This is a genomic window from Wolbachia endosymbiont (group B) of Hofmannophila pseudospretella (assembly GCF_964028515.1).
Classification (GTDB): domain Bacteria; phylum Pseudomonadota; class Alphaproteobacteria; order Rickettsiales; family Anaplasmataceae; genus Wolbachia.
On the sequence record NZ_OZ034788.1, the window covers coordinates 1095761 to 1211103 of the forward strand.

The window sequence follows — 115343 nt, forward strand, 5'->3', positions numbered from 1 at the left end:
TTAGGACATGGGGATTTTTTTTCAATTTTTGGGTAAGGTGCTAGGCAAGGTTTTTCCTGCCAAAATAGTAAGCTCTTTTTTAGGAGTAGGATATTTACCGGGTTGGCAGCATTATTGGTCTTCTTTTCTAATATTATTTATTACCGACATTATATTAATGCTTACATACGGAGGTGATTTTATACTATATAAAATGCCGAATTCAGGCATAGTTGTAGCTGCTATTTTTACCAAGCTAGCAATAGTTATGTTAGTGCTGCAATTAGTTGGCATATCTATTTTTCATACTCAAGATCCTTCAGCCAGCAGTGATGAGAATATAGTAATACAAATAGCATCAGGACAGGTGATGACTGTTGCGCTTTCGATGCCGGCAATAATGTCAATTTATTATATTGTAAGTAAATTCTATTTAGGTATATGCAAGGCAATACTTCAATGTCCATTTTGGTTTAATGATCTTATGCATTTGTTCTTTTTCTTTATAATACCTTATTTATTTTTTAATATTGTAGAAGTAATAAAACCATGGCCGATAAGTACGATACAGCTTAGTTATAACAATACAATATCAATCACATTTGAAGGGATTTTTCATGTGTTTTATGCAGTGATTTTATTGTACTTGACTGCATTTATATTCTGCGATCTGACTATGCATGATGCGATTGTCTTGAATAAAAGCATATTTGAGTATGTAAAAGAAAGTTCAATAGCCTTAAGTGACTATTTCCATGGCACTATTAAAACACTATTAAAAAAATAAGTATAGAATAGTACTTATTTGCTTATATATTTAGTTTAAAAGATATACAGTTTGCGTGAATCTACAGGATATAATAAAGGGGCTACAAGATTTTTGGGCTGATGAAGGATGTGTTATACTTCACCCATATACGTCTGAAGTTGGAGCTGGAACACTACATCCTGCAACAATCATGTCAGCGATTGACGAAAAATCAACAAAAATTGCATATCTGCAACCAGTAATAAGACCTGCAGACGGACGCTATGGCGACAACCCTAATCGCTTATATCAGCATCATCAATACCAAGTTATAATAAAACCATCTGGCAGCAATTTGCAAGATGTTTACTTAAATAGCTTAAAAGCTCTTGGTGTATCGACAAAAGAATATGATATTAAGTTTATTGAAGATGATTGGGAAAACCCAAGTGTTGGTGCATCCGGTCTTGGCTGGGAGGTTACATGCAACGGAATGGAAGTAACACAACTTACTTATATACAGCAAGTGGGAAGTATTGACTGCAGAATAATTCCTGGTGAAGTAGCATATGGGTTAGAGCGTTTAGCAATGTGCATACAGGGTGTAGATAATGTTTACGACATAATGTGGAATGATAGTGGTGTAACTTACGGAGATATTTTCAAACAAAGAGAGTATGAGTTTTCTTACCTGGCACTTGATTATTATGATACTAAAGTAGTACAACGGCAGTTTGAGGACACAGAAAAACTGTGTAAATTCCTTATCGAAAAAGAATTGCCAGTAGCAGCTTATGACCAATGTATTAAAACTAGCCATCTACTTAATCTACTTGATGCAAGAGGTGTGCTTGGTGTGAATGAACGTACAGCCTATATTGGTAGAGTGAGAGAGTTAACAAAAAAATGCTGTGAATTATATAGAGCGAAGTAGAATATGTTGTCACAATTATTGTTTGAATGTCTTTCAGAAGAAATTCCATCAAGAATGCAGAATTCATCTGCAGCTCAGGTTAAGAGCTATATCATTAATGCTTTTAGTAAAAATAATGTGAAATTTGCATCTATAGAAGTTTATGTGACTGCACGTCGCATTGCTCTTTTTATTGATGGCATAAGTGCTTTGGAGCTAAAAGATTCTAACAATGAGATTAAAGGACCAAGAGTTAATGCACCGAAAAGTGCTATCGAAGGTTTTTTGAGAAAAAATCGGAAAGGTGAAGAAGATTTACTCATTCGCAAAGTAAACGATGAAGATTTTTACTTCATTAAGAGAGAAAGCTGCTTATTTAACATCAGCGGGTTTCTCAAAAATCAACTGGAGGAAATGCTAAAAAACTTTTCTTGGCCAAAGAGTATGAGATGGAGTGAAAGAAAAGAGAGATGGGTTAGACCAATTAAAAATATTCTATGTATTTTAAATGACGAAATAATACCCATATCTTTTGCAGGGGTTACAGCATGCAACGTGACGTATGGTCATAGGTTTCTTTCAGGTGATGCAGTACTTACTGTTAAAACACCCAAAGACTATTTTGAATTGTTAGAAAAAAATAATGTCATTCTCCAGTTGGACAAAAGAAAGCAATTTATACTAGATCAGATTAATAAGTTTACAAAAGAGGAGAACTTACAACTTGAAAAAAATGATTATTTACTTAATGAATTGGCAGGGCTTATAGAGTGGCCAATAGTATTATTTGGTAAAGTAAAATCATCAGAGTTACCGAAGGAAGTAATACTTAGTATAATTAACATGCAGCAAAAGTATCTTGCTTTAAGTAATGGACAGAAAATTTCACATTTTGTTACTGTTGTAAATGTTAACAATAATGAAGTTGTCAAAGGTCATGAAAGAATATTAGAAGCACGTCTTGCTGATGCCCAATTTTTGATGTCTCAAGACAAAAAGGAAAACCTAGATTACTATGTCAAAAAATTGAGCTCTATTTCATTTCATGCTTCGCTCGGTAGCGTAGAAGAAAAAGTGAAGCGTATTATTACTCTGTCAAAGTATGTAGCGATATTTATTCCACATGCTTCACTAATTAAAGTTGAACGTGCTGCATATTTAGCAAAGGCAGATCTTGCAACGTTGATAGTAAAAGAATTTCCGGGATTGCAAGGAATAATGAGTGGATATTACGCTTCTTACTTTCAAGAAGATAAAGAAGTAGTAGAAGCTATAACTGAGCACTATAAGCCAATCGGATCGGAACAAGAATGCCCTAAATCTCCTACTGCGATTGCTGTAGCTATTGTAGACAAAATGGATAGTTTGGTTGGTTTAATTGCAGCAGGTGAGAAAATCTCTGGTTCGTATGATCAGTTTGGTTTGCGGAGAATGACAATTGGTATAATTAGAACAATACTTGAAAATAATTTGCATATTCCAATTAGGCTACTGATAGATAAGTCAGTATCTTTATGTTCAAGACTTCTCTTTAATAAAAATACAACACCAGTTGATAAGCCAAATGAAAAACAAATTTCAGAGCTAGTATTTAAATTTTGCTTAGAGAGGTTCAAGGTTATTTTAAAAAATAGAAATATAAGGCAAGATATTGTAGATTCAATAATATATAAAATCGATATTAATGATCTGCTGACAGCAGAAAAGCAAACTGTTATATTGGATCGTTATCTTAGTACGCCAGAAGGTGAACAGGTTCTAAGCACTTATAAAAGAGCCAGTAACATGATGAGCAAAGTGAGAAAAAGTGATGGCACTACTTATAATGCATCTTACAGTAAGAAGTTTTTGATTGAAAATGAGGAGATTGCGCTATCAAATTGTGCTATAGCTGCTTGTAAAAACATAAAACAAGCGATAGAAAATAACGACTTTAATACAGCGCTTGATGAACTTGCTCGTTTTGCTCCATTTATCAATCAATTTATGGACAGTGTAAAGATTAACTGTGATTCTAATGAGCTTAGAATAAACAGGTTATCTTTGCTTGCAAATGTTGTTTCTACCTTTCATTTAGTAGCAGAGTTTAACCTTATACAGGTTAAACAATTGATAAATGCTCAGGCAATATAAGGAACAAATCAAATCATCTCCACAATCCTGTGGCGTTTATAAGATGGTTGGAGATAAGAATAAGGTTTTATACATTGGTAAAGCAAAAAACTTGAAGTCGAGGTTATCCGACTACCTTCAATTCGAAAACCTTTCTGAACGAATCAGAGTAATGATCTCACAGGTTATTAAGGTTGAAATATTCATCACTGAGAATGAAATCGAAGCATTGCTTCTTGAAGCACAGTTAATAAAATCGTTAAAACCATCTTATAATATTTTGCTTAGGGATGGAAAATCTTATCCTTATATAACAATTTCTAAGCATGATTATCCAAGGATAGCAAAATATAGAGGTAAGTTTAAGAAGAATGAGTTTCATTACTACGGCCCTTTTCCATCTGCTGCTGCTGTTAAGAACACTATATTATCATTGCAAAAAGCTTTTCTCTTAAGAGTATGTTCAGATCAATATTTCTCTTCAACAAAAAGACCATGTCTTGAGTATCAAGTTAAGCGCTGTTCAGCACCATGCGTAGATAAAATTACAAAAGATGATTACTGCAAATCAGTAAAACAAGCACAAGATACTCTGCTAGGAAGGAATAAAGAAGTGCAAAGACAGCTATTTTCTACAATGGAAAAGTGCAGTAGGGAGATGAATTACGAGCTTGCTGCTGTCTATAGAGATCGATTGAAATTTCTTCAGCAAATTCAAATGCAGCCAATGGATTTTTCTTTTGAAGAAGATGCAGATTTCTTTAGCGTTGTACGTGAGGCAGACTTAGCATGCATTGGTGTACTATCTTTCAGAGATAAAGGTAACTATGGAAGCATTCCTTACTTCATTGAGAATTGTAGTGATCATCCAAATGATAAAATTTTATCCACCTTTTTGGTCAATTTGTATAATCCAGTTAGCACACCACCAGCACAAATTTACGTTCCCGATTTTATTAAGGATAAGGAAATTATAGAACAAGCACTTTATGCTCTTACTCAAAAATCAATAAAAGTTTTGTATGCGAAAAATAGTAAAGAGCGTGATTTGTTGAATTTTATTTACAATAATTCTAAGCATAGCCTAGAGCAGAAGATTACTGATTATAGAAATAACCTAGAAAAGCTCGAAGAGCTTAGGAAGATTTTCTCGTTACCAAATATTCCAAAGCGTATCGAGGTTTATGATAATAGCCATATATCTGGAAATCAACAAGTTGGTGTGATGATTGTTGTAGGGCAGGAAGGTTTTTTAAAAAGTGAATACAAAAAATTTACTATAAAAGAAGAAATTTCAGGTGATGACTATAAAATGATGAGAGAAGTGCTGACTAGACGTTTCTCTGGCAATATAAAAGATATAATCCCTGATTTTTTACTGATTGATGGCGGTCCAGGACATGTTTCCATAGTGCAGAATGTATTGGAAATATTGAATATAAAAGTTCCTTTTGCTTGTATGGCAAAGGGTCATGATCGTAATGCAGGAAATGAAAGATTTTATGTGCCAAGCAGAGAAGAATTTACTCTAGCAAGTGACAGCAAGGTCATGCTTTATTTACAATTACTGCGTAATGAAGCTCATCGTTTTGCAATAACTTCGCATAGAAAAAAACGCGATAAACAATTTTTTGCTTCACAATTAAGCAAAATATCCGGTGTTGGCAGTAAAAGAAAGAAGGCACTCATGTCTCATTTTGGTTCGGTAGAAAACATAAGCAAAGCTTCTCTAGCTGAAATTCAAAACGTACCTGGAATTAGTAAAGGTTTAGCAGAAATCATTCTTCAACACGTAAATTCTAAGAAAGGTACTCCTAAATAGGTACTCTAAAATTAACCTTTATTTCTTCTTAATAAGACATAAAAAGCTCCTTTGCCACCATGTTTTTTTATGGCTTGCTGATAGTATAAGATCATATTTCGAACTTTTGTGTCATTCAACCACTTATTTAAGCTATTCTTTATAGTTTCTATTTTATCTGTACTATTACCATGTCCCGTAATTACCAATAAGCACCTATTCCCTGCTTGATAATTTTTGATAATAAAATCTATCAATTTACAATAAGCATTATCTATACTATAGCCATGCAAATCGAGTTTATCGCTTATAAAATATTTGCCTCTATCGATCTTCAATTTTGTATTGTAGTCAAGACAAAATGATGAATCACCATTATCAGTATTAAGAAAATTTTCTTGTAAACTAGAGGCACCTTTATCAATCATAGATTTTATATTTACTTTGTGATCAACTTTCAAAGTAACTTTTCCACATTCTATTGGCTTAACATTTTTTTGCCAATCTAACTCATCATCCGACATAAATGCATTAATTAAATCACATAATTTTACAACAATATATAAACACAGTAAAATATTGCTTATTCTATAAAAAACTGATTTTCAATAATGAGATGAAATCATCAAAAGCTAATGAGAATTTTTGGCTATACGGAAAGCACACTTGTATCTCAGCATTAAGAAACAAAAATAGGCGGTGTATAGAACTGTTAGTAACAGAAAATTTCTATAAGGAATGTGGGAAAGAAATTAGACAATGTGCAGATAGTAAGGGCATCAAAGCTCAGCTAGTAGAGAACAAAATATTCAATGATATTTTACCCAAAGGTGTCAATCATCAAGGAATTGCTTTAAAAGTTGCTCCTATTTTTCACAGCTTAAATATCGAAGAAATAGCTGAAGGTTCAGGTGACAGCTCTACTATAGTCATTTTAGATCAAATTACTGATACACACAATATAGGGTCGATTTTAAGAACCTCAGCTTGTTTCAACATTGATGCACTGGTTTTACCACATCACCATTCACCGAGCGAAAATGCATCTATCGCAAAAGCAGCAAGTGGAGCACTGGATATTGTTCCTCTAATATACGTTACAAACATAGTAAAAACGATGGAGTCTTTAAAAAAGATAGGCTACTGGTGTTATGGGTTTGATTGCAATGCAAAGGAAAATATAGATGAAATAAAGAATTTTGGAAAAAAAAGAGTGATTATTTTTGGTTCTGAAGAGAAAGGAATGCGGAGATTAGTGAAAGAAAGTTGTGATTATCTTTTAAAAATTCCAATGTCAAACGTAATTGATAGTCTAAATGTTTCAAACGCAGCAGCAATAGGACTATATTCCATTTACATTAAAACAAAAATCACTGCAAATTAGTTGAAATGAAAAATATACTTCTTGCCTGCTATCAAGACCGTTGGAATCTAGAAAAAAGAATGCCATTTTAGCTTCACATGCACAGCTGGAAGATGTCATCCCAGTGCGTGACACTGGGATCCAGTTAAATTTGCGAGTATAAAAGTAATGTTAAAATATAACGTTTCTGATGATGATGGAAAGATGGATGCCAGTGTCTGGGCACTGGCATGATATCTTCCTACAGAATAATGTTCGTACAGCTGTGTATCACATGCTGGAATGACAACAGTGAATGACATAGCGAGATATCATCTACTGGCACTTACATTACCAATCCCAAGAAAGAGGTGCACTTGGATCTATTGGAATTTCAAAAGATGGCTGTGACATTACTGCCTTTACAGCTTCTTGAAATCCTGCATCTTGAGCATTGACTGCAATTTTGGTACTAGCTTGAAAACTTTGGTTTTTTACTAGCTCGTTGGCTACATCTGTAGGCGTTGGTTTTAATCCTTTATCAGCTAAGAAATCTTTTGCTATCTTTTCACTACCTTGAGCACCATATACTTTGTCGTCAGCATTATCTTGAACCCTGTCTAAAGCTTCCCCAAGTTTATTTACTAAGATTGATTGTTTGCCATCTTTAGCAGGAAGAATAACTTCTGCGAAAGCTTTTTGGTTTGCTGCATCTGTAAGGTTGGAAGCATCGATTTTAACAAAACTAGTATCTACTGTGCCTTTAGTGTAAACCTTCTTAGTATCATCAGTACCAACTGTTGCAAGAGCAGGAACTAAAACATCCACAACAGGCTGTTTTACTACTTCTTCTGCAACTTTTGTTGCAAGATCTGCAGTTTTAACAAAACTAGTATCTACTGTGCCTTTAGTGTAAACCTTCTTAGTATCATCAGTACCAACTGTTGCAAGAGCAGGAACTAAAACATCCACAACAGGCTGTTTTACTACTTCTTCTGCAACTTTTGTTGCAAGATCTATAGTTTTAACAAATGCAGTATCAGCAGCTGTTTTAGTGTAAACTTCATCAGCTGAAGCAGCTTTAATATATACCTTGTCATTAAATTCTTGTAATGCCATTAGGGCTGTTATAAAACCAGCATCGTCTGCTGCATCTCTTATTGTAGTAGTCATATCACCCTCTGTTAATTATAAAAACCATAATGTGCATGAAAATAATATAAATTCCGTAAATACTAGATTTTGCATAAGATTTCCTTGAAGCTCTTCGCTTCAGAATTCTTCTCTTGTGATTCAAGTATGTAGCAGATGATGTCATCCTAGTAGCCCCTTTGGTGTCAGTCCAGTGCGTGACACTGGACTCCATTTTTCCATCATAAGAAACGTTGATTACTTTTATACTTACAAATTTAACTAGATCCCAGTGTCAAGCACTGGGATGACAGAAGAGAGAACTGGGGTAACATCGAATTGAATGACAAGAAGAGGGCAGTGCCCTCCTTCTATGTATTAGATGTAGGCCGAGTTATGATCGTGATAAACATGATCGCTTGTGCAATCGAACATTGTCATACCAAAATCCATTACTGACCGAACAAATAAGAAACATTACAAACTCGTTTAATAGTAGTACTGGAAATATTGACAATAAAATTACACAAAACATCTTCAAGTAAACCTATGGTATCGTAGATACTATTGCGTAAAGTATTGTATTTGATATATTGCCACAACCTTTCAACAGGATTCAGTTCCGGTGAATAAGGAGGCAAGTATATGATGGTAATGTTTTCCTGAATTTTCAAACTTTTTGATCTATGCCAACTTGCACAATCCATTACAAGAAAGGCTTCTTTCGTGCCTAAATCTTTCGACATCTGCTCCAGAAATATATTCATACAATCAGTGTTTACATATGGAGCAAGTAGGCTAATTTTCTTACCACTTCTTGGATTTACCGCACTGTAGATATAGAAATTTTGTCTACCAATTTTCATTTTAACCTGTGTTCTGACCCCTTTTTTAAACCATCCGTGTCCGATTTTTGAATGAGTTCCAAATCGTGATTCATCAAAAAAATACCTCCTTTTCAGGGTGGGAATTGACTATTTTATTGAAGTATTTTTTAAACTCTTCTTGCTTGTTTTTATCTTGTTTATGGTGAATTGGCCTCGGTGTTATGTAAGAAAACTTCATCCTTTGTATCTCACGGTGCACTGTTGATTTGCTAATGTTTAGGCCAAATTCCTCTGAGATTTTTATTTGCACTTCCTTAATAGTAATATTTGGATTTCTTTCTACCCATATTTCAATTTGCTCACGTTGATTTTTGTTTAATTTGCTTTTTCTTCGCCGCTGAGACGGGGAAAATAATCTTTCTACTCTACCAAATTTTAGATGCTTTATCCATTCAGTCAAAGCAGTCCTTGAAATTTTACATATTCTTGCCACAGCGCTTATACTACTTTCTTTTCCTGCTATCACCGCTTGTAACTTTTTTGAAACATATGCGTTATTTCTGACCTTTTTTAACATTTCTTTCGCCAAATTTACAACTTTTTCGTCTAATAGTTTTGACCTTAATGCCATTTATACCTCTCTATTTTATCTACTTTAGTATCACTTCTTTCCCATTATTGTCTATCTGTTCTTTATATAGTGGGAATTGGTATCACAAAGCCATTCTCTAGATAGAGATTGTATTCATGGTGTTGGTCTGATAATTCAATATTATCTTGCGTTTCTAAGTTGAAGTGACTTGAATCTGATAGCAATTCGTAATTTGGATTATCTATTTTACTAATGCTGCTTATTACTTTACCATTACCATTTGATATAGCCAAACTATAACTATCACCATCCTTCATTATTTTGATGGATACCTTATCTTCAGGTAACACTATAAGCTTTTTCGTGTCACTATCGTGAATTAGAAATTTGCCATCTTTAAAGTAATACTTGTCTTCCGGCAAAGCACCAATCTTATAATCCGATGTATGCAGTTTGTTCCAAAAATCTAACACAGATTGCTTATCTGCTCCTTCTGCTCTATTATACAAGGCTTTCACATCATTATAATCTATGATTACATTTGCCTTATGCTTTCCTTCTACATCTCTATCATAGCTCTTTTCTATTTTCAAGATTGTGTCTTTCAACACTACCTGCTCTTTCTCCTCCACTGAAGCTGACCTTTTTGCCCTTGTTGGAATTTGTGGTTGATCAGACTGTATTTCACTATTGTCGTTTCTCTCTTCAGCAACAACATTAGTAGTACTATGGCTCATGTGTGACGTATCAATCTCTGTCTTAGTTTCACTTACTTGCCCTTTTGGACTTTCGGTTTGTTTCTCTTTTGTGAATATTCTCTGATAGTCCGTGTAGCCTCTGTTAGTATCTCCGATATCGCCACTGCCTTGATCAAAAGTTATTTTTTTACTTCCATTTTCCATGTTCTCAATTTCAACTTGAGGAGAAACAGATGCGAGGAAATCGTTATAACTGTAGTTGTAGTCAGCAGAAAAGAATATTTTTCCTTTGAAGTTATGGAAGTTATTAGATAACATTCCAATTTCTTCATCAGTATCACCATCAAATAGTTTTACTTTAGTGAAATATCTTTGATTGTTGATTCTCACTATTTCGCCACTCGAGTTTCTTTGTATCTGATAATCATTTGGATCATGTTTAATGGTAAAAAGTTTACCAGGGGCATATTTTTCTAAGTTTATAAGGCCCACATTTATATGTTTATGAGAATAATCTCTCTTTTCATATTCATGTGCAAATACTGGGTTGATATATTTGTATTCTTCTGGTATAGCATTACCTTGAGCATCATACCTATATTCATTACCACGTTCATCAGCTGGTGCCAATTTGTATCCGTCATCCTTTTGCACTAACTTTAGGTGAGTAACTTCTTCAGGTAACTGATAGCGCACATTTTTTCCTTGATCATGAATGAATAAGTTACTCCCATTTACAACTTCACCTCTTTCATTTTTTATCTCTTCAGTAATATAGAAACCCATATTTTTGAATTCATGTAGATTTTTGCCTCCTTGCTTTACAACCGCTTCGTATACATCGTCGTCTGTTCTATCAGTCCCTTTATCATCCAATAATGTTCCTTTTTCTACGATTATGCCGCTTTCTCTTTGCTCATCAGAATATTGAGCATGATTTGAATCCTGATGATTTAGAATTTTGGTTCCTCTAAGAAGAAGAGAATCTAAATCTTTTTGAATGTGTCCAGTGCTGGGATGCAACAATTCATTTTCATGTAAATGTGCTTCATCAAAGTATTCATCACGTTCAACCGTTCTACCATCTATCAGAGAAGCTTTATAATGACCGTTTTCTTTTGTAATTGCCATATAAGCACCTCCATCATATTGAGTATTCAAGTTGTGCAATATGTCCTCAAAAACAAAAGTTTCTTTAGTTTGACCTTCAACTTGCTTAAAAAAGCCCGATTCGCTCGACAACTCTCCGAGCTTTGTATTCCCATCATATATAGATAGTGCACCCATATTTCCGTGACCAAGAGCTTGCATAGAAAAAATCTTGCCTTCTTGTAGATCAATATGATTTGTACCTCTTATCAAGTTTGGATCGATATTGACCAGCTCTCCTAATATTTTTGCTGCCTGAGGATTATTTTCAATCTCATCAACTGCTTTGTTTTTTAGTTGATCAAACTTTAAGAATGCTGGTCTGTATTTTGTATTTTCCTCATTACGTAATTCTTCAATAGTAATCTCTCCTTTATGATATTTTTGATACATTTCACCACGTTCTTTATTCAAATTATCGAATTTGTCGGCCTCACTCTTAATTTTTGTATCATATTTTGATAATATTCTAAAAGCCTGATTTTTATACTCTTGACTGTTTTGATATTCATTACCTTGTTGGTCAGAGTAAGTTAGTTTATCCTGTCCATCAGAAGTTTTTACTACCTTGAGGAAATGATATTCCTTTGATATATCGAGGTTATCATTTGTTGCCCTATTAATAGCACGAGCAACATCATAAAATGCAACATGTTCTACAGGAGAAAAATTTCCAACGTTTTCTCCATCCATTTTTTCTATATTTGCTTTATAGTAGGATACATTTTTAATTTCTCCACCCACTATTTCTTGACCAGTTGCTATAAAATCTCCTTTTGTAACTTGCAAAGCGTTGAGGTGTTCCATTGCAGTTCCTGTATCATTCTCATACCAAAATCCATTACTGACCGAACAAATAAGAAACATTACAAACTCGTTTAATAGTAGTACTGGAAATATTGACAATAAAATTACACAAAACATCTTCAAGTAAACCTATGGTATCGTAGATACTATTGCGTAAAGTATTGTATTTGATATATTGCCACAACCTTTCAACAGGATTCAGTTCCGGTGAATAAGGAGGCAAGTATATGATGGTAATGTTTTCCTGAATTTTCAAACTTTTTGATCTATGCCAACTTGCACAATCCATTACAAGAAAGGCTTCTTTCGTGCCTAAATCTTTCGACATCTGCTCCAGAAATATATTCATACAATCAGTGTTTACATATGGAGCAAGTAGGCTAATTTTCTTACCACTTCTTGGATTTACCGCACTGTAGATATAGAAATTTTGTCTACCAATTTTCATTTTAACCTGTGTTCTGACCCCTTTTTTAAACCATCCGTGTCCGATTTTTGAATGAGTTCCAAATCGTGATTCATCAAAAAAATACCTCCTTTTCAGGGTGGGAATTGACTATTTTATTGAAGTATTTTTTAAACTCTTCTTGCTTGTTTTTATCTTGTTTATGGTGAATTGGCCTCGGTGTTATGTAAGAAAACTTCATCCTTTGTATCTCACGGTGCACTGTTGATTTGCTAATGTTTAGGCCAAATTCCTCTGAGATTTTTATTTGCACTTCCTTAATAGTAATATTTGGATTTCTTTCTACCCATATTTCAATTTGCTCACGTTGATTTTTGTTTAATTTGCTTTTTCTTCGCCGCTGAGACGGGGAAAATAATCTTTCTACTCTACCAAATTTTAGATGCTTTATCCATTCAGTCAAAGCAGTCCTTGAAATTTTACATATTCTTGCCACAGCGCTTATACTACTTTCTTTTCCTGCTATCACCGCTTGTAACTTTTTTGAAACATATGCGTTATTTCTGACCTTTTTTAACATTTCTTTCGCCAAATTTACAACTTTTTCGTCTAATAGTTTTGACCTTAATGCCATTTATACCTCTCTATTTTATCTACTTTAGTATCACTTCTTTCCCATTATTGTCTATCTGTTCTTTATATAGTGGGAATTGGTATCAGTAAGCCAACTTTTAAAGTCAGCATTATGCCCTTTTATACTTTCCAAGAACCTTTCTGACTTATGTGAATTACCTGCATGTAAAGTATCCAGGTAATCTTTTAATAAACTAGGATCTTTTTCCTGTAAGTACATCACCAACGCATGACCTGTTTTATAAACTAGGCTATTTGCTTCGCTGTCATCTGAATATTCTAAATCTAAAATTTTATCTAAATCCAAATTTGCAGCTTCGGTTTTGTCAATACTTGATCCTTGAGCATTGAACTTATGATTTGAATGGTGCTCAAAGTAATCTGCAATTCCTTCCATTAATACTGTTGGTAAAGATTCGCCTCCTGTAGCCAAGTAAGTCAAACCATGTGCAAATTCATGCTGAAGGTTATGAACGCCACCTTGCTTATAGACGTACATTGTAGCACAAACACCATCTCCTCCTCCTGGATAACATTTACCACCCTCATCTCCAAGGAGGTGAGAACCGAAATGCTTGCTTCCACCAAGGTGAGTGTAATCAGCCTTATCATCAAACACATAAATTTTGAATGTTTGTTCTGAGCTACCAGGCTCCAGCTTAAATGCATCTTTAAAATTAGTAGCTGTTTCTCTTATCTCACTTTCAATGTGAGCAACTTTACTTGTTCTTAAATCATGAGAATGAACCTCTACTTTGATATTTAAATCTTTAACTTCTATGGTATGCTTATTGTTAAAGTATTCTTCTTGAGTTATATTTTTATTTATTTGTTGATTGATTGTCATAATTCTAACCTCTAATTTATTAGTCTTTACAATATCAAGCATAAAGCTACTTCCGCTAAGAAAGTGTAAATTCTCATATTGATATAATTTACATCTTAATAAAAAAGTATAGATAATTAACTCAATATGAAAAATCGAGAATATAGATAAAATTCTATAGCTAACCTCAGGCAGCTACTAACAAGTAGCAAAATTATAAATATTAAGAAATTTACCAGTAGAAAAAAGGCACCCGTGTTAGCTAGTTGTTACTTCTGAAAATCGATGTTCTATACTGTCTTAAAACAGCCCGTTTCAGCTTTTATAGGTAAAAAATCAGAAACATTGTGAAGACATAAGTGCACGTAATGCAAAAAATTAAAAATAAGGTGCCAACTGACTGTATAATACTTTTGTTGTGTTAACCTGCACAGATTGAAGATAATAAAATACCCTCATTTTTATATTAATGAAAGTGGCGGAGTTTGTCAAGGAGTTTCATTCAGCAAGAGGTCTAAAAGCAAATTGACTTTCATTTCACTGAAGCACTATACTAAAGCTACGATGGGTAATTAGCTCAGTTGGTAGAGCACTTGCTTGACGTGCAAGGGGTCGCTGGTTCGAGTCCAGTGTTACCCACGTTTTTGCTAACGAAAAGATTTTATATGACAGCAGTACACAATGGCAAACATTCAGCAGCAGCATCCAAGCGCTTAATTTATTCCATAATAATAGTTGCGATAACAATGCTTATGGAAATAGCAGGTGGAATAATTTCACACTCGCTTGCTCTGTTATCAGATGCAGGGCACATGCTCACTGATCTTTTTGCCTTGATTTTAAGCTGGGTAGCACACAAGTTTTCAGTTAAGAAATCTGATTTACAAAGATCATATGGGTATCACAGATTGCAGATAATTGCAGCGTTTGTTAATGGCTTAACTCTATTTCTCATTGCAGCAGTCATTATCATTGAATCAATAAAAAGATTTATTTTTCCAGTTAATGTAGAATGGAAAGTAATGCTAATAATTGCCACACTTGGCCTGATCTCTAACATTATAGTCTTTTTTATATTACATAGTAAATGTGAAAGCAATATAAACATAAAAAGTGCTGTACTGCACGTCATAGGAGATATTTTAGGCTCTGTAGCTGCTATAGTTGCATCCATAATTATCATGCTTACCGGATGGCAAGTAGTGGATCCTATTTTGTCAGTATTTGTTAGCGTAATAATCTTAAGCAGTGGCTATAAAATTCTCAAGAATTCTTGCCATATACTCCTTGAAGGTACACCCGAGGGTGTATCTGCTGAGGAGATAAAAAGTGAGATTATATCTAAGCTACCTGAAGTGATAGATGTACACCACATACATGCATGGTCACTATCTGATAATTATTTTATACTTACCATGCATGCCAAGATAAAGCAAAATGGGCAACATACTAATATTCTGTATGAGATAAAAAAAATACTATTAAATAGTTTCAAAATCGCACACTCTACAGTTGAAATTGAATACGATGAATGCGTAGACAGTAAAATACTTAAGCATTGACATCTATAGGCTATTTGTTATTACTACAATATCATAATATTATAGAGAATAGGCTATGATAGGTATTTCCCAAATACAATTTCCTGGAAAAGGCTCTTACAGATTAAAGACAGCAAGCTACTTCGCAGCTTTTGTTTCTTTAAGCATTTTAGTTAATCCGGCCAATGTCTTTTTATCTTTCGCTACAGTATTTTTTAGATCTGAAATAAAAACTTTTTACGTTTATAAAGACATAAAAACTGCAAAGCAGGAAAAAATAAGTAAAAAGGAATATTGGGAAATATTTTTTAAGAATAATAAAATTAAGATAGCATCTTTCTTTTTATTTTTTGCTTTTGTAACATATCTAACCTTTACGACTACTTTTCTACTCGTTTCGTTACTTGCAACAATACCACTTGCAATGGTTTTAATTCTATTACAAAGTGAATTAAGGCCAAAGGATTTTAATCCATTTACGTTACTTAAAGCTGCTACAAATTTCTTTTTAGAAGGCATAAAAGAAAATACTCGCAGCATGACAAATAAGTTTGATGATACTTACGAGCATTTACTACCCCATCAATTGAACGATGATATTAGTAATAATATTGATAAGTTACTGCATAAATATGGTGGGGTACCAGAAGACGTTATTAATGATAAAGAATTTAAAGAATTTATTGAATATATAAATCACTTACATATGCTTGATGGCCAACCATTTAGTAATGAGAATAAGGGAAAATTAGTGATGTTTTTGCAAGATTTTTGCAAAGGTAATGAGAAACATAGCTCTGGTTTCAATGGCGGGCAAATTCTTCTGTTAGTTCTGAAAGCTTGCAATGATGGAAATAGAGAAACTGTAAAAAACAAAAAAGACGCGCTGATTGCAAATTTACTAGATAGTCAAACTTTCTCTAGAAAAGAACGAATTCCTAACACATGTTTTACTGGTATTATCTACAGAATGTTAAGTACATTAGAGGGTATTCATTCCGATCCAGAGATTAAATTTACACCACCTAGACAAATGCTCCTGACAGAAGCAGAAAATGAAGCACGTAAGTTTATGTTAGACAGGCTAAAAAATAAGAAGAACAGTAAAGAAATTCTTAGGGCTTGGCATAACGCCCAAAATAATTATGAAGATGATAAAAGTCAAAAAATAGTTGATGATTTTATTGCAGAAGTAAGTATTTCCTTAATGAGAAATTTACTGAGTTTTACTTCTCAATATAGTGAACAAATTGTGCTGACGTTAATGAAAAATATTAACTCTGTAAAGTTAAATAAATTAGAGCATTATACATTGAATCAATACATAAGAAATAAATTACAAGATCATGATTTAGATAATCAAATTGAAAATATCAAAGGAAAAGTCTTTTTGAAGCTTTTAGAGCTTGATTTACTTAAAACAGATTTTTCTCTCAAGGATTCATCTTTGGATGAAGCTAAGAGAATAGCTGATAAGGTAATAGAGAAAGAAATTAAGGAATTTAGGCTAAAAGCTGAGAAGACCGTTGAAGGTCAAGTGGCCAGAATGTTAGATAGTTTAAGAATGTTACCACTAGAGAAAAGGTGTTATAGGGTATACACAGAACTGAGTAAAAATAGCAGAGACGATAAAGAAGAAGTAAAGAAAATTCTGCAAGAAAAACTAGCAATAACAGAAGCAGTGATAAATAACATGTTAAAAAAAGAAGCTTCACACAGGCTAGAGATAGAGATTGAAGATATTTATAATCAAAATAAGCGCAATGTAACCACACTTTATGAAAAAACAAAAGAAGTAAAGCAAAGATTTATTAAAGATGGACTTTTAACACCTCAAGAAGTAGAGAGTATAACAAGAGTAAAAATTATAATCTTAAATAAAGAAGATAAAATAATACCATCAAGCAGTTTATCTCGTAGTTTAAGTGTCAGTGATTTAACATCTCATCGCTTATAAAAACTTACGCTCTCTGCTTTGCAGAAGGTTTGTAATATTTCTGTGGTGCTTTAAGAAAATCAATATTGCTACAATGAGTAGTGCAAGAAATAATTCTTTTTGAAAAAAGAAAGACGCTACAACAATTATTACAGCCGCAGTCAAAGAAGCAAGAGAAGAATATCGAAAGGTAAAAAATACTATTAGCCAAATAAACACAAACACTGATGCCAAAGGGATATTAAGTGCTATCAAAATTCCCAAAGTTGTCGCAACCCCCTTTCCTCCATTGAACCTTAGCCAAATAGGAAACATATGTCCTAAAACTGCTAAAATAGCAGATGCATATATCCACAGATCGTTATCAAAAAATTGTTGTGCTATATAAATTGCGATAAATCCTTTAAAGGAATCCAAAAGTAATGTCAAAACAGCAAGAAATTTGTTTCCTGTCCTTGCAACATTTGTAGCACCAATATTTCCAGAACCTACTTCTCTTAAATTTATTCCTTTTATTTTTGTAATAATTAAGCTAAACGGTATTGAACCTAATATGTAAGATAATACAAAAACTACAAATATCTCTATCATAGCAATAAATCTAGCTAATTTTATTATTCTTCAGCCTTTTTAGATAACATTGGACTTCATTGTTAATCTGGTTGCTAAACAATATAAGTGCTGTCATATTGATGAGTGCTAAACAAGAGAATAAAGCTCCACCAATATTAGCAATAGCCATTATATCTTTAGATAAACCTGACAAAAATGCAACCGCTACTACTGCTATACGATATATTACTACACTTTTTACACCAAACAAATACAGCCATCCCATTTCACAACAATATACAAATGAAATTACTGAGGAAAACGCAAACAAAGGTGCAGCTATGGTTAAAAGTATAGGAAACCAAGAAGAAACTGTTTCAAATGCTTTCTGGGTGATCAATATTCCCTCGCCAATGCCGGTCTGGTATGCACCTGTTATTACTATTGTTATTCCTGTTAAGCAACAAATTAACATTGTATCAAAGCATGGTTCTATCATCGCAACCAGACCAGTTCTAACTGGCTCCTCATCTTTAGCTACCGCGTGAGTGATTGAAGCAGAGCCAACACCTGCTTCACTGGCAAAAATTGCTCTTTGAATCCCAGCGACAAATGCTCCTACTACTCCTCCACCAACAGCATTGAAGTCTATCATACTGGAAAACAATATTTTCAATGTATTGCTAAAATTGTGAATATTGAATGCAATGATTGTGACACAACTCAAAATATATATGAGTGACATAATAGGAACTAGCGCAGAAGAGACTTTAGCTATTCTCCTGATTCCACCGATAATCACTAGAGCAAGTAATGCAGAAATTATGAAGGAAAGAACCCAAGGATGACTATCTATCCAGCTTGAATAGCCAGATAATATTGAAACCATTTGATTAGTCTGAAATGCTACACTTCCACCAAGACCTGACAATACAAGAAACACTGCATATATTGCAGCTAGCACAATACCAAGCTTCTTAAATCCAAATTCCTCTAGTCCATTTCTTATATATTGAAAGGGACCACTGAATAACTGCTCCTGGCCTTCTGTTCTGTGTCTGAATGCTAAAGTTACTTCAGCAAACTTTGCAGACATACCAAAAAAACCTGTAATCATCATCCAAGGTACCGCTCCTGGCCCTCCCATTGAAATTGCGATTGCAACACCAGCAACAGTTCCAAGGCCTACTGTGCTTGATAGCGCGGTTACAAATGCCTGAAAATGCGTAATGTGACCATCATGATGATCTGTGTCATATTTTCCACATAAAATAGCGAACGCATGCTTAAACATCCTTATGTTGAGAAATCTAAAACGTAGTGTTAGAAATATATAACCAAAGGCCAATAAAAGAATTATAAATGGTACGTGAAAGATCTTGAAAAACAACACTTCATTCATGAAGTTGCTTACTCCATTTAATGCAGTGTCATAACTTTTATGAAAAATTGAAGCAGCGTATACATCATTAAATGGTAGGCAAAATAACACTATATAAAGCATTCTATAAATCATGTTTAATACCTTTTGTAATAAGAATCTATTGTATTTAAGACTTCCCTTCTCAGTAGATATATCGCAACAGCATTTGGAATCATAAGGCACATAAACAGGCTATCACCTAAATAAGATATAAATTCTACATTTTTTGATATACAGCTGATATACACTGAACCCACTATAAAAAACTGAAACAATATCAGTACTTTTTTGTTACCAAATAAGTACACTAGGGCAACTTCACAGTAGTAATAGTAAGCTATTATTGTGGAAAATGCAAAGGAAAACATTATCAGCGGAAGAGCTAGCTTGCTAAATAAAGGCAAGGCTGTTGAAAATGCTGAGCTAACTAACATAATATCACCTACGGTATTAGTGCTATGCATATCGGTGATAATTATCACAATACCAGTCAAAAATGAGACTAATATTGTGTCTACAAATGGTGCAATCATTGCAACACTTCCAACTTTAACTGGGTCTTTCTCTTTTACAATCGAATGTGCTATAGCTGCTGTTCCAGTACCTGCTTCATTAGCAAACACTGACCTTCTTACCCCTGCTATTAATCCACTCAATACTCCACCTCCTATAGCTGATTTGTTAAAGATATCTTGAAATATTATAGATAGAGCATTCAGTAGATTATTTCCGTTTACACAGATTAAATATATACACATGCCTATATAGAACATTATCATGATCGGCCCTAAACCTGTTGCAACTAAAGCAATTCGCTTTATTCCTCCCAGTATTACAATTAATACAAATAGCGAGATAATAACAGATGTGTTGTATTCAAATAAGTTACTTGACAACGCTGCAATTTGATTTGCCTGAAATGGTATACCGCCTAGAATCATTGCAACAAGCAGCATAACTGCGTAGATAAATGCAAGGAATTTTCCAGTCTTCATAAATCCAATCTTTGCAAGTCCATGTTCCATATAATAAAAAGCCCCACCAGTTGTGTTTTCAGAGCGATGAGTAAATGCAAGCACTACTTCAGCAAATTTTATTGACATGCCAAGTACCCCGGTAATTATCATCCAAAAAACTGCACTTGGCCCCCCTATTGTAATAGCTATTGCAACTCCTGATATTGTTCCAAGACCAACTGTTCCTGAAATTACCGTTGCAAATGCCTGAATGTGGGTGATTATGCCGTTATTACTATGGCTCTCTAGGTTGAATAGTGTTTGTATCCCATATTTGAACAACCTGAAGTTAATGAATTTGAATCGAATCGTACAAAAAACCCCAGTTGCAATTACCCAAATAATTATAAATGGTATGTTGAATATCTTTATATATAAAAAAGAGTTTAATAGATCAGTTACTTTTATAATCATGTTGCTCACTATTTTTTATGTAGCTGACTAGTTTTATATGCGTAATGTATATAAAGTCCGATACTTATTGGAATAGTTAAGATATAAACTACACCTAAAATTGGTAGTGTTATCCAGGGCTTACTTATAAAAAATATGATCAATATTCCAAAAAATGACACAAATATATAGGATAAACTTTTAGGGACATAAATGTATTTTGCAGAGAAAGTTGGAATATGACTTATCGAAAAAAATGAGATGGTCAAAAAGTAACAAGCTGTATTCTTTACGTTAAAAAATTGCTCTATAAGAAGTAGATATTCACTTTCATGAGATTGAAAGGTAATAATTATTGGAAACAGAACAAGTAAAGCGCATACAGGGGCTGGAACACCAGAAAAGAAAAATTTTTTCCAGTATAATTGCTCTAAATGTAGCGAAACATTGAATCTTGCAAGTCTTATTGATATGCAGATTACATATATCATTACTAAAATCCATCCTACAACTTTAATTTCATTTAACTTCCAAAAATATAAAAGAAAAGCAGGTGCTGAACCAAAATTTAGAAAATCTGCAAAAGAATCGAGTTGTGCTCCAAAATCGCTGGTTGATTTTAAAATTCTGGCTATCCTGCCGTCCATTCCATCTATTATTGCTGCAATGATAATAAAAATTGCTGAAAATTCCCATTGTTCATTAAATGTGAATTTAAGTGAAGTAAGGCCAGCACATAAACCTAATAAAGTTATAAAGTTTGGGAATAACTTGGTAATAGGTAAAAATTTACTGTTACTTTCATCGTTATTCATATAACATCAAAAGTAAGCTTCTCTTGTTTATTAAAATCTGCTATAACTGTCTCACCGCCAATGACAGTTTGTCCTTCTGAAACTCTTACCTCTATACCAATAGGAATATAAATATTTACTCTGCTACCAAATCTTATAATTCCAAATCTTTCACCTGCTTTTACGCTCTGAGATGTCCTCAAATTACAAACAATGCGGCGTGCAATAAATCCAGCTATTTGCTCTACAATGATTTCTTTTCCCTTCTCATATTCAATCGCAATAACCTGTTTTTCATTCTCATTACTAGACCTATTGCTTATTGCGGAAACAAACTTGCCTTTTTTATAACTCATTTCCTTTATTGTACCAGATATTGGTATACGATTAACGTGGACATTCAAAACACTTAAAAATATGCTAACAAGCGTAAACTTCTTTTCTTCTTCATTCTCTTCTGATAAAGAGTAACTAACTTCTTCTATCTTTGAAATTACACCATCAGCAGGGCTTAATATAAAGTCCTTATTGTTTGGTACAGCTCTTGCCGGATCACGGAAGAAATAAGTACATAATAATGTTGGGAATAAGCAAGTAATGCCAGCCCCCCAAGATATAGAAAATGCTATACATGTTACTATAAAGGAAATAACTATAAATAAATAACCTTCTCTGTTTATATTAGGCAAACCAAAGCACATAATTTATTCTCGATAATTCATTATTAACAATTTATCATTTATAATTTCTCATGAAAAGCTTTTTTTCACTTCTTCACTTTTGGAATGCTTATATAAACATTTGCTTATATAACCATTGATAGAGATTAATTTTTAATGAAAATTTAATTTTCTTAGCTATTGTTAATATTATTTTAATAAAAACTTAATAATAATTCTTAATAATATATGAATTGTTGTGTTCTTAATTTCGTATGACAGGGGAAATAGAAAAAGATGAATCTCCTTCCTTATACTCTGCAATTCGGATGGGTGATATTGAAGCTACAGAGCTGCTAATAAAGTTTGGTGCAAATGTCAATGATAGTTATGAACGTAATAGTACACCACTACATATTGCTATCGGGTATAAGCAGTTTGAAATAGCGAAATTGCTGATAAATAACGGAGCAAACGTTAACGCAAAAACTGAAAATCATGGCAAAGATGACTTAACACCAATGCACCTTGCAATTTTTGCAAACACGCCAGAGTTTATAGAATTGCTAGCTAGCAATGGTGCGTCAATTGATGAAAGAGAAAGCACTGAAGGACATACACCTTTTCACCTTGCTGCTTTATATGGGAATAAAAGTGTAATACAAGCCTTAGTTGATAAGGGACAGAATATTGAAGATATTGATAATAATGGACGTACAGCTTTATTTTTAGCTATTAGGCAATGCACTGGAGCAGAGGATGATAGCAGAATAGAAGTTATCGAGTATTTGATAAATAAACTCAAAGCAGACATAACGAAAAAAGATAATAATAACAACACAATACTTTTTCCTGCTGCTAATAATTGTCCTGAAAAAGTAGTGAAACTCATCATTAAACAATATGTAGGAAGCTTTGATAGAGATCAGTTGAAGAATTTTATCAATCATAAAAATAAAGATGGAATGGATGCTTTGGATATTGCGCTCAACAGTGAAAATGAAGAAGCCATTGAAGTACTTAGATCATATGGAGCAAGTATTGAAAAGATAGAAGGTGAAAGTCGTATATTTCGTGCAGTAGAAGAAGGTAATACAGGAAAAGTGAGCCTTCTTTTAGAGCAAGGAGCAAACGTTAATATAAAAAATGGGAATGGACTTACTCCTTTAGATCTTGCAATGCAGGAAAATGATAAAGACATGGCTCGATTCCTCAGAGAGAATAAAGCAAAAACAGGTTTAGAGATAAAAGTTCAGTTAGCAGCATTAATTACGCTAACTATTATAACCTTCGGCTTAGCACTAGTAGTGTATTTTATTGTGAAAGGTATTAAAGAAATTGCTGCACAAAAAACAGGCAGTACTCTCAATAATGTAGAAAGTACAAAGATAGAACCTCCTATCAAGCACAAATAAAGCTTTTACAGGTAGTTGATAAGTTTCTTGCTTTATTTACATTCTTTCTATAGCATGATATATTAATGTTAGAATAGGGTGTGTGGTATGTTTGCAGGTCAAAATAATAATCAACAGCAGAATAGAAATAGAGCACAAGACTTAGTAAGAAGAGTACAAAATGCTCATAATAATACTAATAAAATTAAAAAATTCATTAATATAGCTTTATTAATAAGTATGATTCTTCCATTTTCTCTTCTGATACAATTTTCTTTGTGCTTATGGATGGTAAACCATTTTTTAAAACCAGAGGAAAATGAGAGAAGATTATCAGCATGGCCAAAAAATATTATTAGAGGAATATTAACGGCTGCTTTAGTCATATGTATTATTATTTCTTGTGTATTTTTAGTGCTTCCTATGTTGTTCTTCTGCTTGCTAAACAAAACACTCACTGAAGCAATACAGCAGTTTAACGATTTAATACAACAAATTCCAGAGGAAGAAAGGGGCCTTTTTGCTGCTGATATAGTCAATATTCTTCCCTTTGTTGCGCAAACTACTCATGATCCAAGTGCAGTTGCTAGTATAAACTTGAGTGTTGATAGACTCGTAGAAAAGTATAAAGAGAATTTAAGCAAAGATGAATTCTATGTACAGCTAAATAGAGGTAACACAACCGGCATTGAAGAGTACATCAAACAGTCAAATGAGTTTACAGAAGGCGATAAATCTCATGCACTTGAATGCTTAAGATTTATCAATAGAACAGGAGATAATTTTAAAGACAATCATAGTAAGTTAACACTAAAGCAAGCAGCTATTTTATGTTGGAAAGCCTGCAATGATAGAAATACAGGGACAGAAAATCAAAGAACTCCTTTAAATGATGAATATATAAAAAATAGAAAGGATATGTTTGTAAAAGGTCTTGTAGACGCTGCAACAACTTACGGTAATCAAGGTCAAAGTTGTGCAGGTGGAACATACAATAAATTATTTGAGTCTTTATCTAGCTTACATCCATCAGTGGTTATTACACTCGATGGAGAAGAGGCTAGAGAAATGATAAAAGAAACGATCACACAAAAATTCCCTGAAATGGCCAGAACCAATTTCACCAATTTCTCTGGAACAGAACAAGAAAGGATCCGTAGCGAGTTACCAAAGTTATCATCTGAAACAGTAAGGTATATTATGACTACGCATTCAGCTCTTGAGAGAAGGTGTCAAGAGTTCAGCAATAGATTAAACAATGATAAAAAGAATGAAATATTAGAAGAGTGTATGAGCAACTTATCCTGTGTTGAGCTAGAAAGTCCAATTGAAAGAAGAAGGTAAATTGTATTTGATTGTAGCCATTTATCTTAAAATATGAAGCAGAGTTTTGGATTATTTGAACTTAAGTTTATGTATTGAAGTAACATGTAAAACCACTTCGTGTAGGTGATGTATTATATTTTATCTACATGTCAAAGATCCTTCTCTCAACTTAAAGATGTTGCTAATCAGCACATACAAATGTAATATTAATTAATATTTATAAATAAAGCAATTCCATGGAAAGTAACTACAACGCTGACGCAATAAAAATCCTAAGAGGTCTTGATGCTGTGAGAAAGCGTCCGGGTATGTATATTGGTGACACTGATGATGGATCAGGCTTGCACCATATGGTGTATGAGGTTGTTGACAATGCGATAGATGAGTCTTTAGCTGGTTATTGTAGTAAGATTGAAGTTAGCATAAATGAAGATGGCTCAGTATCTGTAACCGATAACGGTCGTGGCATTCCAACTGATATTCATGCAGAGGAAGGAATATCAGCAGCAGAAGTAATAATGACCCAACTACATGCAGGAGGTAAATTTGACAGCAATACCTATAAGGTTTCCGGAGGATTACATGGTGTTGGAATTTCAGTTGTTAATGCGTTATCGAGTTGGTTGGAATTAACCATCTGGCGCAACAAAAAAGAACATTTTATGCGCTTTGAAGATGGTGAGTCTGTTGAATCTTTAAAGGTAGTCAATGAAAACACAAGTAAAAGAGGAACTAGAGTAACGTTTATGCCATCAACGGGGACTTTTAGTAGTATTGATTTTAGTTACTCCACTCTTGAGAGTCGCATCAGAGAATTGGCATTTTTAAACTCAAATATTGAGATCATTTTGTGTGATCTCCGTAATAAACCACATGTAAAGTCTCATTTTAACGATAGTAAAGAGTCTGAAGATAATTTTGGTACAGCTAATTTTGTACGCTACTTAGACAAGAATAAGACACATGTTACTAAAATTGCCAGCATTAGAGATGATGTAAAAGATCTAGGTACCAGTGTAGAAATATCAATGGAGTGGAATGATTCCTACTATGAGAATATGCTATGCTTCACAAATAATATAAGACAACGGGATGGTGGTACGCATTTGGCAGGGTTTAGATCTGCACTAACCAGATGTATCAATAACTATGCAAATAATGAAGGTTTTTTGAAGAAGGCAAAAGTGAACTTGACTGGAGAAGATGTTAGAGAAGGCTTAACTTGTGTTTTATCTCTCAAGATGCCTGATCCTAAATTTTCTTCACAGACAAAAGATAAATTGGTCAGTTCTGAAGCGCGGGCAGTTATAGAGAGTATAGTTTTTGACAAGTTGAGTACAATACTTGAAACTGACCCCAAGTTAGCAGCAAGTATAGTAGAAAGAGCAATTAGGTCAGCAAAAGGAAGAGAAGCCGCAAGAAAAGCACGAGAGTTAGTTAAAAATAAAAACAATATTAATATTGCAACTCTACCTGGAAAGCTTGCCGATTGTCAGGAAAAAATTCCTGAGTTATCGGAATTGTTTATAGTAGAGGGTAATTCTGCAGGTGGTACTGCAAAGCAGGGACGTAATCGTAAAACACAGGCGGTACTTGCTTTAAGAGGAAAAATTCTAAACGTAGAACGTGCAGGGCTGGATCGTATTTTTTCATCTGCAGAAATTGGCTCTCTGATCACGGCAATTGGAGCTGGAATAGGGAGTGAGCACTTCGATATTGAAAAAACTAGGTATCATAAAATTATCATTATGACAGACGCAGACGTTGATGGATCGCATATAAGAACTTTGATTCTAACTTTCTTTTTTAGACATATGCGTGAAGTAATTGAAAAAGGATATTTATACATAGCGCAGCCACCCCTCTATAAAGTTACAAAAAATGCTAAAGATACTTATATCAAAGATGATGAAACTTTTGAAGAGTATATAGTAAATTCAGCGATTAAAAGATTAACATTAAATGGTGTAGGCAAAGATTTGCGTTTCGTTTTGAATAAGTGTCTCAGTATTTCAAACATTAGCAAAAATTATGATAGGGAAATACCAAAAGATCTCTTAGAATCATTGCTAATTTTAAGTAAAAAGAATGCTCTATTGTCTGCTGATGAGATATTAAAATATTTAAAATTGATGTATAGTGAATATACTTGGGAAGTAGAAGTAAAAGATGAGGAAATTCACATTGCTAAATTGTTTCAAGGGTTAGCAGACAAATATGTATTCTCGCTTAGTATGCTTGAAAGCAAAGAAATACAGAATATATTGAGTTCTCTTGATAACATAATTGACTTATTTAATGGTGATTCATTTTTACAGTCGCAAGAAACTGAAATAAAAATAAAGTCTCCAAGTGCACTCGCAAAAATAGTGATGGATTATGGTAAAAAAGGTTTAACTCTGCAGAGATTTAAAGGCCTTGGTGAAATGAATGCTGATCAGCTTTGGGAAACTACACTCAATCCAGAAACTAGAACTCTGCTAAAAGTTGAAATAAAAGATTGTGAGGAAGCAGATAGCATATTCTCGGTGCTAATGGGTGATATAGTTGAACCACGTCGTGACTTTATAAATAACAATGCACTTAACGTGCATGATGTTGATATTTGATTTTAGAAACGCTAAACCCTTATGGCTTAGCATTGTGTGCCAAACCGGCTATTTAAAACGTACTACTGACCAATCCATTTCAGAAATCTGAATTGATTTCGGTTGTATTCCCGTTTTCGATCATAAATATATAGATTTTCTGCCCTATTGTTGTTATAATTAACACCTTGCTAAATTGAATGTTAATGAATGAATTGAGAAGGTTCACTATTACAGAGATGTATGATGGACTAAGACGGGGGGATTTTTCTGCTGTTGAGCTTGTAGAAACGCATGTTAGTGCAGTCGAAAATGAGCAACTAAATGCATTTGTAACAAAAACCCCAGAAATCGCGATAAAAGCTGCTAAAATAGCAGATGAATACTTTTTGAAACAAAAAGATAATATTTCATCACTTATGGGCATACCAGTTGGTGTTAAAGATTTATTCTGTACAAAAGGAATAAAAACAACAGCATGCTCAAAAATGCTGGAAAATTTCATCCCGACTTATGAATCTACGGTATCTAATTTGCTTTTAAAAAGTGGAGCAGCCATGCTCGGTAAACTTAACATGGATGAATTTGCTATGGGCTCTGCTAACATAAATAGCTATTTTGGCCCTGTTGAAAATGTATGGATTAGAGAAAGTGATGGAGAAAAAGTTGTTCCTGGTGGATCATCTGGTGGATCTGCAGCATCAGTTGCTGGGTTTTTATGTGCTGGAGCATTAGGAAGCGATACTGGTGGGTCTGTACGTCAACCAGCAGCTTATTGTGGAGTGGTTGGAATAAAGCCAACTTATGGAAGATGTTCGCGTTTTGGTATGATTGCATTTGCAAGCTCTCTTGATCAAGCAGGAGTCATTACTCGTTCTGTTTCTGATTCAGCATTAATGCTGGAAACAATTTGTGGCTATGATGAAAAAGATTCAACATCGAGCGAAAAACCAGTGCCTAAATTTTCTAATCTTATAAATGGTGATATCAAGGGTAAGCGCATTGGTATACCAAAAGAATATAGAATGGATGGGATTTCAGAAGAAATCGTTCATCATTGGGAAAAAGTTTCTTCCAATTTAAAAGAAAATGGTGCTGAAGTTGTTGACATTACTCTGCCTCATACTAAATATGCGATACCGGTTTACTATCTAATTTGTTCTGCTGAAACTTCATCTAATCTTGCTCGCTATGATGGTGTACGTTACGGATTCAGGGTTGATGCTGATACCCTTGAAGAAATGTACTCGCTAACAAGAGCAGAAGGTTTTGGTAAAGAAGTGAAAAGGAGAATTTTAATTGGTTCTTATGCGCTTTCTTCAGGTCATTACAATGAGTATTATGAAAAAGCACAGTGCATTAGGGCATTAATCAGAAATGATTTTATAAAAGCGTTTGAAAAAATAGATTACATACTTGTGCCATCTGCTCCAACAGAAGCTTTCGGCTTAAATGAAAAGCCAGATCCGCTAATGATGTGCATTAATGATGTGTTTACCGTGCCGGCAAGCTTAGCGGGATTACCTGCTATTTCTATCCCTGTTGGGCTCTCAAATGAAGGTTTGCCACTTGCCTTGCAAGTAATTGGAAATTATTATGATGAAACTGGAATATTAAATATGGCAAGTGTGATAGAGCAAAATTGCGGCAGAATAATTGACTCTCTTATATAATATATTTTCTTATAGTAACTATAGCATTATGATTATTTTAGCTATAGGAAACAAGAACTTGATTTTTGTAGCTAAATAATAGACCATCAAAGGCACACTCAAATATCTAAAATGAAAGAAAAGACTTTCACAATCATTGATGGTTACGGTTTTCTTTTCAGAGCTTATTACGTTTTGCATCATTTAACTACCACAACCGGTATTCCAATAGGTGCTGTGTATGGCTTTTTGAATATGGTTCTGAGGTATATTGTCCATTCGGACTACTTAACTATAGCACTTGATTCTGGCAAAAAAAATTTCAGGCACAGTTTATATTCTGAGTATAAAGCAAACAGAGTAACGCCTCCTGAGGATTTAATTCCACAATTTACAATACTGAGAGAAGCGGTGGAAGCTTTTAACTTCAGCTATGAAGAGATTGAAGGCTATGAAGCAGATGACATAATTGCAACACTAGCTGCAAAATATGCCAACCACGAAGACTTTAAAGTAGTAGTAGTCTCATCAGATAAAGACTTATTTCAACTTTTGAATTACAACATTCTAATATTTGATCCTATCAAAAATATATACGTAGATGAAAAACAAGTGATAGAAAAATTTGGTGTAAATTCAAATAAGCTTCTTGATTTATTTTCTCTAACTGGAGATGCATCTGATAACATTCCAGGCGTTCCAGGAATAGGCCCAAAAACTGCAGCTAAATTGCTGGATAAATTTGATTCGTTGGATAACATTATAGAAAACATCAATAACATTGAGCAAACAAGAGTTCGTAATATTCTTACTGAGCATAAGGAAAAAGCACTAATTTCAAGAGAACTTTTGTCACTATGCAAAAAAGTAGATCTTCAACATGATATTGTAAAATATGAAGTCCATCCTCCAAATATGGAAAAATTGTTATCCTTTTTGAAGAAATATGAATTTAATTCATTGATAGGAAAAGTAGAAAAGCTTTTTTCTTATAGTGGATCTAGCACAAAAGAGAAAACAGAATATAGTAGTGAAGAATTAGAAAAATTTTTGGAGTATTGCAGATATGAAGGTAAAATTGCAATTCATTGCCACTTTGAAAACAATGCATTAAACGAAATCTCCTTATCTTGCAGTGAAGATAATATTTTCTACATAGATCAAAGCTGCCTACAAGATGCACTCACTATAATAAATTCAACTTTATTTTCAAATGAGGTGCTTAAAATAATACATGATATTAGAAAGATCAGAGAAATATTTCCTACAATAGAGAGAGTGCTAGACTCAATTGATGACTTGATGATCATGTCATATAGTCTTGACACAGGTAAGCATGATCACAGCATTCCAAACATAGTTGCGCATAATTTGAGTGAGAATGTAGAAAATTTTTCGGCAAAAACTTTAATAGCGATCCATGAGAAACTGACACAAAGATTATTTCAGGAAAAACTTTTTACGATTTACGAACGCTTCGACAGGCCTCTCATGAAAGTAGTATTTGATATGGAGAAAAATGGAATACTGCTTAATATTCAAAAACTACAGGAACTGTCTGATAAGTTTGAGCAGCTAATTGCTGTATTTGAAAACGATATACATAACTTAGCAGGAGAAAAATTTAATATTGCATCACCAAAACAATTAAGTGATATTTTATTTAATAAAATAGGGCTAAGTAAAAAGAAAAAGTCAAAATCCGGGTCTTATAGCACCAACTCTGAAGTTCTAGAGGCACTTGAAGAGGAGGGGACAGAAATCGCAGGTAAAATTTTAAGTTGGCGACATCTAAGTAAATTAAAGGGTACCTATACTGACGCGTTAATAAAACAGGTTGATCCGCTTGATGGTAGGATACATACAAGCTTTTCAATCACTGTGACTGCAACTGGAAGGCTGAGCTCTAGCAATCCTAATTTACAAAATATTCCTATCAGAAGCGAAGAAGGTAGTCTTATCAGGCAAGCGTTTATTGTGCCAAAAGGGTGCAAGATAATTTCTGCCGACTATTCGCAAATAGAATTAAGACTCCTGGCACATGTGGCAGATGTTGCGGCATTTAAAGAAGCTTTTGCAAATAGGGAAGATATTCATGATATCACCGCAAGACAAGTTTTTGGAGTTCAAGAAATAGATGAGCAATTAAGACGCAAAGCAAAAACCATTAATTTTGGAATTATATATGGAATTAGTCCATTTGGCCTTGCAAAGCGACTTGGAATTACCATTGCGGAGGCTGCTGAATACATTAATTACTATTTTTCTTGTTACCCAGAAATAAAGGTCTATATGGAAAAAGCAGTATCTATCGCGAGAAATCATGGTTATGTAGAAACTTTGTTTGGCAGAAGATGTTTTGTAAGAGACATCAACAATAAAATTCCTTATCTAAGACAATTTGCAGAAAGGGCAGCAATAAATGCACCGCTGCAAGGAACCGCCGCTGATATAATAAAACGTGCAATGATTCAGCTTTTTGATCAATTGAAAACAGGTAAAATAATCCTCCAAGTTCACGATGAGCTACTAGTTGAAGTAGAGGACGATAAGGTACAAGAAACAGCAAAACTTATGAAAGACGTAATGGAAAATGCAGTAAAAATTTCTATACCGCTTGAAGTAGAAATAGAAATTGGCGACAACTGGGGCTTTTCTTAATTATACCGTAGACTCTAAGAACCTGTCTTGAAAGGACCTAAGTAGTATCTGTTCAGATGCATGGCTAATGTGTAAATATTGAAGCAAAAATAATGTCATCCCAGTGCTTGACACTGGGATCCAAATTGCTCACAAGCAACCTAATCATAGATATTAAAAGCAACGCTTTCAATGAGACTACAAAAGGCTGGATTCCAGTGTCAAGCACTGCCTTGTTGTTGTAAATTCACTTTTACCTTATTTTGCCACACCCCTGAACGGATGCCTTGAGTAGTTAATTTCGTAAGTATAATAGCAGTCATATTAAAGAGTTCTTGAAGTAAGGAGAGCACGCTCATACGTCACGCAAACAACGTTTGGGAATAATCTAAGGTTCTGTGATATCAGCAGCTTTCTTGGCAATAACATCCCGCTTTCAGTAAATAGTGATTTTATAATTTTCCTATATATTAGAAAAATTTTTATTTTAATTAGCGTTAAACAATAGGCGCCTATTGATTTTTAGCTAAAGTAAAGGTCAAATATCTGGAATTCTGGACATAAAATCCCCCTGTGTGAAAAAGATTAGAAAAAAGTGCAGCGCACATACGACAGAAATTAAGCACACTTACATGCTCTGAAGAAGATACGCTACGCTTTTTGATTAAAAGTTTGACTGAAAAGTCTGCAGACAAAGATAAGTTTTTGAGCTCTAAAAATATCTCTTACTATCATTATAATCAGATTTAAAATATATGGAAGCAATTTTTTACGTTCCCTTATCACTTATATCATTTGTTACTCTTCTATTTTTTGCTTTATTCTTTTCTTTTTTCCCTTTCAAGACAGGTTCTAAGAAATTTGAATTAATACGAAAAATATGCTATAATTATAACATAGGTTAGTACAAATAGATCGTTATGACAGTTCCAAAAGCAAAAAATAAGCCTTTAGAGTCATCTACTCAGGTGACCGGGCAAAATGAGATGCTCTTCAAGAAGGAACATAAGGAAATTTACGATTACTTTGTAAAAGTATTAGAAGTTAAAGCCAAATTAAAGGAGAGCAAAGGAATAACTGATTATTTTATATTAGCTTATAAGAAGATACTACTAACTAATGTCAATCCAGAAAAGATAAGACCACTCAGTGAAGAGAATTTTTGTCAGTTTTTACTTTCTATATTTAAAGAAGTTAGAGAGAAAAAATTGGCTGGAGAGGAAGATAGTAAAGTAAAGCAAGTAGTAGAGGAATGCTTAGATGATGTACGTGGTACAGAAGCTAAAGATTCACTAATAAAACTTGTTGGGTTACCATTGGGAATAAAAATAGACCCGAAAAATATTTCTGGCTCCTTTATGGATGGAGTGAAAGAAAAAATACCATTTTTAGGTGGAGATAAAAAAGAAGAGGATGAACCACTACTTAGTGATGAAGAGATGGTAACAAAGTGCTTACGTAAGGTTTTTCTTCCTATTCTTTTTTCCATTGCTTCAATATTAATTTTTGGTCCTACTACACTTGCGATAGTTGCTGCTGTTATTGGTACAATATTTGCTGTAAAGGGAGGAATTGAAGTTCTTTTTTCAAATAATAGGCCAGGTACTTTATATGATCCTAGCTCACCAGATAAAGATGATACAGAAAAGAGAGCAAAATTGAATGAAAAAATTCGCAAGGGTATTGATGATATTTTAAAAACCCCAATTGAAAGCTCTCTTGAAACAATTGCTGACGGGAGTAAAAAACAACCTACTCTGGAACAAGCTCCTCAGGTGGGAAATAAAGGGGGTGAGCAGCTTACTGTGCTTGATGAGCAAGTTACTGTAGATAAGCTATTTGAGGAACAAAGGCAGCAGTCAAGTAAGACATAGACTTACCAAAAGTGAATTGTGTAAGAGGTCTTTTATTGTTTTATAACACATACAACAGGAGTATGATCAGATGGGTTTTCTAGTTTACGCAACCTATCATCTATGTAACATGTTTCCAATTTATCTACAGCTTGTGGCGATAGTAGCATATAATCTATTCGCATCCCTTGATTATTTCTCAGTGAATTACCTTGATAATGCCACCAAGTAAACTGTTGCAAATTTGGGTGAGATATTCTAAATGCATCTTTAAAACCAAGATTCAAGATCGCTCTTAATTTCTCACGCTCTTTTATATGAAAGCATACTTGGCCATTTAATAAATTTGAATCAAAAACATCAATTTCATCCAGTGCAACATTATAATCGCCAGCTATAATAGTTAACTCTTCATTTTTCAACAAAGTGCCCATCCTTTCATATAAGTTATCAAAAAACTTGAGTTTATATTCAAATGCTTGGGAGTCCAAGCTTTGACCATTGGGCACGTATAAACTTCCTACCCTTATCTTATTATTGGTGTGTTTTATCACACACTCTATATAACGTGCTTCTTGATAACTCTCTACAACATCGATTTTTAATTTTTCCAGTATTGGATATTTAGATAAAACACAAACGCCATTTCTTGCAACCTGTCCATAGATAGCATATTCATATCCTAACTTTTCTATCTCTGCATAAGGAAATTGCTCTTCCGTACATTTTATCTCTTGCAGCAAAACTATATCTATCTGACTATCAGCTATAAAATTACAAAGTTGATTAACTCTTCTACGTATTGAGTTTACATTCCAAGTTGCAATCTTTAGCATCAACAATCCTTATTAATTATATCAATTAAACTCTCCCCAGTAGGTAACCTTGATGTTATAATTTTTTTCCATTTGATTAACCTTAAACTATCAGCAATGTTTTTACTCATGGTATATGCAACTGTATTATTCATCACAGGAGATAGCCCACTTTTTAGAACTAATGAACAAAATGCCCTTGCAGTTTGTGAGGAAAAAAAAGCAACGCTATCAATTTTACCGTCCAATAGTAAATTTTTACACCTATTAGTTAGAATCCTTTTAGTAATTGTTTTATAGAGTACAACTTCTCTTACGTTAAAACCTTCTTCAGATAATCTCTTTTTTAGGTCACATGATACTTCTTGTCCCCTTATATATAAGAACTTTATTGCATTTGAATAATGAGATTTTATGAATGATATCAGACCATCAACGTTGCTGTCTGCTGAGATTATATCGGAAAATCCCAAATTTTTTGCAGCCTGCATAGTTGAATTACCAACCGTAATAATTGGAAAGCCATCCTCTTTGCATATTTGACTGAAAGCCTTTACACTGTTTTTACTTGTAGATATCACAACGTCAAATTCATACGTAGATATATCAGGATTTAAGTACTTTATTGTGAATACTGGTTCTATAAAAACTTTGTATCCATATTTTTTTAGCGTGCTTCTTGTGCTCAACGAATCTAATAAAGGCCTTGTCAATAAAATAGACTTCATTCTGGTTTATTTCACTAGCAGTAAAATAATATACCTTATACACAAATTATTGAATAAAAACTTTTATTTTTTAAGTTTCTTGCGTAACCTATGAAAAAGGCAAGAGAAACTCCATAAATTGGCCTAGTGCTAGAAAATTGATATTAAATAAGCGAACGTTTTGATCAAATGGAAAAAAGGATGTTACTCATTGAGTAACATCCTTTTGAAGAAAGTGGGTAATTTTGGTTACTGTCTTTCATTTGTTTTTGGAACTTGCTGTTCTACATTAGTGTCAACAGTTACTGCTGAAGAAGGTCCCACCAATTTGTCCAAAGAACCTGTCTTTCTTAAGTCAGCTTGGGTTTTTAACTTGCCATTTTTCTCAGTGAAAATACCATGTTGCGGAGAAGAACTTGGTGAATTGAATCCACTATCAGAATTACGACGATAACTGGCAAAGCTAGAAGTTGTAGCAGTACTGTCAGTACTTATAGAATCCATTGAATTGCTTCTTGGTGGAGCAACATAAAAAGTGCTATTTCCTTTCTTTGTAGATGGTATCTCATCTGCATTCATCCTTTCATATTGTGTAAGAGTAACTTCCTCTTGCTTTTTGCCACCTTTTAGCGATGATGACAACTTGCTCCAAAGTGAGGTAGGTGCTTTTACTTCCTTATGCTCATTAGGATTTAATAATTCTGCTTCGCTGCTAACAGTACTTATAGAACTCGTTGAACTACTACCTGATAAGCTATTTTCCAGTGAATTCATAGAACTTGCTTTATGCCTTTTTGCTGACTTATTAAGACTTTCTAAAGTATTAAAACGAGTATGCTCTTCCTTGCATTCTCTAATAACTTCCTTAATCTCATCATGATGTTCAGAGAAAATACTGTCTCTAAAGTATTTATCTTTATCTGATAGTCTTTTTGTAACTAAATTACGCAAACCATCTGCGTCCAAGTTATCAATAAATTTCTTCTGCTCTCTCCATTTATCTACTAGCTGGTCTGGCAAATAATCTCTCCAATCAAGATATGTTTCTTTTGCTATTTTTCCTTCTATTTTTTCTGATATTCCAGAAAGTATGCTCTTTATTAACGTGGAATTATTTTTTCCATCAGTACAAATTGCTCTAAGATCTTCTTTCACTTCTTGAGCTCTCTTCTTTTGTGGTGAATCAGGAATAAGCTCATTATCTATTCTATCTGAATAATTCTCATTACCAGCTGCACGATATAACTTATTTGCTGTTGCAGTGAGCACATTACTTGTCTTTTCCTTTGTTTTTTCACTTACAAAACTAGCACCTCTCTTCAGCGAATCTGCTGAATACTCATAGCCATCCTTAATTTTTCCGCCAATATGCTTCGCTCCTTCAACTGTTTTTTCTGCTGACCATTTGAGCCCTTTATATCCAGATTGAACTGCTTTTACAGCAACTTTCGCAGCGTAAAATAGAGTAAGACCAACTATAGCACTTGGTATAGCAAGTGTTGCACCAACTGCCAAAAGTGGTAACACTGCTGCAAATAATCCACTTGCTGTACCTACTACAAGAGCCTGATCTCCTTGCTTCATCTTGGAGAATTCTGTATCTCCTTTTAACAAGTCAGTAATTCTTTCCTTTAGTTTTTTAGAATCATGAACAATATCTGCACTTAATGAATCTTGCATAATTGTACTAACACCCAAATTATCTTGTTGAGCTTCAACAGGACGTGAGTTAGATTTTATTTCACTAGGTGACATTTTTAACCTCACTATTAATTAAACATACTAATATTGTATATACATGATTCTTAAGTTAGGGTTAATTCACCTAACAATGTCCATTTGCTTTCAAATGATTTTACTTGATGTGTTTTTTTGAAAGCACAGAAAATTATTGCAATATAATATCTCGTTTGGATTAGCTATAGTTGAAGCAAAACTCATCCTTTTGAAGGAGTAGATTTTTCCGTAGTCTTAGCAGGAACTGTGTTTGGATCTGATAGTTCTGTTCTGACATATTTGCCTTCTTTATCATATAAATCGCGAAAATCATTCATTTGCACATCAGTTTGAATCTCCATTTCTTTAGTCTCCTTGTGATCTATTGAAGATGATGCATCAACACCTGTACCTTTAGTAACTTTTTGTCTTAGTTGTGTATTTTCTTCTTGTAATTGCTTTGAATTTTTCTTTAACTCACCAATCTCTTGTATTTTTTGGTTTAGTTGATTAGATATAGTTAGTTTGTCTCTAGCCAAATTTTTATTTTCCTTTTCTAATTTACTAATTTTTTTGCTTGAAGATTTATCCGCAGCTTGTGTACCTTGGTCTTGTGTTTTAGGAACTGTAGTTTCCTGATCACTTGCCTGGATTTCTACACTTTTATATTCAACTTCAGTTTGAGTTGATGTAGCTACATTCTCACCTACTTCACTGAGCTCATCTGCAAGTGATTTTCCAGGTTCAAGTTGTTGAATTTTTCCCTCCAAAACTTCTTTGTCTTTTTGCAGTTGACTTAATTCTTTAGCTAATTGATTCATCTTTTTAGCCAATGTATTGTTTTTCTCTTTTTCTTCTGTCAATTTTTCTGCCAACTGCTTTTCATTATTATTCTTTAAACCTTCTAACAATGTTTTCTTTAGATCGTTTTCCAAATTTGCATTCTTTTTTTCTAGTGCACTTAACTTAGCTTCACTTTGCTCTAATTTTTCCTGCTGCTCTTCATTTATCCTATTTATTTCATTTTTTTTATTTTTCAACTGATCACTTAACTTACCAATTACATTATTTTCACCTTGTAGTTCTTTTTCTAACGCCTTTATCTCTTGTGTTAGTTGTTCAATACCTTGATCTTTTTCTTGCGTTATTCTTTTCAATTCAGCTTTAAGTTTTTTAACTTCTCCTTCCAAAATTTGCTTTTCCTCACTTAGTGTTCTTATTCCTGTATCACCTTCCTTTTCTATATTTTGATTAAGTTCTTCTGATTTTTTGAGTTTCTCTGTAAGTGACTTAATAGAAGCATCTTGTTCCTCGATTTTTTGATCTCTTTCAAATATTGCTTGCTGTTGTTTGTTAATTTCATTTTTCAAGGAGTCGCATTCTAACTTTAGATCCTCAAGCTGCTTTGCCTGCTTTGCAAAATATTGAGCAAACGTTTCTTTTTCTTCTTTTAACTCCTCAATTCCATCTATAATTTCATCCACTCCATTTTCTGATCCTTCTTGTTCATACTTTTTCTCGTCATCAGACATGCTATTCTCAAGCGTTTCATCTTCTTCGCCACTAAATTCACTAGCGCCAGAGAAAGAACTTCTACGTGAATCAGGAGAGGAATATCCACTGCTACTTGGTGTAGCTGACTGTGGTGAATCTTTTGTAAATGTTTCCTCTGCTGGTGTTTGTTGATCGTTCACACTTTTGACCATGTCAGTGAAAGTTTGATATAGAGTTTTGCCATTGATAAAAACTTCTTTATTCTGCTCAACTAATTTTAATACCTCTTCTGGGTCAGTTATTTCTCCAAATTTTGGTTTATCAATCACTCTTTTTATGCCCTTAGAATTTACTTCTACAGTCATGCTACAATCTATGCTATTGCCTTTAGAATCCTTAGCTTGCCAGTTAATGGTCATCTCACATGAGCTTGAACCAGTAAAATCATAGTGCCTTTCGCTGCCTTTTTTGGTTGCAGTTATTTGACTATCTTTCCCTAAAGATAGGTTATAAACCTTGCCTTCGTCACTGGCTCTTAAAAGGGTGCTAATCTCTATTGGTTTTTCTTTATTTTCAAATCTAATTTTAAATTCATTATCTTGTGTTGTATATACTAAGAAATTTTCACCTGGTAGAGATTCTTCAAATTTTTTATGTGTTTCATTTATTAATTGCTCAAATCTTTGGAAATCTGTCTTCCACTTTGAGCTCATTTGTTCCTTAATGTCTTTATTTTGTAGTAAAGGACCAATAAAATACCAGATTAAATTTTCTTCCTCTAGTTTTCTTGTAAAATCCTGAAATTTGTTACAAGATTCAATAAAACTTAAAATATCCTTTTTCTTCTGCTCATCTAAATCTAAACCTTGATTTTCAGTTACAAGTAAATTTTCTTTTGTCATAATTTCTATTTTTAGAGAACTATGTTATAATATTAGCATATTTTCTTAAAAAATCAACTAATTTTATAGTTAGATAAACTTGAGTATTTGACGGGAATGTTATATATTAACCACTCCAAGAAGTGCAGTATGGACAATAATATTATAAGAAAATACGATATTAGAGGTGTGGTAGGCAGAGACCTGCAAATCAGTGATGGGTATGAAATAGGTAGAAAATTCGGTCAAACTGCAGCTAACGTTTGTGTAGGCTATGACAGCAGGATAGATTCACCAAGTATAGAAAAAGAATTAATCAGAGGCTTGATTTTATCCGGTGCGAATGTTATACGCGTTGGGCTCTGTTCTTCACCTATGCTCTACGCTGCAACAATGCAGGCAGATCTTGGGATTATGATCACTGCTTCTCATAATCCCAGAGAATATAACGGCTTTAAATTTTTCAGTAGTAAAAAAGTTTACTCAGATCAAGAAATGAAGGAAATTATAGGCAGTAAAATTAAAAACAGCACGAAAATTGGAAGCTTAATTAACACGAATATATATAGTGAGTACGTTAACATATTAAAAGATGTGCTCAAGAATAACACTACACAAAAACTAAAAATAGCCTGGGATTTTGGCAATAGTCCAACAATTGTAAGGTATATTGAAAAGATTTTACCAGATCATATACACATCGTAACCAATAGCTTTATAGATGGAACGTTTCCACTGCATGACCCAGATCCCATAGAAGAGAAAAATCTTGCTCAGTTAATAGATATTGTCAAGAAAGATAAATGTGATCTTGGTATTGCACTTGATGGTGATGGTGATAGGGTACGCTTGATTGATAATAAAGGTAATGTTGTTTCCAATGATCACTTGTTTATGATTTTTTCACGTGAAGTATTGGCGGAACACCCAAAAAGCAAAGTTATTGCCAACGTAAAAATGAGTATGAAAGTGCATGATCTTGTTAGTAAATTAGGAGGACAAATAATTACCTGTGCCACTGGACACTCACTAGTTAAGAAAAAGATGGTAGAAGAAGGAGCAAAATTTGCCGGTGAACTCAGTGGGCATTTTTTCTTTTCTGAGCTGGGTTTCGATGATGGACTATATTCTGCTGTTAAAGTCATTAACATTTTACTTAAGAAAAACCAAAGCCTATCTGAGATGATTGAAGATTTGCCAAAGTTATATATCACTCATGAAGTGAAAATTGTAGTGAAGGATGAGAAAAAGTTTCAAATAATTGAGTCAGTAAAGGAGACACTAAAGCAGAAAAATATTGTATTTTCAGAGCTTGATGGTATTAAGGTAACCGATAATAAAGGTTGGTGGCTTCTTAGAGTATCAAATACGCAAAACTGCATTACAGCAAGATGTGAAGGAAATACCTTAGAAAATTTTGAACTCACTAAAAAAGTTTTGTTTTATTACATTGATGCACTAAAATTATACATTTAAATTTTTTTGATGATTTACTTATTCGTCAATGTTTGCAGTTTTGTTTGATTAGTAATAGGAATTGGTAACCTATGGCGCACTGCTGTGGATAACAGCTGTCTAAGCTAATTTAGCTATAGAAAATGAACACTCACTTTTCTTTATTGTTTTGAGATTTTTCTTGATCAACCATTTCCTCACCGATCTCTTTTATTTTTAGTATCAATGACTCTGGCACATACATGTTAATTACTTCTTCTGTTGTCACAAATAAAGCCTGATAAGAGTGTGAATTTATTATCCAATTGGGCAATATGTCTTCTGCATCTATTTTAGACTCTCCCTCTTTTTTATCATATACTGTGTGGCAATATAAGTGCACAGCAAAAAATAGTACATAAGAAAGCAATATTCCTCTAAGTGCTCCGACAAAGATTCCAGTAACTCTATCCATTAATCCCAACCTTATAGGTGATAATATGTACATTAGCCAGTTATTCATTGTCATGAATGTAAGATTAAGTATGATAAATACAGAGATTGTAGAAAGTATGTTTTGTGTAACTTTAGAGTCAAAATACTTACTATAATTTATAATAAAAAAATCATAGTAACTAGCTGTCAAAAAGACTGATAAGAGCAAGAACATTAATGCACATAGCTCTTTTATAAAACCTCTAGTTATCGATATTATTACACACAAGACAATAATAAAGATAATTAGGCTATCGAAAAACATATTTTGTATCTATATGATTTTCAAGATATAATAGTTGTAAATAACAAAGTTGTAAAATTAATTGTGTTGATATTTTATCAGCTGGTCTAAGTACCGGGCAATCATATCAACTTCTAAATTTAGGTAATTACCTGTTTTATTATGCTGAAAAGTTGTGTTTTTCCATGTATAGGGAATTATATTCACAGTGAATTCTTGATCGACAACTGAATTTACTGTAAGGGAAACTCCATCTAGCGTTACAGAACCTTTTTTTGTAATAAATTTAATTAATTCTTGTGGGCATGATAGTCTGATTTCATGAGATTCTAAATTTTGATTGATTGTTAAAATTTCTGTTGTGTCATCCACATGACCCTGAACCAAGTGGCCGTCAATTCTGTCACTCAGTTTCATTGCTTGTTCTAGGTTTATTTTTTTCCCTGTTTCCCACGTATTTAAGTTAGAAACCTTCATGGTTTCTTGAGATACTTGAACTGTGAATACATCGTTCATTATGTCGACAACAGTTAAACACACTCCGGAGCAGGATATTGAATCTCCTTTGTTTATAGAGGATAAATTTTGTGTCTCAATATGGAAGATTTGATCAGAGTTAGGGTGGATAGTGATATCAGTTATAGTGCCAATATCTTTGATAATTCCTTTAAACATGCAATAAAATAAATAATTATATCACAAAAGATCTTATTTGTTAGGTGCGCGAAGGAAGATCTTTTTCACTTATCTGCTCAACAGATTTTACAGAATACTCAGAATGTATAAAGTAAGCCAGGCTCAAAACGCACAGTGTAATTAATATTGGTAACCCTATGTTTAATGTTAGACCGATACTTTCCCTTTTTTCTGTTGGCACCAATTCCTTTAAAATTGACACTTTTCCCAGCGGTAAGTGCCATAGGCAGAGTGCTGATATAGAAGCTGCTACTAAAAATAGACAAAAATAAGTCTCTTTCGAAGAAAACATAGCTTTTAATGGTGATTTGAGCCTAATATTAGTAGGCAATCGAGTTTTAGCTTCATTTGTTTTTGGTAAATGGTCTACAGCTTTGCTTGGTAAAATTTCATGAGAAACATTTTTAGGCTGTGGAGAAGGTTGGCCTGAAACTAATTTAATCAACTGCTCTTTTTTTCTATATACTTGCTTTTGTAAATATTCTTTACCTAAAAGTGAATTATGAGGGGGTTGTGGCCTTTTGAGTACCTCTAGCACTTCTGATATCTCATCTGGTTCTAATACTTCATGTAATTGTTTATCTTGAAAGTAATACCAAAATCCATTACTGACCGAACAAATAAGAAACATTACAAACTCGTTTAATAGTAGTACTGGAAATATTGACAATAAAATTACACAAAACATCTTCAAGTAAACCTATGGTATCGTAGATACTATTGCGTAAAGTATTGTATTTGATATATTGCCACAACCTTTCAACAGGATTCAGTTCCGGTGAATAAGGAGGCAAGTATATGATGGTAATGTTTTCCTGAATTTTCAAACTTTTTGATCTATGCCAACTTGCACAATCCATTACAAGAAAGGCTTCTTTCGTGCCTAAATCTTTCGACATCTGCTCCAGAAATATATTCATACAATCAGTGTTTACATATGGAGCAAGTAGGCTAATTTTCTTACCACTTCTTGGATTTACCGCACTGTAGATATAGAAATTTTGTCTACCAATTTTCATTTTAACCTGTGTTCTGACCCCTTTTTTAAACCATCCGTGTCCGATTTTTGAATGAGTTCCAAATCGTGATTCATCAAAAAAATACCTCCTTTTCAGGGTGGGAATTGACTATTTTATTGAAGTATTTTTTAAACTCTTCTTGCTTGTTTTTATCTTGTTTATGGTGAATTGGCCTCGGTGTTATGTAAGAAAACTTCATCCTTTGTATCTCACGGTGCACTGTTGATTTGCTAATGTTTAGGCCAAATTCCTCTGAGATTTTTATTTGCACTTCCTTAATAGTAATATTTGGATTTCTTTCTACCCATATTTCAATTTGCTCACGTTGATTTTTGTTTAATTTGCTTTTTCTTCGCCGCTGAGACGGGGAAAATAATCTTTCTACTCTACCAAATTTTAGATGCTTTATCCATTCAGTCAAAGCAGTCCTTGAAATTTTACATATTCTTGCCACAGCGCTTATACTACTTTCTTTTCCTGCTATCACCGCTTGTAACTTTTTTGAAACATATGCGTTATTTCTGACCTTTTTTAACATTTCTTTCGCCAAATTTACAACTTTTTCGTCTAATAGTTTTGACCTTAATGCCATTTATACCTCTCTATTTTATCTACTTTAGTATCACTTCTTTCCCATTATTGTCTATCTGTTCTTTATATAGTGGGAATTGGTATAAGCAATATTAAACACTGAGTTAAAAATATTGCGAAATGTTTCTGGGTCTTGATTTTTGTATCCATTAATTACTTCAATAAATATTTCATCAAGTTTTTTTTCCCTGCACTCAATCTGGTTATCTATTATAGCAATTCTAGCATCAATTTGAGCTTGTTTTATAGTTGATTGTTTTTCCTCTTTCGATAATTCTGTAGCCTGCTTTTTTGACTTCTTTTTTCTGTTAGCCTTAAAATAATCTGTGTGCGACCTAGTTTGACCTATATCCCGCTCTGTTTCTTGAGGTACTAGATTTCCTATACTACCCTCTGTTATCCGAGTGTCTAACACTGGTTCTTTTTCTTTTTGGTCAAGTACTGGAATAACACCAGGTGGCATATTGTTACTCTGTATAGAAAATTTTGGCAGCTGTGGGAAAAAGAATTGTGCCGTATTAAAAAAATTGAATGGCTGAAAAAGAGACCTAAACCAGGAAATATTTTCATGCATTGCAGCAACAATTACTGGTGCACGTGTAATTTGCTTTCTGTTACTTGCTATATTGTAGCCAAACGAACCTTGCACAATTTGTTTATCTTGCGTGTTTCTTTTTTCAATCACATTTTCGTTTTTATTTTCAGTTTCTTCTATTTGTAATGTATCTTGACTTTGCTCCTCACTTTTGGCTTTTTCTACATGTTTTAGCTGCTTATTCAAGAATATCTCGATTTGTTGCAAGCTACCTAGGTTGATGTTTTTAACGTCTGTTTGCAGCGTTATCTTTATGCCCTGCAGAAGGATTTGAATTGGAGCATTACTTATGAATTCTTCTACAGTTTTATTAGCTTTATGGTAGTTATTATATAATTTTTCACTTTCTTTTGGTACTTTTATATTGGCTGTAAAATTTTTTTCTTGAAGGAGATAGATTTTGAAAAAGCCAATCAAGTATTGCATTTTAGGTAGGGTTATATTAGAGACGTCTTCATCTGCTGCTGTTAGCAATCTTAGCTTAAATGAAAACTCTTGTGTATCACTTACAACACTTCTTGAGCGAATAGTGCTGATTTCTACTACTTCATCGGAAAATACTTTGCCTATCTCTTTAGATTTATCTTTGAAAAATTTAGGTAAATCTTCTACCTCATATTTTCTCTTAGTTTTAACGTTGACGGGGGTTTTTCCTGTATCTTGAAACTTATCTTTGAGAAGTTTTGATAAGCTCTCTGCATTAGTTCTAACGCCAGAAACTGCTTTGTTTACATTTGTTTTTAAACCCGCTAAGGACTCAGGTAAATCCTCTACACGAGCTTTAAAGGTAGGAATTACTCTATTTGTGTTTTTTTTAGCCTTATCCATAAAAGACTTAAATGAATTTTTTGTTTGCTCCCACGGAGTTGTGGTATTATTACTGTGCATGTTTCTAATTTTTTATTAATATAATATTAACAAAAAAATATAATTAGTCGATAAATTAATAATTATAGCACCCTTGCATAACAGCGGCGCGTTGGGTTCAATAAGCAGAAAAAGTTACTTTACAAATCTCATCAGTCTTCTTATCATGACAATGAGAGTATTTATCCTTGTTTTTAATCTCTGCAGATTTAACAACAAAATTCAGTAAAAAACTCAGGTATATATTGGCGGATTACATAAAATTATAGCGGTTGTATGTCTTTTTTATTTTTTCTACATTCAGCCAAAACGCGCTTTAAATAAGCGTTAGCACATTATTACAACGCCAATTTACATTATTATAGGGTCAAAACTCACTACTGGGGGATTCTTTTGCCTTTTTTTTGCCTGGTAAATTTTTTAATATTCTGGATTAGTTAGGAGTCCTATGGAGATGTCATTCCAGCACTTCTTATTACCTGTTCTGGATCCCAGTGTCAAGCACTGGGATGACAAGAAGGAGAGCACTGGGATGACAAGAAAGAAAGCGCTGATTTCATATGCATCTGATAAAAAAGATGATGTCATGCCAGTGCCCAGACACTGGCATCCAGTTTTTTCATGATCATCAAAACGTTGTATTTTAACATAAAACGGCTACTTTTATGCTTACCAACCTAATAAAATTCCTGGATTCCAGTGTCAAGCACTGGCATTATAAAGGAACTAGTGTCAGATGCTCTGATGACACCTTTTTATCCAAATAGTTTTATTGATGATATTAAAGATTGCACTATAATGAAAGTTTAAGCTAGCGTTTTTAAGGTGAATAAAGAGCTAATAAGTGAAATACCTCTACTTGAAGATAAGGCAGTTTCTGAGATTGAAAATGCTGCTTCTTTGCAGGATTTAGAAAAAGTTAGGTTGTCATACTTGGGGAGAAAGGGTGTAGTAAAAGCTTATTTCGATGACTTAAAGAATATAGATGATGCAGGAGAAAAACGCGACCTAGGTGCAGTGATTAATGTTTTACGCAATAAGATAGACCAGCTTATAACAAGCAAAGAAAATGAACTAAAAGATAAAGAAGTTAAGTTAAAACTGCAAAATGAAGCAGTTGATATCACACTGCCTGTCAGACCAGAAAGAATTGGCAAGATTCATCCACTGAGCAAAGTTATAAGTGAAGTAAAGCTCATTTTTGCACATATGGGCTTCAAAGCAGTTGATGGTCCTGATATTGAAGATGAATTTCACGTGTTTGATGCGCTAAATACTCCAAGTCATCATCCTGCGCGAGAGGAGCAAGATACTTTCTACTTAAAGAATAAAATAAACGATAAAAGAATGGTGCTGCGCACTCATACCTCATCTGTGCAGATTAGAACTATGGAAAAAACAAAAACTTTTCCAATTAAAATAGTGGCTGCAGGCAGGGTATACAGAAATGACTTTGATGCAACTCACACTCCTATGTTTCATCAGATAGAAGGGCTTTATGTTAATGAAAATGTCAATATGGGCCAATTAAAATTTACTATTCATCGCTTCCTTAGTAAATTTTTCGGAGATAAAGGTCTAAAAATACGCTTTCGTAATAGTTTTTTTCCTTTTACTGAGCCTTCTGCAGAAGTGGACATAAGTTATAAAGATAGTAAATGGATTGAAGTACTTGGGTGCGGTATGGTACACCCAAATGTCTTTAAAAATGTTGGAATAGACCATACTAAATACAGTGGCTTTGCATTTGGGATTGGTATAGAAAGGCTAGCAATGCTGAAATATCAAATTAGTGATCTAAGGAGCTTTTACGACAATAGAGTTAGTTGGCTCAACCATTATGGTTTTCATTTTTCGTCTTTAAGATAAGTGACAAATAAATCTTATACATTTGTTGTACTTGCTGCTGGGCATGGTAAACGAATGAATTCAAGCTTGCCTAAGGTTCTGCACAAAATAGGTAATTTCTCCATGCTTGAGCACGTCATTGACAATGCAAAGCAGATGAATCCTGAAAAAATAGTTATTGTAGTCGATTTGCCTTTAACTCAAAGGCTGAAATGCTTTGAGGGTATAAAACTAATTACACAAGAGTCAACGCTCGGTACAGGGGATGCAGTCAAAATTGCAATGAGAAACCTGAAAGAATTGTCAGATATAGTTGTTGTGCAGTATGGGGATACTCCGCTGATAAAAAGCAGCACAATAACTAAAATGATAAGCTGCTTAGGAGAGAGCAATGCTTTAGTTTGTCTTGGGTTTAAAACTAATAACAAAGGATACGGTAGACTAATTATTGAGAACGGTTCCCTAAGAGAAATCGTAGAAGCACAAAATGGTAGAAATAATGATGAGGAATTTCTTGCTAATGCTGGAATAATGGTTGCACGTGAAAAGAATCTACGTGAATTGGTGGAGAAAATAGAGTGTAATAACCAAGCTCATGAATATTACTTGACCGATATCGTTGCCATTGCAGTAAAGAGTAATTTAAATGTCGGCTATGTTATTGCTGATGAGGAGGAGGCAACTGGCATAAATAATAGGAATGACCTTGCAACGGCCGAGTTTTACTTTCAAGAAGAAAAAAGAAAGTTTTTCACTAACTCTGGAGTAACGCTTGTTGCTCCAGAAACTGTTTTCTTCTCTCTTGATACGCAAATTGGTATGGATTCGATTGTTTACCCATACGTTTTTTTTGGTCCTGGAGTAAAAATAGGATCTGGTGCTCAAGTTGGTCCATTTGCCAAATGTGAAAATACAACAATAGGTGATGGTGCAATCATAGGTAATTTTGTTGAAACAAAAGCAAGTGATATAGGTATAAATACTAAGATAAAGCATTTAAGTTATATAGGAAATACTCAGGTAGGGCAGGGGAGTAACATAGGTGCAGGTACCGTTATTTGTAATTATGATGGGAAAAAGAAACATAAAACAAATATTGGAAGAAATTGTTTTATTGGTGCTAATAGCTCATTAATTGCACCGCTTAATGTTTATGATGACTCTCTAGTTGCAGCAGGTAGCGTTGTAGTCAAAGATGTGCCAAAGGGAAGTCTGGCAATTGCAAGAGAAAGGCAAATAACAAAAAAAATAAAATAATTCCAATTTTTTACTTGCAATTTATACCATTTTTAATATTTATATGCTTGTATATGCATATATTAATCTTTAGAGGATAAAAATGAAAAAATTACTTACTTTATTGGCCTGCTGTTCTTTGTCAGCACCGTCTTTTGGAGTTGATTGGGTTAAAGATAGAACCTACACCTCTTCGTCGTATGGCATGCTTGGTATTAATTATGATCTTGGCTATCATTGTACAGATAGCATTAAAATTTCAGTTGGCCCTGTAGTCAAACTTGTTATTAATGAAGGGATTTTAGATGCGGGACTTATGGCAAAGCTTCATTATCATTATAAGTTTGAAAGTACAGATATTGCTCCTTATATTACTTTTGGTGTAGGAGGAGTTGCTAAAATGCTTCTATCAGAACAGAAAGATCAAGAGCCAGACGTAGAAGAATTTTTTTCTTATCAAATAGGTTCTGGTATTAATCTTCCACTTTCTGAGAGAACAAATGTTTTTGCTGGCTACAAGCTGCAAAAGTTCCATGAACTTTCGCATGGGGTTGAGTTTGGAATGAGTTTTAATTTGTAAGCTCCGATTGAATGTTTTTAGTGAAGTCTGGTTTGAATTTTTGTTGAAATAAAAGCAAGTTATATAGGCTAAAATGATGATTGCAGCAGGTAATAAAATGTGAAAAAGAAAAGTTTGGCAATTGCAAGAGAAAGGCAAGTAGCTAAGAAAGTGATTCCGATTTTATTATGTAAGTTATGTGATTTTTAACTTTTCTGTGAGTATATATGCGTATATTCATGGTTAGAGGGTGAAAATGAAAAAATTACTTACTTTAGTAGTCTGCTGTTCTTTGTCAGCACCGTCTTTTGGAGTTGATTGGATTAGAGATAAAATCTATACTTCGTCATCATATGGCAATCTTGGTATTAATTATGAGCTTGGCTATCATTATACAGATAGCATAAAAATTTCAGCTGGTCCTGTAGTCAAATCTGTTTTTTTTGGAGGATCTTTGGCAGAGCTAGGATTCATGGCAAAGCTTCATTATCATCATCAATTTGAAAATACGGATATTACCCCTTATGTTACTTTTGGTGTAGGAGGTGGAGCTAAAGTATCTCAACCAGCACAGCAAGGTCAACAGCCAGACGTAAAAAAGTTTTTTTCTTACCAGATAGGCTCTGGTATTAATCTTCCACTTTCTGAGAGCCTGTACGTGATCTCAAAAAAGGGATAGAATGAGAGGATAAAGTATATAAAGTAGGATATGCGAAGTTTATATCCAAGTGATATAAGTCGAGAAAAGTTTGAGATTATTGTAGCAGATCTGGAGTCTTGCAGGAAGAGGACAAAGCCAAGAACACTTGATTTATATCATGTATTTTGTGGAGTGTTATACGTCTTAAAAAGTGGCTGCCAGTGGAGAATGTTACCAAAAGAGTTTCCAAAATGGCGGAATTGTTACGACTATTTTAAGAAGTGGAGTGAAAAAGCAGATGCAAATAAAGAAAGTGTTCTGGAGCTGGTATTAAAAAAAAATAGTTGGCGTGGTCCGACAAAACAATGGTCGGAAAGAAAAAACCAGCTTCTGCATAATTGATGCACAAAGCGTAAAAAATGCAGATACTGCTGAAGAAAAAGGCTATGATGCAGGCAAAAAGGTTTCAGGAATAAAACGCCATATTGCGGTAGATACACAAGGTTTACCCCACGCAATTTATATAACAACGGCAGAAATAACTGATCGTAGTAGCGCTGTGAGAATGGTTAAAAATGCTAAAGAAAACCTATCTGAAGTTAAAAATATACTAGTTGATGCTGGCTACACAGGAGAAAATTTTGCAACACAAATAAAAGCAACTATTGGCGCTACCGTTGAAGTAATAAAGCGAAACGAATTACACACCTTTGTCGTATTGCCGAAAAGATGGGTTGTTGAGAGATCTTTTGCTTGGTTGCAAAAATGTAGGCGATTGTGGAAAAATTGCGAGCGGAAACTCAACACTAGCCTGCAAATGGTCGTTCTTGCTTTCGCTGCTTTGCTTCTGAAAAGATTATGAACAGGCTCTGAGAGAACGAATGTTTTCGCTGGCTACAAACTTCACAAGTTCAGTGAGTTTTCTCATGGGTTTGAACTGGGAATGAATTTTAATTTATAAGCTCCGATTGAATGTTTTTAGTGAAAGCTTGAGTTTTTATTAACGTCGTAAAGTTTTCATGAGACTAAGAGAATTTGAGAGTAGTCAAGTTTAAAACTTGACTACTCTCCACAAGGAAAAGCAGATAAAGGTAGAAGTATTTCATGTTTTTATTTATATTGACAGTATGTGTAACATCATTTACGATTACTGTTAATAACAATAATTGATATTTGTCATGTTTGCAGTAATCGAAACTGGTGGAAAGCAGTATTTAGTAAAAAAAGGCAGCATAATTAAAGTAGAAAGATTACAAGCTGAAGAAAAAGAGGAAGTGGAAATCAATAAAGTGATTTGTGTTTCAAGTAATGGCTTATCTTGTTCATCTAATGCTGTTGTTAAAGCTGAAGTACTAGAGCAGTGTAGAGATAAAAAAATTATAATCTTTAAGAAAAAAAGAAGAAAAAATTACCGTAGGAAAAATGGTCATAGGCAGTATATTACTGTTCTTCGTATCAATGAAATTAGTCTTCAAAAGTAAGAGGTAAGATATGGCAACTAAAAAATCAGGTGGTAGTTCCTGTAATGGTAGAGATTCGGCAGGGCGTCGGCTCGGGATAAAGAAGAATGGTGAGGTTATTCCAGGTAACATAATTGTACGTCAAAGAGGTACAAAATTTCATCCTGGAAAGAATGTTGGTATGGGTAAAGATCATACGATTTTTGCTAAAACGAAAGGCTGGGTGAGTTTTAGAAAATCAGCAAATAAAAAGACGTTTATTGATGTTGTGCCTACAGATAATATGCAAGCCTTGGCTTGAATAGATACGGGTCTGTAGCTCAGGTGGTTAGAGCGCACGCCTGATAAGCGTGAGGTCGGAGGTTCAACTCTTCCCAGACCCACCATTTAAATTTGCAATAGTTTTGATATTGTGTAACTAAACGATGGTTTTACATAAGAATTCAGTAACCAGTGAATCAGTAGCAGCTGGTCATCCAGACAAAGTAGCAGACCAGATTTCAGATGCAATACTTGACGAATACCTTTTTAATGACTCTTCCTCTCGTACTGCAATAGAGACTTTAGTTACTAAAGATAATGTTATTATAGCTGGGGAAGTATTTGGGCCGAACATTGAAAATAGCAAGATTGAAAGTATTGTACGGAATACAATAAAAGATATTGGTTATGAGCATGATGGTTTCCACTGGGAAACAGTGAAAGTAAATATATTGCTACATGAACAATCAAATGACATTGCAATAGGTGTGGATCAAGGTGCTGGGGATCAGGGCATAATGTATGGCTATGCAACAATAGAGACAGAAAGCCTCATGCCAGCACCCATTTTTTATGCACACTCGATTCTGAGAAATATCATGAGTATGGTCAAAGAGGTAAAGCTTGGTCCGGATGCAAAATCGCAAATCACTTTGGCGTATGAGAATAACCTTCCAGTGCGTGCTGAAAGTATTGTTGTTTCAATACAGCATCTTGAGGATCTGAGTCAATCGAAAGTGAAGGAAATAATTTATCCTTACATAGCTTCATCTTTACCTGAAGGGTGGATGTGCCCTAAAGAAAATCTCTTAGTCAATCCAACAGGTAGATTTGTTATTGGTGGACCAGTTGGTGATTGTGGATTAACCGGACGAAAAATTATGGTTGATACTTATGGAGGCTATATTCCACACGGTGGAGGAGCGTTTTCTGGAAAAGATGCAACAAAAGTTGATAGATCCGCAGCTTATATGGCGAGATACCTTGCTAAAAATATTGTCTTTGCAGGTTTAGCTGAACGTTGTCTTGTGCAGCTTTCTTATGCAATTGGTGTCTCAAAACCTACTTCATTTTACATTGATACATTTGGCACGAATACGATAGATGAAGAGAGGATTAAAGGGTTTATTGAAGGTAACATAGATTTATCAACTAAAGGCATAATAAGGCATTTATCACTTAATCGTCCTATATATAAACGTACAGCCTACTATGGGCATTTTGGTAAAGATTCGGAAGGTGATGGTGGATTTTCTTGGGAAGGTGTGGACTTATCTACTGATTTTTGTAAAGAATTTAATATAGAAGAAAAAAGGAGAGAATTTCTTTAAACTATTAAACTCTTTTATTTCTAGCTTGATACTGATATAATAACTTATTATAAATTGTAAGTAACTTTTTAGTAACTATACTAGTTTTAATATTTATGAGGCTTACAAGATGTCCGACAAACCAAAAGAAGAATTTTATGATATTGCTATAAAAGAATCATCTGATCTTATTGAAGAAATAAAAGAACATCCTTTCAATGTTGAATTGATAAACAATACGCTAGATTATGAAAAGTTCAAAATTTATCTTCAGCAGGATTTTTTATATTTAGTGGACTGTACTCGTGCTTTATTGATTATTGCAGCTAAAGTTAATGACATTGAAATAATGGGCAGTTTGGTTAATATAGCAAGGGGAACATTTGCGGTTCGAAAGCAGTATACTGAATATTTTGAGACTTGTGATTTATCCGATAATCATAAAAAATCAAAATCTTGTTCTGCTTTTACTGACTTTTTTATGCGTGCTGCATATCATAATTCTGTTGCTGAAGCTTTAGCAGCGTCTTATCCTTGCTTTAATATATACCAAATTATTATAAATCATATGGTAGGAGAGGTTATGCCTAAAAAAGTTGAAGATCACAGATATCAAGGGTGGATTGATATCTATAATAACACAGTAATGAATGCTACGATTAATCAAGTTACTGACGTTGCAAATAATCTATATGCAAAGGCTGGTGATTATGAGAGGAAAAAGATGCGTGAGTTTTTTAAGAGAGGTCTAGAGCTAGAAATAATGTTTTGGGATGAGATGTATTCTCTAGCATAGTCTGTAGTATTAACACTAAATTATATTCTAGTTTATGTGATGTTTAGTGGTATAATTAAGAGTTATTATGGGTCAAACCTTTTAAAGGATATTATTGAGCATCCTTTCAATGTTGAATTAGCAAATAATACTTTAAACATAGAAAATTTCAAGTTTTATATACAACAAGATGCATTTTTTGTAGCTGATTATGTTCGTACTGTTTTAATTATTGCATCAAAAATGGAGAGTTGTAACAACATTGTTCCATTGATTGAGGTGGCTCAAGGAGGAATAGAGATTATAAGAGTGTTATGCGACCACTACTTTGCTGTATACTCTATAAATCGTGGAGAAAAGTCGCTAGAGTGTTTCAATTTTACTAACTTTCTTTTGTCTACTTCGTATAGCGACATTTATGAAGCTGTAACAGTTATTTACTCTTGCCATTTTATATATAAAGTTGTTATTGGTAGTATGAGAAGTAAAATTAAAAAAAATAATAGGTATAAGGATTGGTTTGATTTTTTTGGCAGTAGCTTGATGGAATCTGGATGTGTTGCTTTGGAAGATATTGTTGACGAGTATTGTAACAAAGCAAGGGAAAGTGAAAGAACCAGAATGCTTGAATTATTTAAAATAACTGCACAATTTGAGTTAGACTTTTGGAATAGCGCATATAATTTTTCAAAATTTGATCAAGATTTTAAGAAATATTGACAATTTTAAGCTAATTTGTATGCTTGATATGTATTTTTGAAGGTGATATGAAAAGGAAAGAACATGATTTTCATTTAGTGGACCCAAGTCCCTGGCCAATTGCTATATCAGCAGCAATTCTTGTTCTTGCACTTGGATTAGTTGGTACACTCCACAAACAAATTTCTGGAATATTTGGTTTAGTTTTGGGAATCTCTGCGGTATCAGGAGTGCTGTTTTATTGGTGGAGAGATGTAATAAGAGAAGCAATTTATGATAAATGCCATACTGCCATTGTAAAACATGGACTCAAGCTTGCAATGTACTTATTTATCCTCTCGGAAGTTGTGTTTTTTATAGCGTTCTTTTGTTCATTTTTTAAAGCCTGGCTTGATCCGGTTTTTTTATTTGAAGCGTTTTCTCCTACAAAAAAAGTTGAATGGCCCCCTGAAGGGATTTTGCCACCGGATCCGTGGTCGTTACCATTTATGAATACACTAATATTATTACTTTCTGGTACAACAATTACCTCAGCACATCATTTTTTACTTGAAAATGATAAAAAGAGCATGATTAAAATGTTATCTATAACTATATTGCTTGGAATTTTCTTTATAATAGTGCAAGCAATTGAGTATTATGAAGCAAGTTTTTCTCTACAAGAAGCGGGAGAGAAACTTATCTATACATCCAACTTTTACATGATTACTGGTTTTCATTGTGTCCATGTTATAATAGGTATAATATTTTTGTCAGTATGTTTATTTAGAGCTCGGAAAGATCAATTTATACCTCAAGATCATTTATGCTTTGAGTTTGCCTCTTGGTATTGGCACTTCGTGGATGTAGTCTGGATATTTTTATTTGTGTTTGTTTATTGGTTAAGCCTTTATTAAGTGGTTAAGATAATCGGTCTAGATCCGGGAATAAGCAAAACGGGTTGGGCCATTATCAGCCTGGAAGAAAAAAATAATATTAAATTTTTGGGTGGTGGTACCATATCAACTGATGGTAAATTAGGTACAGGTGAACGTCTATATATAATTTTTGAACAATTAAAGAAAGTAATTTTTCTATACTCTCCCAATGAAGCTGCTGTAGAAAAAATTTTTGTTAATAAGAATCCAAAATCTTCACTAACTTTAGGATATGCAAGAGCAATTGTAATTTTAGTATTACAAATGACGGATTTGACCATGAATGAATATGATGCGAACTATATAAAAAAGAGCATTACTGGAAATGGTCATGCTGATAAGGATCAGATTATATTTATGGTGAAGCAAATAGTTAAAAACTTAAATACAAAATGTCACCATACTGCTGATGCTCTTGCTACAGCAATTTGTCATGCTTATACGAGAAGTTCTTGTTTTATTGAATAGTTTTACATGAATTCAGTTAAAAAAAACTATTTGATGGTATTTATCTTATCTAACGTTCGTTGCAGAATAATACATGCAGCAATTTTATCATCTATTTTTTTTGATTTTGTGATTGATATTCCAGTAATTTTTAGTGCGTGAGTTGCAAGAGATGTTGATAAACTTTCGTCTTGTAGATATATGTTTATCTTACATTTTTTTATTATTTTATTTGCGAATTGGATTATTGCTTTACACCATTCGGTCTCTTGTTCATCTATTGTGAATGGTAGCCCTATTACCATTGATCCAGCTTCATTTTCTTTAAGTACTCTATTTAGATAACCTAAATCTTTGCTCATATTTCTTCTATAATATATATTATGAGCTGTAGCTATAAGCTGTGTTTTATCACTAAATGCTATGCCTATTTGTTTTTCTCCCATATCAAGGCACATTAACCGCTTATCTTTTGGGATGGATTGTAAAAATTCATTGAGGTTTCTATAGAGCATTCATTAGATTTTTTCTTTTTTACATCATTATTTATTACATGATCTGTAAATTCAGTGTCATAAATCTATTGGCATGACAGACATTCATCATAATTAATATCTGTTTTTTGTTGCAATATTTGACTTTTTTTGAATATGTCATGTGAGACCTTGTCAGCTCTCTGCATTGATTGTGATCTGCAGTAATATAAGCTCTTTAATCCTTTTTTCCAAGCAAGCATGTGTATTTTGTGTAAGTAACGTTTATGCACATTGGCAGGTAAGAACAGATTTACTGATTGAGATTGACAAATATAAGAAGTTCTATCACTTGCATGTTCTATGATCCATTGTTGATCAAGTTCGTATGCTGTTTTAAATGTCAGTTTTTCATGCTTGCTAAGAAAATCTAAATGCTGAACAGAACCCTCATTTGTTGAAATTGAGGACCATGTTTCATCATTGTCTTGATTTTTTTCTGCTAGTAGTTTTTGCAAGAATTTATTTCGTACTACAAATGAACCTGTCAATGTCTTCTGTATAAATACGTTTGCTGCATATGGCTCTATTCCAGGGGAAGTGTTGCCTGCGATAATCGAAATTGAGGCAGTTGGAGCAATAGCGAGCTTATGTGTGAACCTTTCCATTAGATCGATTTCTTTAGCGTCAAGACATGGCCCTTTTTCTTCTGCTAATTTTTTAGAAACTACATCCGCTTGCTCGCGCAAATGCTTAAATACTTTTTTATTCCATTGTTGGGCTGTTACTGATTCAAAAGGAACCATTTTACTTTGTAAAAATGAATGAAAACCCATCACGCCAAGACCGATACTACGCTCTCTTATTGCGGAATATTTTGCTCGCTGTATTTCATTTGGTGCTTGGTTTATGAAATCCTCTAATACATTATCAAGAAAACGCATTATATCTTCTATGAAAAGCTCATTATCTTTCCATTCTTCGTAGTATTCAAGATTTACGGATGATAAACAACATACAGCAGTGCGTGACTTGTTCAGGTGATCGTAACCTGTAGTTAAAGTTATTTCACTGCATAGGTTTGACATTTTTATATCTAAATTGAGCTTTTTGTAAGGTTCTGGTTTATTGTTATTTGTTGCATTAAGAAAGATAATATAAGGTTCTCCAGTTTCAATTCTTGCTGTTAATATTTTAATCCATATATCCCGTGCTTTTACTGTTGAAATAACTTTATTGTTATGAGGGCTTATTAAATCCCATTCTTGATCATCTTCAACAGCTTGCATAAACTTATCTGTTACTATTACAGCATGATGTATATTTAATGCTTTGCGATTTGGGTCACCACCAGTTGGCTTACGTAAATCTAGAAACTCTTCTATCTCTGGATGGGATACAGGAAGATAGACGGCTGAGCTTCCTCTTCTTAATGATCCTTGGCTGATTGCAAGCGTTAGAGCGTTTTGTACTACGATAAATGGCACAATTCCTGATGTTTTACCGCTACCTTTGACACTTTCACCAATTGAACGTAAATTTCCCCAATAACTACCTATTCCACCACCACGTGCAGCGAGCCAAACATTTTCATTCCATAAATCAACTATTCCCTGCAAGCTATCTTCAGTTTCGTTAAGAAAGCAGGAAATAGGCAATCCTCTCTTGGTACCACCATTGCTAAGTATTGGAGTTGAAGGCATGAACCATAAATTGCTCATGTAGTCATAAAGACGCTGTGCATGCTCTTTATTATCAGAGTAGTAATTGGCAATGCGTATAAAGAGATCTTGATAACTTTCATTTTCTATTAAATATCTGTCCAATAGAACTGCTTTTCCAAAAGCGGTTAATTTACTATCCTTTGCGTAGTTAATAGCAATGTAATTCATAAGGCTCCTTTTATGATAATATAGACATTTATTTGAGCGATTTCTCGATTAAGTTGTTAAATTTTTTTGTGGATACTGTAATGCAAACAAGATACCATCAACTTGGCTGCCATATATTTTACAGTAACTCATTTGACTTATTTGCATATTTGTTTCTTTTGCAACATGCTGAATATAATCTTCTGAGTGACGAAAATAATCTCCCTTGTTTACAAAGTCAATACCTTTACTTTCCTTTCTTCTTACTAAACATACAATAACCCCTTTTTTGCTTGTCAATCCTTTTGCTAGTTTCAATTCTGCTAGAAAATCATGTAGATAGTGTAGCACTTCAGCAAAGATAATTACATCATACTGCTGGTTCTTCTCTTGTTTAAGAAACTCTTTCATTTCTGTATGTATTAACTCATCGTAAACAGGTTTACCTTTTATAAGGCATCCTCTTGCAATATTGAGCATTCTATTTGAGATGTCAACTCCTGTTATGCGACTTCTAATATTACTTATTTTTAGGAAGTGACCACATATTCCAGTACCGCAACCAAGGTCGAGTATATTCAGTTCAGAAGTGTAGTGGTTAAAGACTTTTGTAATTATCATGTGTACGAGTTCATGCCCTCTGTATTGTTTGGCAATTAGCCAATGCTCAACAAAATATTCACCTGTGTAATCAAAATATTGTTTTATGAGATTTTCAGGCAATTCTACGATATCTGATGTGTTTGTTATTTTTTTTAAGTAGTAAGAAGCTTCTTTGTGACTACTATCTAATTTTAGCGTCTTTGTTAAATAATTATAAGCTTTATTAGTATTTCCTACTGCAAAATGACATCTTCCAATATTATACCAGATTATAGGTAATTTGGGGTAGAATATGCTAATTAACCAAAATCTTAACTTTGCATCTGATATATTACCTTTATAGAAGTGATATAACCCGATTTCAATGTTGGTATTTAATAGGTTTTTAGATTTTTCAAGAAGCGCTACAATTTCTTTATGGAGAGTATTGTATTTATCCATAATGAAATTTTTTACTTTTTTAATATTTAATAAGCCAGTGAGCTTAGATATACAATTTAAAGCAAAGTTTTTTATAAAAGATAGATTACTTTTCATACATTAGAAATACTCCAAATGTTCATTTTCATTTTTAGGTAACTAATTTTAACACATTTTATCTTACAAAATATCTTTTTCATTAATTTTTCTGTACATATCAATTTGTCGAATATTTCTCAGATTGTACTGTTTAAGAGCCTGTTCATAATCTTTTCAGAAGCAAAGCAGCGAAAGCAAGAACGACCATTTGCAGGCTAGTGTTGAGTTTCCGCTCGCAATTTTTCCACAATCGCCTACATTTTTGCAACCAAGCAAAAGATCTCTCAACAACCCATCTTTTCGGCAATACGACAAAGGTGTGTAATTCGTTTCGCTTTATTACTTCAACGGTAGCGCCAATAGTTGCTTTTATTTGTGTTGCAAAATTTTCTCCTGTGTAGCCAGCATCAACTAGTATATTTTTAACTTCAGATAGGTTTTCTTTAGCATTTTTAACCATTCTCACAGCGCTACTACGATCAGTTATTTCTGCCGTTGTTATATAAATTGCGTGGGGTAAACCTTGTGTATCTACCGCAATATGGCGTTTTATTCCTGAAACCTTTTTGCCTGCATCATAGCCTTTTTCTTCAGCAGTATCTGCATTTTTTACGCTTTGTGCATCAATTATGCAGAAGCTGGTTTTTTCTTTCCGACCATTGTTTTGTCGGACCACGCCAACTATTTTTTTTTAATACCAGCTCCAGAACACTTTCTTTATTTGCATCTGCTTTTTCACTCCACTTCTTAAAATAGTCGTAACAATTCCGCCATTTTGGAAACTCTTTTGGTAACATTCTCCACTGGCAGCCACTTTTTAAGACGTATAACACTCCACAAAATACATGATATAAATCAAGTGTTCTTGGCTTTGTCCTCTTCCTGCAAGACTCCAGATCTGCTACAATAATCTCAAACTTTTCTCGACTTATATCACTTGGATATAAACTTCGCATATCCTACTTTATATACTTTATCCTCTCATTCTATCCCTTTTTTGAGATCACGTACAGGCTCTAAGATTACTGGTATGTTGTTGTTGATAATAATAGGTAAATGTTTTGTGTAAAAAGGCGTTGACATATGATTTATCAGATTGTAACATATAAAAGATTAGTTTTTAGATGTTTGAAAAGTTTTATGGTAGAGATTATTTAATCTCAATTCAATTGTAAGTTAATATTTAACTCTGCATATTCTACATATAGTCAGATAAATAAATTATTAAGAGCACTTGATGGATGCCTTGGCGTTAAGAGGCGATGAAGGACGTGGCAGGCTGCGATAAGCTGTGGGAAATTGTCAACAAATTTTGATCCGCAGATTTCCGAATGGGGAAACCCAACTAGCTTAGCTAGTTATTATATACTAAGTATATAAAGCAAACTTGGTGAACTGAAATATCTAAGTAGCCAAAGGAAAAGAAATCAACCGAGATTCTGTTAGTAGTGACGAGCGAAAGCGGAAAAGGCTAGTGATTTAAAAATAAGAATTAGAATACTTTGGAAATGGTAACCATAGAAGGTGATAGTCCTGTATAAGTAGAAAGTTTTTAAATCCTTGAGTAGAGCGGGGCACGTGAAATCCTGTTTGAATATGGGGGGACCATCCTCCAAGCCTAAATACTCCTTAACGACCGATAGTGAACAAGTACCGTGAGGGAAAGGTGAAAAGAACCCCGGGAGGGGAGTGAAATAGAATCTGAAATCAAGTGCTTACAAACAGTTGGAGCTCTATATCAATTTATTGATATTTAGAGTGACAGCGTACCTTTTGCATAATGGGTCAGCGAGTTAATCTATGAAGCAAGCTTAAGCCGGTAGGTGTAGGCGTAGCGAAAGCAAGTCTGAATAGGGCGTTTAGTTTTATGGATTAGACCCGAAACCAAGTGATCTAGTCATGACCAGATTGAAGGTATGGTAAAACATACTGAAGGATCGAACCAGTTAATGTTGCAACATTATTGGATGAGTTGTGATTAGGGGTGAAAGGCCAATCAAACTTGGAAATAGCTGGTTCTCCGCGAAATCTATTTAGGTAGAGCGTTGTATGTATGTTGTTGGGGGTAGAGCACTGGATAGACTAGGGGGATTCATCATCTTACCAAATCTAACCAAACTCCGAATACCAACAATTAATTATACAGCAGACACACTACGGGTGCTAAGTCCGTGGTGGAAAGGGAAACAGCCCAGATCACTATCTAAGGTCCCAAAATTACAGCTAAGTGGGGAAGGAAGTGGAAAAACCATTACAGCTAGGAGGTTGGCTTGGAAGCAGCCATCCTTTAAAGAAAGCGTAACAGCTCACTTGTCTAAATAAGTTTTTCTGCGCCGAAAATGTACCGGGGCTAAAGCTGTATACCGAAGATGTGGGTGCTTATTAATTTCGATTAATAGGCGCGGTAGCGGAGCGTTCCGTAAGTCTGTGAAGGCGGTTTGTGAAAGCTGCTGGAGATATCGGAAGTGAGAATGCTGACATAAGTAGCGTAAAAGAGTGTGAAAAACACTCTCACCAAAAATCTAAGGATTCCTACGTTAAGTTAATCTGCGTAGGGTTAGTCGGTTCCTAAGGCGAGTCCGTAAAGGAGTAGTCGATGGCAATTAGGTTAATATTCCTAAACCTCTTAAGTGTGACGGGTTTTGTATTTGTGTAGGTCTTATTGGATTGATCTATGCTTAAAAGAAGCTCCAGGAAATAGCACTTAATATTTATGAGGCCGTACCGTAAACCGACACTGGTGGATGAGTAGAGTATACTAAGGTGTTGAAAGAATGATGTTGAAGGAACTCGGCAAATTATACCTGTAACTTCGGAAGAAGGGTAACCTGCTTTTAGGCAACTATGAGTAGGTGGCACAAAATAGGGAGTAGCGACTGTTTACTAAAAACACAGGACTCTGCAAACACGTAAGTGGAAGTATAGGGTCTGACGCCTGCCCGGTGCTGGAAGGTTAATAGGAAGAGTGCAAGCTCTGAATTGAAGCCCCAGTAAACGGCGGCCGTAACACTGACGGTCCTAAGGTAGCGAAATTCCTTGTCGGGTAAGTTCCGACCCGCACGAATGGCGTAACGATTTCTCCACTGTCTCCAACATCATTTCAGCGAAATTGAATTCCCCGTGCAGATGCGGGGTACCCGCGGTTAGACGAAGAGACCCCGTGCACCTTTACTATAGCTTTACATTGCTATTAAAAATGTGATGTGCAGGATAGGTGGGAGACTTTGAAGTTATGGCGCTAGCTGTAATGGAGTCGACCTTGAGATACCACCCTTTACATTTTTGATATCTAACTATGTTTCATTATCTGAAACTAGGACATTGTATGGTGGGTAGTTTGACTGGGGCGGTCGCCTCCTAAAAAGTAACGGAGGCGTACGAAGGTAAGCTAGAGCTGGTCAGAAATCAGCTTGATAGTATAATGGCATAAGCTTGCCTGACTGCGAGGCTGACAAGCCAAGCAGAGACGAAAGTCGGTCATAGTGATCCGGTAATTCTGTATGGAAGGGTTATCGCTCAACGGATAAAAGGTACGCCGGGGATAACAGGCTGATGGTGTTCGAGCGTTCATAGCGACGACACCGTTTGGCACCTCGATGTCGACTCATCACATCCTGGGGCTGGAGAAGGTCCCAAGGGTTCGGCTGTTCGCCGATTAAAGTGATACGTGAGTTGGGTTTAGAACGTCGTGAGACAGTTCGGTTTCTATCTGCCGTGGGTGAAGGAAATTTGAGAAGGTCTGACTCTAGTACGAGAGGACCGAGATGGATATACCTCTGGTGTACCAGCTGTTATGCCAATAGCATCGCTGGGTAGCTATGTATAGATGGGATAATTGCTGAAAGCATATAAGCAAGAAACCCTCTTCAAAAAGATTTCCCAATTAAGGCCGTGGAAGACTACCACGTTGATAGGCTAGGTGTGGAAGCATGGTAACATGTGAAGCTAACTAGTACTAATAGCCTGATTGATTTATTTCCTTTCTATATGTGTATATGCAGTGTTAAATATTAAATTGAAATTTGTTAAGTCAGAAATTTTTATTGACTTGGTGACTATAGCAAAAATGAACCACCCGATCTCATTTCGAACTCGGAAGTGAAACTTTTTAGCGCCGATGATACTTAAAAAGGGAAAGTAGGTCGTTGCCAAGTTTATAAAAATTTCTTTTTTATTTATATCTGTTCAGTAGAGCGATGAAACAAGGTAAACATAGAGTAGCTGTGAGGTAATATAATTGATCTTTTAGAACTCTGCGAAAACTTTAAAATAAAAGTAGAAAATTTAAAAGTAGAATTTGCTACCTGTTTGTAAATGAGGAGGAGAGATAGCAATATTTAACAAATCATCAAAAAGTTGATCTTCTGAAAATCAAACTTTATATAATTGAATATTAATTAAGTTCTTGGAGATGAGGAGAAAGAAGAAGTAGCAAACTACCAAAAAGCAGATACATTTGGTCCAAGAGTTAGGTGATAATTGTAGCACTCAGTGGATTTTATAAAAATTCAAAACGTGAGAATTATAAGTGATGTTTTTAATGTGAATTGAAGTTTTTAATGTGAATTGAAAGCGTATCAAATAGTGAATGTAGAGTTCCTTCAAAATGCAAAAAGGTGTATGGTGCAATCGTAATAGTCGCTGACAGGTACTTTGAAACATAGTCGGACTATTGAAGTTAAAGTTCTGGGCTGTTACTTAAAAAACGCATCCACTAAATTGTTTATGCTAAAAAAAGCTTTATTAAAAAATGAAACAGAAGTGTAAGAAAGTTGCAAAACGTATAAGGTATTACTTGAAGCTACCTATCTGAAGCAACTGGAGCTTCTCAAGTTGCGAAAAATATTTTAAAATCTGAAAGAATGATGTGAAATTTTTTAAGTAAACTAGAAAGTATTCCGCTATCACGCTGAACAGCAAATTAGGCATTATATCGTTTACTGTAAAAGCTCATATTTTACGTAATCAGAGCTAGGAATTTGAAAAGATAATCTCATTATACTTCACATGAAAACAAAGAGAACTATACAATCCCCTGCCTATCGCTTCTTCAACCACTCCCCTGAACAGGTACTTTTACTTTTATCAAACCATTCTCTTATTGTAATAAGTTGCTTCTATATTCAAATTTAGCAACTTCCCTCTAGGATTATCCTTATTTTGTTCTAAGTACTGGCTTTGTTCAAATGCCATTCCCCATTGTGTACGGTAGCTAGACTTTCTATATTCATAAAAACTCTCTTCAGCATTATTTGTATCGAGCTTTTTATCTTGTTTTCTTATACTCTCTACCATCAAGTACCCACATCTATTAATTTATTTTAAAAACTCTACTTACTTTATCATAAAAAACATAGCTGTAAATACTTTAGTGAAAATTTCTTCTTATTTTATCTTTCTTTAAGCAAATATTTAGATCTTTTTGTAAATTTTTATAGCCTGCTTGCATAATGTTTTTATGGGTTAGTATTATGTAATAGTATCCTAGATTACTTATATTAGAAATGCTAACTTTAGCTAGCATTCGTAATTGCCTTTTTATTTTATTTCTTTTTGCTGCTTTTCCGACTTTTTTACTGATAGCCAGACCTACTCTAATAACATGAATATACTTTTCAGGTTCTCTTTCTTTTATAGCATATAGTGATATATATACCCCTCGATAAAAAAGACTGTCAGGTGCTAATCTGTTTTTAAAAGCAAAGGAAAACTCTTTTTTTTTATGCTTATTATGCGCATAATTTATTACACCCTAATGAACGACGCTTATTAAGAATTTTTCTTCCAGCTTTTGTTGACATACGTGAACGAAATCCATGTCTGTGCTTTCTTTTTAAATTTTTTGGTTGAAATGTTCTTTTCATTGCTTTTATATTAATATGACTATTTATTTTAAATTATTTTGCTCTATTGTCAAATAATGGTCAACTTCTATGGCATTCTTGTTGAATAAAATTTGATGTATGGAAAAATGAATTTAATTATAGGCGTACCTGTTTTACTAATCCTTTTATTTTGTTTGAGTAAGTTTCAAGCAGTAAGTAAAGTTAAGTCTTATATATATTTGAGTTGTATGTGGATGCTACCTTGTTTGTTAGCATTCTATGATGGTTATTTTATAACTTCTATTTCTATAGCGTTACTTTTTTTTATGCTGATTTTTATCTTTAAAGGTAAAAGAAATAAGATGGTAAAATTTTTGTTATTTATGGCTTTAGCAATATCACTTTTTATCACTTTATTTATAATGCTATCTATTTTTGTTCAGTCCATTTCTTTTTTTAATAAAGTAGCTATTTCAGAATTCTTATTTTGCTTAAAATGGAAGCATAATGTAGCTATTATTGGCGGAGGAGAGGTGGGATGTTTTGGTATAGCGCCACTTTTAGTGGGGACATTACTTATAACTATTGTAGCAATGTTAGTTGCGGTGCCGCTTGGTTTATTTTCTGCAATATATATTAGTGAGTATGCGAGTGAAAAAGTGCGTTATGTTATTAATACAGCCTTACAGGTTTTGTCTGCTATTCCTACTGTTGTATATGGATACTTCTCAGTTGTATTTTTGTCTTTTTTTATAAAGCAGGTAGCAAATTTTTTTAATTTAAGTATACACTCAGAAAGTGCTTTGATTGCTGGTTTATCGATCGGGGTAATGATTCTTCCTTTTATTATTTCTTTGCTTGAAGATGCTATAAGATCTGTTCCAAAAAGTTTGCGTTATGGTTTTATGGCGCTTGGCGCAACACCAGCGGAAACTATATGGCATATAACAATACCTTATGCAATGCCTACAATTTTAAGTGCAATTTTATTATCAATTTCAAGAGTGATAGGTGAAACAATGATTGTACTAATGGCTGTGGGAATCAATGCAAATTTGACCTTTAATCCTCTCAATTCAGTTACTACTATCACTGTACAAATTGCTACATTACTTACCGGAGATCAGGATTTCAATAGTGTGCAAACTCTTGCTGCTTATGCGCTTAGTTTGGTGCTGTTTGTTATTACTTGGCTATTGAATGCATTTGCATTGTTTATAATGAAACGTAACTAGTAAGTGTTTTAATATTGCAAAATTTCTGTTAATAATATAAGATTTATTTTCTTTAGAAGTTCTTTTATAGAATTGTAGTGTTAGGTGATGAAAGAGATGAGTACAGGTAAAGTAGTTAAAATAACTCAAGCAGTTGTTGATTTAAAATTTGAAGACGGGTTGCCTAAGATATTTAATGCTTTAAAAAGCAAACTAAAATATAAGGGCAAGGAGCTAGTTTTAGAGGTTTCACAGCATATAGGTGACAATATAGTTCGTTGCATTGCTATGGATAGCACAGATGGTATGTCAAGAGGTGATGAGTTTGTTGATACAGGTGCACCAATATCAGTTCCGGTTGGACGCTCAACTTTAGGAAGGGTTTTTAATGTTGTAGGGGAGCTTATAGATGAGTGTGGTCCGCTAAAAGGAAAGTATGATTTAGAACCTATACATAGATCACCTCCAAGTTTTACTGAGCAAAAGATACAGGAAGAAGTTTTAGTTACAGGAATAAAGGTTATAGATCTTCTTGCTCCTTATCTTAAAGGAGGAAAAATTGGCTTATTTGGTGGAGCTGGTGTTGGTAAAACAGTTCTGATAATGGAGCTGATTAACAACATAGCAAAAGCTCATAAAGGATTTTCTGTGTTTGCTGGAGTAGGAGAGAGAACGCGTGAAGGTAATGATCTTTATAACGAGATGATTACTTCGAATGTAATAAATATAAATGAGCACGAAAAATCTCAAGCCGTTTTGGTTTATGGTCAAATGAATGAACCTCCTGGAGCAAGGGCTAGGGTTGCTTTAACAGCACTAACTATGGCGGAGTATTTTCGTGATCATGAAAATCAAGATGTTCTATTTTTTGTAGATAATATCTTCCGTTTTACTCAAGCTGGCTCTGAAATTTCTGCTTTGCTTGGAAGAATACCGTCGGCTGTTGGTTATCAGCCAACTCTTGCGACTGATATGGGCGCTATGCAAGAGAGAATAGCCTCAACTACTGCTGGTTCTATTACTTCTGTACAGGCTATATATGTTCCTGCAGATGATTTGACCGATCCAGCTCCAGCAACGACATTCTCTCATCTTGATGCAACCACGGTGTTGTCAAGGCAGATAGCTGAAATGGGTATATACCCTGCTGTTGATCCACTTGACTCAACTTCTCAGTCTTTATCTGCTGAAATCATTGGTGAAGAACATTATAATGTGGCTTCTGAGGTGAAACGTATATTGCAAACTTATAAGTCGCTGCAAGATATTATCGCAATACTTGGTATGGATGAACTATCTGATGAAGATAAAATTATTGTTGATAGAGCTCGTAAAATTCAGAAGTTTCTTTCTCAACCTTTTCATGTTGCGGAGGTATTTACTGGCATGTCTGGCAAATTTGTTTCACTTTCTGATACTATTTCTAGTTTTAAAGGAATTATTGAAGGTAAATATGATCATCTGCCAGAAGCTGCTTTTTATATGGTGGGAAGTATAAGTGAAGCAATAGAAAAGGCTGAATCAATAAAAGCTGAAGTTGGAGCCGGACATTAAAGATTATGAACACTTTTAAGGTGCAATTTTTTTCTCCTGATAATCGAATTTCATTCGATGAAGTGGTTTCGCTTTCAGTCAATGGGCTTGAAGGAGAGCTAGTGATTTTAGCTTACCATTCTCCTTACTTAATTTATTTATTGCCTGGTATAATTACTGTTCAAATGAGTAACCAGACAAAGGAAAAAGTTGTAATTGATAATGGTATATTAGAGGTTGCAAATAATAATTGTAGCATTATAACGAATCAAATTCAGGTTTTTGATCATTTGACTCATGATGAGGAATCATTAAAAAATAAGAGAGTTGGTATATATTTAAGTTATCTTGATGTCAAATCTCTTTAGGGGCTCTTTTTGTGTTCAAGAAATGAGTTTACTCTTGTCATTCCCACTTCAAGTAGCTGACACACAACTGTACGAACATTATGGTTCAGGGAAGATGTCATCCCAGTTTGTGACACTGGTTTTTCATAATCATTAAAACGTTGATTACTGTTATACTCGCAAATTTAACTGGATCCCAGTGTCGCGCACTGGGATGACAAGGGGGACTTGACAAGAAAAGAAGGACTGGTTTCACATGCATCTGAACAGTATTAAACACTTTCGTGCTGACTTTGACTACACGCCTGTGAGGGAATGCTGATTAAATTTAGAAATGAATTACAGTGATCATCATCACCATCGCTATGAAATGCGCTATCAAAGCTTAAAGACCTAGGGTTTTTTTCTGCATCTTGGTTATTTAGATATGGTTCTTTACCGTTTAGCTTTTCTTTTTCTTCCATTATTCTTTTAATTTCCAAAGCTTGATTTTTTACCTTTTCTTCCAATCTTTCAATCTCAGCATAGCGCTTATTCTCTTCTACTATCTTTTGCTGTAATTGCAGTATCATCATTTCGATCTGCTTATCTTCAGTCTCTGGCGTTAAATCCGACTTATCCCACTCTAGCTCACATTCCTCTTGTTCATCAGGTTCCAAATGTGCGTTGTGCTCACTTTGCAAATTTTGCATTTGAGATTTGAAATTCATTAAACGTTCATTCTTTACCTCCTGCTGTAATTGCTCTCTTATTTTCTCGATCTGTTCATCTTTAAGCTCTACCTTGTTCGTTAACTCTTCACATTTCCACTTTAGCTGATCTACCTCTTGTTTACAAGATTCCAGATTTGTGTTGTGCTTATCATCTAAGCTTTGCATTTGAGATTTTAAATTCATTAACGATGTACTGTGTTCATCTCTCATGCTGTTTGCTTCCTCTTCATTTGCATTTGCCTCTTCTAACTGATTCACTTTACTTTTCAGTTTCTTTCCTTCTACATTGGCAACTTCCAGGTCTTTCTTCAGTTTTTTATTTGCCTTTTCAAATTCTTCCAGCTCTGTTGACATATTTGCTAGCTTTTCATTTTCTTGTGTCAGTTCATCTTGCAATTTTGCATTTTTTTGCTTTTCTCTTCCAAGTTCATCCTGTAAATCACTATTATACTTTTCTGACTCTTCAATTTCTTGCTTAGCCTCTATGATTTCCTGTTCTAATTTTTCTTGCTTTATTATACGGCTGTTTAACATTTGCTTTTCTTCTTTCAATAATAATAACTTTTTTTCTAAATCTGATATTCGCTCCTCTTTGCTTTTTTTTATACTCTCATTATCGATTCTTAACTGATCAAGATCGTTTTTTAAATGAAACCTTTCTTCTTCCAGGTGAGCTAATGCGTTTTGCAGTTTTCTTAACTCACTTATCAACTCTTCTTTTCCTGCATTAGCAACTTCCAGCTTTTTCTTCAGGTCTTTCTTTTCTTCATATGCACCTTCAAGTTTTTGCGCTCTTTCTTCCAGCTCTGTTGACATATTTGCTAGCTTTTCATTTTTTTGTGTCAGTTCAGCTTGCAATTTTGCATTTTTTTGCTTTTCTTCTCCAAGTTCATTCTGTAAGTCACTATTGTGCTTTTCTAACTCTTCAAGTTCTTGTTTAGCCTTGTCGAATCTATATTGTAATTCGTTCCTCTGCTCATTTAATTCTCTAATTTCTTGCTCAGCCTCGTCGAGCCTATATTGTAAATTGTTCCTCAGTTCATTTAATTCTCTAATTTCTTGTTCAGCTTTTGTAAGCTTTTGATCTAGTTGTTGTGAGTTAACTTCTGTTTGCACTGCAGCTTCTTGCAAATTAACTTCTGTCTGAGTTTCAGTTTCTTGAGAGCCAATTCCTATTTGAGTTTCAACGTGCTGCACAGCAACCTCTGTCTGAGTTTCAGTGTGCTGTAAATTAACTTCTGTTTGAGTTGCAATTTGTTGTGGATTAATCTCTGTTTGAGTTGTAACTTCTTGCAAATTTTGAGTTTCAGTCTGTTGAAAGCCAATTTCTGTTTGAGTCTTAACGTGTTGCACAGAGACCTCTGTCTGAGTTTCAGTGTGCTGTGAATTAACTTCTGTTTGAGTTGCAATTGCCTGAGTTGCAATCTGCTGTGTATTAACCTCTGATACATTGTTGCTAGTGAAAGAAAGAATAGGATTGCTTTTAGCATCATTTTCAAGATCTTTCATCTTTTCATCTTTATTGATTACGATATGTTCATTGTTTTGCAGATTAATAACAGCTAGAGCATCTTTATTCTTCTCCAATAATGCTTTGACAGCGTCATGTAGAGAGAGACCTTGAATATATAATTCTTCATTTTGTCTTATTAATTCCAAAAACTCCTTAGGTGGCGATTCAAAATCTTTACCATTAAACTGTAGTACTTTAGTTATACCAGAATTACTTACATTCATAACCATAGTACAGGTAACAGTTTTTCCATCCTTGTCCTGCACAGGCCAAGTGCTTGTCATTTCATAATATGCATCCTCTTTAAATTCATAATGTCTTTCCTTACCTTTTCGGTAAGCGTATATGTCATGCTTTTTATCGCAATAGATATTCAATGTGCTAATATCCCTTTCTTGCTGTAAGATATCACTAATTCTTATTGGCTCACTTCTATTGTAATTAATAAGATTAATGTTTAACACTTTATCAGAAGTGTTAGTTTCTACATAAAAAGCTCGAAGGTCTATGTCTTTGTCTCTAAAATACTTACTTACAGCTTTTTTTGCCTGATTTGCTAATTCTATAAAGTTTTTTTTAAAGCTTTTGTTGAAAGATAGATCTATATATGCTTGCTTCAAATTTTCATCATTTGTTAAATCCATGAACAAGTCATAAATCTCCCATTTGCTCTGATAGTATTCTTCTAGAACAGTAATGCTATTTTTTCTTTTCAGTTCTGCTAATATATCTTTCAATATCGGGAAATTTGTTGACATAGTATACCCCCTATTACTATTGTTCTGATAATATATTTACTTTAGGAGTGATTAAGCTATCAAAACTCCTTTTATATTAACCTTTTTAGTTGAATTTAATTGCGAGCGTTAAACTCGACCTTAGTCATTTTGTTTATTGTTCCTCACTACCTATTTATGTTACTATACTAATAGTAGCACTAAGTTTTAGGCTATGCAAGAATTTCTATTGGACGTAAAGCTAGTAAACTTCAGAAATTGGTTATGCTAATTCTGTTAATAAAATGCAACCAATTAAGGAAAGCGCTATACTGTGTCTCAGTGCAATATTTTCTTTCCTAACGGACTTAGAATTGAGTTGAGTTAAAAATCCGATTTTATTTAATACTTTTCAAAGATGACAATATTTTGTAAAAATGGGTTTTGAATAGGACAATAATTAGGACAATAATATGGAAATTTTTCTTGATAGTGTTGATTTGAATGAAATTAAGGAGCTAAAAGAGTTCATTGATGGCATAACAACAAATCCTTCTTTGATAGCAAAATCTGGACATAAAGATAAATACGAAAATTTAGCAAGTGAGATATGCTCTGTTATAAAAGGGCCTGTTAGTGTTGAAGTTGTTGCAGATAGCCATGAGGATATGGTTAAGGAAGGCCTTAAGTTAGCGAAAATCGCTAGTAATATCGTAGTGAAGTTACCCCTTACACATGAAGGATTAATTTCTTGTAAAAAGTTGTGGACAGAACATAAAATACCTGCTAACATCACATTATGTTTTTCTCCTGGACAAGCACTGCTTGCCGCTAAGGCCGGTGCTTGTTTTATTTCTCCCTTTGTTGGTCGTCTTGATGATATAAGCTATGATGGCTTATCGCTAATAGAAGATATATGCACTATATATTCTAATTATGGTTTTAACACAAAAATTCTTGTTGCATCAGTAAGAAGTCCAGCGCATGTAATAGAGGCTGCAAAACTTGGTGCTGATTCAATTACTGTGCCAGCAAAAATACTTAGACAGTTAATTAATCATCCACTTACTGATCAAGGGCTTGCAATATTTGAAAAAGACTGGGGTGTAAAATAATAAATTTAGAAAATATAATATAAAAAGGACATAGGTACCATCTGTCCTTTAAAGACATGCAGGTTAATGATATGCGTAATTCAGAATTTTAAACATAATGATCCTTCTGTTAATAAAAAAGATTCAGAAAAATGTATACAGCTACGACCGAAGTATAGCTAAAATGTATTTTAACTGAAGATTATAGATTAACTGAATTGAAAAGCCTGCAGACGAAGATAGATTCCGAGCTCTAGAACACCTTCGCTGTGCATGGTAACAAAGCTATTAGAGTTTGTCAAGTAATTTTTTATCGTAATTTTACGAACGTGCCATGCCAGTAATTATATCTAGTTAAATTTGTAAAGTAATACAGTGTTTTCGATAGTTATAAAAAAGCTGGATTTCAGTGCTGGAGTAACATTTTGGAAATTGGGATGAAAAGAGGGAAAGTACTAGTTTGAAATTAAGTTTTCTGGATTCCAGCATCAAGTGCTGGAATGACAAGAGAGGAGTTCCAGGTACAGCTGTTACCTATAGAATGGCAGTACTAGAATGATAACAAACTGAATGACATATTTAATCTCTATACAGATGTACATCACGCACCGATTTCCATTCAAGGTAATGTCATTCCAGTGCTTGACATTGGAATCCAGTTAGATTTGCGAGTATAAAAGTAATACAACATTTTTGATGATGGAAGCCATTACTAGGATAACAAGAAAGGAAGTGCTGATTTCAGTGTTTATACGTTAGCCATGCATCTAAAAATTTATAAACAAAAGGTTACACTTCACAACTTTGTGATGGAATAAGTTTTTCAATGCTTTTCACGCAAAATTCAGTTATGTTATTAGCTATTTCATCAAATTTATGATTTATATCCTTACCTATTTTTTCATCTTTAATATATTCGTACAGAGTTAAAATAGCTATAGTTGAACATATTGCGATGAAACCAACTTTTGCTGTAATAAGTAATGATAACCCACCTGCAAGTATGGACACTACTCCAATAGCTAAATTTATAATTTTATTTTGTGTTGACTGGTTCTCTTTATCCTCTAAGACATTTGATATTGCTTTTGAGGCCACTTTTATTGCTATTGCTGTAGTTGAGATTATAATGAACATTATAGCTATTTTTGCTAAAAGCAAAATTGATGGTAGCATTATTGTAAGCAACAATGAGCCAGCTCCTATCAGTAGCCACTTCTCATTTATTTTTTTAGACTGATCTGTATTGCTAAGCACTGCACCCTCCATTTTAATTAATGGTTTATTCATATAGTATGAAATATGCGATGGTCAAGATATTTTTATGTGGAAAAGTTTGCGATTGAGTTTTGGCATGTTATTTAAAATTCTTATATAATATTTAAATTAGTTTAAGAGAGAGTTAAATGCAGGATGCAGCTTTAGTTTTACAAGATGGCAAGTGTTTTTTAGGAAAATCAATAGGTAAAAAAGGCAAGTGTATAGGTGAGGTTTGTTTTATCACTGGTATGACCGGTTATCAACATACTATAACCGATCCTTCTTTTGCTGATCAAATAATAGCGTTCACTTTTCCTCATATTGGTAATGTTGGAATAAATCATAAAGATAATGAAGGAGAAAAAGTTTTTGCAAGTGGTGTGGTTATGCGTGAACTTTCTCCTATGTCTCACTCTTCTTCATATATTAGCTTAAATGATTGGTTGGAGAAAAATAATGTGGTTGGGATATCGGGAATTGATACTAGAGCGTTGACGAGACATTTGAGAAAATATGGATCTCAAAATGGAATGATATGTCCTTCAAGTGAGGCGCATATATTGGATGAATTGAAGAAATACAAATCTGTGAATGGAATAGAAATAACCAAGAAAGTTAGTTTAAGTAATAACTTTAAAAGCGATCTTAATGCAAAATATAGAGTTGTAATTGTTGATTTCGGTGTAAAAATTAGTATAATCTCACGCTTAGTAGAACTTGATTGTACGATTGAATTAGTCAAACCAGATACAGGTTTTGCTTACAAAATATTAAGCATGAACCCAGATGGTATAGTGCTTTCAAATGGTCCTGGTGATCCGCAAGAGATAGGGGAGAGTGTAATTTCAGAGATAGAAATTATTGTAAAGTCTAAGGTGCCGGTTTTCGGCATATGCCTGGGCCATCAATTACTTGCAGTTACTTTGGGAGCAAAGACTGTCAAGATGGATATTGGTCATCGAGGGAGTAATCATCCAGTTTATGATCTGGAGAGTAAAAAAGTTGAGATAACTAGCCAAAATCATGGTTTTGTTATTGATTCAGCTTCTCTTTCAAGTAACGTTGAGGTTACTCATATTTCTCTATTTGATAATAGTGTAGAGGGAATAATGATGAAGGATTGCCCAGTCTTTTCTGTGCAGTATCATCCAGAAGAGGCGCCAGGCACTCATGATTCGCATTATTTGTTTAGGCGTTTTATTGATAATATTATGTTATACAAAATGAAATCTAACTGATTTCAGTTAGATTAGCTTTTATTACTTGATCTTTTGGATTTGGATGTTTAATATTAGGGATAATAAAACTTAAGTTAAGGTAGTGTTCTCTTAACAGATTTTTGTGGAGGAGTGACCGAGTGGTTAAAGGTAACAGACTGTAAATCTGTCCGCGTTGCGTACGTAGGTTCGAATCCTACCTCCTCCATTGTGCGGGTATAGCTCAATGGTAGAGCTCTAGCCTTCCAAGCTAGTGACGTGGGTTCGATTCCCACTATCCGCTCTTTTTTTTGTTGTATTTATATAAAATCAACATATTATTTATTGATGTATTTGTATTTTAGGTAGAAGAGTTAAAGTTATGACAGCGATAGTAGAAGCATTTGGAAAGCCGCATGTAAACGTGGGAACGATAGGACATGTGGATCATGGGAAGACAACGTTAACAGCGGCGATAACAAAGCATTATGGTAATTTTGTAGCATATGATCAAATAGATAAAGCGCCAGAAGAAAGAAAGAGAGGAATAACAATAGCAACAGCGCATGTTGAATATCAAACAGAAAAGAGACACTATGCACACGTTGATTGCCCTGGACATGCTGATTATGTAAAGAATATGATAGTAGGTGCAGCACAGATGGATGCAGCGATATTGGTAGTGTCAGGGGTTGATGGGCCGATGCCACAAACGAGAGAGCATATATTGCTAGCAAAACAGGTGGGTGTTGGATATATCGTGGTATATATAAATAAAGCTGATGTTGCTGATGCTGATATGATAGATTTGGTGGAAATGGAAGTGAGAGAGTTGCTGAGTAAGTATGGATTTCCAGGTGATGAAGTGCCTGTGATAGTTGGGTCTGCGTTAAAAGCATTAGAGGATGATAGTAGTGAGTATGGAAAGAAATCAATAGATAAATTGATGGAGAAGTTAGATGAGTATGTAGCAGTACCTCCAAGGCCTATAGATTTGCCGTTTTTGTTGCCAATAGAAGATGTATTTTCAATATCGGGCCGAGGGACGGTAGTAACAGGAAGAATAGAGAAGGGGGAGGTAAAGACAGGGGATGAGATAGAGATAATAGGTCTGAAAGCGACGCAAAAGACGATATGTACTGGTGTTGAGATGTTTAAGAAGTTGCTAGATAAGGGAAGTGCAGGACTCAATGTAGGAATATTACTAAGAGGAACAAAGAGAGAAGAAGTGGAGAGAGGGCAAGTATTGGCAAAACCAGGGACAATAACCCCGCATAAGAAATTTAATGCGGAGGTGTATATATTGAAGAAAGAAGAAGGAGGAAGGCATACACCATTTTTTGGAAATTATCAGCCACAGTTTTATTTAAGAACAACGGATGTAACTGGGAGCATAAAATTGCTAGATGGAAAGGAGATGGTAATGCCAGGGGATAATGTAAGTATAGAAGTGGAGTTGCAAGTACCAATAGCAATGGATAAAGGATTGCGTTTTGCGATAAGAGAAGGTGGTAGAACTGTTGGTTCTGGCGTTGTTTCGGAAATTTTAGAATGAGTATAACAACTAAGATGAAGCAAGATATATATATTAGAATCAAAGCTTTCGATTGTTCTTTATTGGAAAAGTGTATTCGGGAGTTTATTGATCAATTAAAGCAGTTTAATGCAGATTTATCTGGTCCGATTGCGTTGCCAAGAAAAGATTCTAAATTTACTGTTAATAGGTCTCCTCATGTTGATAAAAAATCTCGTGAGCAATTTGAAATGAGAATTTCTAAGCGGTTAATTATTGTACATAATCCTACTTCTACTATGATGAAGATGCTTGCAGATTTATCTTTTTCTGCTGGTGTAGAAGTGGATTTAAAGGTTAAGGAAGTTAATATTTAGGAAAAGAAAAATGAAGAGAATAAATTCGCTTAGGAGAATTGGTTTGTTAATGACGAATGTTGGCCATACTGCTATGTATTTTGATAATAGTCGCATGGCTGTAACCTTATTGCATCTCAGCGAAACTTATATTATCGATATAAAAGGACAAGATAAATGTGGCTACAATTCAGTCATTTTAGGCACAGGAGATTTAAAAAAAATAGCAAAGCCTCAGTTGGAATATTTAAAGAAAAAGGGTGTAAATAGTAAATGTAAATTATATGAAAGTAGATTAACTGATCTATTCGGAATAGAATGTGGTAAAAAAGTGGGGGTTAATCATTTTGTGGTTGGTCAATATCTTGATATTACAGGTTATTCTTTAGGCAAAGGGTTTGCTGGTGTGATGAAGCGGCATAACTTCAGTGGGCTTAGGGCATCTCATGGTGTTTCTATCGCTCATAGATCACAAGGTTCTACTGGTCAATGTCAAGATCCTGGTAGAGTATTCAAGGGGAAGAAAATGGCTGGTCATTTAGGTAATAGCAGAGTAACTGTACAGAATATGAAAATATTATCCATTGATTGTGAAAATAGCATAATTGCTGTAAAGGGTAATAATGTTCCTGGGTTTAAAAACTCTTATGTTTTTGTGAGAGATGCAGTTAAAAAGCCTTTACATAAAGATGTTCCTTTTCCAGTAGGTCTGCTGTTGAATATGAGTGATGATGCTAATAATTTGGTGAGTTAGTTATGGAATGTGAATTAGTTGATCTATCTAATAATAATGTAGGTAGTGTTGAGCTTAATCCCTTGATATTTTCTGCCAAGCAAAAATTGAGTATTTTGCATGATATAGTGAGATGGCAATTAGCAAAGAGAAGAGTTGGTGCTCATAAAACAAAGGGTATCAGTGATGTTTCTGGTACAACAGCTAAGCCGTATGGTCAAAAACGCACCGGTAGGGCGAGACAGGGGAGCTTGCGATCTCCTCAGTTTAGAGGTGGTGGAATTATTTTTGGTCCTGTTGTGAGGAGTCATGCTTACTCTCTTAATAAAAAAGTACGTAAATTTGGTTTGAAAATTGCTTTATCTCTAAAATATTTAAATAATCAAGTTATTGTTCTTGATAGTTTAAATGTTGATGTGAAGAAAACATCTAAAATGTGTGAATATATTAAAAATTTTAAATTTTCTTCTTTTTTAATAGTTGGTGATTATGGAGATGATTTGTTACGTGCTGCTAAAAATTTGCATTATGTAGATTTAATCAAACCTATTGGGTTAAATGTTTTTGATATATTGAATCATGAATGCGTGATGTTAACAAAAGACACTTTAAAGCATCTTGAAGGTAGATTGTTATGATTAAATATAATAATATAATAAAATCTCCTGTAATCACAGAAAAGGCTTCTCTTTTAAGAGAGAAGTTTAATAAATACTCTTTGTACGTTTTTGTAAATGTAAATAAGCGTCAAATAAAATCGGCAATAGAGTCTTTATTTAATGTCAAAATTTCTTCTATAAATGTTATTAGAGTTAAACCTAAATATAGACGGTTTAGGGGTGTGATTGGTTGTAAAAAACAGAGAAAAAAGGTTTATTTTTCTTTGATAGATGGTCAAAAATTAGATATAATGAGCGTTTAATATGGGTATGAAATTTTTTAATCCTGTTACTCCGTCTTCTCGTGGGACTGTATTAATAAGTAAAGTTGGTTTATCAAAAGATAAGCCGGAGAAGTCTCTTGTATTTGGTAAGAAATCCAGTGGTGGAAGAAATAATCATGGTAGAATTACAACTCGTCATAGAGGTGGTGGTCACAAGAAGAAGTATAGAGTTATAGATTTTAAACGTAATAGAAGAGATCAGGGTATAGTTGAGAAAATAGAGTATGATCCAAATAGAAGTGGATTTTTAGCATTAATATCATATAAGGAGGATGATGCTAAATCTTATATATTAGCTCCTCAAGGTATGAAGCCTGGTGATGTTGTGACAGCTGGAGATGATGCTGATATTCTGCCAGGTAATTGTTTGTTGTTGAAATATATACCTGTTGGTTCTTTTGTTCATAACGTTGAATTGAAGCCAGGTGGTGGTGCTGTAATTGCTAGAGCTGCGGGTTGTTGTGCGCAAATTGTTGGTCGTGATGGTCAATATGTTTTATTGCGGCTTAGATCTGGTCAAGTTAGGTTGATTTTATCTTCTTGTAAAGCTACTATTGGTGTAGTATCTAATCTTGATCATAAGAATAGAAAGTTGGGTAAGGCTGGGAGAAGTAGGTGGCTTGGAATTAGACCGGCTGTGCGTGGAGTTGCAATGAATCCGATTGATCACCCTCATGGAGGTGGAGAAGGAAAAACTTCTGGCGGTCGTCATCCTGTTACTCCTTGGGGTATTGCAACAAAAGGAAAGAAAACTAGGAAAAAAAATAAATCTAGTGATAAGTATATAAAAAAATTGAAAGGTTAATTTATGAGTAGATCTGTATGGAAACCACCTTTTTTACACCCATCTGTACTAAGATTAGTTCAGAGAGCTTTAAAAGAGGGTTCTATTAATAAGGTGATAAAAATTCATTCCAGGGCTTCTGTAATTCTTCCTAATTGTTTGGGTTTAAAATTTGCTGTTTATAATGGTAAAGATTACATTCCTGTTAGTGTTGATAATCAGAATATGATAGGTCATAAATTCGGTGAATTTTCACCTACTCGTAAATTTGCTGGGCATGGTGGTGATAAAAAGGCAACAAGAAGGTAGGCAATTGATATGAAAAATAGGGATATAATAGTTGAGGCTGGTTCTAAGATTTTAAGATCAACTCCTCGCAAATTAAATTTGGTTGCTGATTTAGTGCGTAATAAAAAAGTTTCTTTTGCTAATGTACAATTAAGATTTTGTGAAAAAAAGGCTGCCGGTTTTATAATGAAGGTGTTGAATTCTGCAATTGCTAATGCTCAAAATAATTATGGATTGAACGTTGATAATTTATATATAAAGGAAATTTTAATAGGTAAGTCACTTACTTTGCGTAGAGTATATCCAAAAGCTATGGGTAGGGCTAATAGAATGAGCAAATTTTATAGTAATATAACTATAAAATTGAAAGAAATTGTATGATTTATAGAAATGGAAAATTAATAAGGAAAGTGTAAAAATATGGGACAGAAGGTTAATCCTAAAGTATTTAGATTGCAAATAAATAGTAATACCTGGGATTCTGTTTGGTGTGCTACGGACGATTATAAACAGAAATTGCATCAAGATCTATTTATTCGCAGTTATATAAATGAATCCTTTAAGCATGCTGGTATTTCTAAAGTAACTGTAGAGCGTACAGTTACTTTAGTGTCTGTAATAATACATTCTTCTAAACCTGGGGTTATAATAGGTAAGAAAGGTTTGGATGTTGAGAAGATAAAGCAAAAAATAGCTAAAAAAGTAGGAAGTAGTGTCGAAGTGAATGTAGTAGGAGTTAAAAAGTCTGAAATAGATGCAGCTTTAATATCAAGGAGTATTACACATCAGCTAGAAAAAAGGATTTCATGTAGAAGAGCGATGAAAAAAGCTATTCAAAATTGTTTGAAGATGGGTGCTGGGGGTATTAAAGTAAGTTGCTCTGGGCGTCTTGGTGGAGCTGAAATAGCTCGTACTGAATGGTACAAAGAAGGTCGTTTGCCTTTGCACACTTTACGTGCTAATATAGATTATGCTTTTTGTGAAGCGAAAACTATATGTGGTATTATAGGAGTTAAAGTTTGGGTTTATATTGGTAGTTAAGGTATATTGAAATGTTTGTTCCCAAAAAGAGTAAATATAAAAAGGTATTTAAGGGGAGAATTAAGGGTAATGCTAAGGGTGGTAGCACGCTGTCTTTTGGAGATTATGGATTAAAAGCTATGGAAGTAGGTAAGATTCAGTCTAAGCATATTGAAACTGCAAGACGCGTAATATCTAGAACGTTAAAACGCTCTGGTAAAGTGTGGATAAGAATTTTTCCTGATACCCCGGTTAGTAAAAAGCCAGCAGATGTACGTATGGGTAAAGGGAAAGGTAGTGTTGAGTTTTGGGTATTTAAAGCTAAGCCCGGTAGGGTTTTGTTTGAAATTAGTAGTGATGTTCCCATGCATTTAGCAAGATTGGCGCTTGAAAAAGCGACTGCTAAGCTTCCTATGAAGTGTAAATTTATATCTAATCATAATTGAATGGAGTTGCAATGGATATGGTTAAATTTGAATCAGAATCTTCACAAGGATTACATGAACTTCTTATGAATTTGAGAAAAGAATTTGTTAATTTGGCTTTTCAAAAAAAGCTGGGCCAGTGCAATAATTTTTCGCGTTTTAGCTCAATAAGAAAGAGCATAGCTCGTAGTCTAACTGTATTAAATAGAAGAAAGAGAGAGGGAAGAAATGCCTAAGAAGGTTTTTTGTGGTGTCGTAACTAATGCTGAGTCTGATAAGACTGTAAAGGTTTCGGTGTTACAAGTGTATAAGGATAAGCTGTATAAAAAAGTTATTAAAAAATACAAGAAGTATACAGCGCATGATGAGAATAATAGTTGCAAAAAGGGGGATAGGGTTTTAATACAGGAACATAAGCCTATTTCTGTTACTAAAAAATGGGTTGTTATCAATGGCTAAAATGGAATGGGTATTTGTATGATTCAAAAAAACACATTGTTAGAAGTAGCTGATAATTCTGGTGCGCGTGCAGTGCTTTGTATTGGCTTGTTAGGTGGTAGAAAATCTGCATCTGTAGGTGATACGATTATTATATCTACTAAGTCTATTAACCCAAAAGGTAAAGTTGAAAAAGGAAAAGTATATAAAGCAGTTGTTGTTAGAGTAAAAAATAATGTTAAGAAATCTGATGGTTCTGTAATTCGTTTTTCTAGCAATGCTGTGGTTTTAATTAATGATCAAGGTGAACCACTTGGCACTCGGGTGTTTGGTCCGGTAAAAAAGTTATTATCTGGTTCTTTTATGAAAATAATGTCATTAGCTGATGAGGTTTTATAATGAGTGCTAAAATAAAAAGTGGTGATGATATTATAGTTTTAACTGGTAAAGATAAGAGAAAAATTGGTAAGGTAATCAAAGTTATAATACGTGATGCTAAAAAGAAAGTAGTTGTTTCTGGCGTAAATGTGTGTAAGAGACATACTAAACCAAGAGCTGGTAGTGGTGGTGGTATATTGAATAAAGAGTTAGCTATTGATGTATCCAATGTTGCAATATTGGATCCTAAGTGTAAAACTCCAACTAAAGTAGGATTTAAGATTATAGATGGTAGAAAAGTGCGTTTTGCAAAAGTTTCTGGAGAAGTGATAGATTAGGTTGATATGTTTAAACAATTGTATAAAGATAGTATAGTAAAATCCTTAAAGGATAAGTTTAATTACGGCAATGTAATGCAAGTGCCTAAACTTGTCAAGGTGTGTATCAATATGGGCGTTGGAGATGCTGCTACGGACAATAAAGCGATAAATGAGCCATTTGATAATCTACATTTGATTGCTGGGCAAAAGCCTGTGTCAACCTTTGCAAAAAAATCTATTTCTGGTTTCAAAATTAGAAAAGGTGCAACTGTAGGTTGTAAAGTGACTTTACGTAGAAATAAAATGTATGAATTCTTAGAAAGATTAATATATATTGCTTTGCCAAGGGAAAAAGATTTTAGAGGGTTTAGTGTGAAGCAATTTGATGGTCATGGTAATTTTTCCTTTGGTATCAAGGAGCATATATCATTTTTAGAAATAGACTATGATAAAATAAGTAAAATTAGAGGTATGGATATTAATATTATAACAAGTGCAGTTAGTGATAAGGAAGCAAAAGAATTATTACTGGCTCTTAAATTCCCTTTTTTTGATAATTGAGAGAAAAAATATATGGCAAAAAAATCTATGATACAGAAGAATCTTCGTAGAATAAAGTTATGCGATCAGTATAGGGAGAGAAGGGAAGAATTAAAATCTATAATGAATAATAAGGATTTATCTATTGCAAAAAGGTTTGCAGCTCAAAGTAAGCTGATTAAAAAATTGCCTAGAGATTCTTCTGAAATCAGAATTAGGAATAGGTGCGCTTTAACTGGTAGGCCGAGAGGAGTATATAGAAAATTTGGTTTATGTAGGATTGTTTTACGTGATTTGTGTTCTTTTGGACAAGTTCCAGGGGTTACAAAATCTAGTTGGTAAATGTGATATAAGGAGTGTAATAGTGTCGTTATCTGATGGTATTGGTGATTTTTTAACAAGAATACGTAATGCTCAATTGGCAATGCATAGGGAAACAAGAGTCCTATTCTCTAAAGTGAATTCTTCTATATTGAAGATTTTAAAAGAGGAAGGGTATATTCTTAATTATAAAAAGCAAGAGAGTGATAGTGTCCCTTCGCTTGTTGTGCAGTTGAAGTATTATGATAAATCACCTGTGATTAATGATATAGCTAGGGTATCAAAGCCCGGTTGTCGTTATTATTCTAAGTGTAAGGACATTTCTAAAGCATATAATGGTCTTGGAATTTTTATTATATCTACACCGAAAGGAGTGATGACCGATTATAATGCACGTAGATTAAAAGTTGGTGGAGAAGTTTTGTGTCGTGTATTTTAAATGATAGGAGAAATGTATGTCTCGTATAGGTGCCGCACCTATCAATATTCCTGCTGATCTTTCAGTTGAATATAATGATGGTAGGGTATTGATAAGAAGTGTTAGGGCAGAAAAAGAGCTGAGCTTGTGTAGTGGCATTCTGTGTCAGATAGTTGATAATCAATTGTTACTTTCTGTTGATCAAGACAGGGATGATTATGATAAAATAAAATCTATATGGGGCACTTATAGAAGTAATATTAATAACATGATTAACGGTATGGTTAATGATTTTTCTGTTGATCTTGAGATTAATGGTGTGGGGTATAAAGCAGAATGTGATGATAAGTGTTTGACTTTATATCTTGGTTATAGTCATAATATTAAGTATAAAGTGCCTAAATATGTTGAGATTAAGTGTATAAAGCCAACTCATTTAGTGATTCGCGGTATGGATAAGCAAAAAGTCTATATGGTGGCTTCTGATATATGTAAAATTAGAAAATATGATCCTTATAAAGGTAAGGGTATTGTAATAAAAGGCAAATTTATGCTGCGTAAGGTTGTAAATAAAAAGAAGTAATTAAAATGAAAAGATTATATAATTTTTTAAGTGGCTATGAAAAAAGGAAACTTCGTAATAGAGCGAAGCTCGATAAGAGCGCTGGACGTTTACGTATATCCATATTTAAGTCTAATAAACATTTTTATGTTCAGTTGATTAACGATGCAAAAGGAACAACCCTAGCTTCTGCTTCTACTTTGGATGATAAAATTAGGAATGTATGTAAAGGTAGGGTAAATGCTGAAACTATAAAACAGGTTTCTTCTTTAGTGATTGAGCGTCTGCCTAGTACAAAATTGGAGCAGCGATTCGTCTTTGATCGGGGGGCATATAAGTATACAGGATTGATTTCTCAATTTGCTGAGGCTTTAAGAAGCTCTGGATTTAAATTTTAGAAGGTTTTAAATATGGCTGTAAAGAATTTACAAAATAATAATGATTTATCAGAACTTTTAGTTTCAGTCCGAAGAGTAACAACGGTTACCAAAGGTGGTAGAAGATTTTCATTTTCAACTTTGGTTGTTGTTGGTGATGGTAAGGGTAGGGTAGGATGTGGAATAGGTAAACACGCAGAGGTTGCTGAAGCAAGAGTGAAAGCTGTAAATGCTGCAAAGAAGTCGATGATTAGGGTGTACTTACGTGAAGGTAGAACTTTACATCATGATATTAAGGCTAAATTTTGTTCTGGTGAGATAGTTTTAAGAGCTGCAAGAACTGGAACAGGTATTATTGCTGGTGGAGCAATGAGGTCGGTTTTTGAGGTATTAGGTATAAAGGATGTGGTAGCTAAGTCTACTAGATCAAATGATCCTCATAATATTATATGTGCAGTATTTAAGGCTTTTGATGTTATGTTATCTCCTCGCCAAGTGGCAGGTAAGAGGGGTAAAAAGATTAGTGAGATAGTTGGAAATAGGTAAAGTATGAATGATGCTGTAAAATTAAATTCTATATTTACCAAATTATCTAAGAAAAAGAAGCCTAAATTATTAGGTAGAGGTATTGGTTGTGGTAAAGGTAAAACATCCGGTAAGGGGCATAAAGGGCAGAAAGCGAGAAGTGGCGTTTCTATAAATGGTTTTGAAGGTGGACAGCAGTCTATATATACTCGTTTACCTAAAAGAGGTTTTAAGCCTATACGCAAAAACTTATACTCTATATTTAATGTTGGTGATGTACAGTGCTTAATGGAAGCTAAAAAAATAGTCAAGGATTCTATCATAGATAAGGAGCTACTGCATAAATTAGGTTTTATCAGATCTGTTAAAAGTAAAATCAAACTTCTTAATAAGGGTAAATTAAGCGAAAAATTTGTGTTTCATGTTGATTTTGCATCAGAAGCTGCAAAAAGATCTGTAGCTTCAGTTGGTGGTAGTGTAGAAATACTATCGTAAATCATGAACAGTAAATTTGCATTTAATAGTTTGGATTCTACGTTGTTATATAAAAGTGATTTACTAAAGCGTATATTTTTTACGCTAATGGCTTTAGTTTGTTATCGTTTAGGCACTTATGTTCCTATCCCTGGAGTTAATCTTGATATAATCAATGATATATTTCCAAAGGAGAGTTCTGGTGTTTTTGGAGTATTTAATTTATTTTCTGGTGGCGCTTTAGCTAGAATGACGATCTTGGCGTTAAACGTTATGCCATACATAGTTGCATCCATAGTTATGCAATTATTATCCTCTGCCGTTAAAGGAATCAATGAAATTAAAAATGAAGGAGAGTTAGGACGTCGAAAGATGAACTCTTATATACGCTATATGACTATAGTGTTTTGTATCTTTCAATCAATTACGATCTTAATAGGGTTAGAAAGAATGAATAGAGAAGGGGTATTAGTTGTAGTTGAACCTGGTATTATGTTTCGTACTATAGGTATCTTTAGCCTTTTAGGTGGAACTATATTTTTAATATGGCTTGGTGAGCGGATCAGTGTGAGCGGTATAGGAAATGGTATCTCATTAATCATTTTTACTGGCATAACATCTGAATTACATAATGCTTTATCATCTCTGCTAACATTAAATAAAAATGGTAGTATGTCATTTTTCATTACCCTTTTTGTTATAGCATTGTTTTTTTTACTGCTCCTTTTAGTCATTTTTACAGAATCTTCTTATAGAAAGGTAATTGTTCAATATCCCAAAAAACAGTTTAAAAAATTACATAATGATGATTTTACTTACATTCCATTGAAGATCAATTTATCTGGTGTAATACCAACTATTTTTGCTAACGCAATTCTATTAACGCCTATTTCAATTGCAAATTTCTATAAAGGTCATGCCATTGCTGATTTTATTTTAAACTACTTTATGGCAAATAAAGTGATGTACATTATAACTTACTTAATACTCATAGTACTTTTTAATTTTTTCTATACCAATTTTATATTTAATCCAGAGGAAAATGCTGATTTTCTTAGGAAAAATGGTGGTTTTATTCCTGGTAGAGGGCCTGGAAAACATACTTCTGATTATCTTCAAGATATAGTTTTTAAATTAACATTTATTGGGTCTGCGTATTTGGTGGTAATATGTACTGTACCTGAAATTATGAGGTATCATTATGATATACCATTTATTTTTGGTGGGACGAGCTTGCTGATTATAGTTAACGTTATTACTGATACTATTATGCAAGTACAATCTTATGTTTTTTCAAATAGGTACGATAGTTGGATAAAGAAATATGAGTCTAAAACAAGGAGACTAAAGTGATTATTACAATTTTTGGTCCTCCTGGCTCTGGTAAGGGTACTCAGTCCAGTTTGTTAATAGCAAAGTATAATTTTAAATTAGTTTCAGTAGGAGATTTATTAAGGAATATTATATCTAGTGGGAGTAAATTAGGTAAAGGAATAAAGGATACTGTTGAATCTGGTAATTTAATTCAAGATGAAGTTATATGTAAATTATTGTGTGACCAGCTTGCATTAATAGATGGTGATTTTTTGTTAGATGGTTTTCCAAGAAATTTAAATCAAGCTCATTTTTTAACTCAAGTTTTGCAAAAAAGATGCAATAGGGATGTTGATCTTGTAATTGAGTTGCAGCTTGACGATAATATTGCAATTGATAGATTAAAAGATCGTCTTACTTGTTTGGATTGTAAAACTATATATAGTATATCTTCTTTTAAAAATACTACTTGTGCTAAATGTAAAAGTACGAGATTGGAGAAGAGAATTGATGATGCTAATATGCTTGGAATTAATAAGAGGATAAGAGAATATCATTTTCAGATGAAGGGTTTGCGCGAGTATTATAAGGGCAAATTGTTAACAATTAACGCTAATTTGAGTGTTGATAGAGTAATGCAAGAGATTGAAAGTAAAATTTCTTGTAATTTGATTTGACTATAAGTTGTTTTATGGTATAAATTAAGAGTTATTATTAATAAAGTATCGAGGTATCAGTGGCACGTATTGCAGGCATAAATGTTCCGGTGAAGAAGTGTATTCCTTTTGCATTAACTTATATACATGGTATAGGCATTACTACTGCGAATATAATTTGTCGTAGCTGTAAAATTGATGAGCGTAAGCGTGTTTCAGAATTACAAGATGAAGATATAGAGAAAATTAGTAGTTTTATTAGGCAAAAATATGTCATAGAGGGTGAGCTCAGAAAAAAAGTGGCTATGGATATAAAATCTTTAATCGAAATTGGTTGCTATAGAGGATTAAGGCATAGAAAAGGTTTGCCTGTGAGGGGACAAAGAACCCATACTAATGCTAAAACTCGTAAAGGCAGATCTAAATTGCCTATTGCTGGGAAAAAATAAAATTTGTTATTATCGTGAGTTTTTATGAAAAAAGTTAAAACGGTTGGTAAGAATACAAAAAGGTTTATTACTGGTATTGTCCATATTCGTGCAACTTTTAATAATACTTTTGTAAATGTGACTGATGTTTGTGGTAATACGCTTTACCAGACTTCTGTTGGTGCATGTGGTTTTTCTGGTTCGAGAAAATCCACACCTTATGCTGCAGGTAAGGTTGCCGATTCTGCTGCGAAGAAAGTAATAGAGAGATTTGGTATGAAGGTTGTTTCTGTAATAATTCGTGGTCCTGGTTTTGGTGCAGAAGCTGCAGTTAAAGCACTTCGGAGTTGTGGATTGACTGTCACTTCAATTGCAGATAAAACGGCGATACCTCATAATGGGTGTAGATTAAGGAAAAAAAGAAGAGTATAGGATATTTGGAAGGTTTTTGTATGTATTATAGTGATAATGTTTCTTTCTGTGGAAATTTAGATAGATTAACTAAGCCTAATGCAATTAAGGTAATATTAGGTGATTCGAGTAAAAAAAGTGATATAGTTCTAGAACCTTTGGAAAGTGGTTTTGCTTTAACGTTGGGTCATGCATTAAGGCGTGTAATGTTGTCTTCTCTTCGCGGTAGTGCTGTTTATGGAATAAAAATTGAAGGCATGAATCATGAATTTACTTCGATCCAAGGAGTTAGGGAAGACATAACTGATATAGCATTAAATATGGGCATGTTGAGATGTAAGTTAAATAATACGTCTAATAAGTGCTTAAATTTGAGCGCTAAAGGGCCTTGTCAAGTATTAGCTGGAATGATAGAAACTGATGACCAATGCTCTATTATTAATAAAGATTTGGTGATATGTACACTAGGTCAAGATGTGGAGCTTAACATTACTATATATGTTGCTAGTGGAAAAGGTTATCTTTCTGTAAATAAATATAAAGAAAATGAATTTTTAAAATCTATGAATGAACAAGATTTAATTGGTTTTATTCCAGTTAATGCTTTATATAGTCCTGTTGAGAGGGTTTCATATAAAGTAGAGAATAGTCGTGTTGGTCAAGTTACTGATAAAGATAAGCTGATATTGTCAATTGAAACTGATGGTACAATCTCTCCAAGTCAAGCTATTGACTATGCTGCAAGAATATTACAAGAGCAATTTCAGCCTTTTATTAATTCTGATATGAGTTATAAAAAATCGCAGGTTTCTTTGTCTAGTGGTGCTAAAGATTTGGGCTATGATCCTGTTCTATTGTGTAAAGTAGATGAAATGGAATTATCTGTTAGATCTCATAACTGTCTGAAAAATGAAAATATCACTTATATAGGTGATCTTGTGCAAAAGACGGAAGTTGAAATGTTAAGAACTGCTAATTTTGGCCGAAAATCTTTGAATGAAATCAAGGCAATTTTAAATAATTCAGGTTTGTCTTTGGGTATGAATATACCAAATTGGCCGCCTAAGGATATAGATGAACTGGCTAAACAACATACTGATGAGGATTAGGTAGTATATGAAACATGGAATAAAGAAAAATAAACTGTCTCGTTGTACCGAGCATAGGTTATCAATGTTAAAGAATCTATCTATCTCGTTAATTAATCATGAGCAGATTGTAACTACTTTACCAAAGGCTAAAGCACTTCGTCCATATGTGGAAAAGTTTATTACAATTGCTAAGAATAACGATTCTTTACATGGTAGAAGGCTTTTGCTTTCACGTCTTCATAATAGTAAGTTAGTAGTTGATAAATTATTAAGCGTTCTAGCTAATCGTTATCAAGACCGTAAAGGTGGATATTCTAGAATAATAAAATTTGGTACTAGAAAGGGTGATTGCGCTCCAATGGCAGTGATAGAGCTAGTTGATAGAGATATTTCAGCAAAAGGTGAGATTTATAGTAAAAATAAAAAAGGAAGCAAAGTAGTTACACAAAGCTAATTATTCTTTTTATGGTAAGTAGGTTACGCTATTTTGTAGGTTACTTTGGAGAATTGTTAGTTTCGATATATTTAAAGCTGAAATTCTATAATGTTATAAAACGTCGCTTCCGTTGTAGGTTGGGTGAAATTGACTTAATTGTATCTAAAAAAAGGGAGCTGATTTTTATAGAAGTTAAAACAAGTTTATTTGGAAAAGAAGTACCGATATCTCATTTTCAGTGTCAGTCTATTATAAATTCTTCTAAATATTTCTTAAGTAAAAATCTTGATTTTTTAGATTATTCAGTCAGATATGATTTATGTTTTCTTTCCTTAAGGAGAAGACCTATTTATATAAAAAATGCTTGGATTGAGGAATGGTAGCTTAAATAACTTAGATTTACTAGAATAGGTAATTTAATATGAAAAACAATAATTTAGTTTCATCTTATGCTAGAGCACTGTTTCATGTCTCAGGAAGCAGATTAGGTATTATAAGAAAAGAAGTAGAATTTTTGTTAGCTTTTTTTAAAGATCAAAGTGATGTTTTTGTGTATCTATCTCATCCTATGGTTTCTCTTTTGCACAAAAAAGAAGCGATACTTTCTATAAATGAGAACTTGAGTGAAAACTTAGTCAAATTTATTATGGTTACACTTGCAAACAAGCGCTCCCGTTTATTAATCCTTATATTAGAAAAATTCTTAAATCTTGTAAGGGAAAGTGAAAACGAATTGGAAATTACTATAAAATCAGCAGAGGTTTTAAAGAAACCTGATATAAAAATAATTACTGAATCTTTGAACTTTCTTGGTAAAATAATAAAAGTTAGTAATGTGGTTGATCCTTCTATACTAGGTGGCTTTGTAGTTAGGTATGGTTTTAACTTGATTGATGCTTCGCTTAAGAGTTATTTGGATAGATTGGTTGATTTGAGTAAAATGGAAATGTTGAAAATAAGGAATTGTATATGAAGAATAGCATAAATGCCTCTGAAGTAGTAAACATAATAAAAGAGAAGGTTGAGACATTTGATAATCCTATAAAACGAGAAAATATAGGTGAAGTAATTTCAGTAACGGATGGTATCACATTAGTCTATGGGCTGGAAAAAGCAAAGTTTGGTGAAAAGGTATCTTTTGCAAGCGGTGTAGAAGGAATAGTTCTTGATTTAGATCATGATACAGCTGGAATAGTTGTGCTTGGCAATGACCGTGATGTAAAAGAAGGGGACGTTGTAAAATGTAGTGGTGATGTTGTACGGGTGCCTGTAGGTCATGAATTATTAGGGAGAGTTGTAAATGCATTAGGCGATCCTATAGACGATGGCGGAGAAATTAGAGCCAAGAACAGAATGTATATAGAATCTAAAGCGCCAGGTATTATTGACCGTAAATCTGTGCATGAACCTCTGCAGACAGGAATTAAAATTATAGATTTGTTGATTCCTATAGGTAGAGGGCAACGTGAATTAATTATTGGCGATAGACAAATTGGTAAAACCACTATTGCGATTGATACTATTATCAATCAGAAGAAGATTAATGATGAGGTAAATGAAAATCAAAAAATTTACTGTGTTTATGTTGCTATTGGACAAAAAATTTCGACAGTAGCAAAAGTGGTGAATAAGCTAAAAGAAAGTGGAGCATTAGAGTATACAACCGTAGTTGTGGCTAGCGCATCTGACTGCGCGCCTATGCAATTTCTAGCACCTTATACCGGTTGCACTATTGGAGAATTTTTCCGTGATAATGGAATGCATTGCTTGGTGGTATATGATGATTTATCTAAGCATGCTGTGGCATATAGGCAGATGTCCTTATTGCTCAGACGTCCTCCTGGTCGTGAAGCTTATCCTGGAGATATATTCTATGTACACTCTCGCTTGCTTGAAAGAGCTGCCAAAATGTCTGATGAAAAAGGACGGGGATCTTTGACTGCTTTGCCGATTATTGAGACTCAGGCTGGTGATGTATCTGCATATGTTCCAACTAATGTGATTTCAATTACCGATGGACAAATTTTTCTTGAGTCTGAATTGTTTCACAAAGGATTTCGCCCTGCAGTGAATATAGGTTTATCGGTTTCTCGGGTTGGCTCTGCTGCACAATTGAAATCTGTGAAAAAAGTTGCTGGTTCTATAAAGCTGAGTTTGGCCCAATATAGAGAACTGGAAGACTTTGCTAAATTTGGTTCTGATCTTGATGCTACTGTTCAATTGTCCTTAAACAAAGGTAAATACCTTATTGAATTATTAAAGCAAAAACAGTATTCACCTATGCAAATAGAGGAGCAAGTATTGCTTATGTATATCTTTTCTAATCTATATGGTCAATTAAGTAAGGTACAGGTGAGCAACATCAATAGATTCGAGTGTGATCTTATCAATTATTTTCAAACTGTTCACCCTGGAGTTTTAAAAAAGTTGTCAGGTGACATGAATGATGATATAAAAGATGATATTCTTGGTATTGTGAGTGATTTTGTCACTCAATTTAATTGCGTTTAGGCGGTGATTATGACTTCATCCATTGTTAACAAGTTTCCTATTACAAGGGAAGGTTTTGAGAGTATGCAAGTCGAACTTGAGAAATTAAAGGAAGAAAAACCTTCTATCATACAGGCTATTTCTGATGCTCGTGATCAAGGCGATTTATCCGAAAATGCAGAATATCATGCAGCACGGGAGAGATTAAGTTTTATTGAAGGCCGTATAATTGAGGTAGAAAGTAAACTTTCACATGCAGAAGTGATAGAAGTAAAAAATTTGTCTGGTGATACAGTAATGTTTGGTGCAACTGTTACGGTAAGCATGCTCAGTGATGATAACAGTGAAATAGAATATGTTTATAAGATTGTAGGTGGGTATGAAGCTGATGCTTCAAAGCAGTTGATCTCTACGGATTCACCACTCGGTAGTGCTTTAATTGGCAAAAAAGTTGGTGAGTATGTGGAAGTGATAGTGCCAAATGGAGAGAAATTGTATAAAATAGTTAAGATTGAGTTTAAGTAAATCATGGTACAAGCAGCTTACCCTTCAATTGATCTGTCTCTCATTTCTTCTGTGGAAGATATATTAGAGGATGTGCGTTCCGGTAAATTATTCATTTTAGTTGATAATGAAAATAGAGAGAATGAAGGTGATTTGGTTGTTTTAGCTGAAAAGGTGAAACCAGAACATATTGCTTTTATGGTTAGGTATGGCACTGGTATTGTGTTTTTAGCTATGACAAAGTTTTACATGAATAAACTTAACCTTGAATTTATGAAGAGAAGTAATGTAGATGAAGCACTTATTCCTCACACTGCATTTACTACGTCAATCGATGCTCGTTATGGTATTACAACGGGTGTTTCTGCTCATGATAGAACGCATACGATACTTACCGCTATTGATGGAAAAAGTACTAAGGATGATATTATTACCCCTGGTCATGTTTTTCCTATTATTGCAAGTGAGGGCGGGGTTTTAGCACGCAACGGTCATACTGAAGCAAGTGTTGAGATAGCAAAATTGGTTGGATCTAGTCATGCGGCTGTAGGGTGTGAATTAGTGAATGATGATGGCTCTATGATGCGCTTACCCCAGTTGCTTGAATTTGCTGAACAACACAAAATTAAGTTAACTACCATCGATAAACTTATCAGTTACGTTCAAAATTTAAACTAGCGTTTATAAATTCGTATAGTTTAAATGTTAAAATGTAAGATTCCTAAAAGTTATACGAATAAGGAACTTCCATGTCTAAGCTTTTTGTTTTACTATTTTTCTTCGTATGCTGTAATAGCGTTTACTCTGTTAGTATTATTAGAGATAGTGAAGTGGAAGCGGTAGTGAAGGATCTAGCGCAACCTTTATTTTCTGCTGCGGGTATTGATAATGATAAAATAAAAGTTTTTATAGTTGATGATAGATCGATTAATGCTTTTGTAATTAACAATAATAGCATTTTCATTCATTTAGGGCTTTTACAATATTCGACTGAACCTTATGTCTTACTTGGTATATTAGCACATGAAATTGCTCATATATCTGCTGGTCATGTATTACAAATGAGTAGTGCTGTAGGTTATTTTCAATCAATAGCAATGATTAGTTATATGGTAGGATTAGTTTCTAGTATTGTTATTAACCCTCAGGTTGCGAGTGCAATCTTGCTTAGTGGTGTAACGCTTAGTTCGAGGTTGTTTTTTAACTATTCCCAAGAGCAAGAGAGTGTAGCAGATAGCTATGCTTTAAGATACCTTGATGAATCTGGCTATGATAATTTGGGTATGAAAGAGATTTTTGACTATTTTAAGAGTATTGAGCATGAAAACACTGAAGAGTATTTTCGCACTCACCCACTTAGTGATAAACGTATATTTGCTGTACAGAATTATAAGGTTAAAAATAATATAAAACCAATCCTTGCAGATAAGTTGTTGAAGTTTGAGCGTATGGTTGCAAAGCTAGACTCTTTTTTTACCCCTATTCATGTGTTATCTAATAAATATGAAGGTAGTTCTAAGTATGTAAATGCTGTAATTCACTATAGGCAAGGAAAGATAGAAGAGGCTATTACTAAAGTTAATTCATTGATTCAAGAGTCACGCAATGATCCGTACTTATATGAATTAAAAGCAGAGATTTTATACAAAGCTGGAAATTTAAGTGAAGCAATAAAAATGTATGAAGAATCACTTAGATATTTATCTGAGAAGAATAACTATTTAGTGAAACTTGCGTTATCTCATACTTTATTATTACAGGGTGAAATAGAGAAGGCAATTTTTTACCTAGAGCAGGTTGCAAACGTAGAAACAAATAATGCCTTTGTCTGGAAGTATTTAAGTATTGCATATAAACGTAGCGCTGATATGGCAATGTATTATTTTGCTTTGACGAAAAAGGCGTGTATTGAAGGTAATTTAGAGAAATTTATGAAGTACGCTGAGTTAGCTATTAAAACTTTACCGAAAGATAGCTCTTGCTTGCTGCAAATTGAGGATATGAAGGAACAATACACACAAAAACACACTTATTTTTAGATTATTTTCCGCATTTATCCAACGTATCTTTTACTTCAGTACTTATATTGGGTATAATTTTCATTATAATCGTTTTAGCGCCAAAAAATACACCACAAAACATACCCAAGGCAAAGAGAGCTGGCCATGGCATTCTACCAAATATTGCAAGCAAAGCTGCACCTATTATGACTACAGTCATAAGTGGCCCACCTATTCCCCAAATATAACCAATAATATTGCATATTACTTGGGCAGTTGTATCATCTATATCATTAGCAGCATTTGCATAATCTGAAAAAGAGAGAAACAGCACTATACATAAAGCATTAAAAAATTTTTTTATTATATAGCTCATTCTTTTGCCTCCAAGTAATAAACCAGTGTGAATCTAAATTCATATATATATTTATTTTAGGGTAAAACTCATAGTTTGTCCATAAATAAGTGTTGCTACATAAATAGCCCACCATTGATGTTAAGCACATGCCCCGTTATATATTTTGCCTCATCACTTGCTAAAAACAATATCCCTGCTGCTATTTCTTCTCCTGTTCCCATTCTTTTCATTGGAATGTTATCTAATATTTTTTCTTTTTGTTCTTTATTTAAAACTTCAGTCATTTTAGTATCTATAAATCCAGGAGCAACACAATTTACTGTTACACCGCGACTTGCAACTTCTTTTGCTATAGATTTGCTCATAGCTATTATTCCAGCTTTTGATGCTGCATAATTTACTTGCCCGGCATTTCCTGTCAATCCTACTATTGAGGAAATATTTATGATTCTTCCCCAATTATTTTTAATTAATTTCTTGCATGCTTCTCTATTTAGCTTAAATGTAGAACTCAAATTAATATCAATCACCTTTTGCCATGATTCATCTGTCATTCTTAGTAATAAACTGTCTTGTGTAATGCCTGCATTGCATATGAGCCCATCAAAGCCTTTCATCAACTCACTTGCTTTATTTATTAGTTGATTTACCTCTTCAGAATTTGATAAGTCGCAAGGAAGTACGTGAATGTTTTTTTCATATTTTTTAGCAACTTCTTCGAGTACTTCTTTTTTTGTACTAGAAATACATAAAGTTGCTCTGGCCTTATGCATAATTTCTACAATTGCCTGGCCTATTCCACCTGATGCACCAGTAATCAGAAATTTCTTATTCTCTAATCCAAACATAATAATTTTTATATTGCTTCAGCTCTTAACAGAATATTAAAAGACTTGCAATAGATTTTTTGCATAACTTTCATTTAATAGAAGCTTCTTGATAAATCTTGTATTTATTGGCGAAATTATGGCGGCTGCATGCCTTTTTTATTTTTTCTATTCAGCCTAAACACGCTTCGTTTAAGCGTTAGCACATTATCAATTACAGTAATAAAATCAGCACCATGTGGATTCTTTTGCCTTTTTTTGATTGGTAAATTTCTTAACACTTATAGCTAAAGTAATTTAAGAGAGCCAGCGCGTGACTAGTTCTTATTACTTGATCAGTCTTCTGGATCCCAGTGTCTGGGCACTGGGATGACAGGAGTGTGAGATAAGGCTACATTCATACTCTAACAGGTATGACGGTGTCATTCCAGCACTTGATGCTGGAATCCAGGAGTCTTTACTACAAATAAGCATATAAAATTATGCTAAAACACAACGTTTTTGGTGAGGTTATGGACAAACTGGATTCCAGCGTCATGCGCTGGAATGACATCATAGAGGTCATTGAGATGACAGACTTGAATGACAAGAGGGACACTGGGAAAAGGGACTATTTAATGTATTGCCTCTGCTGAATGTTGCAAAATTTATTACTCTTGGCTGACTAATTTATTAGAATAGTATGTATAATGTGTTTTTTAGTGAAGATCTCGAGAGAAATGCAAGAAAAGTTAATATATTACTTTAGCCAAAGCAACTGTGAAGGGAACGCAGGAATGAAAAATCTGCTAGGAGGGAAGGGAGCAAATCTAGCAGAAATGTGTAATATTGGTATTCCTGTTCCGCCTGGTTTCACAATTTCCACTGCTGTTTGTCAGGCCTATTGCCAGGATAATGAATTGTCTTGTGATCTACGTAACGAGATAAAAAACTACATGGCGATGCTCGAAAGTGACATCGGTTGTAAATTTGGGGATTCAAATAATCCTTTATTAGTTTCCATACGCTCTGGTAGTGTGAATTCAATGCCGGGCATGCTCGATACAGTCCTAAATGTTGGCCTAAATGATGCAACCGTTGTTGGTCTTGCAAAAAAAAGTGGAGAACGTTTTGCCTATGATAGCTACTGTCGTTTCATTATGATGTACTCGAATGTTGTACTACAGCTTGACCATCACCTATTTCAAGATGTTGTTGATAATGAACAGCAGAAGAGTGGAGCAAAAAGCTTAGCTGATCTTGATGTTGATGTTTTAAAGGGGATTGTTAATGATTTCAAAGATGTAGTATATGAGAAAATAGGAAAAAATTTCCCGCAGAACGTTGAAGAACAGTTACTCAATTCAGTAAATGCAGTGTTTTCTTCTTGGCAAAATGATAGAGCTGTTTCCTATAGAAAAATAAATAATATTCCTGAAAATCTTGGAACTGCAGTTAATGTACAAGCAATGGTTTTTGGCAATCTGAATGATAATTCAGCAACTGGTGTGATATTTACAAGGAATCCTTCAACTGGAGAAAAAAAGCTTTTTGGTGAGTTTTTAGTTAATGCTCAGGGTGAGGATGTGGTTTCTGGTGTTTATACTCCTATGCCAATTGACGGGGAGCAAGAAAGTACCATGGAGAAGTTGCTACCAAGTGTCTACCGAGAATTATGCACGGTATGTGAAAAACTTGAAAGGCATAATAAGGACATGCAGGATATCGAATTTACTGTACAGGACGGTAAGTTATGGATTTTGCAGACTAGGTCTGGCAAGCGCACAGCCGAAGCTGCTATTCGCATAATAGTTGATATGGTAAACGAAGGAGCGATTACAAAAGAGGAAGGAATATTGAGAATTGATCCAAAAACCTTTGACAATTTATTACATCCAGTTCTTGATGTTAAAATCGATCAAGAAGTAATGGGCAAAGGACTGCCAGCTTCTCCAGGTGTTGCTTCTGGATATGTAGTATTCAGTGCAAGTGATGCTGAAAAAGCTGCAGAGCAGGGTAAAAAAGTAATTTTGGTAAGATCAGAGACGAGCCCTGAAGATATTAATGGAATGAATGCTGCAAGTGGAATAGTAACAGCGCGAGGAGGTATGACCTCGCATGCCGCTGTTGTAACTCGTGGAATGGGTAAACCATGTATTTGTAGTCTAAGTGGACTTTATGTTGATAAAGATGGAAAATACCTTTCTATAGGGGATATAAAAATAAATAAAGGTGAACCAATCACCATCGACGGAGGAACAGGAGAGGTTATGCTTGGTATTCTTCCGACAGTTTTGCCTGAATTATCGCAAGAGTTCAAAACGATAATTAATTGGGTAGATAAAATCAAAACAGTGAAGGTGAGAGCTAATGCTGATACTCCAAAAGATGCAAAAATTGCAAAAGAATTCGGTGCAGAAGGTATAGGATTATGTCGCACAGAACATATGTTTTTTGCTAATGATAGAATCGAATTCATTCAAAAATTGATAGTAGCTGATGATGAAAATGAAAGGGCAAATGCATTAAATAAACTCGAAGAAATGCAAAAGTCTGATTTCAAAGAAATGTTTTCTATTATGGAGGGCAAGGAAGTCACTATACGATTACTTGATCCACCTCTACATGAGTTTTTACCTCATGATCAATCCATTATAGAAAAAATCGCCAGATCACTGAATAAGTCAGTTGAATCGGTAAAAAATAAAATAGTACAGTTATCAGAAAAAAATCCAATGCTTGGCCATCGAGGGTGTAGGCTTGCTATTTCTCATCCTGAAATATATAAAATGCAGATTAGGGCAATACTCAGTGCTGCAAGTGAATTAAGGAAAGAAAAGAAGATAGAAGTGAAACCTGAAATCATGATTCCTTTTATCATTAGCGAGAAAGAGTTTGTTCTGATATGCGAGTTAGTAAAGAAAGAAGCTAAAAATTTCGATGTGAATTATTCAATCGGAACGATGATAGAACTGCCAAGAGCAGCACTTATTGCTGACAAACTCGCAAAACACGCAGAATTTTTTAGTTTTGGCACTAATGATTTAACACAAACAACTATGGGACTTTCACGAGATGATTCAGTTAATTTCCTCGATTCTTATAAGGAAAGCAACATATTCAAAAACGATCCCTTTGAGGTGCTAGATGTCGAAGGGGTAGGGGAATTAATCAGAATAGCTATCGAAAGGGGCAAAAAAACCAGAAAAGAAATTAAACTTGGTATATGTGGAGAGCATGGAGCGAATCCACAGTCCATAGAGTTTTTCATCAAATCAGGGGTTGATTATGTGTCATGCTCACCCTATAGAGTACCGGTTGCAAAATTAGTGGCAGCACAGCTTAGCATAAGTTTGTTGGGCAGCACAACTGTACGAACATAGATTTCGCTAACAAGTAGCGGAATGATGATTTTTCAAATTGTCGATAAATCTAAGTCAGTTTAGCTATTTTGCTGCTACTTTTTTTTCTTAATATCTTAAGAAAGATTGATTTTTTGTCTAAAATAATATAGGATAAAGTAATAATGAATGAGGTAAAAATGTCAATATCAAAAGAACGTAAGGAATATTTACTAGAAAAGTTTAAATATGCTGCCAAAGAATTTGGCAAATCTGGTACAAAGTCCAATCATCTAGCAGTACCAAAGGAACAGCAACTCTCTATTGATTTAGGTAATAGAAAAGTTTTTGGTATTATAAACAGAATTTTGTACTGGATAGAAAGTAATTTTAAGTATTTTTTTCCACGCTATAATTTGTTTCCAGAAGTTGGAGTTGAAGGAAGAAAAGTTCCTGGAACTAATACAAGGGTTAAGTATTTTACTCCAGATGACCAAGCAGAATATACTATAATTCCTTATAAAGGAAAATTATACGTGGACTTAATGCCAGAAGTGGAAGGTAACAAGTTAAAAGGCTTTAAAGGCAAACTATATGATACAACTGATAAAATTAGTAAGGGTAAAAAAGGTTATGTAGCTTATGTGATCACGCTTGACGGAAAGCTAGCAACTCATGAACATATTAATGTTAACAAAAGCGAATGGGCTTATCGTCATTCAACTCTTGCAGGTGGTAGGCCAGTTTTATGTTCTGGTTTAATGAAAGTGGTAAATGGTAAAATAACTTATATAGGCAATAATAGTGGGCATTATAAACCAGAACCAGCAAACTTATACAATGCAGTGAAAAAATTAGAAGGTCTATTTTCGGAAGATGCAAAAGTTGTTTGCCTATCATATTGGATTAGCTTGAAAAAACAAATTCCGCTTATACGCAAAATTACTCTAGCCAAACGAGAGCCAGTAGAGGAATTCTTGAAAAGGATGGAGAAAAAAGGAAAAGATGGGTTGACTCAATATGAAAGACATTTTAAAAGGGTAAAAGAATTTAATGAAAAATACTCAGATAAATTAGAAAGCCAGTCGGTTTATGCTAAAGTAGCTGCTCATGATTATAAATCAGTGCCTGTTTCAGACTGCAGTAATCCTCAAATAATAAAAATGGCAGTAGAACACTCAATAAGAAGGATTATTGGAGCAAACTATGGCCATAAACCAAAACTTGATATTAAATATGATCAAGAAGAAGCTGTGGGTGTTAACGTAATTTTTCACTATAAAGATGATAGAAGCAGATTTGTTGAAATTTTAGACTTACATAAATGTAGCTATTCATCACGTATTCAAAAAAATAAATATATAATTACGATGAGCATAAAACAGGCTGATGAATTTATAAAGGATGCTTTACAAATTAAAATTGATAGTGTTGAGCAATTGGATACCCGTTTAGTGATGGGCTTACCCTATTTAAATATATGATAATATATCCTCATCAGGGTGGCAAAATAGGTAGAAGAGAGAAATACAACCATAGAAACACAAATGGTTGTCATGAAAGTAACTGATACTGGCTTCTTTTCTCGATTCCAGTGTCACGCACTGGAATGACAAGATAAGGGAGCACTGAAAATAAATAGGAGTCATTCAAGTAGCTGACACTGGAATGACAAGAAAGGGAGCACCGAAAATAAATAGGTGTTATCCCAGGTGGGATCCAGGAATTCTGAGTTTTTGAAAAGATTATGGATTCCAGCGTCACGCGCTGGAATGACACCCTTTTAGTTGCTGTACGAACATTGTGGTACAACAGACCAAGATAGAGTTAATAGGGTCTCCTCTTCCTGAAAATACGGAAAGTCAGTAAAAAAAAGCTCAGGCATTAGCACTTCAGCTCTGCAGTTGAGTCAATATGAGAGAGTAAGTCTACAAAAGTAGACTTACTAATTGAACTTTGATCCTTTATTTTACTATAGAACAGACATTGAATCTGCAAGATCATAGAATTTATTTCCAATCTCTCTGAATGTACTACTTATATCAATAGGTGTCGACTCTTCTTGTGAATCAGATTTAAATAAGCCATGAGTATCTTTCAGATGACAGTACCACTGGCATTTATTTTGCTCTGCTATTGCCCACTCTGGGGACTTTTCTTCACATTCTCTATAGCAATCATGAAGTGAATCAACTTCCTTCCATTGAAATGGAGGGTTTAGTACAGGATTTGTCATAATATACTCCTTAATTATAAAACTAACACCATGTTAGTACTTATATGCTAATATAATGTTAATTCTTATATTGACATAATAACTTTTCGGATAAGGTTTCTTGATTTAAAATTGCATTTTAGCAAACTTACTTAATTTTAGAAAAATTTGCTCACATAAAACTGTTTATAGAGTGACAATAGATGTATTATACTTACACTTCTGATTCGAAAATTTATGCAGTTGTTTCTAACAAGGTTGGTAAATAAATTTTATTGTTTAAAGATGAGAAACAAAGTAATCATCGTTTCCAGTATTGTTCTTATTCTACTGTTTTTTATCAATAGTACGTTTTTAAAAGAAGATCAAACAGTTCATAGTGATGATACAACTAGTAGTTTTTCAGTAAAAACTCAGGATTATACTCCACAAAATCGCACTGTATATTTAAATTTTTCTGGTACAGTAAATCCCTTGCATAGGGCAAGCCTTGTCTCAAGAACAAGTGGTCAAGTTATTGCTATTTATTTGTCTGATGGTGAAAAAGTAAAAAGAGGCGATGTAATTTTAAAGATAGAAGATTATGACAGAGTTGCACAAGTTGAGAAAGCCAAAGCTTTATTAAATCAGCGTGAAATTGAGTATCATTCCTCTAAAAAATTGAATAAAAAAGGCTATGGAGCGCAGATACAAGTGGAAACAGCTTTTACTGCATTGCAGAGTGCAAAAGCTGACCTAAAAAGGCTAGAGTTGGATTTAGAAAATACTGCGATTAAATCCCCTATTGATGGTTATGTAGATAAGATCAACGTAAATGAAGGGGATTTTGTTAATCTTGGACATAAGATAACTGACATAGTTAATTTTGATCAGGTTCTTGTAGTGTTGTATGTTTCAGAAAATGAAGTAAATAAAATAAAACTGAGTAGTGCAGCGCAAATTAATTTGCTAGACGGAAGGGAATTAGTAGGTGAAGTGAGTTTTATTAGTAAAATTGCTGAGCCTAAAACTGGATCTTATAGAGTGGAGGTAAAGGTAACTGATAATGAGATTATATCCTTGCAAGGACTGACTGCTAGTGTAAGCCTCCCTTCAGGTGAAAGATTTGCATATAAAATTCCTTCTTCAGCCTTAAGCTTAAATGACGATGGTATTCTTGGAATAAAGATTGTTGATGACAATAATTATGTAGTATTTACAGCAATAGAAATTGTTGATTATGAAGACGATGGAGTTTGGGTAGTCGCAAATAATGAAAGTAAGCCTATAAAGTTAATAACATTGGGTCATCTATTTGTTAATCCTGGTGATAAGGTATAACTCCAGTATCAGCTACTTTCATGACATCGAGTTCTGTCATTCAAGTAGCTGACACTGAAATCCAGAAAAGAAGGCAGTGTCTGGACACTAACACTATGTTTTTATCTATCTTATTTTGCCACTTTGCTGTGTAAACTTACTCCGCAACAACCTTTTTTTCTTTTAACAAATTTTGTAATTCACCGTTTTCATACATCTCGCGGATTATATCACAGCCACCAACAAATTCTCCCTTTATATATAATTGTGGAATTGTTGGCCAATCAGAAAAACTTTTTATGGACTGACGTATTTCATCATTCTCAAGTACGTTGATGCATTTAAATTTTACATTCAATTTTTTGAGAATTGACACGACGAGTCCAGAGAATCCACATTGAGGAAAGTCAGAGGTGCCTTTCATATACAGCACTACATCGTTTTCTGCTATGTCTTTTTTTATTTGTTCAAAGTTGTTCATAAATATCACCTTAATTTTAAGCTCCAGTTTCTAGTTGCAATGCATGTATAGACTGACCTTCAAGAGCCTTATATACCATTCTGTGTTGTTCTATTTTTGTCTTTCCAGAAAAACACTTGGAAGTTATTTTTAAATGATAATGATCATCATCTCCAGCAAGGTCCTTAATCTTTATATCAGCATCAGGAAATGATTGTTTGATAATTTTCTCTAACTCGTGAATTGTAATAGTCATTGGTTTATTTTAATTATAAGTCTAAAATATGCAATTGATTATTGTGAAGACAATAGATTCAGCGTGCTGAGAGCACTAGCAAGACGAGATTTTAATTGACTTGCATACTCATTCCAGTCCTCTATTTCCTTTCTTGCCACACCTGAGGTAACGGCAGCTTTTGCAACAGCAGGAGATACTATAGAAATTAATCTTGGATCAAATGGAGTAGGTATTATATATTCACGTCCATAGCTCATTTTACGACCGCCATAGGCTGCAGATATCTCATTTGGCACTGATTCGCGGGCAAGCTTTGCTATTGCATCTGCAGCAGCAATTTTCATTTCATCATTTATTGTCGTTGCATGTACGTCGAGTGCTCCTCTGAATATGTAAGGAAATCCCATTACGTTATTGACTTGGTTGTTATAGTCTGATCTACCAGTTGCAATTATTGCATCTGGCCTTACAGACTTTGCAAACTCAGGCCTTATTTCTGGATCAGGATTAGCAAGAGCAAAAATGATTGGGTCTTTACCCATGCTTTTTAACATCTCTTCACTGAGCACATCCTTTGCAGAGAGTCCGATGAATACATCAGCATCTTTTATGGCATCGAGCAAGGAACGTTCTTTACTGTCAATTGCATATTTTTCTTTCCACTCATTCATATCCTCTTTTCTGTCTTTGTGTATTACTCCTTGTTTATCACATAGTACTATGTTCTTAGCACCCATAGACTTCAGTATTTCCAAACACGCAATACCAGCTGCTCCAGCACCATTCATGATGATCTTTACATTTCTTAATTTCTTTCCAACAATATCGAGGGCATTTTCTATACCAGCTGCAACAACTACTGCAGTTCCATGTTGATCATCGTGGAACACCGGAATATCCATCAACTCATTTAGACGTTTCTCTATTATAAAACAATCAGGAGATCTTATATCTTCTAGATTTATTCCCCCCCAACTTGGACCAAGATACCTTACTGCATTGATGAAATCTTCTATGTTTTCTGTGTCAACTTCTATATCAATTGCATCAATGTCAGCAAAACGCTTAAATAAAACAGCTTTGCCTTCCATGACGGGTTTTGAAGCAAGAGGACCGATATTGCCAAGTCCCAGCACTGCGGTGCCATTTGAAATGACAGCCACATAATTGCTTTTTGCCGTGTAATCATAAACAGCCTCAGGGTTTTTAGCTATTGCAAGGCATGGGGCTGCAACACCAGGGGAATAAGCAAGTGATAGGTCATGCTGTGTAGACAAGGGTTTTGTCGGTATGATCGATACCTTACCAGGTTTACCACTTTTATTATGGTACTTAAGTGCTTCTTGTTTTGTGGTGTTATCTAAATCATTATTCATGCTTTGAGCTTATTGTTAGTAATTTTTTAAGTATATGGGGTTTTTATGAATATTCAACTATTAGCTTGTGAATTCTGCTGTACTTCTGTATAAGTTTATCTACCAATAGTGTGACTTACATGCTTAAGAAAAACGTGCCTAATTTGCTAACAATTTCTCGTGCGCTCGCGATACCGGCAATAATATCAAGCTTTTATATAGAAAGTAAATATGCAAATCTAATAACAATATTGATCTTTATGTTTGCGTGCATTACAGATTTTTTTGATGGTTATTTAGCACGTGCATGGAAAGTCCAATCGAATTTTGGCAAGTTATTTGATCCAATTGCCGACAAGTTAGTAGTAGCTTCAACAATAATCATGCTAGTTTATAAGCACAAGATAGATGATATTACAATTATACCGTCAGTTATAATTGTTTGTAGGGAGATATTAGTTTCAGGTATGCGGGAGTTTTTGATAGCTACAAACGTTAGCCTACCTGTGAGTAAGGCTGGAAAAATTAAAACATTTTTGCAGATGATTGCTGTGGTAGCGCTAATAATGAGTGATTATGAGAAAATTCGATATGCAGGTGTGATTTGCTTATGGGCTGCAGCTGTTATGACTATGTGGTCAGGCTATAATTACGTTCTAGCTGGCATCAAACAGATTGACTAAATTGCTTAAGAGTATACAAAGAAGGTTAATAATTTCACAATATTGACTGATTAGTTAAAATCCTGTATAATGTATTAGTTTATAAATTGGTCAAGTTTGTATGACTGGTATTATTATAGATAGCTTTAATACTGAGTCTTCCTTTAAGAGATCAAGTTCTGAGAAAGATACTAAAATAGAGGATTTTTTTCGAGATTTCTGGTCAACAGTTGATGAAGAAGAAAAAAAGAGAAAAAAACTTGAGCAAGAATTATTAATACTTGAAGAAGGAAAAAAAAAGCAGAAGCTGGAACAAGAACTATTAACACTAAAAAAAAGAGAGCTACATAGGAAATGTGTATCATTGGTAACAATGTTTCCATTTGCATTATTGATGGCAATTGAGCTCGAAAAAACATGTAGCGATCAGGTAGTACTTGGCCTTATAAGCAGCGCATTAGGCCATACTATATTACCTTTCACAGTCTTATCCCTTATTTGCACGCTATATTTAATTTATAATAATAGAAAAATAGCACAAAAAGAACGAGAGTTGGAGAATATTGAAAGTGGGAAAACAGTAGAAAAAGAAAAGAGAGACCTTCCTTGTACCGTTGATGATTACTTTAACTATGCTGATGCTGCTTTAGTTACATTAGTTATTGTGGCTAGCATAGTAGGTGAAGCATTGGAGCAAGGAATAATAGGAGACGTAGCTTTTTCAATGTCTAGTTTATTCTACTTTGTAGCAAGTGCTACTTTCTGCTATCGTGAGTATAAGAGCCTGTTCATAATCTTTTCAGAAGCAAAGCAGCGAAAGCAAGAACGACCATTTGCAGGCTAGTGTTGAGTTTCCGCTCGCAATTTTTCCACAATCGCCTACATTTTTGCAACCAAGCAAAAGATCTCTCAACAACCCATCTTTTCGGCAATACGACAAAGGTGTGTAATTCGTTTCGCTTTATTACTTCAACGGTAGCGCCAATAGTTGCTTTTATTTGTGTTGCAAAATTTTCTCCTGTGTAGCCAGCATCAACTAGTATATTTTTAACTTCAGATAGGTTTTCTTTAGCATTTTTAACCATTCTCACAGCGCTACTACGATCAGTTATTTCTGCCGTTGTTATATAAATTGCGTGGGGTAAACCTTGTGTATCTACCGCAATATGGCGTTTTATTCCTGAAACCTTTTTGCCTGCATCATAGCCTTTTTCTTCAGCAGTATCTGCATTTTTTACGCTTTGTGCATCAATTATGCAGAAGCTGGTTTTTTCTTTCCGACCATTGTTTTGTCGGACCACGCCAACTATTTTTTTTTAATACCAGCTCCAGAACACTTTCTTTATTTGCATCTGCTTTTTCACTCCACTTCTTAAAATAGTCGTAACAATTCCGCCATTTTGGAAACTCTTTTGGTAACATTCTCCACTGGCAGCCACTTTTTAAGACGTATAACACTCCACAAAATACATGATATAAATCAAGTGTTCTTGGCTTTGTCCTCTTCCTGCAAGACTCCAGATCTGCTACAATAATCTCAAACTTTTCTCGACTTATATCACTTGGATATAAACTTCGCATATCCTACTTTATATACTTTATCCTCTCATTCTATCCCTTTTTTGAGATCACGTACAGGCTCTAAGAAAAGTACACAACACGAGTTAGAAAAAGAGCAAGGCTTTGATGAGAAATCTGAAAAAAAGATAAGCAATATGTCTGTAGCTAAGTTAATGCTTGCTGGTTCTTCTTTATTACTAATCAGGAAGATAATGTTGATTTCTGAAGTAGCATTAGCATCATCTGCTGTTGGGCCTGTTTTAGGTCTAGTAGGTATTGCTCTTTTGATGGTCGGAAGTGGATTGAGCATACATTCTTATATTAGAAAGCTAGAGAATATAGAAGTGAGCGGAAAGGGTGTTGCAATAGGTGGTGGTGCGAGCAATATAGGTAATGTTGGCCGAGAGCCGCTTTTCGTTCGATGATAATGCCAAAAATTTGTTTATTTAGGTAATATTTAGTCTATACTTTATTTTGATCAAAAAAAATCTTATGTATAAGACTTTAATCATATGCTTTTTTCTTCTGACTTGCCCCTTTACGCAGTTATATGCGAATGATCTAGAACACACTGAAATTGAACTATATGAGGAGGCAGTTAAGCTTTATGATCAGAAAAAATATAAGGAAGCTATTAGAGCATTTAAAAAGATAGAGGATTTATATCCTTTATCTTATTGGGCAATGAAAGCAAAATTATTATCTGGAGTTTCTTACTATAATATGGGTAACTACAGAAGTGCTGCAAGTGATATGGATGATTATATATATGTTTATTCAAATGGTGAAGATTTGCCATATGTATATTACTTAAGAGTATTATCTTATTACATGCAAATTAACAAAGTGCAGCTTGGGCAACAAATTGCATATAAAATTTTAGAGCTAGCTACTGAATATATTAATCTTTTTCCGAATAGCGAATATATAGAAGAGATCAAAGAAAAAGAAAAATTAATCACAGAACATATATCAAGAAAAGAGTATTCTATTGGTGAATTTTACCTAAAGCGTGGTGAATATTTAGCAGCAATTAAGCGTTTTCAAAATATGGTAAGCGATAAAGATTCTAAGTATTCTTCTAGAGTTATTAGTTATTTAATAACAGCTCACTTAGCTCTTGGCCTTGACTTAGAAGCTGAGCAGTATGAAAATATGTTAGCAGAAGGGGTGAATTAGTTTTCTTATGGCTGGTCATTCACAGTTTTCAAATATAAAACATCGAAAAGGTGCTCAGGATGCAAAGCGCTCGCAAAAATTTACGAAGCTCATTAGGGAAATAACAGTTGCTGCAAAACAAGGGCTGCCTGATCCAGAACTCAATCCACGTCTTCGCTCTGCTATATTTGCTGCGCGAAAGGAAAATCTACCAAAAGATAAAATAGAAACAGCAATAAAAAATGCAGCTGGTAACGTTGCTGGAGAAAGTTATGAAGAAATACAATATGAAGGCTGCGGACCTTTTGGTGCTGCACTTATTGTCCATGCTCTGACAAATAATCGCAACCGAACTGCTTCTGAGATACGTTATATCTTTTCTCGCAAAGGCGGTAATTTGGGAGAAACAGGATGTGTGAGTTACCTTTTCGATCATGTAGGCTTAATTGTCTATAAAGCAGAGGGTATAAATTTTGAAGATTTATTTAACTATGGAATTGCATTAGAAGTATTGAATGTTGAGGAAAATAACAAAGAAGAATTATATGTTATAACTTGTGAAGTAAAAGACTTTGGTAAAGTACGTGACGCTTTCTATACAAAATTTGGAGAACCAGAACTTGCTCGTCTTTCATGGCAAACAAAGGACCTGATTGAAGTTAGCGACAAAGAATTAATTGATAAATTATCTACATTAGTTGAAGAGCTAGAAGATAATGATGATGTGCAGTATGTTGAAGGTAATTTTATTTTTGCTGATAAACTATGAGGCTGGTAATACTTCCACTGCTTTGTATTTTACCAGCATATGCAACTGAAACATTTGCGCAGAAAGACTATTGTCATTCCAGTGCCCAGACACTGGAATCCAGCAAAATTGATTGTAAACAGCACGCTATACAACATTTTCGATTAAAAAATTGGTCAAGCACTGAAATGACACTAACCCACTCTCCAGTGTTATTCCAAGACGGGATCAGGAAAAAAAAAGCTGCTTTGGTGACAGAAAGTGATAGAAAGTTGTTATTCATATCCAGTGACATAAAATCCTCTTTTTTTGATGCAGGAGGTTTGGCGCCAGATACAATAATGAGATTAATCAGCATATATAAAGATTATGGTGTAGATTTTAAAAAAGACATTGTGCCCAAAAGCAAGTTGGAAGTTCTGTGTGAGAGTGATCAGAAGGCTGAAGAAAAAATTTTATATACTTCACTGACAACAGATAAAAAGGTCATTAGCTTGTATCATTATGAGTCACAAAACAGCAAAGAAGAGTATTTTAATAAAGAGGGGGTAAGCTTGAAGAGTAGCGAAATTTTTGTAAGTCCTTTAAACGGAGATTTTCGTATATCCTCGAATTTTGGTAATAGAAAGCATCCCATTCATGGTAAAATTGCTTTTCATAAAGGAGTAGATTATGCAGCTAAACTTGGCACTCCTATACACGCCACTGCAGAAGGTGTAATAGAATATATAGGAAAGAATGGTGGCTATGGGAATTACATCAAAATAAAGCACAACAATAAATATTCAACTTGTTACGCACATATAAGCAAATTTAGTAGCGATATAAAGTTAGGCTCTAAAGTAAAGCAGGGACAAATCATTGCTTATGTTGGCAGCACTGGTGTTGCAACAGGACCTCATTTACATTATGAAGTTATATATAATGGTAAACATATTGATCCGCTTACGATAGCTCATGGCAATGAGATAAAGTTGCCTGATCGTGAATTAAGAGAGTTTAAATTATTTGTAAGTAAGGTAGATGAAATAATCGGCAGAGAGGGTGCAAGTGAAAAAGCAATCTGATGAAGACAGTACAGATAAAAATACAATAAATGATAGAAATCTAAGTAAAATTCGGGCTTTTCCTGTACTAATAGCGCTAGGGTTAATTTTATTGGTACTTTTTGTGTATGACAGCACAATTGCACTTGGAGTTGCTGCTGTTTCAATTTTAACTTTTCTTCAGTCACTTTTTGTTAATGACCCTAATGAAGCAAGAGTGATAGAGTTTTTTGGTCATTATATTGGAACTTATTTTAAATCTGGAATATGCGTAACGCTTCCGTTTTCGAGTAAATATAGAGTTTCTCTGAAATTTCAGAATATTAACACAGAAAAAATCAAAGTTAATGATGCAAATGGAAGTCCAATAGAGATTTCAGTAGTGATTGTTTGGAGAGTTAGCAGCCCTGCAAAGGCATATTATAATGTTAATAATTATCATGATTTTGTTTTTGTGCAAAGTGACTCGGTAATTAGAGAACTGGCAAGTAATTATCCGTATGATAGCGAAAACGATGAGGAATCTTTGCGTAAAAATTCTGATAAAATTTCAAATGAATTGAGATCAATGCTACAACAAAGATTGAATATTGCTGGAATTGAAATTGCAGAAGCAAGAATATCGCATTTGGCCTATTCATCTGAGATTGCACAAGCAATGCTGAGGTGTCAACAAGCGCATGCCATCACCTCTGCAAGAAAGCATATAGTGCAAAATGCAATAGGAATTATCGAGGAAGTAATAGCTCATTTTGAAAAAAATAAAAGCATACAATTTGATGGAAAACAAAAGGTTCAATTGATAAATAATCTGCTAGTTGCACTGATCTCTGAGCAAGATGCACAGCCGACTATTAGTTTGGATAATAATTAGCATAGAAGCCGATAGGGTTTCATGAATGCAAGTCACTGTTAATTTCTTGATTAATAGACTAAATGGTGTTATAAATTACACGCATTAGGGGTGCTCTAAAAAAGCTGAGAGTACATAAAGTACAACCCTTTGAACCTGACTCTTGTTAAAACAAACGTAGGAAAATGTATGTATGTAAATATTGAAGAATGCTTTGGCTTCATCGCGTTCGTTACATCTCTCATTGGGTTATTGCCTCAAGTATATAAAGCATATATCACAAAACTTACTCGTGACGTATCGATGCTAATGTTGGTGAGTTATCTTATTTGTTCATCATCTTGGCTTATTTACGGTATTTGTCAGGGTTTAGCTTTTGTGATACTCAGTAATATTGCTGGATTAGTGATCAGTATAATATCAATTGTTCAAAAATGTTACTACGATGCAAAAACTGCACGGAGCGTTTTATAACCATATGCTACATTGTAGCGTGGAGCAAGAATATCGCTCTATTGTAGTGCTAAATGGAGAAATACCTGATTCATCGTTTTTTAAACAAGATATACCTGTTATTGCTGTAGATGGAGGAGCAAACAAGCTTCTATCAATTGGCGTGAAACCTGATCTTGTAATAGGAGATTTGGATAGTATAAATCCGAATTTACGTGCTAATTTAAATACAGTATATCTACCTGATCAAGATTATTGCGACTTTTCTAAAGCAATGGCTCACTTAAAAACAGTAAAGTTATTGCCATCAATAGTAACGGGTATTACTGGAGGAGCAATTGATCATATACTACAAAATATCAACATTTTTTCAAGTACAGATAGTATCTTTTATATGCCTTCGCCTTCCATGGTGGGGTACGCCTTACAAAAGGGTATTACCTATTTTTCCTCTTTGCTAAAAAATACTAAAATGTCCTTACTTGGTATACCGAAAGCTCAAATATCAACTAAAGGATTAAAATGGGAACTGTGCCTTAGTAACCTTGCTTTTCCAGGAAAGAATTCTTGCTTTAATCGAAGTTTAGGCAATGAGTTATCTATAGAAATACACAGCGGCGTGTGTTTAGCAATGATATATTTAGAAGCAGCAAATGATGATGGTGTGTATTGAGTTAAAACATTAAGAAAAAAAAAGTAGAAAAACCGTGTTAACACTAATTCTAAAAACTACAGGCGCCTGTTATTAGCTAAAGTAAAGGTCAAATATCTGGAATTCTGGACATAAAATCCTCCTGTATAAAAAAGATTCAGAATGTACACACAACAGATGTAGCTGAATTTTTATTGAAAAATTGGTTAAAAGGTCTGCAGACCGAGATAGATTTTGAGCTCTCTAAATATCTCTACTATCATTATAATGGCATCTTGAGTATGCGGAAGCAATTTTTTCATTAAAATAAAAAATTTTATTCTACAGCGAATAAAAAGGAGTTTGCTAATTTTCATACTGATCGGATTTCACTACTCAAACCTAGAAACTTTAATGTATCAAGGTATCTGTTCAGGGGAATGTGCAAGCCAATTCTCCCTTTTTTGTCATTCAAGTAGTCTTTTCTTGTCATTCAGGTAGCTCCTTATTGTCATCCCAGTGCTTGACACTGGGATCCACTCTTTCGTAATCTCATCAATAAAAACTTAGGATTACTTTTGTACCCAAAATTTCTGGATCCCAGTGTCAAGCACTGGGATGACATTGTCTTGAATGGGAATCGTTTCGTAATACACCAAAGGTTGTGCACCAAAAGAGCGTCATTCCAGTCTGGAATCCATTATACTCCGTAAATTTAATTGGTTTCATGACATCAACTTTTGCATTCCAGTTATGCAAGAAATCTATTATATAATATTATTGTCACCCTCTTGATAGTTTTTTAGCTCCTCTCCTCCTGAGTTACTTGGTGCAATTATTTGATCAGATTCAGTTGATGGTTCATCAGATCCAAACAACCATGAAAAAAAGCCACCAAAAAATGATCCTATTAAAGAAAAGGGCTTCATAATTATATTAAGCAAATTATCAAAAAAAGAGCTAGGGTGTTCTTCACTTGTTGATGATTCACTTCGTGGATTAACACCATTTTTTGTCAGTGCTATGTCAATAGAATGTCCATTATCAGCATCTTCAATTTGTACATCACTGACTTCTTCTGCAATGAGTTCCTGTGATTCTTCCTTTTGTTCTTGTAAACTTGGTTGGACATTACCTTCTTGTCCAGTATCTTCCTCTTGACCTACTTCATTATCTTTTGATGCTATACTGTCATCAATTTTTTTGGGGGGTTTTAGTAATAGAGTTTTTATTTCTTCTATGCTAGCTAAATCTAAAGGAGTCTTTCCATATTTATCTTGTGCATTAACATTTGCTTCTGCGTTTATTAGAGCTTCTACTATCTCTTTTCTACCATATCCTGCAGTCCAATGTAAAGGAGTCCTCTTATCCTTATCTACTGCATTAACATTTGCCTTCATTTCTATTAGAATATCGACCATCTTTTCACGGCTCCACGATACATTAGGCAATGTATTCCAGTTGTTTTTTTCAATTACCAGGTGTAAAGGAGTCTTTCCATCTATATTTTGTAAATTAACATTGATACTTTCTACTTTCAGTAGATCGTCCAATTCAGGTATCTCCATCGCTTTCTTTTTTAAAAAAAAATGCAAAGGAGTCTCTTTATTTTTATCTGTTAGATTAACATTGATGCCTTTTTTGTTTAGTAGAGTGTAGAATTTATCTGTATCTATATCTAGGTCTATTTTTTGAAGAATTAAATGTAAAGGGGTTTCTCTTTCATCATTTTGTGCATTAACGTCTGCTTCTTTATCAAGTAGAAATTTTACTATCTTTTCTGTATCTTTATATCTACTTTTAGCAGCAAAATGTAAAGGGGTACTTAGATCATCACTTTGTGCATCAACCTTTGCTTCGTTGCTGAGTAGAAATTCTACTACGTCTTTATGTCCATATTTAGCAGCAAAATGTAAAGGGGTGCTTAGATCATCACTTTGTGCATCAACCTTTGCTCCTTTGCTGAGTAGAAATTCTACTACATCCTTATGTCCATTTTGAGCAGCTAAATGTAAAGGAGTATTTCCACCTTTAGCTATTGCATTAACCTGTGCTTTTCCTTCCCCATTCAAAAGATTTTCTACATCATCAATATTACCGCTTTTAGCAGCTTCAAGCAGTTTATCATTAGCCTCTTTTACGCTTTGTAATAGATCTCCTATTTCTTTTGCCCCAGCTAAATGTAAAGGAGCATTTCCATCTTTATCTACTGCATTAATATATGCTCCTGCTTTTATTAGAGCCACTACTATCTCTTTATTGTTGTTTTTAGCAGCATAATGTAGAGAAGTCTTTTTGTTGTTATCTTGTGCATTAACATTAATTTCCTCGTTTCTTAATAGGGCTTCTACTATTTTCACATAGCCACATTTTTTTTCAGCAGCAAAATACTGATTCCAATAATCCTCTACCTCATCTGAATTTGGTATATCAACATAGCACACTTCAACAGTCAAATGTAAAGGAGTCTGTCCTTTATCATTTTTTGCATTAACATTTGCTTCTTTCTTTAATAGGTCTTCTAATGCTTTCAAGTCGCCAAGTCTGGCAGCCAGATGTAGAGAAACCTTACGATGTTCAGCTTTTACTTCTTCGTATTTATTTAACACGTGGCGTTTTCGAGAAGAGTCATAAGCAAAAAAATCTGCTCCATTATCTAATAGAACTTTTGCTATATCAGAATGATTATTTTTAACAGCCCAATATAGAGAATTACCTCGAGATCCATCATATGCATTAACATCAGCTTCTTCACTTATTAGGCGCTTTGCTTCATTAAGATCACCTCTTTTAGCAGCATCAAGTAAAGCAGCATCTATATCTCTGATTGAATAATCCATTTAACACTTCTCTATAAAATTGCATTACTATAGTAAGGTAATTAATAATTCATGAAATCTGGGTTGTAGAAATAATGATTATCCTTCGTGTTTTTCAGTGTATTTGAGTAAGCCATATACAAAAACTGCAACTGTAGAACATGCAACCGTTAACAGTAAATTTGGTAAAATGCCATAAGAAAAGAATTTTCCTACTATGTATATTCCAATAGCTCCAAACATCATATTGCAGAATGAGAGGACTGCACTGCCAAGTCCTATGCTTTTGACCGTTTCTAAAGCAGAAGTCACATTATTGCTGATTACGAGTGCAAGGCCAATATTGCTTGGAATCCAAATAACTTGAAGAATAAGTACGCTCAACTTGTTTATGAAATAAAAATATACCAACAAACCATCGGATATTATTGGTAGTACCAAACCTATTATTAGCATCTTGCTAACCCCTATTTTTGGTACGTACCTTCTGTTAATTAAAGTTCCAATTATGTAAAATATAACTATGATTGATATAAGATAGCCAAAATATTGTACTTCAACGCCCATTGATTCAAATATGAACGGGTAGTTAGCAATGTATGCCCAAAGCCACATGAAAGTTAATCCATGAATGGTTGAAAATCCAAGGAAACGATAATTCTTAAATATTAATATATACTGCTTGAAGATATTAATACTGGCTTTACTTTTATTTACAGTCAGCGTTTCTTGCAGCTTCAAGTAAATAAAAATGAGCATAATAATTGCGGCAAGTGATATGATAAAAAACAAAAACTTCCAACTATAACCATGTGAAATTATATAACTGCCTACCACTGGAGCTATTCCAGGTGAAAGTGCTACTACCATATTTAACTTTGAGATTACTCTTGAGTATTCACTACCTGAGTACATATCCCTGATTGCTGCATATCCGACAACGCCTGCAACACCAGCTCCTGCTCCTTGTATAAAACGGATTAATATTAAAAGTATAATATTATCAGCTATGCAACATACAATACTTGCCAAAGTAAAAATTGTCATACCAATAAGCATTATTAGGCGCCTACCATAATAGTCTGACAATGGGCCATAAATTAATCCAGATACTGCAACTCCTAATAAATTTAAACTGATCGTAAGCTGCGCTATATTACCTTTCACCTTAAAATAGTTGGCAATACTTGGCAATGCAACTGAGTATAAGTCTGTTGCCATATCAACAACTGCTACAGATAATATCATAATAAGAGAGATGATATTTTGTAAAAAAGCTGTC

Annotated in this window: 112 protein-coding genes, 4 tRNA genes, 2 rRNA genes, 3 pseudogenes and 1 riboswitch; of the genes and pseudogenes, 83 read left to right on the forward strand and 38 right to left on the reverse strand. The window is 34.0% G+C overall.

From position 1 onward, the window contains the following. Positions 1-7 precede the first annotated feature (7 nt). The 4 genes from ABWU24_RS05270 to uvrC are packed head-to-tail and all read left to right on the forward strand — an operon-like array spanning position 8 to position 5574. A complete protein-coding gene (locus ABWU24_RS05270; RefSeq protein ID WP_341815724.1) occupies positions 8-766 on the forward strand; it encodes a phosphatidylglycerophosphatase in 759 nt (252 codons plus the stop codon). A 55-nt stretch (positions 767-821) separates the two neighbouring features. Further along, entirely contained in the window at positions 822-1661 is an 840-nt protein-coding gene (locus ABWU24_RS05275) for a glycine--tRNA ligase subunit alpha (RefSeq protein ID WP_015588214.1), read from the forward strand. A 3-nt stretch (positions 1662-1664) separates the two neighbouring features. Next, entirely contained in the window at positions 1665-3773 is a 2109-nt protein-coding gene (gene glyS, locus ABWU24_RS05280; RefSeq protein ID WP_015588215.1) for a glycine--tRNA ligase subunit beta, read from the forward strand. Further along, on the forward strand, positions 3757-5574 hold the full coding sequence (gene uvrC / locus ABWU24_RS05285; RefSeq protein WP_341815725.1) for an excinuclease ABC subunit UvrC: 1818 nt from the start codon (positions 3757-3759) through the stop codon (positions 5572-5574). The genes glyS and uvrC overlap by 17 nt, the downstream gene beginning before the upstream one ends. Before the next feature lie 11 nt (positions 5575-5585). Here the strand turns inward: uvrC and ABWU24_RS05290 are convergent, their stop codons facing one another. Then, positions 5586-6077 carry a Smr/MutS family protein gene (locus ABWU24_RS05290; RefSeq protein WP_341815726.1) on the reverse strand — a complete coding sequence of 164 codons (492 nt, stop codon included), beginning with the start codon at positions 6075-6077 and terminating at the stop codon, positions 5586-5588. A gap of 92 nt (positions 6078-6169) precedes the next feature. Here ABWU24_RS05290 and rlmB point away from each other — a divergent pair, with 92 nt between their 5' ends. Beyond that, positions 6170-6937: a 23S rRNA (guanosine(2251)-2'-O)-methyltransferase RlmB gene (gene rlmB, locus ABWU24_RS05295; RefSeq protein ID WP_341815727.1), complete on the forward strand. Its 768-nt coding sequence runs from the start codon at positions 6170-6172 to the stop codon at positions 6935-6937. A gap of 309 nt (positions 6938-7246) precedes the next feature. Here rlmB and ABWU24_RS05300 read toward each other — a convergent pair whose 3' ends face one another. The 5 genes from ABWU24_RS05300 to ABWU24_RS05320 all read right to left on the reverse strand — a co-directional run bounded on the left by ABWU24_RS05300 (position 7247) and on the right by ABWU24_RS05320 (position 13985). Next, complete coding sequence (locus tag ABWU24_RS05300) at positions 7247-8068, reverse strand: hypothetical protein (RefSeq protein WP_353274562.1); 822 nt, start codon at positions 8066-8068, stop codon at positions 7247-7249. Between the two features lie 410 nt (positions 8069-8478). Beyond that, a protein-coding gene (locus ABWU24_RS05305; RefSeq protein ID WP_353274215.1) for an IS630 family transposase occupies positions 8479-9484 on the reverse strand; the annotation gives its coding sequence in 2 pieces (ribosomal slippage) (positions 8479-8973 and positions 8975-9484; 1005 coding nt in all). Between the two features lie 62 nt (positions 9485-9546). Then, complete coding sequence (locus tag ABWU24_RS05310) at positions 9547-12159, reverse strand: surface protein-related protein (RefSeq protein ID WP_410542176.1); 2613 nt, start codon at positions 12157-12159, stop codon at positions 9547-9549. Beyond that, positions 12134-13139, reverse strand: a protein-coding gene (locus tag ABWU24_RS05315; protein ID WP_353274215.1) for an IS630 family transposase whose coding sequence is annotated in 2 segments (ribosomal slippage) — positions 12134-12628 and positions 12630-13139 — 1005 coding nt in all. Because the reading frame shifts where the segments join, the coding sequence is not laid out codon by codon here. Before ABWU24_RS05315 ends, ABWU24_RS05310 begins: the two co-directional genes overlap by 26 nt. 51 nt (positions 13140-13190) lie before the next feature. Beyond that, positions 13191-13985, reverse strand: a complete 795-nt coding sequence (locus tag ABWU24_RS05320) for a collagenase (RefSeq protein WP_353274564.1) — start codon at positions 13983-13985, stop codon at positions 13191-13193. Positions 13986-14530: 545 nt separating this feature from the next. Here ABWU24_RS05320 and ABWU24_RS05325 point away from each other — a divergent pair. The 3 genes from ABWU24_RS05325 to ABWU24_RS05335 all read left to right on the forward strand — a co-directional run bounded on the left by ABWU24_RS05325 (position 14531) and on the right by ABWU24_RS05335 (position 17462). Continuing rightward, positions 14531-14603 (forward strand) — tRNA-Val (locus tag ABWU24_RS05325). Between the two features lie 26 nt (positions 14604-14629). Then, positions 14630-15526 (forward strand): cation diffusion facilitator family transporter, encoded by an 897-nt coding sequence (locus ABWU24_RS05330; RefSeq protein ID WP_341815730.1) that lies wholly within the window; start codon positions 14630-14632, stop codon positions 15524-15526. A gap of 55 nt (positions 15527-15581) precedes the next feature. Beyond that, positions 15582-17462 carry a hypothetical protein gene (locus ABWU24_RS05335; protein WP_341815731.1) on the forward strand — a complete coding sequence of 627 codons (1881 nt, stop codon included), beginning with the start codon at positions 15582-15584 and terminating at the stop codon, positions 17460-17462. Here the strand turns inward: ABWU24_RS05335 and plsY are convergent. Genes plsY through ABWU24_RS05360 form a run of 5 tightly spaced genes read right to left on the reverse strand, consistent with a single transcriptional unit; the run spans position 17457 to position 22320 of the window. Then, positions 17457-18032: a glycerol-3-phosphate 1-O-acyltransferase PlsY gene (gene plsY / locus ABWU24_RS05340; protein WP_015588304.1), complete on the reverse strand. Its 576-nt coding sequence runs from the start codon at positions 18030-18032 to the stop codon at positions 17457-17459. The genes ABWU24_RS05335 and plsY overlap by 6 nt on opposite strands. 10 nt (positions 18033-18042) lie before the next feature. Then, a complete protein-coding gene (locus tag ABWU24_RS05345) occupies positions 18043-19509 on the reverse strand; it encodes an alanine/glycine:cation symporter family protein (RefSeq protein WP_353274566.1) in 1467 nt (488 codons plus the stop codon). A 2-nt stretch (positions 19510-19511) separates the two neighbouring features. Continuing rightward, a complete protein-coding gene (locus ABWU24_RS05350; protein ID WP_341815732.1) occupies positions 19512-20846 on the reverse strand; it encodes an alanine/glycine:cation symporter family protein in 1335 nt (444 codons plus the stop codon). An 8-nt stretch (positions 20847-20854) separates the two neighbouring features. Beyond that, positions 20855-21640, reverse strand: coding sequence for a CDP-alcohol phosphatidyltransferase family protein (locus tag ABWU24_RS05355; protein WP_015588307.1), 786 nt, complete (start codon positions 21638-21640; stop codon positions 20855-20857). Next, a complete protein-coding gene (locus tag ABWU24_RS05360) occupies positions 21637-22320 on the reverse strand; it encodes a phosphatidylserine decarboxylase (protein ID WP_135352908.1) in 684 nt (227 codons plus the stop codon). Before ABWU24_RS05360 ends, ABWU24_RS05355 begins: the two co-directional genes overlap by 4 nt. A gap of 233 nt (positions 22321-22553) precedes the next feature. Between ABWU24_RS05360 and ABWU24_RS05365 the strand changes: the two genes are divergently transcribed. The 6 genes from ABWU24_RS05365 to ABWU24_RS05390 all read left to right on the forward strand — a co-directional run bounded on the left by ABWU24_RS05365 (position 22554) and on the right by ABWU24_RS05390 (position 33752). Further along, positions 22554-23693 (forward strand): ankyrin repeat domain-containing protein, encoded by a 1140-nt coding sequence (locus ABWU24_RS05365; RefSeq protein WP_341815734.1) that lies wholly within the window; start codon positions 22554-22556, stop codon positions 23691-23693. An 87-nt stretch (positions 23694-23780) separates the two neighbouring features. After that, the gene (locus tag ABWU24_RS05370) at positions 23781-25016 is read left to right on the forward strand and encodes a hypothetical protein (protein ID WP_353274568.1); all 1236 of its coding nucleotides are present in this window, start codon (positions 23781-23783) and stop codon (positions 25014-25016) included. 218 nt (positions 25017-25234) lie between these two features. After that, the gene (gene gyrB / locus ABWU24_RS05375; protein ID WP_341815736.1) at positions 25235-27607 is read left to right on the forward strand and encodes a DNA topoisomerase (ATP-hydrolyzing) subunit B; all 2373 of its coding nucleotides are present in this window, start codon (positions 25235-25237) and stop codon (positions 27605-27607) included. 185 nt (positions 27608-27792) lie between these two features. Continuing rightward, positions 27793-29259, forward strand: a complete 1467-nt coding sequence (gene gatA, locus ABWU24_RS05380; protein ID WP_341815737.1) for an Asp-tRNA(Asn)/Glu-tRNA(Gln) amidotransferase subunit GatA — start codon at positions 27793-27795, stop codon at positions 29257-29259. A gap of 111 nt (positions 29260-29370) precedes the next feature. Then, positions 29371-31899: a DNA polymerase I gene (gene polA, locus ABWU24_RS05385; protein ID WP_353274570.1), complete on the forward strand. Its 2529-nt coding sequence runs from the start codon at positions 29371-29373 to the stop codon at positions 31897-31899. Positions 31900-32798: 899 nt separating this feature from the next. Next, entirely contained in the window at positions 32799-33752 is a 954-nt protein-coding gene (locus ABWU24_RS05390) for a hypothetical protein (protein ID WP_015588314.1), read from the forward strand. A 32-nt stretch (positions 33753-33784) separates the two neighbouring features. Here ABWU24_RS05390 and ABWU24_RS05395 read toward each other — a convergent pair whose 3' ends face one another. The 4 genes from ABWU24_RS05395 to ABWU24_RS05410 form a co-directional block, all read right to left on the reverse strand. Next, positions 33785-34567, reverse strand: coding sequence for an exodeoxyribonuclease III (locus ABWU24_RS05395; RefSeq protein ID WP_341815739.1), 783 nt, complete (start codon positions 34565-34567; stop codon positions 33785-33787). Then, positions 34567-35274, reverse strand: coding sequence for a uroporphyrinogen-III synthase (locus tag ABWU24_RS05400; protein WP_015588316.1), 708 nt, complete (start codon positions 35272-35274; stop codon positions 34567-34569). The genes ABWU24_RS05395 and ABWU24_RS05400 overlap by 1 nt, the downstream gene beginning before the upstream one ends. A gap of 228 nt (positions 35275-35502) precedes the next feature. Beyond that, a complete protein-coding gene (locus tag ABWU24_RS05405) occupies positions 35503-37008 on the reverse strand; it encodes a hypothetical protein (RefSeq protein WP_341815740.1) in 1506 nt (501 codons plus the stop codon). Positions 37009-37190: 182 nt separating this feature from the next. Next, entirely contained in the window at positions 37191-39365 is a 2175-nt protein-coding gene (locus ABWU24_RS05410) for a hypothetical protein (protein WP_353274572.1), read from the reverse strand. Positions 39366-39494: 129 nt separating this feature from the next. On the opposite strand from ABWU24_RS05410, the gene ABWU24_RS05415 reads away from it, so the two are divergent. Continuing rightward, positions 39495-40820 (forward strand): phosphomannomutase/phosphoglucomutase, encoded by a 1326-nt coding sequence (locus ABWU24_RS05415; protein WP_341815744.1) that lies wholly within the window; start codon positions 39495-39497, stop codon positions 40818-40820. Between the two features lie 130 nt (positions 40821-40950). On the opposite strand, the gene ABWU24_RS05420 is transcribed toward ABWU24_RS05415, so the two are convergent. The 5 genes and pseudogenes from ABWU24_RS05420 to ABWU24_RS05440 all read right to left on the reverse strand — a co-directional run. Then, on the reverse strand, positions 40951-41538 hold the full coding sequence (locus tag ABWU24_RS05420) for a CvpA family protein (RefSeq protein WP_064085309.1): 588 nt from the start codon (positions 41536-41538) through the stop codon (positions 40951-40953). Between the two features lie 57 nt (positions 41539-41595). Then, positions 41596-42192, reverse strand: coding sequence for a riboflavin synthase (locus tag ABWU24_RS05425; protein WP_341815745.1), 597 nt, complete (start codon positions 42190-42192; stop codon positions 41596-41598). Positions 42193-42232: 40 nt separating this feature from the next. Then, positions 42233-42805: pseudogene (locus ABWU24_RS05430) on the reverse strand (hypothetical protein); the annotation flags it as partial. Between the two features lie 13 nt (positions 42806-42818). Further along, a protein-coding gene (locus ABWU24_RS05435; RefSeq protein ID WP_353274215.1) for an IS630 family transposase occupies positions 42819-43824 on the reverse strand; the annotation gives its coding sequence in 2 pieces (ribosomal slippage) (positions 42819-43313 and positions 43315-43824; 1005 coding nt in all). An 81-nt stretch (positions 43825-43905) separates the two neighbouring features. Beyond that, positions 43906-45306: pseudogene (locus tag ABWU24_RS05440) on the reverse strand (hypothetical protein); the annotation flags it as partial. 804 nt (positions 45307-46110) lie between these two features. On the opposite strand from ABWU24_RS05440, the gene pheS reads away from it, so the two are divergent. The 13 genes from pheS (at position 46111) to ruvC (ending at position 55458) form a co-directional block, all read left to right on the forward strand. Further along, the gene (pheS, locus tag ABWU24_RS05445; RefSeq protein ID WP_015588323.1) at positions 46111-47154 is read left to right on the forward strand and encodes a phenylalanine--tRNA ligase subunit alpha; all 1044 of its coding nucleotides are present in this window, start codon (positions 46111-46113) and stop codon (positions 47152-47154) included. Then, positions 47155-48390, forward strand: coding sequence for an NTP transferase domain-containing protein (locus tag ABWU24_RS05450; protein ID WP_341815747.1), 1236 nt, complete (start codon positions 47155-47157; stop codon positions 48388-48390). It abuts the gene before it with no gap. An 82-nt stretch (positions 48391-48472) separates the two neighbouring features. Then, the gene (locus ABWU24_RS05455; RefSeq protein WP_015588325.1) at positions 48473-48949 is read left to right on the forward strand and encodes a P44/Msp2 family outer membrane protein; all 477 of its coding nucleotides are present in this window, start codon (positions 48473-48475) and stop codon (positions 48947-48949) included. 235 nt (positions 48950-49184) lie between these two features. Next, the gene (locus ABWU24_RS05460; protein ID WP_353274574.1) at positions 49185-49607 is read left to right on the forward strand and encodes an outer membrane protein; all 423 of its coding nucleotides are present in this window, start codon (positions 49185-49187) and stop codon (positions 49605-49607) included. A 30-nt stretch (positions 49608-49637) separates the two neighbouring features. Then, positions 49638-50430 (forward strand): IS5 family transposase gene (locus tag ABWU24_RS05465; RefSeq protein ID WP_341815401.1). Its coding sequence is split into 2 segments (ribosomal slippage): positions 49638-49901 and positions 49903-50430, totalling 792 coding nucleotides; the frame shifts between segments, so codons are not numbered across the junction. A 316-nt stretch (positions 50431-50746) separates the two neighbouring features. Further along, the gene (gene rplU / locus ABWU24_RS05470; protein ID WP_015588327.1) at positions 50747-51049 is read left to right on the forward strand and encodes a 50S ribosomal protein L21; all 303 of its coding nucleotides are present in this window, start codon (positions 50747-50749) and stop codon (positions 51047-51049) included. Between the two features lie 10 nt (positions 51050-51059). Next, entirely contained in the window at positions 51060-51329 is a 270-nt protein-coding gene (rpmA, locus tag ABWU24_RS05475) for a 50S ribosomal protein L27 (protein WP_017532465.1), read from the forward strand. Between the two features lie 8 nt (positions 51330-51337). Continuing rightward, positions 51338-51414 (forward strand) — tRNA-Ile (locus ABWU24_RS05480). A gap of 39 nt (positions 51415-51453) precedes the next feature. Continuing rightward, positions 51454-52620, forward strand: a complete 1167-nt coding sequence (metK, locus tag ABWU24_RS05485) for a methionine adenosyltransferase (protein WP_015588328.1) — start codon at positions 51454-51456, stop codon at positions 52618-52620. A 109-nt stretch (positions 52621-52729) separates the two neighbouring features. Continuing rightward, the gene (locus ABWU24_RS05490) at positions 52730-53395 is read left to right on the forward strand and encodes a TenA family protein (protein ID WP_341815750.1); all 666 of its coding nucleotides are present in this window, start codon (positions 52730-52732) and stop codon (positions 53393-53395) included. Positions 53396-53434: 39 nt separating this feature from the next. Beyond that, positions 53435-54094: a TenA family protein gene (locus tag ABWU24_RS05495; protein ID WP_135352899.1), complete on the forward strand. Its 660-nt coding sequence runs from the start codon at positions 53435-53437 to the stop codon at positions 54092-54094. 47 nt (positions 54095-54141) lie between these two features. Beyond that, the gene (locus ABWU24_RS05500) at positions 54142-54969 is read left to right on the forward strand and encodes a cytochrome c oxidase subunit 3 (protein WP_341815753.1); all 828 of its coding nucleotides are present in this window, start codon (positions 54142-54144) and stop codon (positions 54967-54969) included. Then, positions 54970-55458 (forward strand): crossover junction endodeoxyribonuclease RuvC, encoded by a 489-nt coding sequence (gene ruvC, locus ABWU24_RS05505; RefSeq protein WP_341815754.1) that lies wholly within the window; start codon positions 54970-54972, stop codon positions 55456-55458. A gap of 26 nt (positions 55459-55484) precedes the next feature. On the opposite strand, the gene ruvX is transcribed toward ruvC, so the two are convergent. From ruvX to ABWU24_RS05525, 4 genes are all read right to left on the reverse strand, one after another. After that, positions 55485-55952 carry a Holliday junction resolvase RuvX gene (ruvX, locus tag ABWU24_RS05510; protein WP_341815755.1) on the reverse strand — a complete coding sequence of 156 codons (468 nt, stop codon included), beginning with the start codon at positions 55950-55952 and terminating at the stop codon, positions 55485-55487. Between the two features lie 65 nt (positions 55953-56017). Beyond that, positions 56018-57802 carry a ribonucleoside-diphosphate reductase subunit alpha gene (locus ABWU24_RS05515; protein ID WP_341815756.1) on the reverse strand — a complete coding sequence of 595 codons (1785 nt, stop codon included), beginning with the start codon at positions 57800-57802 and terminating at the stop codon, positions 56018-56020. Positions 57803-57850: 48 nt separating this feature from the next. Beyond that, positions 57851-58921, reverse strand: a complete 1071-nt coding sequence (locus tag ABWU24_RS05520; RefSeq protein ID WP_341815757.1) for a methyltransferase domain-containing protein — start codon at positions 58919-58921, stop codon at positions 57851-57853. 145 nt (positions 58922-59066) lie between these two features. After that, a protein-coding gene (locus ABWU24_RS05525; RefSeq protein WP_341815401.1) for an IS5 family transposase occupies positions 59067-59859 on the reverse strand; the annotation gives its coding sequence in 2 pieces (ribosomal slippage) (positions 59067-59594 and positions 59596-59859; 792 coding nt in all). Between the two features lie 258 nt (positions 59860-60117). Between ABWU24_RS05525 and ABWU24_RS05530 the strand changes: the two genes are divergently transcribed. The 3 genes and pseudogenes from ABWU24_RS05530 to ABWU24_RS05540 all read left to right on the forward strand — a co-directional run. After that, positions 60118-62883 (forward strand): 23S ribosomal RNA (locus tag ABWU24_RS05530). A gap of 67 nt (positions 62884-62950) precedes the next feature. Beyond that, positions 62951-63057: ribosomal RNA gene (rrf, locus tag ABWU24_RS05535) — 5S ribosomal RNA — on the forward strand. A 192-nt stretch (positions 63058-63249) separates the two neighbouring features. Beyond that, positions 63250-63768 (forward strand): annotated as a pseudogene (locus ABWU24_RS05540) (hypothetical protein); the annotation flags it as partial. A gap of 220 nt (positions 63769-63988) precedes the next feature. Here ABWU24_RS05540 and ABWU24_RS05545 read toward each other — a convergent pair. From ABWU24_RS05545 to rpmH, 3 genes are all read right to left on the reverse strand, one after another. Next, a complete protein-coding gene (locus tag ABWU24_RS05545) occupies positions 63989-64198 on the reverse strand; it encodes a hypothetical protein (RefSeq protein WP_015588336.1) in 210 nt (69 codons plus the stop codon). A gap of 73 nt (positions 64199-64271) precedes the next feature. Further along, a complete protein-coding gene (rnpA, locus tag ABWU24_RS05550; RefSeq protein ID WP_135352912.1) occupies positions 64272-64649 on the reverse strand; it encodes a ribonuclease P protein component in 378 nt (125 codons plus the stop codon). Further along, positions 64633-64767 carry a 50S ribosomal protein L34 gene (rpmH, locus tag ABWU24_RS05555; protein ID WP_015588337.1) on the reverse strand — a complete coding sequence of 45 codons (135 nt, stop codon included), beginning with the start codon at positions 64765-64767 and terminating at the stop codon, positions 64633-64635. The genes rnpA and rpmH overlap by 17 nt, the downstream gene beginning before the upstream one ends. Positions 64768-64874: 107 nt before the next feature. Here rpmH and pstC point away from each other — a divergent pair, with 107 nt between their 5' ends. The 3 genes from pstC (at position 64875) to ABWU24_RS05570 (ending at position 67843) form a co-directional block, all read left to right on the forward strand. Continuing rightward, the gene (gene pstC, locus ABWU24_RS05560; protein ID WP_015588338.1) at positions 64875-65963 is read left to right on the forward strand and encodes a phosphate ABC transporter permease subunit PstC; all 1089 of its coding nucleotides are present in this window, start codon (positions 64875-64877) and stop codon (positions 65961-65963) included. Between the two features lie 96 nt (positions 65964-66059). Then, entirely contained in the window at positions 66060-67496 is a 1437-nt protein-coding gene (gene atpD, locus ABWU24_RS05565) for a F0F1 ATP synthase subunit beta (RefSeq protein WP_179943652.1), read from the forward strand. 5 nt (positions 67497-67501) lie between these two features. Further along, positions 67502-67843 (forward strand): F0F1 ATP synthase subunit epsilon, encoded by a 342-nt coding sequence (locus tag ABWU24_RS05570; RefSeq protein ID WP_010404622.1) that lies wholly within the window; start codon positions 67502-67504, stop codon positions 67841-67843. 251 nt (positions 67844-68094) lie between these two features. Here the strand turns inward: ABWU24_RS05570 and ABWU24_RS05575 are convergent, their stop codons facing one another. Beyond that, a complete protein-coding gene (locus ABWU24_RS05575; protein ID WP_353274576.1) occupies positions 68095-70806 on the reverse strand; it encodes a hypothetical protein in 2712 nt (903 codons plus the stop codon). A gap of 431 nt (positions 70807-71237) precedes the next feature. On the opposite strand from ABWU24_RS05575, the gene fsa reads away from it, so the two are divergent. Next, on the forward strand, positions 71238-71879 hold the full coding sequence (gene fsa, locus ABWU24_RS05580) for a fructose-6-phosphate aldolase (protein WP_341815759.1): 642 nt from the start codon (positions 71238-71240) through the stop codon (positions 71877-71879). A gap of 768 nt (positions 71880-72647) precedes the next feature. On the opposite strand, the gene ABWU24_RS05585 is transcribed toward fsa, so the two are convergent. Next, entirely contained in the window at positions 72648-73115 is a 468-nt protein-coding gene (locus ABWU24_RS05585) for a hypothetical protein (protein WP_015588343.1), read from the reverse strand. 149 nt (positions 73116-73264) lie between these two features. Here ABWU24_RS05585 and carA point away from each other — a divergent pair, with 149 nt between their 5' ends. The 36 genes from carA to ABWU24_RS05765 all read left to right on the forward strand — a co-directional run bounded on the left by carA (position 73265) and on the right by ABWU24_RS05765 (position 94098). Further along, complete coding sequence (gene carA / locus ABWU24_RS05590) at positions 73265-74356, forward strand: glutamine-hydrolyzing carbamoyl-phosphate synthase small subunit (protein WP_015588344.1); 1092 nt, start codon at positions 73265-73267, stop codon at positions 74354-74356. Between the two features lie 105 nt (positions 74357-74461). After that, positions 74462-74543, forward strand: a tRNA-Tyr gene (locus tag ABWU24_RS05595). 4 nt (positions 74544-74547) lie between these two features. Further along, a tRNA-Gly gene (locus ABWU24_RS05600) sits at positions 74548-74618 on the forward strand. A 78-nt stretch (positions 74619-74696) separates the two neighbouring features. Next, positions 74697-75869, forward strand: a complete 1173-nt coding sequence (gene tuf / locus ABWU24_RS05605; RefSeq protein WP_015587867.1) for an elongation factor Tu — start codon at positions 74697-74699, stop codon at positions 75867-75869. A 14-nt stretch (positions 75870-75883) separates the two neighbouring features. After that, a complete protein-coding gene (gene rpsJ, locus ABWU24_RS05610) occupies positions 75884-76204 on the forward strand; it encodes a 30S ribosomal protein S10 (protein WP_012482004.1) in 321 nt (106 codons plus the stop codon). A gap of 10 nt (positions 76205-76214) precedes the next feature. After that, a complete protein-coding gene (gene rplC / locus ABWU24_RS05615; RefSeq protein ID WP_341815760.1) occupies positions 76215-76937 on the forward strand; it encodes a 50S ribosomal protein L3 in 723 nt (240 codons plus the stop codon). A 2-nt stretch (positions 76938-76939) separates the two neighbouring features. Further along, positions 76940-77554 (forward strand): 50S ribosomal protein L4, encoded by a 615-nt coding sequence (gene rplD / locus ABWU24_RS05620; protein WP_006012216.1) that lies wholly within the window; start codon positions 76940-76942, stop codon positions 77552-77554. Next, positions 77551-77838 (forward strand): 50S ribosomal protein L23, encoded by a 288-nt coding sequence (locus ABWU24_RS05625; RefSeq protein ID WP_341815761.1) that lies wholly within the window; start codon positions 77551-77553, stop codon positions 77836-77838. Before rplD ends, ABWU24_RS05625 begins: the two co-directional genes overlap by 4 nt. Before the next feature lies 1 nt (position 77839). Continuing rightward, positions 77840-78664, forward strand: coding sequence for a 50S ribosomal protein L2 (gene rplB, locus ABWU24_RS05630; RefSeq protein ID WP_341815762.1), 825 nt, complete (start codon positions 77840-77842; stop codon positions 78662-78664). A 3-nt stretch (positions 78665-78667) separates the two neighbouring features. Further along, a complete protein-coding gene (gene rpsS, locus ABWU24_RS05635; RefSeq protein WP_353274578.1) occupies positions 78668-78952 on the forward strand; it encodes a 30S ribosomal protein S19 in 285 nt (94 codons plus the stop codon). Between the two features lie 9 nt (positions 78953-78961). Further along, positions 78962-79312: a 50S ribosomal protein L22 gene (rplV, locus tag ABWU24_RS05640; RefSeq protein ID WP_341815764.1), complete on the forward strand. Its 351-nt coding sequence runs from the start codon at positions 78962-78964 to the stop codon at positions 79310-79312. Positions 79313-79351: 39 nt separating this feature from the next. Next, a complete protein-coding gene (gene rpsC / locus ABWU24_RS05645; protein WP_341815766.1) occupies positions 79352-79972 on the forward strand; it encodes a 30S ribosomal protein S3 in 621 nt (206 codons plus the stop codon). An 11-nt stretch (positions 79973-79983) separates the two neighbouring features. After that, entirely contained in the window at positions 79984-80397 is a 414-nt protein-coding gene (rplP, locus tag ABWU24_RS05650; RefSeq protein ID WP_341815767.1) for a 50S ribosomal protein L16, read from the forward strand. Between the two features lie 11 nt (positions 80398-80408). Continuing rightward, on the forward strand, positions 80409-80612 hold the full coding sequence (rpmC, locus tag ABWU24_RS05655; protein ID WP_341815768.1) for a 50S ribosomal protein L29: 204 nt from the start codon (positions 80409-80411) through the stop codon (positions 80610-80612). After that, positions 80605-80835 carry a 30S ribosomal protein S17 gene (gene rpsQ / locus ABWU24_RS05660; protein WP_341815769.1) on the forward strand — a complete coding sequence of 77 codons (231 nt, stop codon included), beginning with the start codon at positions 80605-80607 and terminating at the stop codon, positions 80833-80835. Before rpmC ends, rpsQ begins: the two co-directional genes overlap by 8 nt. A gap of 18 nt (positions 80836-80853) precedes the next feature. Next, positions 80854-81213: a 50S ribosomal protein L14 gene (gene rplN / locus ABWU24_RS05665; protein WP_015588351.1), complete on the forward strand. Its 360-nt coding sequence runs from the start codon at positions 80854-80856 to the stop codon at positions 81211-81213. Then, positions 81213-81530, forward strand: coding sequence for a 50S ribosomal protein L24 (rplX, locus tag ABWU24_RS05670; RefSeq protein ID WP_010404700.1), 318 nt, complete (start codon positions 81213-81215; stop codon positions 81528-81530). Before rplN ends, rplX begins: the two co-directional genes overlap by 1 nt. 6 nt (positions 81531-81536) lie before the next feature. Beyond that, entirely contained in the window at positions 81537-82073 is a 537-nt protein-coding gene (gene rplE / locus ABWU24_RS05675; RefSeq protein WP_341815770.1) for a 50S ribosomal protein L5, read from the forward strand. Between the two features lie 12 nt (positions 82074-82085). Further along, positions 82086-82394, forward strand: coding sequence for a 30S ribosomal protein S14 (gene rpsN / locus ABWU24_RS05680; RefSeq protein WP_015588354.1), 309 nt, complete (start codon positions 82086-82088; stop codon positions 82392-82394). Between the two features lie 22 nt (positions 82395-82416). Further along, the gene (rpsH, locus tag ABWU24_RS05685; RefSeq protein ID WP_015588355.1) at positions 82417-82812 is read left to right on the forward strand and encodes a 30S ribosomal protein S8; all 396 of its coding nucleotides are present in this window, start codon (positions 82417-82419) and stop codon (positions 82810-82812) included. 16 nt (positions 82813-82828) lie between these two features. Then, a complete protein-coding gene (gene rplF / locus ABWU24_RS05690; RefSeq protein WP_214241953.1) occupies positions 82829-83374 on the forward strand; it encodes a 50S ribosomal protein L6 in 546 nt (181 codons plus the stop codon). 5 nt (positions 83375-83379) lie between these two features. Continuing rightward, positions 83380-83751 (forward strand): 50S ribosomal protein L18, encoded by a 372-nt coding sequence (gene rplR / locus ABWU24_RS05695; RefSeq protein ID WP_015588357.1) that lies wholly within the window; start codon positions 83380-83382, stop codon positions 83749-83751. A gap of 12 nt (positions 83752-83763) precedes the next feature. Further along, positions 83764-84276 (forward strand): 30S ribosomal protein S5, encoded by a 513-nt coding sequence (rpsE, locus tag ABWU24_RS05700; RefSeq protein ID WP_010404712.1) that lies wholly within the window; start codon positions 83764-83766, stop codon positions 84274-84276. A 3-nt stretch (positions 84277-84279) separates the two neighbouring features. Continuing rightward, positions 84280-84750 (forward strand): 50S ribosomal protein L15, encoded by a 471-nt coding sequence (gene rplO / locus ABWU24_RS05705; protein ID WP_135352888.1) that lies wholly within the window; start codon positions 84280-84282, stop codon positions 84748-84750. Between the two features lie 3 nt (positions 84751-84753). Beyond that, positions 84754-86082 (forward strand): preprotein translocase subunit SecY, encoded by a 1329-nt coding sequence (secY, locus tag ABWU24_RS05710; protein WP_341815771.1) that lies wholly within the window; start codon positions 84754-84756, stop codon positions 86080-86082. Then, on the forward strand, positions 86079-86720 hold the full coding sequence (locus tag ABWU24_RS05715; protein ID WP_341815772.1) for an adenylate kinase family protein: 642 nt from the start codon (positions 86079-86081) through the stop codon (positions 86718-86720). Before secY ends, ABWU24_RS05715 begins: the two co-directional genes overlap by 4 nt. A gap of 59 nt (positions 86721-86779) precedes the next feature. Continuing rightward, positions 86780-87148: a 30S ribosomal protein S13 gene (gene rpsM, locus ABWU24_RS05720; RefSeq protein ID WP_010404723.1), complete on the forward strand. Its 369-nt coding sequence runs from the start codon at positions 86780-86782 to the stop codon at positions 87146-87148. A gap of 24 nt (positions 87149-87172) precedes the next feature. Beyond that, complete coding sequence (rpsK, locus tag ABWU24_RS05725) at positions 87173-87559, forward strand: 30S ribosomal protein S11 (RefSeq protein ID WP_015588362.1); 387 nt, start codon at positions 87173-87175, stop codon at positions 87557-87559. Between the two features lie 20 nt (positions 87560-87579). Beyond that, positions 87580-88647, forward strand: coding sequence for a DNA-directed RNA polymerase subunit alpha (locus tag ABWU24_RS05730; RefSeq protein ID WP_015588363.1), 1068 nt, complete (start codon positions 87580-87582; stop codon positions 88645-88647). Between the two features lie 7 nt (positions 88648-88654). Next, a complete protein-coding gene (gene rplQ / locus ABWU24_RS05735) occupies positions 88655-89083 on the forward strand; it encodes a 50S ribosomal protein L17 (protein WP_010404731.1) in 429 nt (142 codons plus the stop codon). Between the two features lie 11 nt (positions 89084-89094). Next, complete coding sequence (locus ABWU24_RS05740) at positions 89095-89448, forward strand: YraN family protein (protein WP_015588364.1); 354 nt, start codon at positions 89095-89097, stop codon at positions 89446-89448. 38 nt (positions 89449-89486) lie between these two features. Further along, positions 89487-90038 (forward strand): ATP synthase F1 subunit delta, encoded by a 552-nt coding sequence (atpH, locus tag ABWU24_RS05745; protein ID WP_015588365.1) that lies wholly within the window; start codon positions 89487-89489, stop codon positions 90036-90038. After that, positions 90035-91576, forward strand: coding sequence for a F0F1 ATP synthase subunit alpha (gene atpA / locus ABWU24_RS05750; RefSeq protein WP_015588366.1), 1542 nt, complete (start codon positions 90035-90037; stop codon positions 91574-91576). Before atpH ends, atpA begins: the two co-directional genes overlap by 4 nt. A gap of 9 nt (positions 91577-91585) precedes the next feature. Then, complete coding sequence (gene greA / locus ABWU24_RS05755; protein WP_135352886.1) at positions 91586-92080, forward strand: transcription elongation factor GreA; 495 nt, start codon at positions 91586-91588, stop codon at positions 92078-92080. A gap of 3 nt (positions 92081-92083) precedes the next feature. Further along, a complete protein-coding gene (ribB, locus tag ABWU24_RS05760; RefSeq protein ID WP_015588368.1) occupies positions 92084-92737 on the forward strand; it encodes a 3,4-dihydroxy-2-butanone-4-phosphate synthase in 654 nt (217 codons plus the stop codon). A gap of 71 nt (positions 92738-92808) precedes the next feature. Next, positions 92809-94098: a M48 family metalloprotease gene (locus ABWU24_RS05765; protein ID WP_039950205.1), complete on the forward strand. Its 1290-nt coding sequence runs from the start codon at positions 92809-92811 to the stop codon at positions 94096-94098. A gap of 1 nt (position 94099) precedes the next feature. On the opposite strand, the gene ABWU24_RS05770 is transcribed toward ABWU24_RS05765, so the two are convergent. After that, positions 94100-94435 carry a TrbC/VirB2 family protein gene (locus ABWU24_RS05770; protein ID WP_006012302.1) on the reverse strand — a complete coding sequence of 112 codons (336 nt, stop codon included), beginning with the start codon at positions 94433-94435 and terminating at the stop codon, positions 94100-94102. A gap of 95 nt (positions 94436-94530) precedes the next feature. Next, positions 94531-95265 (reverse strand): 3-oxoacyl-[acyl-carrier-protein] reductase, encoded by a 735-nt coding sequence (gene fabG / locus ABWU24_RS05775; RefSeq protein WP_006012309.1) that lies wholly within the window; start codon positions 95263-95265, stop codon positions 94531-94533. A 698-nt stretch (positions 95266-95963) separates the two neighbouring features. On the opposite strand from fabG, the gene ppdK reads away from it, so the two are divergent. Further along, on the forward strand, positions 95964-98606 hold the full coding sequence (ppdK, locus tag ABWU24_RS05780) for a pyruvate, phosphate dikinase (RefSeq protein WP_341816078.1): 2643 nt from the start codon (positions 95964-95966) through the stop codon (positions 98604-98606). A gap of 158 nt (positions 98607-98764) precedes the next feature. Beyond that, a complete protein-coding gene (locus tag ABWU24_RS05785) occupies positions 98765-100048 on the forward strand; it encodes a hypothetical protein (RefSeq protein ID WP_353274580.1) in 1284 nt (427 codons plus the stop codon). 488 nt (positions 100049-100536) lie between these two features. On the opposite strand, the gene ABWU24_RS05790 is transcribed toward ABWU24_RS05785, so the two are convergent. Beyond that, positions 100537-100800, reverse strand: coding sequence for a hypothetical protein (locus tag ABWU24_RS05790; RefSeq protein ID WP_341815775.1), 264 nt, complete (start codon positions 100798-100800; stop codon positions 100537-100539). Between the two features lie 264 nt (positions 100801-101064). On the opposite strand from ABWU24_RS05790, the gene ABWU24_RS05795 reads away from it, so the two are divergent. Next, a complete protein-coding gene (locus tag ABWU24_RS05795) occupies positions 101065-102099 on the forward strand; it encodes an efflux RND transporter periplasmic adaptor subunit (protein WP_179943653.1) in 1035 nt (344 codons plus the stop codon). 136 nt (positions 102100-102235) lie between these two features. On the opposite strand, the gene grxD is transcribed toward ABWU24_RS05795, so the two are convergent. From grxD to ABWU24_RS05810, 3 genes are read right to left on the reverse strand one after another with little or no spacing between them, the layout of a single operon-like run. After that, positions 102236-102559 (reverse strand): Grx4 family monothiol glutaredoxin, encoded by a 324-nt coding sequence (gene grxD, locus ABWU24_RS05800; protein WP_135352880.1) that lies wholly within the window; start codon positions 102557-102559, stop codon positions 102236-102238. A 16-nt stretch (positions 102560-102575) separates the two neighbouring features. Continuing rightward, positions 102576-102794 (reverse strand): BolA/IbaG family iron-sulfur metabolism protein, encoded by a 219-nt coding sequence (locus ABWU24_RS05805; RefSeq protein WP_006012412.1) that lies wholly within the window; start codon positions 102792-102794, stop codon positions 102576-102578. 38 nt (positions 102795-102832) lie between these two features. After that, positions 102833-104152: a malic enzyme-like NAD(P)-binding protein gene (locus tag ABWU24_RS05810; RefSeq protein WP_341815777.1), complete on the reverse strand. Its 1320-nt coding sequence runs from the start codon at positions 104150-104152 to the stop codon at positions 102833-102835. A gap of 119 nt (positions 104153-104271) precedes the next feature. Here ABWU24_RS05810 and pgsA point away from each other — a divergent pair, with 119 nt between their 5' ends. After that, positions 104272-104814: a CDP-diacylglycerol--glycerol-3-phosphate 3-phosphatidyltransferase gene (gene pgsA / locus ABWU24_RS05815; RefSeq protein ID WP_341815778.1), complete on the forward strand. Its 543-nt coding sequence runs from the start codon at positions 104272-104274 to the stop codon at positions 104812-104814. A gap of 100 nt (positions 104815-104914) precedes the next feature. Continuing rightward, positions 104915-105637 (forward strand): hypothetical protein, encoded by a 723-nt coding sequence (locus tag ABWU24_RS05820; protein ID WP_353274582.1) that lies wholly within the window; start codon positions 104915-104917, stop codon positions 105635-105637. Here the strand turns inward: ABWU24_RS05820 and ABWU24_RS05825 are convergent. Then, positions 105582-106374 (reverse strand): IS5 family transposase gene (locus tag ABWU24_RS05825; RefSeq protein ID WP_341815401.1). Its coding sequence is split into 2 segments (ribosomal slippage): positions 105582-106109 and positions 106111-106374, totalling 792 coding nucleotides; the frame shifts between segments, so codons are not numbered across the junction. The two genes, ABWU24_RS05820 and ABWU24_RS05825, sit on opposite strands and share 56 nt — an antisense overlap. Positions 106375-106415: 41 nt before the next feature. Between ABWU24_RS05825 and ABWU24_RS05830 the strand changes: the two genes are divergently transcribed. The 7 genes from ABWU24_RS05830 to ABWU24_RS05860 all read left to right on the forward strand — a co-directional run bounded on the left by ABWU24_RS05830 (position 106416) and on the right by ABWU24_RS05860 (position 111284). After that, a complete protein-coding gene (locus tag ABWU24_RS05830) occupies positions 106416-106778 on the forward strand; it encodes a hypothetical protein (RefSeq protein WP_353274584.1) in 363 nt (120 codons plus the stop codon). 67 nt (positions 106779-106845) lie between these two features. Next, entirely contained in the window at positions 106846-107532 is a 687-nt protein-coding gene (bamD, locus tag ABWU24_RS05835) for an outer membrane protein assembly factor BamD (protein WP_341815780.1), read from the forward strand. Between the two features lie 7 nt (positions 107533-107539). Continuing rightward, positions 107540-108280, forward strand: coding sequence for a YebC/PmpR family DNA-binding transcriptional regulator (locus ABWU24_RS05840; protein ID WP_341815781.1), 741 nt, complete (start codon positions 107540-107542; stop codon positions 108278-108280). Continuing rightward, positions 108277-109326 carry a M23 family metallopeptidase gene (locus ABWU24_RS05845; protein ID WP_015588380.1) on the forward strand — a complete coding sequence of 350 codons (1050 nt, stop codon included), beginning with the start codon at positions 108277-108279 and terminating at the stop codon, positions 109324-109326. The genes ABWU24_RS05840 and ABWU24_RS05845 overlap by 4 nt, the downstream gene beginning before the upstream one ends. Next, positions 109310-110179, forward strand: a complete 870-nt coding sequence (locus ABWU24_RS05850; RefSeq protein ID WP_341815782.1) for an SPFH domain-containing protein — start codon at positions 109310-109312, stop codon at positions 110177-110179. Before ABWU24_RS05845 ends, ABWU24_RS05850 begins: the two co-directional genes overlap by 17 nt. Before the next feature lie 76 nt (positions 110180-110255). After that, a riboswitch (TPP riboswitch) is annotated at positions 110256-110359 on the forward strand. Next, entirely contained in the window at positions 110348-110632 is a 285-nt protein-coding gene (locus tag ABWU24_RS05855; RefSeq protein WP_052265050.1) for a SemiSWEET family sugar transporter, read from the forward strand. (Overlaps the previous riboswitch by 12 nt.) Further along, positions 110604-111284, forward strand: a complete 681-nt coding sequence (locus ABWU24_RS05860) for a thiamine diphosphokinase (protein WP_341815783.1) — start codon at positions 110604-110606, stop codon at positions 111282-111284. The genes ABWU24_RS05855 and ABWU24_RS05860 overlap by 29 nt, the downstream gene beginning before the upstream one ends. Before the next feature lie 725 nt (positions 111285-112009). On the opposite strand, the gene ABWU24_RS05870 is transcribed toward ABWU24_RS05860, so the two are convergent. Both ABWU24_RS05870 and ABWU24_RS05875 read right to left on the reverse strand, forming a co-directional pair. Further along, a complete protein-coding gene (locus ABWU24_RS05870; RefSeq protein WP_353274585.1) occupies positions 112010-114082 on the reverse strand; it encodes an ankyrin repeat domain-containing protein in 2073 nt (690 codons plus the stop codon). Between the two features lie 78 nt (positions 114083-114160). Beyond that, complete coding sequence (locus ABWU24_RS05875; protein WP_341815785.1) at positions 114161-115309, reverse strand: Bcr/CflA family efflux MFS transporter; 1149 nt, start codon at positions 115307-115309, stop codon at positions 114161-114163. Positions 115310-115343 lie beyond the last annotated feature (34 nt).

Bases quoted from the DNA above. Each gene is read 5' to 3' on its own strand.
- polA (WP_353274570.1), top strand. From the start codon at position 29,371: ATGAAAGAAAAGACTTTCACAATCATTGATGGTTACGGTTTTCTTTTC.
- fsa (WP_341815759.1), top strand. From the start codon at position 71,238: ATGGAAATTTTTCTTGATAGTGTTGATTTGAATGAAATTAAGGAGCTA.
- ABWU24_RS05335 (WP_341815731.1), top strand. From the start codon at position 15,582: ATGATAGGTATTTCCCAAATACAATTTCCTGGAAAAGGCTCTTACAGA.
- rpmC (WP_341815768.1), top strand. From the start codon at position 80,409: ATGGATATGGTTAAATTTGAATCAGAATCTTCACAAGGATTACATGAA.
- rlmB (WP_341815727.1), top strand. From the start codon at position 6,170: ATGAAATCATCAAAAGCTAATGAGAATTTTTGGCTATACGGAAAGCAC.
- ABWU24_RS05365 (WP_341815734.1), top strand. From the start codon at position 22,554: ATGACAGGGGAAATAGAAAAAGATGAATCTCCTTCCTTATACTCTGCA.
- rplQ (WP_010404731.1), top strand. From the start codon at position 88,655: ATGAAACATGGAATAAAGAAAAATAAACTGTCTCGTTGTACCGAGCAT.
- metK (WP_015588328.1), top strand. From the start codon at position 51,454: ATGGTTTTACATAAGAATTCAGTAACCAGTGAATCAGTAGCAGCTGGT.
- ABWU24_RS05390 (WP_015588314.1), top strand. From the start codon at position 32,799: ATGACAGTTCCAAAAGCAAAAAATAAGCCTTTAGAGTCATCTACTCAG.
- ABWU24_RS05455 (WP_015588325.1), top strand. From the start codon at position 48,473: ATGAAAAAATTACTTACTTTATTGGCCTGCTGTTCTTTGTCAGCACCG.
- rplU (WP_015588327.1), top strand. From the start codon at position 50,747: ATGTTTGCAGTAATCGAAACTGGTGGAAAGCAGTATTTAGTAAAAAAA.
- ABWU24_RS05290 (WP_341815726.1), bottom strand. From the start codon at position 6,077: ATGTCGGATGATGAGTTAGATTGGCAAAAAAATGTTAAGCCAATAGAA.
- secY (WP_341815771.1), top strand. From the start codon at position 84,754: ATGAACAGTAAATTTGCATTTAATAGTTTGGATTCTACGTTGTTATAT.
- gyrB (WP_341815736.1), top strand. From the start codon at position 25,235: ATGGAAAGTAACTACAACGCTGACGCAATAAAAATCCTAAGAGGTCTT.
- rplD (WP_006012216.1), top strand. From the start codon at position 76,940: ATGGAATGTGAATTAGTTGATCTATCTAATAATAATGTAGGTAGTGTT.
- ABWU24_RS05785 (WP_353274580.1), top strand. From the start codon at position 98,765: ATGTCAATATCAAAAGAACGTAAGGAATATTTACTAGAAAAGTTTAAA.
- ABWU24_RS05360 (WP_135352908.1), bottom strand. From the start codon at position 22,320: ATGTGCTTTGGTTTGCCTAATATAAACAGAGAAGGTTATTTATTTATA.
- grxD (WP_135352880.1), bottom strand. From the start codon at position 102,559: ATGAACAACTTTGAACAAATAAAAAAAGACATAGCAGAAAACGATGTA.
- rplN (WP_015588351.1), top strand. From the start codon at position 80,854: ATGATTCAAAAAAACACATTGTTAGAAGTAGCTGATAATTCTGGTGCG.
- tuf (WP_015587867.1), top strand. From the start codon at position 74,697: ATGACAGCGATAGTAGAAGCATTTGGAAAGCCGCATGTAAACGTGGGA.
- ABWU24_RS05870 (WP_353274585.1), bottom strand. From the start codon at position 114,082: ATGGATTATTCAATCAGAGATATAGATGCTGCTTTACTTGATGCTGCT.
- ABWU24_RS05350 (WP_341815732.1), bottom strand. From the start codon at position 20,846: ATGATTATAAAAGTAACTGATCTATTAAACTCTTTTTTATATATAAAG.
- rplB (WP_341815762.1), top strand. From the start codon at position 77,840: ATGGGTATGAAATTTTTTAATCCTGTTACTCCGTCTTCTCGTGGGACT.
- ABWU24_RS05345 (WP_353274566.1), bottom strand. From the start codon at position 19,509: ATGATTTATAGAATGCTTTATATAGTGTTATTTTGCCTACCATTTAAT.
- ABWU24_RS05545 (WP_015588336.1), bottom strand. From the start codon at position 64,198: ATGGTAGAGAGTATAAGAAAACAAGATAAAAAGCTCGATACAAATAAT.
- ABWU24_RS05740 (WP_015588364.1), top strand. From the start codon at position 89,095: ATGGTAAGTAGGTTACGCTATTTTGTAGGTTACTTTGGAGAATTGTTA.
- ABWU24_RS05790 (WP_341815775.1), bottom strand. From the start codon at position 100,800: ATGACAAATCCTGTACTAAACCCTCCATTTCAATGGAAGGAAGTTGAT.
- ABWU24_RS05625 (WP_341815761.1), top strand. From the start codon at position 77,551: ATGATTAAATATAATAATATAATAAAATCTCCTGTAATCACAGAAAAG.
- ABWU24_RS05575 (WP_353274576.1), bottom strand. From the start codon at position 70,806: ATGTCAACAAATTTCCCGATATTGAAAGATATATTAGCAGAACTGAAA.
- ABWU24_RS05395 (WP_341815739.1), bottom strand. From the start codon at position 34,567: ATGCTAAAGATTGCAACTTGGAATGTAAACTCAATACGTAGAAGAGTT.
- rplX (WP_010404700.1), top strand. From the start codon at position 81,213: ATGAGTGCTAAAATAAAAAGTGGTGATGATATTATAGTTTTAACTGGT.
- ABWU24_RS05405 (WP_341815740.1), bottom strand. From the start codon at position 37,008: ATGTCACCTAGTGAAATAAAATCTAACTCACGTCCTGTTGAAGCTCAA.
- rpsS (WP_353274578.1), top strand. From the start codon at position 78,668: ATGAGTAGATCTGTATGGAAACCACCTTTTTTACACCCATCTGTACTA.
- ABWU24_RS05875 (WP_341815785.1), bottom strand. From the start codon at position 115,309: ATGATATTATCTGTAGCAGTTGTTGATATGGCAACAGACTTATACTCA.
- gatA (WP_341815737.1), top strand. From the start codon at position 27,793: ATGAATGAATTGAGAAGGTTCACTATTACAGAGATGTATGATGGACTA.
- rplR (WP_015588357.1), top strand. From the start codon at position 83,380: ATGAAAAGATTATATAATTTTTTAAGTGGCTATGAAAAAAGGAAACTT.
- ABWU24_RS05845 (WP_015588380.1), top strand. From the start codon at position 108,277: ATGAGGCTGGTAATACTTCCACTGCTTTGTATTTTACCAGCATATGCA.
- ABWU24_RS05765 (WP_039950205.1), top strand. From the start codon at position 92,809: ATGTCTAAGCTTTTTGTTTTACTATTTTTCTTCGTATGCTGTAATAGC.
- pgsA (WP_341815778.1), top strand. From the start codon at position 104,272: ATGCTTAAGAAAAACGTGCCTAATTTGCTAACAATTTCTCGTGCGCTC.
- ABWU24_RS05330 (WP_341815730.1), top strand. From the start codon at position 14,630: ATGACAGCAGTACACAATGGCAAACATTCAGCAGCAGCATCCAAGCGC.
- ABWU24_RS05820 (WP_353274582.1), top strand. From the start codon at position 104,915: ATGACTGGTATTATTATAGATAGCTTTAATACTGAGTCTTCCTTTAAG.
- atpD (WP_179943652.1), top strand. From the start codon at position 66,060: ATGAGTACAGGTAAAGTAGTTAAAATAACTCAAGCAGTTGTTGATTTA.
- ABWU24_RS05810 (WP_341815777.1), bottom strand. From the start codon at position 104,152: ATGAATAATGATTTAGATAACACCACAAAACAAGAAGCACTTAAGTAC.
- rplE (WP_341815770.1), top strand. From the start codon at position 81,537: ATGTTTAAACAATTGTATAAAGATAGTATAGTAAAATCCTTAAAGGAT.
- ribB (WP_015588368.1), top strand. From the start codon at position 92,084: ATGGTACAAGCAGCTTACCCTTCAATTGATCTGTCTCTCATTTCTTCT.
- ruvX (WP_341815755.1), bottom strand. From the start codon at position 55,952: ATGCTCTATAGAAACCTCAATGAATTTTTACAATCCATCCCAAAAGAT.
- ABWU24_RS05795 (WP_179943653.1), top strand. From the start codon at position 101,065: ATGAGAAACAAAGTAATCATCGTTTCCAGTATTGTTCTTATTCTACTG.
- ABWU24_RS05420 (WP_064085309.1), bottom strand. From the start codon at position 41,538: ATGTTTTTCGATAGCCTAATTATCTTTATTATTGTCTTGTGTGTAATA.
- ABWU24_RS05500 (WP_341815753.1), top strand. From the start codon at position 54,142: ATGAAAAGGAAAGAACATGATTTTCATTTAGTGGACCCAAGTCCCTGG.
- ABWU24_RS05310 (WP_410542176.1), bottom strand. From the start codon at position 12,159: ATGTTTCTTATTTGTTCGGTCAGTAATGGATTTTGGTATGAGAATGAT.
- rplC (WP_341815760.1), top strand. From the start codon at position 76,215: ATGAAGAGAATAAATTCGCTTAGGAGAATTGGTTTGTTAATGACGAAT.
- atpH (WP_015588365.1), top strand. From the start codon at position 89,487: ATGAAAAACAATAATTTAGTTTCATCTTATGCTAGAGCACTGTTTCAT.
- ABWU24_RS05425 (WP_341815745.1), bottom strand. From the start codon at position 42,192: ATGTTTAAAGGAATTATCAAAGATATTGGCACTATAACTGATATCACT.
- rpsJ (WP_012482004.1), top strand. From the start codon at position 75,884: ATGAAGCAAGATATATATATTAGAATCAAAGCTTTCGATTGTTCTTTA.
- bamD (WP_341815780.1), top strand. From the start codon at position 106,846: ATGTATAAGACTTTAATCATATGCTTTTTTCTTCTGACTTGCCCCTTT.
- ABWU24_RS05370 (WP_353274568.1), top strand. From the start codon at position 23,781: ATGTTTGCAGGTCAAAATAATAATCAACAGCAGAATAGAAATAGAGCA.
- ABWU24_RS05400 (WP_015588316.1), bottom strand. From the start codon at position 35,274: ATGAAGTCTATTTTATTGACAAGGCCTTTATTAGATTCGTTGAGCACA.
- pstC (WP_015588338.1), top strand. From the start codon at position 64,875: ATGAATTTAATTATAGGCGTACCTGTTTTACTAATCCTTTTATTTTGT.
- rplV (WP_341815764.1), top strand. From the start codon at position 78,962: ATGAAAAATAGGGATATAATAGTTGAGGCTGGTTCTAAGATTTTAAGA.
- rpsQ (WP_341815769.1), top strand. From the start codon at position 80,605: ATGCCTAAGAAGGTTTTTTGTGGTGTCGTAACTAATGCTGAGTCTGAT.
- plsY (WP_015588304.1), bottom strand. From the start codon at position 18,032: ATGATAGAGATATTTGTAGTTTTTGTATTATCTTACATATTAGGTTCA.
- rplO (WP_135352888.1), top strand. From the start codon at position 84,280: ATGAATGATGCTGTAAAATTAAATTCTATATTTACCAAATTATCTAAG.
- rpsC (WP_341815766.1), top strand. From the start codon at position 79,352: ATGGGACAGAAGGTTAATCCTAAAGTATTTAGATTGCAAATAAATAGT.
- ABWU24_RS05805 (WP_006012412.1), bottom strand. From the start codon at position 102,794: ATGACTATTACAATTCACGAGTTAGAGAAAATTATCAAACAATCATTT.
- rpsE (WP_010404712.1), top strand. From the start codon at position 83,764: ATGGCTGTAAAGAATTTACAAAATAATAATGATTTATCAGAACTTTTA.
- ABWU24_RS05320 (WP_353274564.1), bottom strand. From the start codon at position 13,985: ATGACAATCAATCAACAAATAAATAAAAATATAACTCAAGAAGAATAC.
- ABWU24_RS05855 (WP_052265050.1), top strand. From the start codon at position 110,348: ATGTATGTAAATATTGAAGAATGCTTTGGCTTCATCGCGTTCGTTACA.
- ABWU24_RS05495 (WP_135352899.1), top strand. From the start codon at position 53,435: ATGTTTAGTGGTATAATTAAGAGTTATTATGGGTCAAACCTTTTAAAG.
- rpmH (WP_015588337.1), bottom strand. From the start codon at position 64,767: ATGAAAAGAACATTTCAACCAAAAAATTTAAAAAGAAAGCACAGACAT.
- rpsK (WP_015588362.1), top strand. From the start codon at position 87,173: ATGAAAAAAGTTAAAACGGTTGGTAAGAATACAAAAAGGTTTATTACT.
- ABWU24_RS05270 (WP_341815724.1), top strand. From the start codon at position 8: ATGGGGATTTTTTTTCAATTTTTGGGTAAGGTGCTAGGCAAGGTTTTT.
- fabG (WP_006012309.1), bottom strand. From the start codon at position 95,265: ATGTTTGGATTAGAGAATAAGAAATTTCTGATTACTGGTGCATCAGGT.
- ABWU24_RS05860 (WP_341815783.1), top strand. From the start codon at position 110,604: ATGCAAAAACTGCACGGAGCGTTTTATAACCATATGCTACATTGTAGC.
- uvrC (WP_341815725.1), top strand. From the start codon at position 3,757: ATGCTCAGGCAATATAAGGAACAAATCAAATCATCTCCACAATCCTGT.
- ABWU24_RS05770 (WP_006012302.1), bottom strand. From the start codon at position 94,435: ATGAGCTATATAATAAAAAAATTTTTTAATGCTTTATGTATAGTGCTG.
- rplP (WP_341815767.1), top strand. From the start codon at position 79,984: ATGTTTGTTCCCAAAAAGAGTAAATATAAAAAGGTATTTAAGGGGAGA.
- ABWU24_RS05355 (WP_015588307.1), bottom strand. From the start codon at position 21,640: ATGAATAACGATGAAAGTAACAGTAAATTTTTACCTATTACCAAGTTA.
- rpmA (WP_017532465.1), top strand. From the start codon at position 51,060: ATGGCAACTAAAAAATCAGGTGGTAGTTCCTGTAATGGTAGAGATTCG.
- ABWU24_RS05415 (WP_341815744.1), top strand. From the start codon at position 39,495: ATGGACAATAATATTATAAGAAAATACGATATTAGAGGTGTGGTAGGC.
- ppdK (WP_341816078.1), top strand. From the start codon at position 95,964: ATGCAAGAAAAGTTAATATATTACTTTAGCCAAAGCAACTGTGAAGGG.
- atpA (WP_015588366.1), top strand. From the start codon at position 90,035: ATGAAGAATAGCATAAATGCCTCTGAAGTAGTAAACATAATAAAAGAG.
- ABWU24_RS05730 (WP_015588363.1), top strand. From the start codon at position 87,580: ATGTATTATAGTGATAATGTTTCTTTCTGTGGAAATTTAGATAGATTA.
- ABWU24_RS05570 (WP_010404622.1), top strand. From the start codon at position 67,502: ATGAACACTTTTAAGGTGCAATTTTTTTCTCCTGATAATCGAATTTCA.
- rplF (WP_214241953.1), top strand. From the start codon at position 82,829: ATGTCTCGTATAGGTGCCGCACCTATCAATATTCCTGCTGATCTTTCA.
- greA (WP_135352886.1), top strand. From the start codon at position 91,586: ATGACTTCATCCATTGTTAACAAGTTTCCTATTACAAGGGAAGGTTTT.
- glyS (WP_015588215.1), top strand. From the start codon at position 1,665: ATGTTGTCACAATTATTGTTTGAATGTCTTTCAGAAGAAATTCCATCA.
- ABWU24_RS05520 (WP_341815757.1), bottom strand. From the start codon at position 58,921: ATGAAAAGTAATCTATCTTTTATAAAAAACTTTGCTTTAAATTGTATA.
- ABWU24_RS05490 (WP_341815750.1), top strand. From the start codon at position 52,730: ATGTCCGACAAACCAAAAGAAGAATTTTATGATATTGCTATAAAAGAA.
- ABWU24_RS05460 (WP_353274574.1), top strand. From the start codon at position 49,185: ATGAAAAAATTACTTACTTTAGTAGTCTGCTGTTCTTTGTCAGCACCG.
- ABWU24_RS05410 (WP_353274572.1), bottom strand. From the start codon at position 39,365: ATGACAAAAGAAAATTTACTTGTAACTGAAAATCAAGGTTTAGATTTA.
- rpsN (WP_015588354.1), top strand. From the start codon at position 82,086: ATGGCAAAAAAATCTATGATACAGAAGAATCTTCGTAGAATAAAGTTA.
- ABWU24_RS05300 (WP_353274562.1), bottom strand. From the start codon at position 8,068: ATGACTACTACAATAAGAGATGCAGCAGACGATGCTGGTTTTATAACA.
- ABWU24_RS05515 (WP_341815756.1), bottom strand. From the start codon at position 57,802: ATGAATTACATTGCTATTAACTACGCAAAGGATAGTAAATTAACCGCT.
- carA (WP_015588344.1), top strand. From the start codon at position 73,265: ATGCAGGATGCAGCTTTAGTTTTACAAGATGGCAAGTGTTTTTTAGGA.
- ABWU24_RS05840 (WP_341815781.1), top strand. From the start codon at position 107,540: ATGGCTGGTCATTCACAGTTTTCAAATATAAAACATCGAAAAGGTGCT.